Source organism: Rhizobium sp. 01L419 (assembly GCF_056400025.1).
On sequence record NZ_JBFTSM010000003.1, the window covers coordinates 446,852 to 560,445 of the forward strand.

General features: G+C 60.5%; 109 protein-coding genes, 2 tRNA genes, 1 other RNA gene and 1 pseudogene (2 of these 113 running past the window's edge). 72 read left to right on the forward strand and 41 right to left on the reverse strand.

Features of this window, described 5'->3' with window-relative positions:
• From AC1DUP_RS09225 to AC1DUP_RS09235, 3 genes are all read right to left on the reverse strand, one after another.
• On the reverse strand, positions 1-1,118 hold the 5' portion of the coding sequence (locus AC1DUP_RS09225; protein ID WP_113307292.1) for an ABC transporter ATP-binding protein. The gene continues 394 nt to the left of window position 1, outside the view; 1,118 of the gene's 1,512 nt are visible here — the first part of the coding sequence; the start codon lies at positions 1,116-1,118; its stop codon lies beyond the left edge, outside the window.
• Between the two features lie 72 nt (positions 1,119-1,190).
• Complete coding sequence (locus tag AC1DUP_RS09230) at positions 1,191-2,183, reverse strand: BMP family ABC transporter substrate-binding protein (protein ID WP_113298166.1); 993 nt, start codon at positions 2,181-2,183, stop codon at positions 1,191-1,193.
• Between the two features lie 318 nt (positions 2,184-2,501).
• Positions 2,502-2,819 carry a hypothetical protein gene (locus AC1DUP_RS09235; protein ID WP_113298165.1) on the reverse strand — a complete coding sequence of 106 codons (318 nt, stop codon included), beginning with the start codon at positions 2,817-2,819 and terminating at the stop codon, positions 2,502-2,504.
• Positions 2,820-3,046: 227 nt separating this feature from the next.
• On the opposite strand from AC1DUP_RS09235, the gene AC1DUP_RS09240 reads away from it, so the two are divergent.
• From AC1DUP_RS09240 to AC1DUP_RS09275, 8 genes are all read left to right on the forward strand, one after another.
• Positions 3,047-3,136 (forward strand) — tRNA-Ser (locus AC1DUP_RS09240).
• Positions 3,109-3,372 carry a hypothetical protein gene (locus AC1DUP_RS09245; protein ID WP_162747149.1) on the forward strand — a complete coding sequence of 88 codons (264 nt, stop codon included), beginning with the start codon at positions 3,109-3,111 and terminating at the stop codon, positions 3,370-3,372. Before AC1DUP_RS09240 ends, AC1DUP_RS09245 begins: the two co-directional genes overlap by 28 nt.
• Positions 3,373-3,418: 46 nt before the next feature.
• Entirely contained in the window at positions 3,419-5,458 is a 2,040-nt protein-coding gene (locus AC1DUP_RS09250) for an acyltransferase family protein (protein ID WP_477832487.1), read from the forward strand.
• 353 nt (positions 5,459-5,811) lie between these two features.
• On the forward strand, positions 5,812-6,360 hold the full coding sequence (gene socA / locus AC1DUP_RS09255) for a type VI toxin-antitoxin system SocA family antitoxin (RefSeq protein ID WP_477832488.1): 549 nt from the start codon (positions 5,812-5,814) through the stop codon (positions 6,358-6,360).
• Positions 6,338-7,051 (forward strand): type VI toxin-antitoxin system SocB family DNA replication inhibitor toxin, encoded by a 714-nt coding sequence (socB, locus tag AC1DUP_RS09260; protein WP_477832489.1) that lies wholly within the window; start codon positions 6,338-6,340, stop codon positions 7,049-7,051. The genes socA and socB overlap by 23 nt, the downstream gene beginning before the upstream one ends.
• 446 nt (positions 7,052-7,497) lie before the next feature.
• On the forward strand, positions 7,498-8,964 hold the full coding sequence (locus AC1DUP_RS09265; RefSeq protein WP_477832490.1) for a reverse transcriptase domain-containing protein: 1,467 nt from the start codon (positions 7,498-7,500) through the stop codon (positions 8,962-8,964).
• Between the two features lie 112 nt (positions 8,965-9,076).
• Positions 9,077-9,325, forward strand: a complete 249-nt coding sequence (locus tag AC1DUP_RS09270) for a hypothetical protein (RefSeq protein ID WP_477832491.1) — start codon at positions 9,077-9,079, stop codon at positions 9,323-9,325.
• Positions 9,326-9,329: 4 nt separating this feature from the next.
• Entirely contained in the window at positions 9,330-9,842 is a 513-nt protein-coding gene (locus AC1DUP_RS09275; RefSeq protein ID WP_477832492.1) for a hypothetical protein, read from the forward strand.
• A gap of 301 nt (positions 9,843-10,143) precedes the next feature.
• Here the strand turns inward: AC1DUP_RS09275 and AC1DUP_RS09280 are convergent, their stop codons facing one another.
• Entirely contained in the window at positions 10,144-10,647 is a 504-nt protein-coding gene (locus AC1DUP_RS09280) for a hypothetical protein (protein WP_477832493.1), read from the reverse strand.
• A 158-nt stretch (positions 10,648-10,805) separates the two neighbouring features.
• On the opposite strand from AC1DUP_RS09280, the gene AC1DUP_RS09285 reads away from it, so the two are divergent.
• Positions 10,806-11,012 (forward strand): hypothetical protein, encoded by a 207-nt coding sequence (locus AC1DUP_RS09285; RefSeq protein ID WP_477832494.1) that lies wholly within the window; start codon positions 10,806-10,808, stop codon positions 11,010-11,012.
• A gap of 261 nt (positions 11,013-11,273) precedes the next feature.
• On the opposite strand, the gene AC1DUP_RS09290 is transcribed toward AC1DUP_RS09285, so the two are convergent.
• The gene (locus tag AC1DUP_RS09290) at positions 11,274-13,931 is read right to left on the reverse strand and encodes a CHC2 zinc finger domain-containing protein (RefSeq protein WP_477832495.1); all 2,658 of its coding nucleotides are present in this window, start codon (positions 13,929-13,931) and stop codon (positions 11,274-11,276) included.
• Between the two features lie 34 nt (positions 13,932-13,965).
• Between AC1DUP_RS09290 and AC1DUP_RS09295 the strand changes: the two are divergent.
• Positions 13,966-14,142, forward strand: a pseudogene (locus AC1DUP_RS09295) (endonuclease domain-containing protein); the annotation flags it as partial.
• Between the two features lie 111 nt (positions 14,143-14,253).
• Here the strand turns inward: AC1DUP_RS09295 and AC1DUP_RS09300 are convergent.
• Positions 14,254-14,442, reverse strand: coding sequence for a helix-turn-helix domain-containing protein (locus AC1DUP_RS09300; RefSeq protein WP_162747147.1), 189 nt, complete (start codon positions 14,440-14,442; stop codon positions 14,254-14,256).
• 282 nt (positions 14,443-14,724) lie between these two features.
• Here AC1DUP_RS09300 and AC1DUP_RS09305 point away from each other — a divergent pair, with 282 nt between their 5' ends.
• Positions 14,725-15,216, forward strand: coding sequence for a histidine kinase (locus AC1DUP_RS09305; protein WP_113298159.1), 492 nt, complete (start codon positions 14,725-14,727; stop codon positions 15,214-15,216).
• Between the two features lie 88 nt (positions 15,217-15,304).
• Positions 15,305-16,285, forward strand: coding sequence for a DUF72 domain-containing protein (locus tag AC1DUP_RS09310; RefSeq protein WP_477832496.1), 981 nt, complete (start codon positions 15,305-15,307; stop codon positions 16,283-16,285).
• 98 nt (positions 16,286-16,383) lie between these two features.
• On the opposite strand, the gene pncB is transcribed toward AC1DUP_RS09310, so the two are convergent.
• The 8 genes from pncB to AC1DUP_RS09350 form a co-directional block, all read right to left on the reverse strand.
• The gene (gene pncB, locus AC1DUP_RS09315; protein WP_113298157.1) at positions 16,384-17,688 is read right to left on the reverse strand and encodes a nicotinate phosphoribosyltransferase; all 1,305 of its coding nucleotides are present in this window, start codon (positions 17,686-17,688) and stop codon (positions 16,384-16,386) included.
• Positions 17,689-17,866: 178 nt separating this feature from the next.
• Positions 17,867-18,166: a hypothetical protein gene (locus AC1DUP_RS09320; protein WP_477832497.1), complete on the reverse strand. Its 300-nt coding sequence runs from the start codon at positions 18,164-18,166 to the stop codon at positions 17,867-17,869.
• Between the two features lie 904 nt (positions 18,167-19,070).
• Positions 19,071-20,030: a 2-hydroxyacid dehydrogenase gene (locus AC1DUP_RS09325; protein ID WP_477832498.1), complete on the reverse strand. Its 960-nt coding sequence runs from the start codon at positions 20,028-20,030 to the stop codon at positions 19,071-19,073.
• Positions 20,031-20,038: 8 nt separating this feature from the next.
• Positions 20,039-21,667, reverse strand: coding sequence for an ABC transporter ATP-binding protein (locus AC1DUP_RS09330; protein ID WP_477832499.1), 1,629 nt, complete (start codon positions 21,665-21,667; stop codon positions 20,039-20,041).
• The gene (locus tag AC1DUP_RS09335; protein WP_113298152.1) at positions 21,664-22,812 is read right to left on the reverse strand and encodes an ABC transporter permease; all 1,149 of its coding nucleotides are present in this window, start codon (positions 22,810-22,812) and stop codon (positions 21,664-21,666) included. The genes AC1DUP_RS09330 and AC1DUP_RS09335 overlap by 4 nt, the downstream gene beginning before the upstream one ends.
• Positions 22,812-23,897, reverse strand: a complete 1,086-nt coding sequence (locus AC1DUP_RS09340; RefSeq protein WP_113307206.1) for a microcin C ABC transporter permease YejB — start codon at positions 23,895-23,897, stop codon at positions 22,812-22,814. Before AC1DUP_RS09340 ends, AC1DUP_RS09335 begins: the two co-directional genes overlap by 1 nt.
• Before the next feature lie 157 nt (positions 23,898-24,054).
• Entirely contained in the window at positions 24,055-25,890 is a 1,836-nt protein-coding gene (locus AC1DUP_RS09345; protein WP_477832500.1) for an extracellular solute-binding protein, read from the reverse strand.
• 115 nt (positions 25,891-26,005) lie between these two features.
• The gene (locus tag AC1DUP_RS09350; protein ID WP_113298149.1) at positions 26,006-26,635 is read right to left on the reverse strand and encodes a TetR/AcrR family transcriptional regulator; all 630 of its coding nucleotides are present in this window, start codon (positions 26,633-26,635) and stop codon (positions 26,006-26,008) included.
• A gap of 41 nt (positions 26,636-26,676) precedes the next feature.
• Here AC1DUP_RS09350 and AC1DUP_RS09355 point away from each other — a divergent pair, with 41 nt between their 5' ends.
• The 7 genes from AC1DUP_RS09355 to AC1DUP_RS09385 all read left to right on the forward strand — a co-directional run bounded on the left by AC1DUP_RS09355 (position 26,677) and on the right by AC1DUP_RS09385 (position 33,481).
• Positions 26,677-27,249 (forward strand): hydrolase, encoded by a 573-nt coding sequence (locus AC1DUP_RS09355; protein WP_477832501.1) that lies wholly within the window; start codon positions 26,677-26,679, stop codon positions 27,247-27,249.
• Between the two features lie 207 nt (positions 27,250-27,456).
• A complete protein-coding gene (mepA, locus tag AC1DUP_RS09360) occupies positions 27,457-28,530 on the forward strand; it encodes a penicillin-insensitive murein endopeptidase (RefSeq protein WP_113307290.1) in 1,074 nt (357 codons plus the stop codon).
• An 83-nt stretch (positions 28,531-28,613) separates the two neighbouring features.
• Entirely contained in the window at positions 28,614-28,994 is a 381-nt protein-coding gene (locus tag AC1DUP_RS09365) for a methylglyoxal synthase (protein WP_113298147.1), read from the forward strand.
• A 29-nt stretch (positions 28,995-29,023) separates the two neighbouring features.
• The gene (locus AC1DUP_RS09370) at positions 29,024-30,040 is read left to right on the forward strand and encodes a glucokinase (protein WP_113307203.1); all 1,017 of its coding nucleotides are present in this window, start codon (positions 29,024-29,026) and stop codon (positions 30,038-30,040) included.
• 152 nt (positions 30,041-30,192) lie between these two features.
• Positions 30,193-31,980, forward strand: a complete 1,788-nt coding sequence (locus tag AC1DUP_RS09375; RefSeq protein WP_477832502.1) for an ABC transporter ATP-binding protein — start codon at positions 30,193-30,195, stop codon at positions 31,978-31,980.
• Between the two features lie 18 nt (positions 31,981-31,998).
• The gene (gene dapB / locus AC1DUP_RS09380) at positions 31,999-32,823 is read left to right on the forward strand and encodes a 4-hydroxy-tetrahydrodipicolinate reductase (protein WP_477832503.1); all 825 of its coding nucleotides are present in this window, start codon (positions 31,999-32,001) and stop codon (positions 32,821-32,823) included.
• 22 nt (positions 32,824-32,845) lie between these two features.
• The gene (locus tag AC1DUP_RS09385; protein WP_477832504.1) at positions 32,846-33,481 is read left to right on the forward strand and encodes a 2,3-bisphosphoglycerate-dependent phosphoglycerate mutase; all 636 of its coding nucleotides are present in this window, start codon (positions 32,846-32,848) and stop codon (positions 33,479-33,481) included.
• Positions 33,482-33,537: 56 nt separating this feature from the next.
• Here the strand turns inward: AC1DUP_RS09385 and phnF are convergent, their stop codons facing one another.
• Positions 33,538-34,275, reverse strand: a complete 738-nt coding sequence (gene phnF / locus AC1DUP_RS09390; RefSeq protein ID WP_113298142.1) for a phosphonate metabolism transcriptional regulator PhnF — start codon at positions 34,273-34,275, stop codon at positions 33,538-33,540.
• Positions 34,276-34,427: 152 nt separating this feature from the next.
• Between phnF and phnG the strand changes: the two genes are divergently transcribed.
• From phnG to AC1DUP_RS09465, 15 genes are all read left to right on the forward strand, one after another.
• Positions 34,428-34,904: a phosphonate C-P lyase system protein PhnG gene (phnG, locus tag AC1DUP_RS09395; RefSeq protein ID WP_477832505.1), complete on the forward strand. Its 477-nt coding sequence runs from the start codon at positions 34,428-34,430 to the stop codon at positions 34,902-34,904.
• Positions 34,905-35,513, forward strand: a complete 609-nt coding sequence (gene phnH, locus AC1DUP_RS09400; protein ID WP_113298140.1) for a phosphonate C-P lyase system protein PhnH — start codon at positions 34,905-34,907, stop codon at positions 35,511-35,513.
• Between the two features lie 4 nt (positions 35,514-35,517).
• The gene (locus AC1DUP_RS09405; RefSeq protein WP_113507311.1) at positions 35,518-36,624 is read left to right on the forward strand and encodes a carbon-phosphorus lyase complex subunit; all 1,107 of its coding nucleotides are present in this window, start codon (positions 35,518-35,520) and stop codon (positions 36,622-36,624) included.
• Positions 36,621-37,496 (forward strand): alpha-D-ribose 1-methylphosphonate 5-phosphate C-P-lyase PhnJ, encoded by an 876-nt coding sequence (locus tag AC1DUP_RS09410; protein ID WP_477832506.1) that lies wholly within the window; start codon positions 36,621-36,623, stop codon positions 37,494-37,496. The genes AC1DUP_RS09405 and AC1DUP_RS09410 overlap by 4 nt, the downstream gene beginning before the upstream one ends.
• The gene (gene phnK / locus AC1DUP_RS09415; RefSeq protein ID WP_113298137.1) at positions 37,493-38,269 is read left to right on the forward strand and encodes a phosphonate C-P lyase system protein PhnK; all 777 of its coding nucleotides are present in this window, start codon (positions 37,493-37,495) and stop codon (positions 38,267-38,269) included. Before AC1DUP_RS09410 ends, phnK begins: the two co-directional genes overlap by 4 nt.
• Before the next feature lie 3 nt (positions 38,270-38,272).
• A complete protein-coding gene (gene phnL / locus AC1DUP_RS09420; RefSeq protein WP_477832507.1) occupies positions 38,273-38,983 on the forward strand; it encodes a phosphonate C-P lyase system protein PhnL in 711 nt (236 codons plus the stop codon).
• Positions 38,980-39,597, forward strand: coding sequence for a DapH/DapD/GlmU-related protein (locus AC1DUP_RS09425; RefSeq protein ID WP_477832508.1), 618 nt, complete (start codon positions 38,980-38,982; stop codon positions 39,595-39,597). The genes phnL and AC1DUP_RS09425 overlap by 4 nt, the downstream gene beginning before the upstream one ends.
• A gap of 117 nt (positions 39,598-39,714) precedes the next feature.
• A complete protein-coding gene (gene phnC, locus AC1DUP_RS09430; protein WP_477832509.1) occupies positions 39,715-40,560 on the forward strand; it encodes a phosphonate ABC transporter ATP-binding protein in 846 nt (281 codons plus the stop codon).
• Between the two features lie 89 nt (positions 40,561-40,649).
• Positions 40,650-41,558: a phosphonate ABC transporter substrate-binding protein gene (gene phnD / locus AC1DUP_RS09435; protein ID WP_113507307.1), complete on the forward strand. Its 909-nt coding sequence runs from the start codon at positions 40,650-40,652 to the stop codon at positions 41,556-41,558.
• A 164-nt stretch (positions 41,559-41,722) separates the two neighbouring features.
• Entirely contained in the window at positions 41,723-42,688 is a 966-nt protein-coding gene (phnE, locus tag AC1DUP_RS09440) for a phosphonate ABC transporter, permease protein PhnE (protein ID WP_113307288.1), read from the forward strand.
• A gap of 7 nt (positions 42,689-42,695) precedes the next feature.
• On the forward strand, positions 42,696-44,042 hold the full coding sequence (gene phnE, locus AC1DUP_RS09445; protein ID WP_477832510.1) for a phosphonate ABC transporter, permease protein PhnE: 1,347 nt from the start codon (positions 42,696-42,698) through the stop codon (positions 44,040-44,042).
• Between the two features lie 140 nt (positions 44,043-44,182).
• Positions 44,183-44,878 carry a DUF1045 domain-containing protein gene (locus AC1DUP_RS09450; RefSeq protein WP_477832511.1) on the forward strand — a complete coding sequence of 232 codons (696 nt, stop codon included), beginning with the start codon at positions 44,183-44,185 and terminating at the stop codon, positions 44,876-44,878.
• Between the two features lie 13 nt (positions 44,879-44,891).
• Complete coding sequence (locus tag AC1DUP_RS09455) at positions 44,892-46,031, forward strand: alpha-D-ribose 1-methylphosphonate 5-triphosphate diphosphatase (protein WP_113298130.1); 1,140 nt, start codon at positions 44,892-44,894, stop codon at positions 46,029-46,031.
• Positions 46,031-46,627: a phosphonate metabolism protein/1,5-bisphosphokinase (PRPP-forming) PhnN gene (gene phnN, locus AC1DUP_RS09460; RefSeq protein WP_113298586.1), complete on the forward strand. Its 597-nt coding sequence runs from the start codon at positions 46,031-46,033 to the stop codon at positions 46,625-46,627. Before AC1DUP_RS09455 ends, phnN begins: the two co-directional genes overlap by 1 nt.
• A 20-nt stretch (positions 46,628-46,647) precedes the next feature.
• Positions 46,648-47,154: a GrpB family protein gene (locus tag AC1DUP_RS09465; protein ID WP_477832512.1), complete on the forward strand. Its 507-nt coding sequence runs from the start codon at positions 46,648-46,650 to the stop codon at positions 47,152-47,154.
• Between the two features lie 15 nt (positions 47,155-47,169).
• On the opposite strand, the gene AC1DUP_RS09470 is transcribed toward AC1DUP_RS09465, so the two are convergent.
• A complete protein-coding gene (locus AC1DUP_RS09470; RefSeq protein ID WP_477832513.1) occupies positions 47,170-49,575 on the reverse strand; it encodes a DNA translocase FtsK in 2,406 nt (801 codons plus the stop codon).
• 272 nt (positions 49,576-49,847) lie between these two features.
• The gene (polA, locus tag AC1DUP_RS09475) at positions 49,848-52,847 is read right to left on the reverse strand and encodes a DNA polymerase I (RefSeq protein ID WP_477832514.1); all 3,000 of its coding nucleotides are present in this window, start codon (positions 52,845-52,847) and stop codon (positions 49,848-49,850) included.
• A 425-nt stretch (positions 52,848-53,272) separates the two neighbouring features.
• On the opposite strand from polA, the gene AC1DUP_RS09480 reads away from it, so the two are divergent.
• The 6 genes from AC1DUP_RS09480 to AC1DUP_RS09505 all read left to right on the forward strand — a co-directional run bounded on the left by AC1DUP_RS09480 (position 53,273) and on the right by AC1DUP_RS09505 (position 62,206).
• Positions 53,273-53,689: a MarR family transcriptional regulator gene (locus tag AC1DUP_RS09480; protein WP_113298126.1), complete on the forward strand. Its 417-nt coding sequence runs from the start codon at positions 53,273-53,275 to the stop codon at positions 53,687-53,689.
• A gap of 141 nt (positions 53,690-53,830) precedes the next feature.
• On the forward strand, positions 53,831-55,219 hold the full coding sequence (locus AC1DUP_RS09485) for a dipeptidase (protein WP_477832515.1): 1,389 nt from the start codon (positions 53,831-53,833) through the stop codon (positions 55,217-55,219).
• 830 nt (positions 55,220-56,049) lie between these two features.
• Complete coding sequence (locus tag AC1DUP_RS09490; protein WP_477832516.1) at positions 56,050-58,353, forward strand: transglycosylase domain-containing protein; 2,304 nt, start codon at positions 56,050-56,052, stop codon at positions 58,351-58,353.
• Positions 58,354-58,667: 314 nt separating this feature from the next.
• A complete protein-coding gene (dnaK, locus tag AC1DUP_RS09495; protein WP_113507301.1) occupies positions 58,668-60,578 on the forward strand; it encodes a molecular chaperone DnaK in 1,911 nt (636 codons plus the stop codon).
• An 82-nt stretch (positions 60,579-60,660) separates the two neighbouring features.
• Entirely contained in the window at positions 60,661-61,794 is a 1,134-nt protein-coding gene (gene dnaJ, locus AC1DUP_RS09500) for a molecular chaperone DnaJ (protein ID WP_113298122.1), read from the forward strand.
• Positions 61,795-61,999: 205 nt separating this feature from the next.
• A complete protein-coding gene (locus tag AC1DUP_RS09505; RefSeq protein WP_113298121.1) occupies positions 62,000-62,206 on the forward strand; it encodes a hypothetical protein in 207 nt (68 codons plus the stop codon).
• A gap of 32 nt (positions 62,207-62,238) precedes the next feature.
• On the opposite strand, the gene AC1DUP_RS09510 is transcribed toward AC1DUP_RS09505, so the two are convergent.
• Positions 62,239-62,604, reverse strand: a complete 366-nt coding sequence (locus AC1DUP_RS09510; RefSeq protein ID WP_113298585.1) for a helix-turn-helix domain-containing protein — start codon at positions 62,602-62,604, stop codon at positions 62,239-62,241.
• A 277-nt stretch (positions 62,605-62,881) separates the two neighbouring features.
• Between AC1DUP_RS09510 and AC1DUP_RS09515 the strand changes: the two genes are divergently transcribed.
• The 4 genes from AC1DUP_RS09515 to AC1DUP_RS09530 all read left to right on the forward strand — a co-directional run bounded on the left by AC1DUP_RS09515 (position 62,882) and on the right by AC1DUP_RS09530 (position 65,574).
• Entirely contained in the window at positions 62,882-63,082 is a 201-nt protein-coding gene (locus AC1DUP_RS09515; RefSeq protein WP_113298120.1) for a hypothetical protein, read from the forward strand.
• A 76-nt stretch (positions 63,083-63,158) separates the two neighbouring features.
• Positions 63,159-64,283 carry a DNA replication/repair protein RecF gene (gene recF / locus AC1DUP_RS09520; protein WP_477832517.1) on the forward strand — a complete coding sequence of 375 codons (1,125 nt, stop codon included), beginning with the start codon at positions 63,159-63,161 and terminating at the stop codon, positions 64,281-64,283.
• On the forward strand, positions 64,280-65,104 hold the full coding sequence (locus AC1DUP_RS09525; RefSeq protein WP_113307186.1) for a molybdopterin-synthase adenylyltransferase MoeB: 825 nt from the start codon (positions 64,280-64,282) through the stop codon (positions 65,102-65,104). Before recF ends, AC1DUP_RS09525 begins: the two co-directional genes overlap by 4 nt.
• Positions 65,101-65,574, forward strand: a complete 474-nt coding sequence (locus tag AC1DUP_RS09530; protein ID WP_477832518.1) for a GNAT family N-acetyltransferase — start codon at positions 65,101-65,103, stop codon at positions 65,572-65,574. Before AC1DUP_RS09525 ends, AC1DUP_RS09530 begins: the two co-directional genes overlap by 4 nt.
• 33 nt (positions 65,575-65,607) lie before the next feature.
• On the opposite strand, the gene AC1DUP_RS09535 is transcribed toward AC1DUP_RS09530, so the two are convergent.
• A complete protein-coding gene (locus tag AC1DUP_RS09535; protein WP_113298116.1) occupies positions 65,608-66,609 on the reverse strand; it encodes a 2-hydroxyacid dehydrogenase in 1,002 nt (333 codons plus the stop codon).
• A gap of 177 nt (positions 66,610-66,786) precedes the next feature.
• Between AC1DUP_RS09535 and AC1DUP_RS09540 the strand changes: the two genes are divergently transcribed.
• Positions 66,787-67,326 (forward strand): SH3 domain-containing protein, encoded by a 540-nt coding sequence (locus tag AC1DUP_RS09540; RefSeq protein WP_113307286.1) that lies wholly within the window; start codon positions 66,787-66,789, stop codon positions 67,324-67,326.
• Here AC1DUP_RS09540 and AC1DUP_RS09545 read toward each other — a convergent pair.
• Positions 67,319-68,311: an adenosine kinase gene (locus AC1DUP_RS09545; protein ID WP_477832519.1), complete on the reverse strand. Its 993-nt coding sequence runs from the start codon at positions 68,309-68,311 to the stop codon at positions 67,319-67,321. The genes AC1DUP_RS09540 and AC1DUP_RS09545 overlap by 8 nt on opposite strands.
• A 404-nt stretch (positions 68,312-68,715) precedes the next feature.
• On the opposite strand from AC1DUP_RS09545, the gene AC1DUP_RS09550 reads away from it, so the two are divergent.
• Positions 68,716-69,663, forward strand: coding sequence for an AEC family transporter (locus tag AC1DUP_RS09550; protein WP_113307184.1), 948 nt, complete (start codon positions 68,716-68,718; stop codon positions 69,661-69,663).
• A gap of 54 nt (positions 69,664-69,717) precedes the next feature.
• Here AC1DUP_RS09550 and AC1DUP_RS09555 read toward each other — a convergent pair whose 3' ends face one another.
• On the reverse strand, positions 69,718-70,290 hold the full coding sequence (locus AC1DUP_RS09555; protein WP_113298113.1) for a c-type cytochrome: 573 nt from the start codon (positions 70,288-70,290) through the stop codon (positions 69,718-69,720).
• Between the two features lie 154 nt (positions 70,291-70,444).
• Here AC1DUP_RS09555 and AC1DUP_RS09560 point away from each other — a divergent pair, with 154 nt between their 5' ends.
• Together AC1DUP_RS09560 and AC1DUP_RS09565 are read left to right on the forward strand one after the other, a co-directional pair.
• Positions 70,445-71,200, forward strand: coding sequence for a 3-deoxy-manno-octulosonate cytidylyltransferase (locus tag AC1DUP_RS09560; RefSeq protein ID WP_113307182.1), 756 nt, complete (start codon positions 70,445-70,447; stop codon positions 71,198-71,200).
• Positions 71,201-71,211: 11 nt separating this feature from the next.
• Positions 71,212-72,066, forward strand: coding sequence for a prephenate dehydratase (locus AC1DUP_RS09565; RefSeq protein WP_113298111.1), 855 nt, complete (start codon positions 71,212-71,214; stop codon positions 72,064-72,066).
• A 50-nt stretch (positions 72,067-72,116) separates the two neighbouring features.
• Here the strand turns inward: AC1DUP_RS09565 and AC1DUP_RS09570 are convergent, their stop codons facing one another.
• The 5 genes from AC1DUP_RS09570 to AC1DUP_RS09590 all read right to left on the reverse strand — a co-directional run bounded on the left by AC1DUP_RS09570 (position 72,117) and on the right by AC1DUP_RS09590 (position 75,041).
• Positions 72,117-72,485 (reverse strand): VOC family protein, encoded by a 369-nt coding sequence (locus AC1DUP_RS09570; RefSeq protein WP_113298110.1) that lies wholly within the window; start codon positions 72,483-72,485, stop codon positions 72,117-72,119.
• 139 nt (positions 72,486-72,624) lie between these two features.
• Positions 72,625-72,846 (reverse strand): hypothetical protein, encoded by a 222-nt coding sequence (locus AC1DUP_RS09575; protein ID WP_113307181.1) that lies wholly within the window; start codon positions 72,844-72,846, stop codon positions 72,625-72,627.
• Positions 72,847-72,917: 71 nt separating this feature from the next.
• Positions 72,918-73,613, reverse strand: a complete 696-nt coding sequence (locus AC1DUP_RS09580; RefSeq protein WP_113298583.1) for a helix-turn-helix transcriptional regulator — start codon at positions 73,611-73,613, stop codon at positions 72,918-72,920.
• A gap of 61 nt (positions 73,614-73,674) precedes the next feature.
• Entirely contained in the window at positions 73,675-74,634 is a 960-nt protein-coding gene (gene nudC, locus AC1DUP_RS09585; protein ID WP_113307180.1) for an NAD(+) diphosphatase, read from the reverse strand.
• Entirely contained in the window at positions 74,631-75,041 is a 411-nt protein-coding gene (locus AC1DUP_RS09590; RefSeq protein ID WP_477832520.1) for an HIT domain-containing protein, read from the reverse strand. The genes nudC and AC1DUP_RS09590 overlap by 4 nt, the downstream gene beginning before the upstream one ends.
• An 89-nt stretch (positions 75,042-75,130) precedes the next feature.
• Between AC1DUP_RS09590 and ffs the strand changes: the two genes are divergently transcribed.
• The 4 genes from ffs (at position 75,131) to AC1DUP_RS09610 (ending at position 78,150) form a co-directional block, all read left to right on the forward strand.
• Positions 75,131-75,227: signal recognition particle sRNA small type (ffs, locus tag AC1DUP_RS09595), an RNA gene on the forward strand.
• Between the two features lie 44 nt (positions 75,228-75,271).
• Positions 75,272-77,143 carry a DNA polymerase III subunit gamma/tau gene (locus AC1DUP_RS09600; protein WP_477832521.1) on the forward strand — a complete coding sequence of 624 codons (1,872 nt, stop codon included), beginning with the start codon at positions 75,272-75,274 and terminating at the stop codon, positions 77,141-77,143.
• A gap of 19 nt (positions 77,144-77,162) precedes the next feature.
• Positions 77,163-77,486 (forward strand): YbaB/EbfC family nucleoid-associated protein, encoded by a 324-nt coding sequence (locus tag AC1DUP_RS09605; protein WP_007813855.1) that lies wholly within the window; start codon positions 77,163-77,165, stop codon positions 77,484-77,486.
• Between the two features lie 52 nt (positions 77,487-77,538).
• A complete protein-coding gene (locus tag AC1DUP_RS09610) occupies positions 77,539-78,150 on the forward strand; it encodes a LysE family translocator (protein WP_477832522.1) in 612 nt (203 codons plus the stop codon).
• Between the two features lies 1 nt (position 78,151).
• Here the strand turns inward: AC1DUP_RS09610 and AC1DUP_RS09615 are convergent, their stop codons facing one another.
• Positions 78,152-78,769, reverse strand: a complete 618-nt coding sequence (locus AC1DUP_RS09615) for an MOSC domain-containing protein (RefSeq protein ID WP_113298105.1) — start codon at positions 78,767-78,769, stop codon at positions 78,152-78,154.
• Between the two features lie 57 nt (positions 78,770-78,826).
• Between AC1DUP_RS09615 and recR the strand changes: the two genes are divergently transcribed.
• Together recR and AC1DUP_RS09625 are read left to right on the forward strand one after the other, a co-directional pair.
• Positions 78,827-79,432, forward strand: coding sequence for a recombination mediator RecR (gene recR / locus AC1DUP_RS09620; protein WP_113507293.1), 606 nt, complete (start codon positions 78,827-78,829; stop codon positions 79,430-79,432).
• 8 nt (positions 79,433-79,440) lie between these two features.
• Complete coding sequence (locus AC1DUP_RS09625; protein WP_477832523.1) at positions 79,441-80,697, forward strand: lytic murein transglycosylase; 1,257 nt, start codon at positions 79,441-79,443, stop codon at positions 80,695-80,697.
• Between the two features lie 22 nt (positions 80,698-80,719).
• Here AC1DUP_RS09625 and AC1DUP_RS09630 read toward each other — a convergent pair whose 3' ends face one another.
• Together AC1DUP_RS09630 and AC1DUP_RS09635 are read right to left on the reverse strand one after the other, a co-directional pair.
• A complete protein-coding gene (locus AC1DUP_RS09630; RefSeq protein ID WP_477832524.1) occupies positions 80,720-81,175 on the reverse strand; it encodes an N-acetyltransferase family protein in 456 nt (151 codons plus the stop codon).
• Positions 81,176-81,183: 8 nt separating this feature from the next.
• Positions 81,184-82,815 carry an MFS transporter gene (locus tag AC1DUP_RS09635; RefSeq protein WP_113307175.1) on the reverse strand — a complete coding sequence of 544 codons (1,632 nt, stop codon included), beginning with the start codon at positions 82,813-82,815 and terminating at the stop codon, positions 81,184-81,186.
• A gap of 246 nt (positions 82,816-83,061) precedes the next feature.
• On the opposite strand from AC1DUP_RS09635, the gene rimP reads away from it, so the two are divergent.
• From rimP to AC1DUP_RS09685, 10 genes are all read left to right on the forward strand, one after another.
• Positions 83,062-83,667, forward strand: coding sequence for a ribosome maturation factor RimP (gene rimP / locus AC1DUP_RS09640; RefSeq protein ID WP_113307174.1), 606 nt, complete (start codon positions 83,062-83,064; stop codon positions 83,665-83,667).
• Positions 83,668-83,727: 60 nt separating this feature from the next.
• A complete protein-coding gene (nusA, locus tag AC1DUP_RS09645) occupies positions 83,728-85,332 on the forward strand; it encodes a transcription termination factor NusA (RefSeq protein WP_113298100.1) in 1,605 nt (534 codons plus the stop codon).
• Positions 85,332-86,018, forward strand: coding sequence for an RNA-binding protein (locus AC1DUP_RS09650; RefSeq protein ID WP_113307173.1), 687 nt, complete (start codon positions 85,332-85,334; stop codon positions 86,016-86,018). The genes nusA and AC1DUP_RS09650 overlap by 1 nt, the downstream gene beginning before the upstream one ends.
• Before the next feature lie 102 nt (positions 86,019-86,120).
• Complete coding sequence (gene infB, locus AC1DUP_RS09655) at positions 86,121-88,889, forward strand: translation initiation factor IF-2 (protein ID WP_477832525.1); 2,769 nt, start codon at positions 86,121-86,123, stop codon at positions 88,887-88,889.
• Between the two features lie 75 nt (positions 88,890-88,964).
• A complete protein-coding gene (gene rbfA, locus AC1DUP_RS09660) occupies positions 88,965-89,366 on the forward strand; it encodes a 30S ribosome-binding factor RbfA (protein WP_113307171.1) in 402 nt (133 codons plus the stop codon).
• 12 nt (positions 89,367-89,378) lie between these two features.
• Positions 89,379-90,311 carry a tRNA pseudouridine(55) synthase TruB gene (gene truB / locus AC1DUP_RS09665; protein ID WP_113298096.1) on the forward strand — a complete coding sequence of 311 codons (933 nt, stop codon included), beginning with the start codon at positions 89,379-89,381 and terminating at the stop codon, positions 90,309-90,311.
• A 99-nt stretch (positions 90,312-90,410) separates the two neighbouring features.
• Positions 90,411-91,262, forward strand: a complete 852-nt coding sequence (locus AC1DUP_RS09670) for an alpha/beta fold hydrolase (RefSeq protein WP_477832526.1) — start codon at positions 90,411-90,413, stop codon at positions 91,260-91,262.
• A 153-nt stretch (positions 91,263-91,415) separates the two neighbouring features.
• On the forward strand, positions 91,416-91,685 hold the full coding sequence (gene rpsO / locus AC1DUP_RS09675) for a 30S ribosomal protein S15 (protein WP_113298094.1): 270 nt from the start codon (positions 91,416-91,418) through the stop codon (positions 91,683-91,685).
• A gap of 331 nt (positions 91,686-92,016) precedes the next feature.
• Positions 92,017-94,167, forward strand: a complete 2,151-nt coding sequence (pnp, locus tag AC1DUP_RS09680; protein WP_477832527.1) for a polyribonucleotide nucleotidyltransferase — start codon at positions 92,017-92,019, stop codon at positions 94,165-94,167.
• 133 nt (positions 94,168-94,300) lie between these two features.
• Positions 94,301-95,317 (forward strand): class I SAM-dependent methyltransferase, encoded by a 1,017-nt coding sequence (locus tag AC1DUP_RS09685; protein ID WP_477832528.1) that lies wholly within the window; start codon positions 94,301-94,303, stop codon positions 95,315-95,317.
• A 45-nt stretch (positions 95,318-95,362) separates the two neighbouring features.
• Here AC1DUP_RS09685 and fabI read toward each other — a convergent pair whose 3' ends face one another.
• Genes fabI through fabA form a run of 3 tightly spaced genes read right to left on the reverse strand, consistent with a single transcriptional unit; the run spans position 95,363 to position 97,967 of the window.
• A complete protein-coding gene (gene fabI / locus AC1DUP_RS09690) occupies positions 95,363-96,169 on the reverse strand; it encodes an enoyl-ACP reductase FabI (RefSeq protein ID WP_113307167.1) in 807 nt (268 codons plus the stop codon).
• A gap of 4 nt (positions 96,170-96,173) precedes the next feature.
• Entirely contained in the window at positions 96,174-97,406 is a 1,233-nt protein-coding gene (fabB, locus tag AC1DUP_RS09695) for a beta-ketoacyl-ACP synthase I (RefSeq protein ID WP_113298090.1), read from the reverse strand.
• 45 nt (positions 97,407-97,451) lie between these two features.
• A complete protein-coding gene (fabA, locus tag AC1DUP_RS09700) occupies positions 97,452-97,967 on the reverse strand; it encodes a 3-hydroxyacyl-[acyl-carrier-protein] dehydratase FabA (protein ID WP_477832529.1) in 516 nt (171 codons plus the stop codon).
• A gap of 302 nt (positions 97,968-98,269) precedes the next feature.
• Here fabA and irrA point away from each other — a divergent pair, with 302 nt between their 5' ends.
• A complete protein-coding gene (gene irrA, locus AC1DUP_RS09705) occupies positions 98,270-98,689 on the forward strand; it encodes an iron response transcriptional regulator IrrA (RefSeq protein ID WP_477832530.1) in 420 nt (139 codons plus the stop codon).
• A gap of 3 nt (positions 98,690-98,692) precedes the next feature.
• On the opposite strand, the gene AC1DUP_RS09710 is transcribed toward irrA, so the two are convergent.
• Positions 98,693-99,328, reverse strand: a complete 636-nt coding sequence (locus AC1DUP_RS09710) for a trimeric intracellular cation channel family protein (protein WP_007814141.1) — start codon at positions 99,326-99,328, stop codon at positions 98,693-98,695.
• Positions 99,329-99,402: 74 nt separating this feature from the next.
• Here AC1DUP_RS09710 and AC1DUP_RS09715 point away from each other — a divergent pair, with 74 nt between their 5' ends.
• Positions 99,403-99,912, forward strand: a complete 510-nt coding sequence (locus AC1DUP_RS09715; RefSeq protein WP_113307165.1) for a hypothetical protein — start codon at positions 99,403-99,405, stop codon at positions 99,910-99,912.
• Positions 99,913-99,915: 3 nt separating this feature from the next.
• Here the strand turns inward: AC1DUP_RS09715 and AC1DUP_RS09720 are convergent, their stop codons facing one another.
• The 4 genes from AC1DUP_RS09720 to AC1DUP_RS09735 all read right to left on the reverse strand — a co-directional run bounded on the left by AC1DUP_RS09720 (position 99,916) and on the right by AC1DUP_RS09735 (position 102,251).
• Positions 99,916-100,704 carry a YdcF family protein gene (locus AC1DUP_RS09720; RefSeq protein WP_113507288.1) on the reverse strand — a complete coding sequence of 263 codons (789 nt, stop codon included), beginning with the start codon at positions 100,702-100,704 and terminating at the stop codon, positions 99,916-99,918.
• 67 nt (positions 100,705-100,771) lie between these two features.
• On the reverse strand, positions 100,772-101,494 hold the full coding sequence (locus AC1DUP_RS09725; protein WP_477832531.1) for a YoaK family protein: 723 nt from the start codon (positions 101,492-101,494) through the stop codon (positions 100,772-100,774).
• Between the two features lie 152 nt (positions 101,495-101,646).
• A tRNA-Ala gene (locus AC1DUP_RS09730) sits at positions 101,647-101,722 on the reverse strand.
• Between the two features lie 148 nt (positions 101,723-101,870).
• Positions 101,871-102,251 (reverse strand): TIGR02300 family protein, encoded by a 381-nt coding sequence (locus tag AC1DUP_RS09735; protein ID WP_113298069.1) that lies wholly within the window; start codon positions 102,249-102,251, stop codon positions 101,871-101,873.
• 275 nt (positions 102,252-102,526) lie between these two features.
• Between AC1DUP_RS09735 and aroA the strand changes: the two genes are divergently transcribed.
• The 4 genes from aroA (at position 102,527) to rpsA (ending at position 107,050) form a co-directional block, all read left to right on the forward strand.
• The gene (aroA, locus tag AC1DUP_RS09740; RefSeq protein ID WP_477832532.1) at positions 102,527-103,873 is read left to right on the forward strand and encodes a 3-phosphoshikimate 1-carboxyvinyltransferase; all 1,347 of its coding nucleotides are present in this window, start codon (positions 102,527-102,529) and stop codon (positions 103,871-103,873) included.
• A 7-nt stretch (positions 103,874-103,880) separates the two neighbouring features.
• Complete coding sequence (locus AC1DUP_RS09745) at positions 103,881-104,522, forward strand: FMN-binding negative transcriptional regulator (protein WP_477832533.1); 642 nt, start codon at positions 103,881-103,883, stop codon at positions 104,520-104,522.
• Positions 104,523-104,526: 4 nt separating this feature from the next.
• A complete protein-coding gene (gene cmk / locus AC1DUP_RS09750) occupies positions 104,527-105,171 on the forward strand; it encodes a (d)CMP kinase (RefSeq protein ID WP_477832534.1) in 645 nt (214 codons plus the stop codon).
• Between the two features lie 178 nt (positions 105,172-105,349).
• Positions 105,350-107,050: a 30S ribosomal protein S1 gene (gene rpsA / locus AC1DUP_RS09755; RefSeq protein ID WP_113298065.1), complete on the forward strand. Its 1,701-nt coding sequence runs from the start codon at positions 105,350-105,352 to the stop codon at positions 107,048-107,050.
• A gap of 76 nt (positions 107,051-107,126) precedes the next feature.
• Here the strand turns inward: rpsA and AC1DUP_RS09760 are convergent, their stop codons facing one another.
• The 3 genes from AC1DUP_RS09760 to AC1DUP_RS09770 form a co-directional block, all read right to left on the reverse strand.
• Positions 107,127-108,659 carry a hypothetical protein gene (locus AC1DUP_RS09760; protein WP_477832535.1) on the reverse strand — a complete coding sequence of 511 codons (1,533 nt, stop codon included), beginning with the start codon at positions 108,657-108,659 and terminating at the stop codon, positions 107,127-107,129.
• A 227-nt stretch (positions 108,660-108,886) separates the two neighbouring features.
• On the reverse strand, positions 108,887-109,513 hold the full coding sequence (locus AC1DUP_RS09765; RefSeq protein ID WP_113298064.1) for a ribonuclease D: 627 nt from the start codon (positions 109,511-109,513) through the stop codon (positions 108,887-108,889).
• Between the two features lie 110 nt (positions 109,514-109,623).
• Entirely contained in the window at positions 109,624-109,833 is a 210-nt protein-coding gene (locus AC1DUP_RS09770) for a SlyX family protein (protein ID WP_113298063.1), read from the reverse strand.
• A gap of 170 nt (positions 109,834-110,003) precedes the next feature.
• Here AC1DUP_RS09770 and uxaC point away from each other — a divergent pair, with 170 nt between their 5' ends.
• Both uxaC and AC1DUP_RS09780 read left to right on the forward strand, forming a co-directional pair.
• Positions 110,004-111,419 (forward strand): glucuronate isomerase, encoded by a 1,416-nt coding sequence (gene uxaC, locus AC1DUP_RS09775; protein WP_477832536.1) that lies wholly within the window; start codon positions 110,004-110,006, stop codon positions 111,417-111,419.
• Positions 111,416-112,873 (forward strand): mannitol dehydrogenase family protein, encoded by a 1,458-nt coding sequence (locus tag AC1DUP_RS09780; RefSeq protein ID WP_477832537.1) that lies wholly within the window; start codon positions 111,416-111,418, stop codon positions 112,871-112,873. The genes uxaC and AC1DUP_RS09780 overlap by 4 nt, the downstream gene beginning before the upstream one ends.
• An 81-nt stretch (positions 112,874-112,954) precedes the next feature.
• Here AC1DUP_RS09780 and AC1DUP_RS09785 read toward each other — a convergent pair whose 3' ends face one another.
• On the reverse strand, positions 112,955-113,594 hold the 3' portion of the coding sequence (locus AC1DUP_RS09785) for a GcvT family protein (protein WP_477832538.1). It continues 1,811 nt past the right edge of the window; the window shows 640 of its 2,451 coding nt (coding positions 1,812-2,451); the start codon falls outside the window, past its right edge; it ends in the stop codon at positions 112,955-112,957.

Genomic DNA, 113,594 nt, shown 5'->3' on the forward strand with positions numbered 1-113,594 from the left:
AGCGGGCCGCGGCTGTAGGCAGGCCGGCGGTGATAGCCGAGCACCGAATTCTCGTATTCCTCGAACTTGAGGACCAGGCCCATGTGATGGCGGTCTTCGGGGATATGAGCGAGGCCAAGCTCGCGCAGGCGCGCCGGATCGGCCTTGTCGATCGTCTGGCCGTCGAGCAGGATTTCGCCGGAGGCCGGCTTACGGATGCCGGCAATCGCTTCCAGCAGTTCCGACTGGCCGTTACCCGCGACACCGGCAATGCCGACGATCTCGCCGGCGCGCACATCGAAGGAGACGTTGTCGACCATCGTCACGCCTCTGTTGTCCTTGACCGTCAGGTTGCGGATGGAGAGCACGACATCGGCGGGCTTTGCCTCACCCTTCTGGACGCGCAGCAGCACGCGGCGGCCGACCATGAGTTCGGCAAGCTCTTCGACCGTGGTCTCGCTCGTCTTGCGGGTGGCGACCATCTCGCCGCGGCGCATGACGGAGACCGTATCGGTGATCGCCATGATCTCGCGCAGCTTGTGGGTGATGAGGACGACGGTTTTGCCCTGGTCGCGCAGCACGCCCAGGATACGGAACAGGTGATCGGCCTCAGCCGGCGTCAGCACGCCCGTCGGCTCGTCGAGAATGAGGATCTCGGCGCCGCGATACATGGCTTTCAGGATTTCCACCCGCTGCTGAAGGCCGACCGGAAGCTGCTCGATCACCGCGTCCGGATTGACCTCAAGACCGTATTCCGTTTCCAGCCGCTTGAGTTCGGCGCGCGCCGACGCGACACCCTTTGCCAGCAACGCTCCGCCTTCGGCGCCGAGCATGATATTCTCAAGCACAGTGAAATTTTCGACCAGCATGAAGTGCTGGTGCACCATGCCGATGCCGGCAGCGATGGCCGCCTGACTGTCCCTGATGATGATGGGCTGGCCGTTGACGCGGATCTCGCCGCTATCGGCCTGGTAAAAACCGTAGATGATGGACATCAGGGTCGATTTGCCAGCGCCGTTTTCCCCGATGATGCCGTGGATCGAGCCCTTGGCAACGGTCAGGTTGATGTCCCTGTTGGCGTGAACGGCGCCGAATTTCTTGTCGATGCCGACAAGTTCGATAGCAGGCTGGTCTGTCACAGCAGGCTCCAAATAAGAAAAGGGCGTATGGCGAAAATCCTTGTCCGCCATACGCCCGATCTCAGTTACGACTCACTTCGGGCAGGCGTTGTCCGTGGTGTAGTCGTGAACCTTGATGGTTCCTGCGATGATGTCGGCCTTGGCCTTGTCGACGGCAGCCTGCATTTCCGGCGTGATCAGCGACTTGTTGTTGTCGTCGATCGCAGCGGCAACGCCGTCTTCCTTGACGCCGAGGGACTGGACGCCAGCGGTGAACTTGTCGTTCTTGGTATCATTGTACGCGTTATAGACGGCGAGATCGACGCGCTTGACCATCGAGGTCAGAACGGAACCCGGATGCAGGTGGTTCTGGTTGGAATCGACGCCGATCGACAGCTTCTTGTTGTCGGCTGCGGTCTGCAGAACGCCGAGACCGGTCGCACCGGCTGCCGCGTAAACGACGTCGGCGCCCTGGTCGATCTGGTTCTTGGTCAGCTCACCGCCGCGGACGGGGTCGTTCCAGGCTGCACCCGTCGTGCCGGTCATGTTCTGGAAGACTTCGATGTCAGCCTTGACGGCGCGCGCACCCTGCTCGTAGCCGCACTCGAACTTGCGGATCAGCGGAATATCCATGCCGCCGACGAAACCGACCTTGCCGCTCTTGGACGCCATGCCGGCGAGAACGCCGACGAGATAGGAGCCTTCCTCTTCCTTGTAGAGGACGGAGCGGACGTTCGGCTTGTCGACGACGGAGTCGACGATGATGAACTTGGTGTCCGGGAATTCTGCAGCAACCTTCTCGACAGCCGAGGTCCAGGCGAAGGAAACGGCGACGACCGGATTGAAGCCGCGGCTTGCGAAGTTGCGGATAGCCTGCTCGCCCTGGGTGTCGCCGGTCGGTTCGAAGTCACGGTAGGCGATACCGGTTTCCTTCTTGAACTTTTCAGCGCCGTTAAAGGCAGCTTCGTTGAAGGACTTATCGAACTTCCCGCCGGTGCCGTAAACGAGAGCCGGCTTGATGTCGGCGGCAAGCGCCGTCGTCGACATCGCTGCCACGGCAAGGAGGGTGAGAAGGGATTTTTTCATGAGTGCAGCCCTGTTGTTGCTATTTGTTTGGGGTCCTCCCGCAAGCCTTTTCCAGGCATGTCTGCGGAACCACCGACCTCCCCCCGGAGGCCTGGCTGCGTGCATCCTTGCATGGCTCAACGAAAAATTCACGAGAAATTTTTCGGTTGGTAAAGATTTGCCATCATTGCCGAAAATCAGTCCTCGGGGGCTGAATTCTGGGCAAATCGACCGCTAAAATGCGGATTTTCTAACCAATGCGGGCGCGGCACCGGCGTCATTATCTTCGCGTTCTGGTAGCTGCCGGTTGCGCTCATCCACACCCTCCGGCACCCTCTGTTACGCGGTAAAGCGGCCTGCCACCGGCGGCTTCTTGTAGCCGATCATCCACAGCAGCAGCGACAATATCAGAAGCACGGCAAAGGCCGGCTGCAGCATCAGCCACTGAAAGATGAAGGCGTAAAAACGCGGGTGGACATAATAGGAGACGGACGACTGGAGCGCGACAAGCGTCGAGGGGCTGACATCCTGCCATGCATCCGCCATCGGGGTCATGATCACTTCAGAGGAGGCAACGGACTGAATCGAATCGATCGTCCCGGCAATGACCGCAACTGCCAGCGCAACCAAGCTGGCAAGACGCAACAAAAAACGCATCGATTCCTCCGACGACGGGTAAGCCTTGATGTCCGGCGAGCCGCGCCATTCTCCACCCAAACCTAGAGATAGGCTTGGCGCGGGCACGGCGCAATGGACGGCATGCGCGCAGTTTTATCGGAAGAAGTCAAAAAACTGTTAGATTTGGGTTGATCGGCAAAAATTCTTGGGTATATATCGCGCCGTTCCGACGATTTGCTCCTCTCCAAGGCGCGAACGCCCAAAAAGGACAGGTGGCCGAGTGGTTTAAGGCGCACGCCTGGAACGCGTGTGTACGTGAAAGCGTACCGTGGGTTCGAATCCCACCTTGTCCGCCATTGGTTTTCTCTACATCATTGTGATTATTGGTATTTTTGCCGATTTCCAAAGTGGAATCCTGGTGGCGATCTCAGCAGCACGAATTCGACATTCGCGATGCAGCGGGCGCCGTCGCGTGCTTGCCTCCTACCCTTTCAACAATCGAGTAATGCCTTTTACCGGCATAGCGATCTGGCTCGGGGCCGCGGTTCTGCTGGCTCTGTGGGCCTTGAAATACCTCAATCCTCACGGATAGCTTCATCCGCTGTTTATCGGATGCGCAAGTGCGAAGGTCTGCGACGTTGTTTACAAAGGGAAAAAATCCCGCTCCAAGCACTCCACACAATGGAGCGCATCTGGCATACCGACCTGATATCGACGGACTACGCGCCCTTGCCATCCTGCCGGTCGTACTTTTCCATGCTGAAATTCCCGGCATCAGCGGCGGATTCGTCGGCGTCGATGTCTTTTTCGTCATCTCCGGCTATCTGATGTCGTCGCTGATCGCCGGCGAGATGGCGAAAGGCGAGTTCAGCCTCCTGAATTTCTATCAACGGCGCATCCGCCGTATCTTCCCGGCCCTCTTTGCGATGATGGCGGCTTGCGCCATCGTCGCCTGGTTCGCCCTCATGCCTCTGGAGCTTTCATATTTTGCCAGGAGCATGACAGCCGCCGCCCTCTTCATGTCGAACGTTCAGTTTGCAAAAGAGGTGGGCTATTTCGATATTGGCGCGCAGATGAAGCCGCTGCTGCATACGTGGTCGCTTGCGGTCGAAGAGCAATTCTATATCGCCTTTCCCCTCGTCATGATCCTGTTCCAGAAGGTCGCGCCGCGGCGAATGGTTCCCTTCGCGCTTGTCGCCTTCGCCGCATCGTTCGCCGCCGGCATCGGTGTTTTGAACAGCGATTCGACAGCGGGCTTCTACCTTTCGCAATACCGGATCTGGGAACTTTTGATCGGCGTCATCATCGGCCTCAAGGCCATCCCCGAGGTGAAAAACGAGACGGGTCGGCAGGCATTGGCGGCTATCGGCCTCGTACTGATCGGCATTGCGATTTTCACCTTTACGGAGAAAACGCCCTTTCCGGGTTACGCCGCATTGCTGCCCTGCATGGGCGCCGCCTTCATCATCCATGCGCGCGCAGGCAGCGGCATCGTCGGCCGGCTTCTTTCGCGGCGGCCGCTGGTCTTTATCGGGCTGATTTCCTATTCGCTCTATCTCTGGCATTGGCCGATTATCGTCTTCACCCGCTATTTCGCGGGTCACGAGCTGACGCCGCTGCTGCGGTGCTCCGTGATCCTGGCATCGATGCTTGTTGCGGTCGCCTCCTGGCGGTTCATCGAAAGGCCGTTTCGTGGAAATTGGGGGCTGCTCACCGGCAAGCGGCTGCCGGCAATGGCGGCCGCACTGATTGGGCTTACGGCCGGCGCAGGGCTGCTTCTGGTCATGAGTGGTGGCGCACCGGGCCGATTGCCGGCCGACGTTCGGTCAATCTATGCGGCCACCTATGACCGAAGCCCCTTTTACATGGACGGCTGCTTTACCGAGTCGGATCACGAAGGCCCGTCAAACGCCGATATCGAAGCCGGCAAGGTCTGCGGCCTGGGCGATCCGAATGATGCTGGCCCCGACTTTCTGGTGTGGGGTGACTCGCACGCTGCTGCGATGGCACCGGGCATCGATGCCGCCGCCGCTGCTGCGGGCTTTGGCGGCAGGTTCGCTGCCCATGCGTCATGYCCTCCGCTGACCGACGTTGCGCTTGCGGGCAAAAACGATACGCGACGCTGCACGGCCTTCAACGATTCAGTGCGCGACCTCATCAAGCGGGAGCATATTCCACTGGTGTTCATGCTCGCCTATTGGCCGAAATACGTTCACAATTCAGAACTACCGAACCAGGGGGACTATTTCGATCCTTCAATTCCCCCGTCTGTGGCCGATTACTCGACACCGATCGCCGCGGCCCTGGACAAGACTCTCGCCGAGCTGAAGCAGGAAGGCGTCACGGTCGTGCTGGTTATGGACGTGCCGGAGATGGGGCATTTCGTGCCCGAGGCTCTTGCCAAGGCCAAGCTCGACGGCACTTCGACGGATATCGCCCCACCCCTGTTCTACGTCGCCGAACGGCAGGCGCTCGCCCGCGCGATGCTGGAGAAATATGCCGATCAATATGGTGCAATCGTCGTCGATCCGCTGCCGGCCTTTTGCAACAACGATCGTTGCCACGCCTCGCGAAGCGGCGTGCCGCTTTACATGGATGCCGACCACATCACCGCGTCAGCAGCCAAGAGCCTCTTTTATCTCTTCGCGCCAGTGTTCAAGATGGCGCAAAACATTTGAGATCGCAGCATTATTTAATGCCGGCTCGCCTATATCTTCACTTTGATCGCGACGTATAGCTCTGACTGACAGCTACTTGCTGTGAAATTGAGGTGTGTGCTCCAATCTTGCATGCGATGCAGGAGACCAGCGGTTCGATCCCGCTTAGCTCCACCAAATTTCCTAGCACTCGGTATTTACCTTCGAAATCAGTAAGTTGGGTCACTCATTGCTTTGGCCGAGTACCCAAGAAAGTACCCATCGGCAGTACCCAGCGCTTGTGAGTATCGAGGATATTAACCGGAGCAGCGTAGCTTTTTGATTCGCGCTGGTTAAAACTTCAGGCCAACCATCGGAGAGACGAGCACAATGTCATGAGCGGGGGATATGACCCACGGGCTGTAGCGAACCTCATGCTGGATGAGGCGGATAGGCTTGGCATTCAGCTCACAAACCTCTCCCTCCAAAAGCTGCTCTACTTCGCCCACGGCATCTACCTGATGCAGACCAAAACGCCCCTTGTCTCGGGCTACTTCGAGGCGTGGCAGTATGGTCCAGTGCATCCATCCGCTTATCGCGCCTTCAAAGATGCCGGCTCAGTAGCAATCACCTTTCGGGCAACAGGCCAGGACATCCTCACCGGTCGGCCCCGCGAAATAGCGGCTCCTGACGACACACGGCTCACCGGTTTGTTGCAGCAGGTCCTCAATTCTTATGGTCGAATGCCGGCGGGTCGTCTTGTGGACCTCTCTCACGCAAAGGACTCGCCATGGTCGCATGTCGTGGAACGCGGGAGGGCAGAAGTTGCATTCGGTTTGCGAATCTCAGATACTGTAATCATTGATCGATTCCGGCATCACAAGGTCTCGATCAGTGCGGAACCGTTATCTGGAGACCCAAGTGACGACACCCCTTTTGCCTGACACTGATTTGGCGCGGATCGCTCCTCTCCCGGACGACATGAAGCGGGCCGCTCTGAGGCAAATGAAGTCCGGCTTCTCTACGTTCTCCTACAAGCATGTTCGCTCCTGCTTCGGCGACCTCTTTAACATACAGCCTGCTATGTTTGGTCTCTCCGAGGCGACACCTTACGACAAGATTGATGAGCGGTTAGTTCGGGTCTGTAAGGCGGGCGCTGAGCTGAAGAATAATAGGCAAATTGCCAAGGCGCTACACGCGTTCGCCACCTCAGCCGGGATTACAGGCAGGCACCATGATTTCTTTCCGCTGGCTATGGGGATTGGCCGCAAGGTAAGCTTCTGGCTACCTATGGTCTTGGCGATCGAGGAGCGGCCTTACGCAGTCTTCATAGACCCTCGGCGGACCCGAGGTTTGACCCAAGATGCGCGGCGCTTTGCATTCTCCATGATGCATGAGCGCATTCGAGCTTCCGATGACGATTTTTCAGGCATCAACTTTGCTATCATCCGCTTCGGTGCTGATGACGAGCATGAGTGCCGCGCCGTTCGGTTTTTCAGTGATGAAGGCATTGACCTTTATTCCCTGGACGAGTTGGAAAGTTTGGTGGCCTCTACCTATCGTATTTGGCAGGAAGTCTGGGACGAACGCACTATCGAGGCCCGGCGACGCAAAGGCCCCGGGGGTTTCTTCTAGGATCAGAACCTAATCGAGTTCCTGCTGGCGTGGTCGCAAGATTCCTTAAGCAAGAATACTACCGTCGGGGCAAAAGGGGCATGGCGAGCGGGGCGGTAACCATTGCCGTTTCCTCATGTGGCTACCAACGCTACCCGTAGCATGCAGATCTGCACTCAGGTTGTTGAAATCACTTCTTTTGCAACTTGGAGCCTTGCAATTAAGTGGTTGCATCTCCTATATATATACTCGCGTTCCGCAAATGGGTCGCATCTGGCGCGAAAGTCTTCTGACTGGGGGCGTCCGAGTTTTAGTTGAAACTGTCAAGGTTTCCGAGAATATTTATGATGAGATCCATCAGGATTTCCTTGTGATGACGACGATGCCATATGCTGGATAGCATACTGACAATATAGACGATTACATCGAAGAAGTGCCTTACATCCTAAACGGTGCGGAGCAAGGTTATGACTATAAGGGCACATGGTCACCTTGCTCCCTCTCGCTCGTCTGCTTCGGACGGTTGGGCCTTCAGGCCGAAAATGTATCCTCACTTTGATTCTTTTCTAAATGAGACAGAGGCTCGTGCGCTTGCTTCGGACCCCGCAAGAGTTGCTGCTCATACCTTCTATCCATTTATCTTGTATCACCAGCGATGGACCAAGTTCACCGCAAAGGGCACGAAGGGCAAAGTCAAGGAGCGGCCCATTCGCTTCGCAGCTCGCGCCGACGCCTACATCTTCAGCTACTATCGTCACCTTCTTTCAGCTCCCTTTGAAGCTAGGCTCAAGGAACTGGACCTCGGTGACAGTGTTCTTGCATATCGTCGGATCGCGAGCCCTGGTGGTGGCGGCAAGTGCAACATTCACTTTGCGCTGGACGCCGTAAACGCAATTAGGAAACTCGGTAACTGCAGCGCAATCGCTCTCGATATCAGTAGCTTCTTCGAAAGCCTTGATCACGAGATGCTTCGGGCTCGTTGGTGCGATTTACTAAAGGTCAGCCGCCTCCCGCCCGATCACTATGCGGTGTTCAAGGCAATGACTCGGTATTCTGTAATAGATCGAGAGGAGCTCTACGAGCGCCTCGGTTATTGGGGACAAAAGCACGTCTCCAGAGATGGCGTCCAGATCAAAGGGTTTCTGGTGGATGAGAGCGCGATACCATTGCAGCTTTGCAACGGGACGGATTTCCGTCAGAACATCGCAGGCGGAAACGGTCAACGTTCGCTTATAGAAGTTCACCGCAAACCTTACGGAATACCACAAGGCTCCCCCATCTCGGACCTGCTCGCAAATTTCTATCTCATGCAGTTTGACCGGATTGTGGCAACCAGAGTGAGAGAGCTGGGGGGCATCTACTTCAGATATTCCGATGACATTCTTATTGTCGCGCCAATCGAGCCAGATGCTGCTATCGACTTGGAAGCGTGGGTTCGTCAAGAGATTGTCTGTCACGGCCCGAAGCTTCAAATTAAGGCTGAGAAGTCTGCCATCTTCCGATATTGGGGAACCGGTGGAGACCAAACTTGGATCAGAATTGCCGGTGAACAGGGTAAGAATGGCATCGAGTACCTGGGTTTCCGCTACGATGGAAACAGCATGTTCCTTCGAGACAGCACCCTAAGCGGCCTCCAAAGGAAGGCTGCGTCAAGTGCCACGAGGCTAGCGCTTTCGTTGGTCCAACGTTATCCCGGCAAATCGTCAAGCGATATTCTTACCGATGTCAATCTAAGCAGCTTCCTTCAACGATACGGCCGAGTCCACGACTTCGAGTCTAAGGCCGACAACGTCAAGAATTGGACTTTCTGGACATACGCCACCAAGGCGGCAAGCATCACTGCCCCACTTGGACTCCCGATTTTCAAGCAGCTCCGCAACTATCGACGAAACATGAGGAACCATGTGAAGAGAGCCTTGGAAAAGAAGGCTTAGCACGGCATCCAAACTCGCGTATTAACTTCTTAAGCGGATTGGTGGTGGCCGCTGACTTCACCAGCAGGCCCGAGAACAGGGTGATGATAAAGTTACGAGGGGAGCTCCGGACTTGAGCAACACATCTGACTGGCAAACGACTGAGCCGCCCATCGAGACGGATATCGAGTTTGAGCGCGACGACAATACTTTCGGCTCTGGTAAGCTGATTACGTTCGGAACTATGAGCTTGACAGGCACCAACGAGAAGCTGGGCAGCCGGCCCTCTCAACTCTATTGCCAAAAAGACAATCAAGACGCTGCGTTCGGCGTCCGCAAGTGGCGCACTGTGCAAGGCCCCATCCTTGTTGGTAGAGGATGAGCGATTGGCGGCTGACACACATATTCTGACCCTCCCCGCCGCTATGCTCCGCAGGGGCTTTTGGCTGTATGTTTGGCGTGTGGAGACTACGAAGGGTGAGATGCTCTATGTTGGTCGCACAGGCGACAATTCCAGCCCCCACGCAACCGCTCCGTTCACTCGCATGGGCCAGCATCTAGGTTATGCTCCCAATCAGAACGCACTACGCAGACACCTCAAGGCCGAAGGGATAGAAGCCGAAGAGTGTGGAACCTTTCATCTCATTTCGCATGGCCCCCTTTTCGAAGAGGTGAGGAGAAAGGACGGTGACGACCGCGCGGCGTTGATGGAATTGCATATACCGGTTCGAAATATTGTCGGTGCGTTTGAGAAGGTCCTTGCGGAGGAGCTGAAAGCCGCCGGATATAGGGTACTCAATACAGTCAAATGGAAACACCCCCACGATATCGAAGGGTGGAATGCAGTGAGGGAGGCCTTCTCCTTGCACTTCCCACGCTTAACGTCATCGTACGGTTAACTCGGCCTGCGCCATTGCCGCCAGCCGTCGAGCACACCGCGATACTTGATGCAGTTGGCTGACATGCCCAATGTTCGCGTTGGATATGGGCTAGGTCAAGCCCGAATTTCGGGAGGAAGAGCGTGCCAACAAGATCAATTGCGACGAACGGAACGCCTACCGAGGGAGAGCCCTTAGGGGTCACGCATCTCAGAGGTGATCTACGTGCCAGTGACCGCGCGACTTCCCCCCGGTAGGGGGTGGATGGGATCCATGTTGCAGCAATTCGCTTCTGGCTATACACGCGTTGCCCTCCATCTCGTTATCGTCGTCTATTCGACTGTTCGACAGTCTTCTTAGGGGTGCTTGACCATTTGGTTATATGGTTGGTGGAAAGATCGATCATAGTCTCTCCATAGAGTTTGCAGTTGGCCTCCTCATCGTCTGTGGCGTAAGCGCGTGACCCTTGTTTGAACAGCGCCGTCTCCGCCCAAAGCATGACCTGCTGTTGACGGTCCACTCTGTACAGCGCCTCGGGCGATGACGTTGCGAATAATGAATTGGCTGCACCGACAGCAGCGCTTAGCACAACAACAGCCCAGCCAAAGATCGGATCGCCATGTGACAAAACTGTTGCCGCTCCGCCGGCGCTGGTGAGCGTCATGGCAATCGTTATCAATGGCTTTAGATAGAACACGGCAAATCGACCTGTGTCCGCAAACCCCTGCGATCTAGCTATTAATCGTTCGCCCCAACGAAGGTATTCCTGTTTTGTCAATGTTGTTGGAGGCAAAGGGAATTCGTCAGCATTCTTAAATAACCGCATAGATTGCTCCCCTATCGGCTCTGCACTCGATGCTAGCCGGGTATGTGGTTTGTCTCAATAGGCCAAGCCCTTGTGAGTCTGTCGCGCAGTCGCCAAGATGCTCCGGACTTTCGATGCAAAGCCACTTCATTGCCAACAACACACACGGGAGACCAGCAATGACAAATTTCAAGGCTGAAGACGAAGCGATCGGGACGATCGTTCTGATGGAGGAACTGTTTCAAAGCATGGTCAAGTCCGGCATCGTGCCTGCAGCCGTTATGGCCGACGTCGTGCGCGGCGCAGTTGCGAGGCTGGATACGACCGATCATTTCGGCGCAGGTGCGGCTGTCCGCCACTATTTCGAAAGCTGGCTGTCGAAGTAGATAATCTTCGCTGGGTGCATAGGATGCATAGGCAGTTTTCAACTGCTCTATAGGAAATGTCAGATTCAATGCCTGTCATGTCACCATCTGACATTTCCCACACGGCGTATGGAAAATCCTATGCAAGTTATGCATCCTATGCAGAGAGGTATTTGAAAGTCCCTCATCAGAGCGGGATTCTGGTTGGCTGCCGCGATGAACATCCATTTCGGCGAAAGCATCCGTGCGGCTTAGCGGTGTCACGGAGGCAGCGCCTTTGCCTCAACTTTTCCCGGCGTTTTCGACCTTCCAAAGTGCCGCGTTCACGCGGTTTTTCCCCGCGCTGACGATCATCTGCCCGTTGACGATCCGCCCGGTGTGCTTGCGCAAAAACCCGCTGAAGCGCGCGGTATTCAGCCGGCCTCGCTCGATGAACTCTGACAGGGCATCAATCAGCCCCTCGTGCCGGCGGTTGCCGATCGGATCGAAGGCTCCTTCGTCCACCATCCTGGCAATGTCGGCCGCGACCCAGGGCTTGCCGGCCGGCAGGGCTGAAATGATCGCCGACGTGCGCTCCTTCTCCGGGTCGTTGTCCCTGATCCTGGCGGAATTGCCGAGCGGATCGGGCAATCCCAGCCAGACGAGCGCGGAGCGGACAAGGTTTGACCAGTGCTCGAAGGAGCCGAGCGCCGGCGAGACCTTGTCGGCATCATTGGCGACGAAGGCGCGCAGGAGCGTCAGGGCTGATGTGACGATCTCCACCCGCTGCCGGCGTGCATCCTCGACGACGTCGCTGTCGAAGACGCGCTCCTCCGGCCGCTCGACGCCGGCATCGAGGTTGATCAGCACGACGCGCCGCGTCAGGTCGCCGGCAAAGCGCAGGCCGTTGCCCGTGGCGCAGAACATGACAGCCGTTGCCGAATCCAGCGAGGCGGTCTTGCCGAGCGGGCGAATATTGACCTCCTCCTGGGACAGGACCTGGCAAAGGTGATCGGAGCGAAGCGTCACCGACAGGTTGTCGAGATTGATGAAACTGTCGCCCTGCAGGAGCCGCGACTCCAGGACCTTGCGAAGCTCGTTATCGTCGCCCGCATAGGAGTTGACCGCTGCGGTGCGGCCGGTCGCGAGAATGGCGGCAACGTCCACCAGCTTGGATTTGCCCGTGCCGGGCGCCGTCGCATTCACCCCGAACAGCGGGGCGGTTTTCAGGCTGGGACGGACGATCGCCGTCAGGATCATGGCGAGTGCTGCCGATTCATCGACGCCGCTGACGAAGGGGAAGCTCACGACAAGTTTCCTGATGCTCTCCAGCGCGGTCACTGCTTCAGCCCTGCCGGGGCATGCGGGGATTTCGGGCCATGCCTTGTCCGATTCGAAGAGGATGCCGGATTGCCGGTCGAATCCCTGTGCGGTGATGATGGTGCCATCGCCGCGCATCATCGGCAGGGACACGACCGCCCTGATCTGCGGGAAAGGCCATTCCCCGTGCCGCGCAATGACGGATCTGGCAACCAGCGCCGGGCAGGACACAGCCCTGTAGCCGAGCGTCGTTCTCGCGTCGGGTTTCAGCCAGCGTATGTGTTTCGTCAGTATTTCGGTCATCGCATCCTCATCGGCGGGGATCAGCACCGTCTTTTCCTTTCCCGCTACGCGGACGGCGCGAAACAGGACCGTGTCGCGGGCATAGAGCGGCGCGCCGGCATCGATTGCCAGGCGGCAGGCACGCGTGACCGCTTCCGAAAGGTCGGTTTCATCGAAGAGCAACGTCGGCCTGTCGTCTCCCTCTCGGGTCGGTGAGGGCATGTCACGGACGATCGCTTTGCGCCGCGACGCGCCGCCCGCACCCTCGCCCGTTACAGGCTTATCGTCCTCGGCACCCGGCGCGAAGGGGCGCACCGTGGCCTGTATGAAGGCATCGATCTCGGCTTGCGCCCATCCATCGTCCAGCGCATCGGCGCAATCCCAGCCGCGGCCTGGAAAAAGGCCGACGCGCCAGTCATCAAAACGGTAGGTTTCGAGCGCGCTTGCGGCATCGACATCGGCAAGGCCGACAAGCCGGATGCGAGCCCCAAGGCTCGTCAGGTGCAGGGCGATTTCATTGGCCGCCGCCAAACCCGGGGGATCGAAATCCGGCCATATCAGCACGTCACGGCCCGATAGCGGCGACCAGTTGGTGTGCCTGACGCCCTGCGTTCCGCCCGCCCAGGAAACGACGGCCCGCCCGCTCGACTTGCGCAGCCTGTCGCGGCACTTCTCGCCCTCGACAATCATTACCTGCTGATCGCCGATATCCTGCAAACCGTAGATCGGCCGCGGCTTGGCGAAGGGCAAGCGGCACCATGTTTCCGTCCCGTCCGGCAGCCGCGCAAACATCACCATTGGCGTTTCCTTGCCGCCATCGGCGAGATCATGGCGCAGCACATAGCCGAGAAGCGAACCGTCAGCGTTGCAATAGGGAAATACCATCGAGGGCGCGAACGAGCCCCATTCGGAGCGCTCGCCCTTGCGCTTGGGATTGTAGAGCCGCACGCGCTGGCCGGCCTGCAGCAGATCCGCCGGCGGCAGGGGTGTTATGCCCTCATACACATCCAGCGCCTTGACCGTTTTCGGCCGAACGTTTGGCCGGCTGCTGATGCCGCCGCCGAGAATGCTGATGGCTTCGGGCAGATCGACGCCCTTCGCCTCCCGCACGAAATCAAGGACATCGCCTTGCTTGCCACAGCCGAAGCAATGGAAACGTTCCACTCCATCGTGCGCTATGAAGACCTTGAACGACGGCGTGTCTTCGGCATGGAACGGGCAGCAGGTTTCGAACTCCCGCCCATTACGGCCGAGTTCGTAGCCGTATTGCGTGACGGTCGAAGACAGCGACACGTCACGCCGCAGACGTGCGATATCGTCAGGTTCGGCCGAGGATGCGTATGCATGTGTTCGCGACATGAAATTTTCCATGTGAGTTAAAGGCTTGATTTTCTTGGCCGGGGTCGTTGATGCATCGCCCGTGGCCCCCTCATCCGACCCTTCGGGCCCCCTTCTCCCCGCTGGGGAGAAGGGGGAAACAGGCGCCGCGGTACGTCCCTTCTCCCAGTGGGGAGAAGGTGCCCGAAGGGCGGATGAGGGGGCTACAGGCACCAGGCCAGCCATCAAAAGACGATCTCAGCCCTCTCGATGACAGCATCGAACAGCACGTCGCCGCCGCGTGGCAGCATCGTCCGTCTGCGGTCCTTATCCGACCCTTCGGGCCACCTGACCGATGAAGGCGCTAGTCCGAAACCTGGAGGTTCCTATCGACGAAATCCTGCAGATCCGCCGGGCGGAACAGGGTGCGAGAACCGAGTTTCACGAAGGGAAGCTGGCCGGCCCTCATCTGCCGGTAGATGCTAGCGCGGCTGATGCCGGTCGTCTCTGTAACTTGCCTGATGTTCAGCAGAATTTTCGGGGTGACTTCCACGGTTTCTCTCCAGATCCTGACGTATCCGTAGAGGGGATGGTTGTCGGGCCGAAGTCACGCGGATGCGGTGGGGCATCTCCTTCGGCGCAACAGACATTCGCGGCTCCCTGCCGCCATTTTCCCGAAGGCACCAAAAATGGATCGCGATGGCATGCGCTTGTCCGCGCTCCCGGTAAGGCTTGGCAAAGCAAAAGCCGGTAACGATCCGATGTGGCGCGATCCGGAGCGAGAGGGGTGGCAAGGGCTGCTGCCCGCCGGGACGCGACCATCCGGGGACCTACCATGAAGAAGCTCATCATTGCCGCCGCTTTCGCGGCATTCCTGCCTGTGATTGCCCAGGCGGAAACGCTGGAATTTCCGAGCGACGATCCGGTCGCGACCGTCACCATTCCCGACAACTGGGGGCCGAAGGAGACGGAGACCGGCATCGATGCCCAGTCCGATGATTCGGCGATCTATCTTTCGATCGACGTTGCCGATGCCAAGACGAGCGACAAGGTCATCGACGAGGCCTTCGCCTTCCTGCAGAAGAACGGCGTGACCATCGAGGAGAAGACCCAGAAGGAATCCGATGCCGAAATCAACGGCATGAAGATGAAAACCTTCGACTGGGATGGCACCGACAAGGAAGGCCCGGTCAATATCGGCGTCGCCGTGCTTTCGCCAAGCGAAGACAAGCTGCTGCTGATCACCTATTGGGGCACCAAGGGCAAACAGGACGCGCACGACGACGAGCTGATCGCCATCATCAGCTCGCTGAAGCCTGCCGGCTGATCTTGTCCGATGCGATGCGAGGCGCTGCCGGCAAGGCGGCGCCTTTTTTCATGCGGGAACAAGAGCGCACCGGCACAGTTCCCTTTCCATGGCAAAAACAGGCACGATACGGATCGGCATATCAGGATGGACCTACGCGCCCTGGCGCGGGGTCTTCTACCCGAAGGGATTGGCTGGGAAGCGTGAGCTTGCCTATGCTTCGCGGCAATTTCCCTCCATCGAGATCAACGGCACATTTTACGGGCTGCAGAAGCCGGATGTCTTCGCCAGCTGGCGGGACGAGACGCCGGATGGTTTCGTCTTTTCGGTCAAGGGCTCGCGCTACATCACGCATCTTAAACGCCTGCGCGACATCGAAACGCCGCTTGCCAATTTCCTTGCCTCCGGCGTGCTGCGCCTGGGCCCGAAACTCGGGCCGATCCTCTGGCAATTTCCGCCGGGCCTGAAGTTCGATGCCGATCTGTTCGAGCACTTTCTGGCGATATTGCCCAAAGACACAGATGCTGCGGCCGATATGGCGAAACAGCATGACGAAAGGCTCGACGGCCGCGCCTGGACGAAGAGCGAGACGACGCAGCCGGTGCGCCATGCGCTTGAAATCCGCCACGACAGTTTCCGTGCGCCCGAGTTCATCGAACTGCTGCGCAACCACAAGGTCGGGCTTGTTGTCGCCGATACGGTGGAATGGCCGCTGCTGATGGATGCGACGGCGGATTTCATCTATTGCCGCCTGCACGGATCGGAGCGGCTTTACGTCAGCGGCTACAGCGACGAGGCGCTTGATCGCTGGGCCGGGCGCATCGATGCCTGGACACATGGGATCGAGCCCGATGATGCCAACCGCATCAAGCCGCCGCTGAAACGCTCGGCAAGCGGGCGCGATGTCTATGTCTATTTCGACAATGACGTGAAAGTGCGCGCTCCAGCCGATGCGCGATCGCTCGCCGGGAAGCTCGGTGTCGCCCTGCCGCCTGACGAGAGTGTCGTCGTCAAGCCGGCACGCCGTGGGGACAGGACGGTGGTCGAGGAGCCGCGCCGGCACTGGCCGGCGCTGCGGTCGACGATCTAGAGCATTTCCGGTTTTCTTCGAATCACGAAAATTCTCTATCTCTTTGTTTTCACGCAATTCCAGACGCAAAACCGCTGCACACTTTTGCTGGAATTGCTCTAGACCAGCACGGCCTGATCGGTCCGGTCCTCGGTGCCGAAGAATTTCAGATAGCGTTCGACTTCCGCCGGTTCGCCGGTCGCCTTCTGCGGATTGTCCGAGAGCTTGACGGCCGGGCGGCCATTGGCGTCGCTCACCTTGCAGACGATGGATATCGGCAGGAAATCGGAACTGTCGTTCGGCGCACAGCCGGCGAAGTCATTCGTCAGGTTGGTGCCCCAGCCGAAGCTCATGCGGACACGGCCTTCGAAATGCTTATAGGTGTCGATGATCGCATCGACATCGAGGCCGTCGGAGAAGATCAGGAGTTTCTGGCGCGGGTCGCGGCCCATCTTCTTCCACCAGTCGATGATCTTTTCGCCGCCTTCGATCGGCGGAGCGCTATCCGGGCGGAAGCCGGTCCAGTCCGCCACCCATTCCGGCGCATCGCGCAGGAAGGCGGCCGTTCCGAAGGCGTCCGGCAGCACGATCAGCAGGTTGCCGCCATAGAGCTTGTTCCAGTCGCGCAGCACCTTGTAGGGCGCGTTTTTCAGCTGCTCGTTCGTCTCGGCAAGGGCGGCCGCCACCATCGGCAGCTCATGCGCATTGGTGCCGACGGCCTCGAGATCGGAATCCATAGCCAGCAATACATTGCTGGTGCCGGTAAAGGCAGGACCGATGCCTTCCTTCAGCGCTTCCACGCACCAGCGCTGCCAGAGGAAGCTGTGGCGGCGGCGGGTGCCGAAATCGGAAATGCGCAGGCCGGGCAGTTCACTCAGCTTTTCCACCTTGGCCCACATCTTGGCCTTGGCACGGGCATAGAGCACATCGAGCGTGAATGGCCCCATCGTCTTCATGGCGGCGCGCGAGCGCAGCTCGTTGATGATGGCAAGGGCGGGGATTTCCCACATGGTCGTTTCCTTCCACGACCCATGGAAATCCAGCACATACTGCCCGTCCTTCTTGGAGAGCTCATATTCCGGCAGCTGGAAATTGGAGAGCCAGGCGAGGAATTCCGGCTCGAAGATCTGCGCACGGCCATAGAAGCTGTTACCGGCGAGCCAGATCATCTCCTTCTTGGCGAGCCGCAGCGTGCGCGCGTGATCGAGATGCTCGCGCAATTCGCCCTCGTCGATCTGTTCGGCGAGGCGCACGCGCTTGGTGCGGTTGATCAGGGTGAAGGAGGCGCTGACATCAGGATAGAGCTTCCAGATCATCTGCAGCATCAGGAGCTTGTAGAAGTCCGTATCGATCAGACTACGGACGATCGGATCGAGTTTCCAGGTATGATTGTAGACGCGTCTTGCGATATCGGTCCTGGCCATGAAACTCCCGCCTGTCCGTCAATCCGGTCAAGTGCGGGCCGGCAACGGCCAGCGCACGAAACCGGCTCGTGCGCTTTCTTATCGAAAAATCGAGCTGCAAAGTCCAGAAAAAACAATAGGCAACGTCCCGCAGCAAGAACGGCTTCGGGACGTTGCTTAAATGTCTGACATCAACGCATTATTGTGCGGGTGCGGGTGCGGCAGGCTGGGCCGGGGCGGTGGCGCCATTCTGCGGCGCAGCTGCCGGGACCTGAGACTGCATCTGCTGGCCGGGCTGCTGAGGAGCGACATCGTCGGCTTCCTTCTGGCCCCAGATTTCGACAGGGATCCAGACGAGGAAAGCCAGTACCAGTGCGGCAATCAGCACGGCCAGAATGCGACGGCCTGTGCGGCCCTGCTTGGCCTTGACCGGTGAAATTTCTTCTTCGACATGAAGCTTCTGGTCGGACTTTTCCCAACGCGTTTCCGTTTGCGCCATGATCGTCTCCTTGCGCTGATCCGCAGGCCATGCCTGCAGAGCTTCCGAGAAGAAACGAGGAGTGGCGTCGGATGGTTCCCGAAGGGCTTTCCAGAGCATGTCGTTATCGCAAAACCGCTGCACAGTTTTGCGGAATTATGTCGCAAATGGAAAGCGCGAGGGTCGTGCACGTTCAGGCCCGAGAGCCCCAGCGGTTATTGTCTGCTTTGAAGGTGTCGTCGGCCCTCCGGGAGCCCCTGCGGGGCCAGGTCCATTGATGACGTGATCATGGGAGCCTCAAGTCCAGACCGAGCATACTGCTAAGGACGAAGGCGATGAGCCCCACGCCTAGTACCGCCAGCGCGAAGACTGCGGCCATCTTGCCGCCCGCGCGTAGTACCGCTCGCCTGTCTCCCTTCTCTCCTCGATCGTAATGCCACTTGATGGCGAAGAACATGGCCGTTCCTAAAGCGAAAACCTTGAACGTAACGAAGACTACAGGGACCCAATCCATATTAAGGACTCTCATGTGCATCAGCTACGCGCCTTATGATCTCATCTCAGGCAAACGCATACTTCCTATTATGCAACGCAGATATGTAATAGCAGGTGGCGGTTTCCTGGCCTGTATCGTTGGGTTTGGGAATGACCGCTCAGGGCAGGAAACGGACATTGGCAGCGCTTGCTCAATAGTTCCGCGCTTTTGCGCGACGCGCACTACAGCATCGGCCCGAAAATCGGAATCGATTTTCGGAAAGCCTGATGCGGTGAATCAAGGAGTTAGAGCATCCTTTGTGCGTCCGAACGGACGCACGGCGCTCTAGGGCAATTCCAGCAAAAAGTGCGAACCGGTTTTGCGTCCGGAATTGCAGAGAAAACAATAAGCTAGAGCATTGAAGGCGAAGCCGTTTTCGCCGGAGAGGCTCTAGTACCCCGCCTTGCGATCAACGACGTATTCCAGCGGCTCGCCGCGTTCGAAGCGGGCGATCTGGGTTTCGACATGACGGAAGAGCGCGTTCTCTTCCGAGATCGCAGCGTCATGCGGGGTGATGAAGACATTCTCCAGATGCCAGAGCGGATCATCTGCCGGCAGCGGCTCGACTTCGAAGACATCGAGCGAGGCGCCGCCGAGCACGCCGCCCTCAATCGCAGCAACGATATCGGCCTGCACCTGGCTCTTGCCGCGGCCGGCATTGATGAAGACCGGCTTGCCGAGCGCGCCACCCTGGCGCAGCCTGGCGAAGAAGGCCTTGTTATAGAGGCCCGTCGTTTCCGGCGTCAGCGGCAGCAGGCCGACGACGATATCGGTCTTTGACAGGAAGGTATCGAGTTGCGGGCCGTCGAAGGTTTCGATGCCAGCGACCTCTTTCTTCGAGCGCGACCAGCCGATGACGTTGAAACCCATGACGCGCAGCTTGGCGACCGCATCCTCGCCGAGAATGCCGAGGCCCATGACGCCGACGGTGATGTCTGCAGCTTCCGGCGGGACGAGCTTGCCCCAGACCCGATCGCGCTGGTGCCGGTCATGCTCGCGCTGCAGGCGCAGGTGCATGAGGCACTGCATGACCACCCATTCGCTCATGCGTGTCGTCAGGCTGCGATCGACGAAACGGACGATCGGGATATCGGGCAGATCAGCGATGGACAGGATGCTATCGACCCCGGCGCCGCCCGAAAAGAGCACTTTCAGGTTCGGCGCCCGCTGGAAGATATCCGCATCAGGCTTCCAGAGCAGCGCGTAATCGATGCTGGTCAGGTCGAGCGCCTTGCTGGCGGGATCGGCTGAATTGATGCTGCCGCGATCGGCAAAGGCGGTATTCAGAATGCGGGCGACGGTTTCGGGATCGAACTTGAGATCGACGAGAATGGGAGGTCTTGCTGACATGGTCTTCTTTACTGCTGAACCGCAGGCGTGGACACCGCCTCGATATTGAAGGCGGCGGCCATCAGCGCCTTGGTATAATCATCCTTCGGTGCACGGAAGATTTCCGCTGACGACCCCTGCTCGACGACCTTGCCGAAGCGCATAACGATGACGTCATTGGCAAGCGCCTTGACCACCTTCAGGTCGTGACTGATGAAGAGATAGGCGAGATCGTGCCTCTTCTGCAGATCACGCAGCAGGTCCACCACCTGCGCCTGCACGCTCATGTCGAGCGCCGATGTCGGCTCATCGAGCATGACGAAACGCGGCTTCAGCACCATGGCGCGGGCGATCGCGATGCGCTGGCGCTGGCCGCCGGAAAATTCATGCGGGAAACGCCAGCGGGTCAGCGGATCGAGGCCGACTTCCTCAAGCGCCCAGCAGACGCGCTGGTCGCGCTCCTCTGATGACAGCGAACGCTCGTGCACTTTCAGGCCCTCGGCAACGATATCGCCAACCGACATGCGCGGGCTGAGCGAGCCATAGGGATCCTGGAAAACGACCTGAAGCTGGTTGCGCAGGGGCCGCATTTCCGTGAATGAATAGCCTGCTATATCTCTGCCGACGAAGGAAATGCGCCCCTTCGACGAGATGAGGCGGGTGAGCGCGAGCCCGAGCGTGGTCTTGCCGGAGCCGGATTCGCCGACGACACCGAGCGTCTGGCCCGCCCTCAGCGTCAGGTCGATGCCATCGACCGCCTTCACGTGATCGACCACCTTGCGCATGAGCCCGGCCTTGATCGGGAACCAGACCTTGATATCGCTGCCTTGCATGACGACAGGCTTGGAGGGGTCGGTCACCGGCGGTTCGCCGCGCGGTTCGGAGGCGAGCAAATGGCGCGTGTAGTCATGCTTCGGATTGGTGAAGACCTCTTCCACCGGTCCGGTCTCGACGATCTTGCCCTTGGTCATGACGCAAACGCGGTCGGCGAATTTGCGCACGATGCCGAGATCGTGGGTGATGAACAGCATGGACATGCCATGCTCGCCCTTCAGCTTGCGCAGGAGTTCGAGGATTTGCGCCTGGACGGTGACGTCGAGCGCGGTTGTCGGCTCGTCGGCAATCAGCAATTCCGGCCGGTTTGCGAGCGCCATGGCGATCATCACACGCTGGCGCTGACCGCCCGAAAGTTCATGCGGATAGGCTTTCAGGCGCTTTTCCGGCTCGCGGATGCCGACCTGGTTCAAGAGTTCCAGCACGCGGGTCCGCGCCGCCTGCCCGGTCATGCCCTGATGCAGGTCCAGGATTTCGGCAATCTGCCTTTCGATCGTGTGGAGCGGATTGAGCGATGTCATCGGCTCCTGGAAGATCATGGTGACGTCGTTGCCGCGAACTTCGCGCATTTCGCGGTCGGAGGCCTTCAAGAGATCCTTGCCCTTGAAGAATATCTCGCCGCCCGGATGGCTTGCCGAGGGATAGGGCAGGAGACGCAGGATGGAGTTTGCCGACACCGACTTGCCGGAACCGGATTCGCCGACGAGTGCGACAACCTCGCCCTTATGGATATCGAAGGAGATGCGATCCACGGCGAGCGACGTTTCGCCACCCTGATGGAAGGCAACGGAGAGATCGCGGACGGAGAGCAGCGGTTCACTCATTGGAACGTCTTTCTCGGATCGAAGGCATCGCGCACCGCCTCGCCGACGAAGATCAGCAGCGAGAGCATGATCGACATGGTGAAGAAGGCCGTCAGCCCGAGCCATGGCGCCTGAAGATTGGCCTTGCCCTGGGCGATCAGTTCACCGAGCGAGGGAGAGCCCGGCGGCATGCCGAAGCCCAGGAAGTCGAGCGAGGTCAGCGTGGTGATCGAGCCTGAGAGTATGAAGGGCAGGAAGGTCAGGGTCGCGACCATCGCATTCGGCAGCATATGCCGCCACATGATGGTGCGGTTGTTGACGCCGAGCGCCCGGGCAGCCCGGACATATTCGAAATTGCGGGCGCGCAGGAACTCGGCACGCACGACGCCGACAAAGCCCACCCAGGAAAACAGCAGCATGATGCCGAGCAGGACGAAGAATCCGGGCGGCAGGATCGCGGCGATGATCAGCAGGATGTAAAGCACCGGCATCGAGGACCAGATCTCGATGAAACGCTGGAGAAGCAGGTCCGTCCAGCCGCCGAAATATCCCTGGATGGCACCGGCCGTCACGCCGATGACGGCCGAGCAGATGGTGAGCACCAGGCCGAAGAGAACGGAAATGCGGAAGCCATAGATGACGCGGGCAAACACATCGCGCGCCTGGTCGTCGGTGCCGAGCCAGTTGAGATTGCCGAGCCTGCAGCCGGGATCATCGACGCCCTGCGGATAGGCCGAGCAGCGCTCCTGCGACGACATCAGCCAGAACGGAGCGGTCGGGGCCGAATGCGGGATGTTGGAATTGACGGACTGATAGGAATAGCGGATCGGCGGCCAGATCATCCAGCCATTGGCATTGATCTCATCTGCTATGACCGAGGAACGGTAGTCCGTCTCGGCGAGGAAGCCGCCGAACTTCTCCTCGGGATAATCGATGACGACAGGGAAAAGGATCTCGCCCTTGTAGGAGGCGATGATCGGCCTGTCGTTGGCGATGAACTCGGCCATGAGGCTGAGCACGAAGAGCACGAGGAAGAGCCAGAGCGACCAGTAGCCGCGCCTGTTTGCCTTGAAGTTCTGCCAGCGGCGGATGTTGGTCGGCGACAGAAGGCCTTTGCGGGGCGGGCGGACGGGCGTGGCCGTCGTCGGATTTGCGGCGGCATCCATCAGACGTCCCTCCGCTCGAAATCGATGCGCGGATCGATCCAGGTGTAGATCAGGTCCGAGATCAGGCCGACGAAGAGGCCGAGCAGCGAGAAGATGTAGAGCGTTGCAAAGACGATCGGATAGTCGCGGTTGACGACGGAGAGGTAGCCGAGGCGGCCAAGGCCGTCGAGCGAGAAGATGTTCTCGATCAGGAGCGAACCGGTGAAGAAGGCGGAGATGAAGGCGGCTGGAAAGCTCGCGATGATGATCAGCATGGCATTGCGGAAAACGTGGCCGTAAAGCACCTGCCGCTCGTTCAGACCTTTGGCGCGCGCCGTGATGACATACTGCTTCTTGATCTCGTCGATGAAGGAATTCTTGGTCAGCAGCGTCGTCGTGGCAAATGACGCCAGCGACAGCGAGATCAGCGGCAGCGCGAGGTGCCAGAAATAATCGAGCGGCTTCTGCCACCAGGAAAGCTGGTCGAAATTATCCGAGACGAGGCCGCGCAGCGGGAACCAGTCATAGAAGGAGCCGCCGGCAAACAGCACGATCAGCAGGATGCCGAACAGGAAGCTCGGCACGGCATAACCGACGATGATGACGGCTGATGTCCAGACATCGAAGGAAGAGCCGTCCTTGACCGCCTTGCGGATACCGAGCGGAATGGAGATGGCGTAGGAAAAGATCAGGATCCAGATGCCAAGCGAGATCGAGACCGGAAGTTTCTCGATAATCAGATTGAGCACGGTCGTGTTGCGGAAGAAGCTCTCGCCGAAATCGAAGCGGATGTAGTTCCACATCATTTCGCCGAAGCGGGTCAGCGGGGGTTTGTCGAAGCCGAACTGTTTTTCCAGCTTGGCGATCAGCTCCGGATCAAGACCCTGCGCGCCGCGATATTTGGAACCGGCATCATCGAATTGCTGGCCGGCATCGCCACCGCCGCCGAGGCGCTGGTCGGCGCTGTCGGCTTGTCCCGTCAGCTGGGCAATGACCTGCTCCACCGGACCGCCGGGGGCGAACTGTATGACGATGAAGGAAATTGCCATGATGCCGATGATCGTCGGGATCATCAGAAGCAGGCGGCGAAAAATATATGCCCCCATCAGCGTGCGCCGATCCGATAGGCAGCCGCTATGCTGCGACGTTCAGTTTTCGCCAATTCCCGTCGTTCCTTTCGTCCGTCCCATGCAGCTATTGCCTGATTCGCACATAATTTGGACGCCCCAGGCATTCGATGGCAAGAATTTCCTTGTTGCCGGCCTATTTGCCGGCATTGGTGGCCCACCACACGCCAGGCATGCCGAGCCCATATTCAGGCAGTTCGGCCGGATGCGTGATGCTGTTCCAGTAGGCAAGGCGCGAGGTGCGTGAGCCATAGCTCGGAACGACGATATGCTTGGCAAGCAGCACGCGGTCGAGTGCCTTCGTCGCCGCCACCAGCTCGTCGCGGTCCTTGGCAAAGATCACCTTGGGAATGAGAGCATCGATGGCGGGATCGCTGATGCCGCTGTAATTCTGCGAGCCGACGCGCTTGGCGGCATCCGAGCCCCAATATTCGGCCTGCTCGTTGCCGGGATTGATGGATTCGGCCCAGCCATTGTACATGACGTCGAAGTCACGGGAGCGCCAACGGTTGGTAAACTGCGACGGCTCGATGCTGCGCACACTTGCATCGATGCCGATCTTCTTCAGGTTCTGCGAGAAGGCGAGCGCGATCGGCTCGATCGTCGGTCCGTTGAGCAGGATTTCAAAAGACAGCGGCTGGCCCGTCTTCACGTTGACCATACGGCTACCCTTCAGCTCGTAGCCCGCCTCCTTCAGCAGGCCGATTGCCGTGCGCAGGTTGTCGCGAAGCTTGGCCGGATCGCCGGCAACCGGATTGGTATAGGGCTTGGTGAAAACATCCGGTGGAACCAGATCCTTGACTTCATTCAGGATTTCGAGCTCACGGCCTTCAGGCAGGCCGGAAGAGGCAAGCTCGGTTCGGAAGAAGAAACTGTCGATCCGCTCATAGGAGCCGTAGAAGATCGTGCGGCGCAGCTCCTCGAAATCGAAAGCATAGTTCAGCGCCTCGCGCACCTTCTCGTCGGCGAACTTGTCACGGCGCAGATTGAAGATGAAGCCGACCATGACGCCAACCTTGCGCATCTCGTTTTCAACTTCCTCACGCTTGATGCGCCCGTCCTTGACGGCCGGAAAATCATAGGCGGTGGCCCAGCGCTTGGCGGCATTTTCCCACCAATAGTCGGTATTGTTCGACCTGAAAGCTTCGAACATGACGTCGCGATCGGCATAATAAGTGTATTCGATCGCGCCGAAATTGTTCTGGCCGACATTCACGTTGAGATTCTTGCCCCAATAGTCGTCGCGCAGTTCGTAGCGGATCTTCGATCCCGGAGTGACGGAGACCATCTTGTAGGGGCCGGAGCCCATGGGCATTTCCAGCGAGGTGCGGGAAATGTCGCGTGGTTTCCCATCCGCGCCGTTCGCCTGCCACCAGTGCTTGGGTACGATCACCAACTGCCCGACGGTCTGCGGCAGTTCCCGGTTGTTGGGTTCGTCGAAACTGAAGGTTACCTCACGATCGCCCGTTTTTTCTGCCGACTTCACGTGGCGATAATAGAACTCCATCTGCGGATCGTTCTTCTTCGCCTGCTCGAAGCTGAAAACGACATCGTCTGGCGTCACAGGCTGGCCGTCGGCCCATTTGGCCTCGGCGCGCAGGCGGAAGGTCGCCGAGGTCAGGTCATCGGGATATTTCAGGCTCTCTGCCAACAGGCCATAGGACGACGAAAGCTCGTCGAGGGCCGGGGTCAGCAGCGTATCGAACACCGTGCCCAGACCGGCGCCCACCTCTCCGCGCGCAAGCAATGGGTTCAGCGTATCGAAGTTGCCTTCGTCCGAAAGACGCAGCGTGCCGCCCTTCGGCGCCTGCGGATTGACATAGTCGAAATGGTCAAAACCCTGGGGATGCTTGAGATCGCCGACCGTCGAAGTCCCGATCCGCCATCCATCCGCATCCTGTGCAAAAGCCCCGATTGCGAGAGACAGAGACGCTGCCGCGGACAGAAGAAATTTCAGCGTCCAAGATGCCATTCACCAAACCCCTTGTTCTTTTTAGCTTCGTCGAGAATACGGGAAATGCTGGCAAAAAACAGAAAAGAGTTCCGTTTTTATGCCCCTCGCGAAATTTTGACCTGATCATTCCGGTTCAGGGCGTCACTTCCTCGAGACGCTTGCGGAGCATGCGGCGCAGCTCCCCGACGAGGCGCGGATCGCCCGAGCCATCGGGGTCATTGGCGGCCGCGACGACGATGCGCAGCAGCTCCAGGACGAGGGCGCCCAGGAGATCGACATCGCGCTCCACCGACGGTTCGGCATTCTTCAGAAGTGCGGTGATACTGGCGCGAAGCTCCGCACGCGATTTCGCCTTGCGCTCCTTGGGCACATCGCGCCGCGCAGCGAGAACCGGAAATTCCGGATGGTCCTCGATGAAGCGCCCGAGCCGCGTGAAGATCGCATCGCCGATTTCGGCAGCGCTCTTCCCCCGGGTCTTCTGCGCGAGTTCGGCAAGCCCGCTGTTCAGATGCTGCAGGCGGTCTATGTGCAGCGCCTCGGCAAGGAGAGGCTTGGTCGGGAAGAACTGATAGAGCGAGCCGATCGAGGAATTCGCCGCCGCGGCTATCTCCGTCATGGTTGCGGCATCATAGCCTTTTTCGAGAAAGACCCTGGCTGCCGCTTCGAGGAGAATGGCGACGCGCTCATGGCCGCGCTGGCGCTTCGGCACACGAGTCTGCGGTTCGGGGCTTGATTTTTGCGAGGCTATCCTCGTATTTGTCATTGTGAGGATATCCTCATATTTCCTTCCTCCGGAGATTTCCCATGTCCCTTTATGATCCCAACACCACCGCACTTATTTCCATCGACCTGCAGGGCTTTATCGTCGGCCGGCAGCTTGCGCCCCACTCCGCCCAGCAGGTGATCGAGAATACCGCCGCAATCGCCGACAAACTGAAATCCGAAGGCGGGACGGTGATCCTGGTTACCGTCGGATTCTCCCCGGACTATGCCGATGCTGTCAACCAGCCGGTGGACGAGCCAGCGGTTTTCCCCGAAGGTGGCCTTCCGGCCGCCGCACTTGCGGCACCCGCGGAAATCGCCGCGCTCGCGGTCGACGTCCATATCGTCAAGCATCAGTGGAGTGCCTTCTACGGCACGGCGATGGATCTCCAGCTTCGCCGCCGCGGCATCAGGACCGTGATCCTGACCGGCATCGCCACGAATTTCGGCGTCGAGGCGACGATCCGCGATGCATTTGCCCATAATTACGCAGTCATCGCCGTCGAGGACGCAATGAGCACCTTCTCCGCCGAAATGCATTCGCTTGCATGCGAGCGCATCATGCCGCGTCTGTCGCGCGTGCGCAAAACCGCCGAGGTTCTAGCCAATACATGATACTGCGGCGTCCCGCACCGCCTGCCAAAACATCGATTCACCAAAATTGCTTTTCACGATAGATTCGATCGCAAATCACCTTGGAGCGCCGTGCGTCCATTCGGACGCACAAAGGACGCTCTAATATTTTGGATCGACGCATCGGGCTTTCCGAAAATCGGTTTCGATTTTCGGGCCGATGCTGCGGTAATGCGGCAAGGGGACGGCATGGCTTTCAAGGCCCAGACTTTCAGGACACTCGGCAAATTGGCATTCGCCGGGGCAATGGGCGCAAGCCTTATCGCCGGCGATGTGGGCGCCCAGCAGAAGACGCCGAGCCCCGGCAGCGCCAAGGCGATTTTCGGCGCCGTGAAATTGCCGACGCAGGGGCCGGCGCAACCGATCGGTTTCTACGCCAAGGGCTGCATGACCGGTGCCGAGGCGCTGCCGGCTGACGGGCCGACCTGGCAGGCGATGCGCCTTTCGCGCAATCGCCGCTGGGGCAATCCCGCGATGATCTCCCTTCTGGAAAAATTCTCGCAGGATGCGCGTGCCAGGATCGGCTGGCCCGGTATCCTCGTCGGCGATATTGCCCAGCCGCGCGGCGGGCCGATGTTCAACGGTCATGCCTCGCACCAGATCGGCCTCGATGCCGATGTCTGGCTGACACCCATGCCCTCGCAGCGCTTGAGCTACGAAGAGCGGGAGGACCTGCCCTTCATCACCATGCTGCAGAAAGACAAGTTCCTGACCGTCGATCCGAAAGTGTGGAGCAAACAGCGGGCGGAGCTTTTGATGCTGGCGGCAAGCTATCCGCAAGTCCAGCGCATCTTCGTCAACCCGGCAATCAAGAAGAAGATGTGCGACACCTGGACCGGCGACCGCACCAATCTCGGCAAGCTGCGGCCTGAATACGGGCATGACTCGCATTTCCATATCCGCCTCAACTGCCCGCCGGGTGCCAAGGGCTGCACGTCGCAGGCGCCTGTCGCCGCCGGCGACGGCTGCGACAAGTCGCTTGCCTGGTGGTTCACCAAGGAGCCGTGGGCGGCGCCGAAACCGCCGAAGCCCGGTGCAAAGCCGCCGAAGCCGCCGCGTGAAGTCATGGTCTCGGACCTGCCGAAGGCTTGCTCTGCCGTTGTAGACGCACCGTCCGTCGCCTCCTCCGAGGCTGCGACCTATGACGGTCCTTCCGCAGCAAGTGCGCTGACGGCGGCGCCGACCGCTGCTCCGGCGGTCGACACCGGCAGCGCGCTGCCGTCCGTCGGCCCGGTTCCGAACGACAAGCCTTCCGTGCAATAGGCTGTGGGGCGGCTGTCTTTCAAATCACAAACGCCTGGTGTAAAGCCGTCAAATCGATTGAATTACGCGTGGAGGTTCCGTTCATGGCCGGCGGCAAGTGCCTAGCATTGATTGCGCATGACCAGAGGAAGGACGAGATGGCGGAGTTTGCCCGCCGCAACAGGGATCTCCTCGCCCAATGGAAAATCGTCGCCACCGGCACCACCGGCGGACGCGTGCTCGACGCCGTTCCCGACCTTCACGTGACGCGGCTGAAAAGCGGCCCGCTCGGCGGCGACCAGCAGATCGGCGCACTGATTTCCACCGGCGAAGTCAGCGCCCTGATCTTCTTCGTGGACCCGCTGACGCCGATGCCGCATGATGTCGATGTCAAGGCGCTGATGCGGCTTGCGATCGTCTACGACATACCGATGGCGCTGAACGAATCGACGGCTGAAAAGCTCCTCCCTACCCTTAACGCCTGATCTCTCGGGCCTACAGCACGGAACCGGCCATGACTGCACACTCAACTCCCTTGCCCTTTCCGATCCTGATCGGCGACATCGGTGGCACGAATGCCCGCTTCTCCATCCTGACGGATGCCTATGCGGAGCCGAAGCAGTTTCCCAATGTACGCACGGCCGACTATGAGACGATTGACGAGGCGATCCAGAAGGGTGTGCTCGACAAGACCTCCGTGCAGCCGCGCGCCGCGATCCTGGCTGTCGCCGGGCCGATCAAGGCGGATGAAATCCCGCTGACCAATTGCCCCTGGGTGGTGCGGCCGAAGAGGATGATCGAGGGGCTCGGCCTTGTCGACGTGCTTGTCGTCAATGATTTTGAAGCGCAGGCGCTGGCGGTCGCGGCCCTTTCGGATGAGAACCGCGAGCGCATCGGCAATGCATCCGGCGACATGGTGGCGTCCCGCGTCGTGCTCGGACCCGGCACGGGCCTCGGCGTCGGCGGCCTGGTTCACACCCAGTCGACCTGGATTCCGGTTCCCGGCGAAGGCGGCCATGTCGACCTCGGGCCGCGCAGCAAGCGCGACTATGAAATCTTCCCGCATGTCGAGACCATCGAGGGTCGCGTTGCAGCCGAGCAGATCCTCTGCGGCCGCGGCATCGTCAACCTCTACCGCGCCATCTGTGCAGCCGATGGCGTCGAGCCGACAATGAACGATCCGGCGGATATCACATCGCATGCACTCGCCGGCAGTGACAAGGTCGCGGTCGAAACCGTCTCGTTGTTTGCCACCTATCTCGGCCGCGTGGCGGGCGACATGGCGCTGGTGTTCATGGCCCGCGGCGGCGTCTATCTCTCGGGCGGCATCTCGCAGAAGATCCTGCCGGCACTGAAAAAGCCGGAATTCCGGGCCGCCTTCGAAGACAAGGCGCCGCATTCGGCCCTGCTGCGCACCATCCCGACCTATGTCGTGACGCATCCGCTCGCAGCACTATCAGGGCTTTCCTCCTATGCGCGCATGCCCGCAAATTTCGGTGTTTCGACGGATGGCCGGCGCTGGCGGGCTTGAGCCTGAAGCATAGTTTCAAGGCGTTAGAGCGTCCTTTGTGCGCCCCGATGGGACGCACGGCGCTCTAGCCAAAGCCCCCTCAACTCTTTATAGAGCCCGCGCATATGCGCGCCGCGCCTGCGGCATGCAGCCCTGAGACAGGAAGCCTATTTTTGGAAGCCGCCGATAGCAGAAAGCCACACGTCAACAGCGATACCGTGACGGGCATCCTGAAACGCATCATTGCGGAAAACGGCCGGGACCATCTATGGGGCTATGTCTTCGCAATCTCCTGCCTTGTCGTCATAGCGCTTTCGACGGCGTTCACGGCCTGGATCATGCGGGCGATCATTGACGAGGCCTTCGCCAACCGCCGCGCCGACGTCGTCTGGATCATCTGTCTTTCGATCTTCATCGCCTTCGTGCTGCGCGGTTTTGCGAGCTACGGGCAAGGCGTTGCCCTTTCAAGGATCGGCAACGATATCGTCGCGCGCTATCAGCGACGTATCTATTCGCATCTGATGACGCTCTCGGTCGGCTACTTCAACGAGTCTCGCTCCGCCCATATCGCCGCCCAGGTCAGCCAGAACGTTACCGGTATCCGCGACGTATTGAACCTCACCATCACGTCGACCGTGCGCGACCTCCTGACCTTCGTCTCGCTGATTGGCGTCATGGTCGTTCAGGACCCGCTGCTGAGCCTTGCCGTCTTCATTCTGGCGCCGCCGCTGCTCTATGCGCTGCGTTATGTTTCCAAGCGGCTGCGCTCGGCCACCCGCGAAGCGGTCGATCTCAACAGCCACGTTCTCGGCGCCATGCAGGAGACGATCCAGGGCATTTCCATCGTGAAAGCCTTCACGATGGAAGAGGCACTGGAAAACAAGGTCAACAAGCTGATCGGCGCCGCCGAAGGCCGGGCAAACCGTATCGCGCGGCTTTCCGAGCGCACCTCGCCGCTGACCGAAAGCTTTGCCGGCTTTGCCGTCGCCAGCGTGCTCGCCTATGCCGCCTATCGCTCGATCTACCAGGGTGTGCCGCCGGGCGCCTTCTTCTCCTTCGTCACGGCGCTGCTGCTCGCTTACGATCCGGCCCGGCGCCTCGCCCGCCTGCAGGTGCAGATGGAGCGCGCCATCGTCAACGCCCGAATGATCTACGAGCTGCTCGACATGGAACCGCGCCAGCGCGACCTGCCGGATGCCAAGCCGCTTGTTGTCACCGAAGCTAAGATCGAATTCCGCAACGTTTCCTTCGCCTATGGCAATGAACGCGTGCTTGACGGCGTGACGCTGACGGCCGAGGGTGGCAAGACGACGGCGCTCGTCGGTCCTTCGGGCGCCGGTAAATCGACCGTCATCAGCCTCATTCCACGCTTTTATGATCCGAAGGAAGGCGAGATCCTGATCGACGGACAGGATATCGCCCATATCACCAAGCGGTCACTGCGCCAGCAGCTCGCCTATGTCTCGCAGCAGCCCTACCTCTTCGAAGGCACGATCCGCGACAATATCCGTTACGGCCGTCCGGAAGCGAGTGACGAGGATATCGAGAAGGCAGCGCGGCTTGCCTATGCGCATGACTTCATCGTCGCGCAGCCGCAGGGCTATGATACGCCCGTCGGCGAAAACGGCGTGACCCTTTCCGGCGGCCAGCGCCAGCGGCTGTCGATCGCCCGCGCTCTGGTGCGCAACGCGCCGATCCTGCTTCTCGACGAGGCGACCTCGGCGCTCGATACTGAATCGGAAGCCGCCGTGCAGAAGGCGCTCGACGAGGCCATGACCGGCCGCACGGTCGTCGTCATCGCCCACCGTCTCTCGACCGTGGTGCGCGCCGACAAGATCATCGTGATGCAGCAGGGCCGCGTCGTCGAAGAAGGCAATCACGAGACGCTTGCGAAGGTCAGTGACGGACTTTACGCTCGCCTCAACAATCTGCAGAGGCCTTCGGCTTCTGATTCATACTGATCGGGATGACGGACTGACATGAGCGACGCTGCGATGAAACTGGTTGTGGTCGGAGCGGCGGGGCGCATGGGCCAGACGCTCATTCGTCTCATCCATTCCATCGACGGCGTGACGCTGCATGCAGCGGTCGCGCGGCCGGGATCGCCCTTCGTCGGCAAGGATGCCGGTGAAATCGCCGGTCTCGGCGCCAATGGTGTGATCATCGGCGACGATCCCCTGGCAGCGTTCCTGCATGCCGAGGGTGTGCTGGACTTCACGTCGCCCGCCACGTCAGTGGAATTTGCCGGACTGGCGGCGCAGGCTCGTATCGTTCATGTCGTCGGCACGACCGGCTGCTCCGATGAGCACAATGCAAAGATTGCGGCCGCCTCGCGCCATGCCCGCATCGTCCAATCGGGCAATATGAGTCTCGGGGTCAATCTGCTGAGCGTTTTCGTGCAGCAGGCGGCTCAGGCGCTCGATCCCGCCGACTGGGATATCGAAATTCTCGAGATGCATCACAAGCGCAAGGTCGACGCGCCCTCCGGAACCGCATTGCTGCTCGGCGAGGCAGCGGCAAAGGGCCGCAATATCGATCTTGCCGCGAAGTCCGTGCGCGTGCGCGACGGCCATACGGGGGCGCGGGAAGCCGGCACGATCGGCTTTGCGACGCTGCGCGGCGGCTCCGTCATCGGCGAGCATTCGGTGCTCTTTGCCGGCGAAGGCGAAACCGTTACGCTTTCGCATAGCGCAACCGACCGTTCAATTTTCGCGCGCGGCGCCATCAAGGCAGCCCTTTGGGGGCGCGACAAGAAACCGGGGCTCTATTCCATGCTCGACGTTCTCGGGCTTTCTTCCCATTGACCATTTCTCGGAGGCATTTTTCATGAGCGGTACCCTCGTCCTCGTTCGCCACGGCCAGAGCGACTGGAATCTCAAGAATCTCTTCACCGGCTGGAAGGACCCTGATCTGACTGAGCTCGGCATCCAGGAAGCCACGACCGGCGGCCAGGCGCTTGCCGACTACGGCATCAAGTTCGATATCGCCTTCACGTCCGTCCTGGTGCGCGCCCAGCACACGCTGAAGCTTGTCCTCGACAAGGTCGGTCAGCCTGATCTCGAGACGATCAGCGACCAGGCGCTCAACGAACGCGACTACGGCGATCTTTCCGGCCTCAACAAGGATGATGCCCGTGCCAAGTGGGGCGAAGAGCAGGTGCATGTCTGGCGCCGCTCCTATGACGTTCCGCCTCCTGGCGGCGAAAGCCTGCGCGACACCGGCGCCCGCGTCTGGCCTTACTATCTGACGGAAATCCTTCCGCGCGTCCTGCGCGGCGAAAAGGTGCTGGTTGCCGCGCACGGCAATTCGCTGCGTTCGCTCGTCATGGTTCTCGACCGCCTTACCCGCGAGCAGGTTCTTTCGCTGAATCTGGCGACGGGTGTGCCCATAGTCTACAAGCTGAAGGCAGACTCGACCGTCGCCTCCAAGGAAGTGCTTGGCGACATGTCCGGCGCGCACTGATCGCGACCAGGCATCGATAGGTTCAGGGCCGGGCTCGCGCCCGGCCTTTTTCGTTTTCAGTTCTCAATGGTGAACTGCACCCGGTCGGCGGCAAAGCGGCTGATCGAATATTGCACCGGCACGCCTTCCAGATCGGTGTTCATCGCCTTGGTGATCAGCAGCACGGCGCCCGGCGTCAGCTCCAGGTCGGCGATGTCGCCGGAATCGGCGTGGGTGGCGGTGATCTCGGTCGTGGCGCGCACATAGTCCGACAGTCCGAGGGCGGCAAAAGCCTTGGTGATCGATTCCGTCTTGCGATAGATCTCGCCGATGCCGGCAAAACGGGCGGCCGGGAACCAACTCGTGCCGCGGGCGACAGGCCGTTTATCCGCATCACGCACCGTTTCCAGCCGGATGACAGGCGTACCCTGTTCGATGCGCAACCAGCGGGCGACCTCGGCGTCGGCGACCTCCTCTGCATGGCCGAGCAGGAGCGCATGCGTTTCGCGCGCCTGGTCCCTGAGGCCATCTGTAAAGCGTGTCCGGCGGCTGATCGGGAAGTTCAGGCGCTCCTTGCGCTCGATCAGCGTGCCACGACCCTGCACAGCCCGCACGATGCCTTCTTGGGCAAGCGCGGCCAACGCGCTGCGCACGGTATGCCTGTTGACGCCGAACTGCGTCGCGAGAGCGGTTTCCGGCGGCACCATGCCAGTCGCATCGTATGCGCCGCTGCCGATCGCCTCGCGGATCCTGTCGGCGATCTGCCGCCAGAGCGCTACGCCCGTCTGCCGCTGCACCTGCTTTATGCCTGCCATTACACCCCTTCCCTGATCATTTCGTGGCCCGAACCTCTTCAAGCCCGGCCAATTTTGGACGTGTCGTGTCACACGCTTGTCACCTCGCCGATTTAGGGATAGGTATAACTTGTATGGTTGTCTATATCAATAGATATTTCGAGGAAAAGACGATGACGGCAGCAGAGAAGACAGACCCTGCGGCGCAGACAAACAACGGGCGCAAACGCACCGTCGATCTGCTGGCGCGCGCTGAGAGGCAGGAATTGCTGGCGGCGTGGGATGCGCTTGCCGAAAAGCCGGCGGCGCAGCCGGTGCGCGGCCCGGAAACGGGCCTCGTCATGGTTCGCGGCCGCATCGGCGGCGGCGGCGCGCCCTTCAATCTCGGCGAGGTGACAGTGACGCGCGCGACGGTGCGCCTTGCTTCCGGCTCCGTTGGCCATGCGCAGGCGCTCGGAACCGACCGCGAGAAGGCACGGCTTTCGGCGATCTTCGATGCGCTCTGGCAGGAGGAAGCCACCAAGGGCTTCGTCGAGGACAGGCTGCTGTCACCTATCGCCAGCCGCATAACCGCCGAGGCCGGTCGCAAGGCCGAGGAGACGGCCGCGACCCGCGTCGATTTCTTCACCATGGTGCGGGGAGACAACTGAATGAGCGCCAAGACCGATGTTCTGACCGGCGGCTTTGCCGAGCCGGTATTCGAGGCCCAAAGCGTGTTCAAGATGCTGATGGACGGCATGGCCCGGCCCGGCACGATCCAGACCGTCGCAGCCGAAGTGACGGCGCCCGCACCGCTCGGCATTGCCGCCGGCGCGATCGGCCTGACGCTCTGCGACCACGACACGCCCGTCTGGCTTTCGGCCGGACTTGCCAAGTCGGCGATCCCGGAATGGCTGGGCTTCCACACCAGCGCCCCGCTGACGGCCGAGAAGGCCGAGGCGCGCTTCGCCTTCGTCGAGGCCGGCACGATGATCTCCACCTTCGGCCTGTTTGCCGCCGGCACGCAGGAATATCCCGATCGCTCCACGACAGTGGTGATCGAGCTTGCCGATCTCGAAGGCGGACGCCGCCTGGCGCTGATGGGTCCGGGCATCCAGAGCGTGACCGAGATCGCGCCTGTCGGCCTGCCGGAAACGTTCCTGCGCCTCTGGACGGAAAACCGCGCCCTCTTCCCGCGCGGCATCGACATCGTGCTGACGGCGGGCAAGCGTTTCCTCTGCCTGCCGCGCACCACCAAGATCACAGCAACGGAGATCTGAGCTCATGTATGTTGCCGTCAAGGGTGGCGAGGCCGCCATCGCCAATGCTCACCGCCTGCTCGCCGACCGCCGGCGCGGCGACCGTTCCGTGCCGGCGATCGGCATCGAGCAGATCGTCGAACAGCTTGCCCTCGCCGTCGATCGCGTCATGGCCGAAGCCTCGCTCTACGACCGCACGCTCGCAGCCCTTGCCGTACGCCAGTCGCGCGGCGACATGATCGAGGCGATCTTCCTGCTGCGCGCCTACCGCACGACGCTGCCGCGCTTCGGCTATTCCAAGCCGCTCGACACCGCCAATATGCAGATCGAACGCCGCATCTCGGCCACCTACAAGGATCTTCCGGGCGGCCAGCTGCTCGGGCCCACCTTCGACTATACGCACCGCCTGCTCGATCCCTCGCTCTTGACGGATGAAGCCGTGGAAGAGCCGGCGCAGCGCGAAGCCGAGACCGGCCGCGTCATGCGCGTCTCCGAAATCCTCGGTCAGGAAGGCCTGATCGAAAATGACGGTGAGCTTCCTGAGGACCACGAAACGGGCGACCTGACGCGCGAACCGATGGAATTCCCGATGACGCGGGATCTTCGTCTGCAGGCGCTTGCTCGCGGCGACGAGGGTTTCCTGCTGGCTCTCGGCTATTCCACCCAGCGCGGCTATGGCCGCAATCACCCCTTCACCGGTGAAATCCGCATCGGGGAAGTCGAGGTGGAGTTCGATGTGCCGGAACTCGGCTTTGCCGTTTCACTTGGAACGATCCAGCTTACCGAATGCCAGATGGTCAACCAGTTCAAGGGTTCGGCCAAGGCGCCGCCGCAGTTCACCCGCGGCTATGGCCTGGTCTTCGGCCAGAGCGAGCGCAAGGCGATGGCCATGTCGCTTGTCGATCGCGCATTGCGAGCTGAAGAGCTTGGCGAGGACATCACCGCGCCGGCACAGGACGAAGAATTCGTCATTTCCCATTCCGACAATGTGCAGGCGACTGGCTTCGTCGAGCACCTGAAGCTTCCGCATTATGTGGACTTCCAGGCCGAACTCGACCTCGTCCGCCGCATGCGCCGCGAATTCGAAGCCGCCCGCAACAGCGGCGAGACCCAAAAGGAGGCAGCCGAATGAGTGATCTCGCCACCTACAATTTCGCCTATCTCGACGAACAGACCAAGCGCATGATCCGCCGCGCGATCCTGAAGGCGATCGCCATTCCCGGCTATCAGGTACCCTTTGCGTCAAGAGAAATGCCGATGCCTTACGGCTGGGGTACCGGCGGTGTGCAGGTAACAGCCTCGATCATCGGACCTGAGGACGTTCTCAAGGTCATCGACCAGGGCGCCGACGACACGACGAATGCCGTCTCCATCCGCGCCTTCTTCCAGAAGGTCGCCAATGTCGCGGTCACGACGCACACCAAGGATGCGACGATCATTCAGACACGCCACCGCATTCCTGAGGACAAGCTCGGAGCGGGCCAGGTTCTCGTCTACCAGGTGCCGATCCCGGAACCGCTGCGCTTCCTCGAACCACGCGAGACAGAAACACGCAAGATGCATGCGCTGGAAGAATACGGCCTCATGCATGTGAAGCTCTACGAGGATATCGCCCGCAACGGCCGTATCGCCACGACCTATGCCTATCCGGTCAAGGTTCATGGCCGCTATGTCATGGATCCCTCGCCGACGCCGAAATTCGATAATCCGAAGATGCACAGGTCGGAAGCGCTGCAGCTTTTCGGCGCCGGGCGCGAAAAGCGCATCTATGCCGTGCCGCCCTATACCGACGTCGTCAGCCTGGACTTCGAGGACCATCCCTTCGAGATCCAGCGCTTCGGCAAGCCTTGTGCGCTGTGTGGCGCCGAGGAGGTCTACCTCGACGAGGTGATCCTCGACGACAAGGGCGGGCGCATGTTCGTCTGCTCCGATACCGACCATTGCGAAGACCGCCGCGCGCACGGACATGCCGGCGAAATGCTGGCCCGGGAGGCTGCAGAATGACCGATATACCGCTTCTCAAAGTCAATGACCTCTCGAAGTTCTACGGCAACCGCATCGGCTGCCGGAATGTCTCCTTCGAGCTCTGGCCCGGCGAAGTGCTCGCCATCGTCGGCGAATCCGGCTCTGGCAAGACGACGCTGCTCAACTGCATCTCCACCCGGCTGATGCCGACCACCGGCAGCGTCGAGTATCATATGCGCGACGGCAACTATCGCGACCTCTACCACATGAGCGAAGCCGAGCGCCGCTTCCTGATGCGGACGGACTGGGGCTTCGTGCACCAGAACCCGGCCGACGGGCTGCGCATGACGGTCTCTGCCGGCGCCAATGTCGGCGAGCGGCTGATGGCGATCGGCGACCGGCATTACGGCAAGATCCGCTCCACGGCCATCGACTGGCTGGAGCGTGTCGAGATCGACACCGGCCGTATCGACGACCAGCCGCGCGCTTTCTCCGGCGGCATGCGCCAGCGGCTGCAGATCGCCCGCAATCTCGTGACCGGCCCGCGCCTCGTCTTCATGGATGAGCCGACCGGCGGTCTCGATGTCTCGGTGCAGGCACGTCTGCTCGATCTCGTGCGCGGTCTCGTCAACGATCTCGGCCTCTCGGCCATCATCGTCACCCACGATCTCGCGGTCGCCCGCCTTCTCTCGCACCGCATGATGGTGATGAAGGACGGCTTCGTCATCGAGCAGGGTCTGACCGACCGGGTGCTGGACGACCCGCGCGAGCCCTATACCCAGCTCCTCGTTTCCTCGATCCTGCAGGTTTAAATCATGGCAACGCCTCTCGTCGTTTCAGAAGTCGCCAAGAGCTTCATCATGCACCTGCGCGACGGCCTCAAGCTGCCGGTCGTTTCCGATGTCACCTTCTCGGTTGCATCGGGCGAATGCGTCGTGCTTGGCGGCCCCTCGGGCATCGGCAAAAGCTCGCTGCTCAAGATGATCTACGGCAATTATGCCGTCGATACCGGACAAATCCTCGTCGACCACAAGGGCAAGATCGTCGACCTCGCCGCCGCCGACCCGCGCACCATTCTCGACGTGCGGCGCCGGACGCTCGGCTATGTCAGCCAGTTTCTACGCACCGTGCCGCGCGTTGCGGCGATCGACGTGGTCGCCGAGCCGCTGCTCGCACGTGGTGAAGCCGCCGCCAGCGCCAGGGAAAAAGCCGCGGCGCTGCTTGAAAAACTCAACCTGCCGGAAGCGCTCTGGCAGCTGCCGCCCGCCACCTTCTCCGGCGGCGAGCAGCAGCGCGTCAATATCGCCCGCGGCTTCATCACCGATCACACGATCCTGCTGCTCGACGAGCCGACCGCTTCGCTCGACGCCAGGAACCGTGCCGTCGTCGTCGGCATGATCGAGGAAAAGAAGAAGGCGGGCGTCGCCCTGCTCGGCATCTTCCACGATGAGGAGGTGCGCGAGGCAGCCGCTGACCGCATTCTGGACGTCCAGCAATTCTCTCCCCGAAAGGCGATCGCAGCATGAGCCGCAAGCTGGGCATCGAGCCCTATTTCCACGAGACCGCCTCCGTCTCCAATTCGAGCTTCGGCCGCTATACGGAAGTCTCCGAGCGTTGCCGGATCAGCGAAGTGGAGTTCGGCGACTATTCCTACATCATGCAGGACGGCTCCATCTGGTGCGCGACGATCGGCAAGTTCGTCAACATCGCCGCTGCGGTGCGTATCAACGCTACCAATCATCCGACCTGGCGCGCGACGCTGCACCACTTCACCTATCGCGCCGTCGATTACTGGCCGGATGCCGACATGGAGACGGAGTTCTTCGAATGGCGCCGCTCAAACCGCGTCGTAATCGGCAACGATGTCTGGATCGGCCATGGCGCTACGATCCTGCCGGGCGTGACCGTCGGCAACGGCGCCGTCATCGGCGCTGGTGCAGTCGTCTCCAAGGATGTCGCTCCCTACACGATCGTGGGCGGCGTGCCGGCCAAACTCATCCGCGAACGCTTCCCGAAAGAGGTTGGCGAGCGCATGGACAGGCTTGCCTGGTGGGACTGGGAACACGACCGGCTGCGCGACGCACTGGCGGATTTCCGGGCGCTCGGAGCCGAAGACTTCCTCTCCCGCTATGGTGGCTGAGCTCAATGCTGCGGTGCAGAGTTTTGTGACAGGACTTACACAAAACTGACATGCGAGGTTCATGAAGCGGGACTAATGCGATCCCAGAGCAAGCCTGCAATGCGAAGGAAGAGCATGATGTTCGAGCTGAAGAATGTCACACGCCGGTTCGGAAAGAAGCTCGCTGTCGATTCCGTAACGCTGGACATTCCTCAGGGCCAGATGGTCGGGATCATCGGCCGTTCGGGCGCCGGCAAGTCCACCCTCCTGCGCATGATCAACCGCCTGCAGGAACCCTCCTCCGGCACCATCCATTTCGGTGGTGTCGAGGTTTCCGGCCTTCGCGGTCAGCCACTGCGCAACTGGCAGCGCGACTGCGCGATGATTTTCCAGCAGTTCAATCTCGTGCCGCGTCTCGACGTGCTGACCAACGTCATGCTCGGCCGCCTGAACCACCGCTCGACGATCCTCAGCCTGCTCAACGTCTTCAGCCGCGAAGAGCGCATCCAGGCTATCGCCGCACTTGAGCGCCTCGGCATCGAGCAGACGGCGCTGCAGGCAGCCGGCACGCTTTCGGGCGGTCAGCAGCAGCGCGTGGCGATTGCCCGCGCGCTGATGCAGAACCCGAAGATGGTTCTGGCCGACGAGCCGATCGCCTCGCTCGACCCGCTGAATGCGAAGATCGTCATGGATGCACTGCGTGACATCAACGAGCGCGAAGGCATTACCGTCGTCACCAACCTGCACACGCTCGATACGGCCCGCAACTATTGCGAACGCATCGTCGGCATGGCAGGCGGCCGCGTCGTTTTCGACGGCAAGCCCTCCGAACTGACCTCCGAGGCCGTGAAAGAAATCTACGGCACGGACAAGGATGGCGCGGGCATCGACGAAACGATGACCTCGACCGCAATCAACATGGCTCCGGAAGGAGCCGAAAACCAATCCGCCGGCAATCAACCGCTGGCGCTGGCCGGTCTGTGAGAGGGGCGGCCGCGATCGAATGCCCGCGTCAAGGGCACATTTCTTCGTAACAAAAACGACCGGACCCCCGGTCATTCTGGAGAGAACCCATGTTGAAGAAAGCACTTTTTGCTGCAACGGCGCTTCTGTCGCTCGCAGCTGGCGCTGCCAATGCCGCTGACCTCAAGGAATTCCGCGTCGGCATCCTCGGCGGCGAAAACGAAACCGACCGCCTGCGCAACTATGCCTGCCTTGCAGACCACCTGAAGCAGGAATTCGGCTTCGAGAAGGTTTCGCTCTTCCCGGCTGCCGACTATGACGGCGTTATCCAGGGTCTCCTCGGCGGCACGCTCGACTTCGCCGAACTCGGCGCTTCCGGCTACGCGTCCGTTTACATCAAGGACTCGAAGGCTGTTACGCCGATCCTGACGACGCAGCAGAAGGACGGCTCCACGGGTTACTACTCGATCGGTCTCGCCCTGAAGTCCTCCGGCATCAAGACGATCAAGGACGCCAAGGGCAAGAAGCTCGGCTACGCCGATCCGGACTCCACCTCGGGCTACCTCGTTCCGCTGACGCAGATCCCGAAGGACACCGGCATGCCGAACGACAAGTTCTTCGCTTCCACGCAGTTCAACGGCGGTCACGAGAACAACCTGCTTGCCGCCTATGACGGCAAGGTCGATGTTGCTGTCGACGACTCTTCGGGCATCGGCGACTTCAAGGACGGCTACACCTCCGGTACCTTCCGCAAGGAAGTCGACAAGGGCGCCGTCGATCCGAACAAGCTCGTTGAAGTATGGCGTTCGCCGCTGATCCCGAACGGCCCGCTCGTCGTTCGCAACGCTCTCGGCGAAGAGTGGCAGAAGAAGCTCACCGCCTTCTTCACGGCCCTGCCGGAGAAGGACCACAAGTGCTTCGCAGCTATCGAAGGCGGCGACTACAAGGGCTACGCCCCGGTCAAGCACGACTTCTACAACGCTGTCGTAGAAGTTCGCAAGGCTGCTATCGGCGGCTGATTGCGCCATCCGTATGCGGGGCGGCCGGCGACGGCCGCCCTTTTCTTATGACTACAGCGCCGCGCGTCAGACGCGCAGAGGACGCTGTAGCACTTTAAATTGCGGCATAATTTCATCCTTAAATCGAGCCCGATTTAAGGAATTATGCAGTGGGCGAGGCGTTCATGACTATTGCCGATACACAGCCGCATGTGCCGACGCAGAGCACGAAGGAAATCGCCACCGCTTGGGACAAGATGATCGCCAGACGGCGTTTCTACACCATCCTCGGCCTGGTGATCCTCATCGCCGCCTTCGTCAGCTCCGTACGCTTTGCCGACGAGAGCAATGCCGGTCACTTCTTCGACCGCCTGCCGCATCTGTTCGACTTCCTGAGCTGGCTTATCCCGAAAGACTGGACCGATGTCTGGCGCGCGCTTTTCGATATTGCGAGCCCGAACGACAAGGGTGGCGAGGAATTCAACTTCGCCAATGGCCGTGTCTATGTCTGGGGCAGCTTCTACATTCCCGAATATTTCGAGCTGATGATCATCACGATCAATATCGCGCTCGTCTCGACCATCATCGCCTTCGTCTTCGCCGTTCCGCTCAGCTTCTTTGCGGCGCGTAATCTGACGAAGAATTGGCCGCTGCGCATCTTTACCAAGCGCATCATGGAATTCCTGCGCGCCTTCCCGGAAATCGTTATCGCCGGCCTGTTTTCGGCGATCCTTTCGATCGGACCGGTGGCGGCCATCATCGCGATCACGCTCCATACGATCGGCGCGCTCGGCAAGCTCTTCTACGAAGTCGCTGAAAACATCGACATGAAATCGGACGAGGGTATGCGTGCGGTCGGCGCGAACTGGCTGGAGCGCGTGCGTTTCGCCGCGCTGCCGCAGGTCATGCCGAACTATGCGTCCTATGCGCTGCTGCGCCTCGAGATCAACGTACGTGCATCGACCATCATCGGCGCCGTCGGCGGCGGCGGTATCGGTGAAGAGCTCAAGCTCTCCATTTCCCGTGGCTTCGGCGCGAAGACCGTGGCCCTGGTGCTGCTGCTCTTCATCACGATCGTCGCTGTCGACCAGTTCTCTGCCTGGCTGCGCCGCCGTCTCGTCGGCGAACACGCCTTCCTCCTGCAACATTGAGGCTGCCATGACGGTCATCGACGCAAACCGCATGCATGAGATCGAAACGCGTTATCCGGAATATTTTCACAAGTCCTTCCGCCAGCGTTTCGGCGGCCTGCTCATTGTCCTCGCGACAATCCTCTACGGCATCTATGCCGTCTGGTTCTTCGACCTGCCGAAGCTCATCGCCGAAGCCCATTGGGAACGCTTCGGCATCTATATGAGCCAGTGGATCAGCTATGACGTGCAGCCGGAATTCCGTATCCAGGACGATGGCACGATCCAGACGCGCTACCCGCGCTTCTCACCGCTTGGCGACGATCCTCATCCGGATTGGCTGAAAGCCAATGCGGATGGCAGCATCACGGTTCTCGTCAGCGGCAGCGGTCGCACGGTGACGGTCAGCAAGAGCCAGACGACGATCGTTGCCCATGGCATGACGGTGCCGGTCGATGTTTCCAGCGGCGCGCCGAAAGTCGTCGGTCCGGTTCCAGGCTGGATGACGGTCTATGACGACAACGTGCTCGCCAATCTTGGATTTGCAGGGGATGTCAGCATTTCCGTCGACCGTGTGAAGGTGCGCAAGCGCTTCATCGGCTGGGCGAATTTCGTCTTCGATACTCAGTCGCCGTTCTTCGACAAGCCGGTAGGCGAGGTCATCAGTCTCATCGTCTCCGGCCCGCGGATCCATCCCGACCAGTCGAACCTGTCGCTTGCCTTCGACAATATCTGGAACAACAGCGAATGGCAGCACGGCGATGTCTGGACCAAGCTGTTCCAGACGATCGTGATGGCTTTCCTGGGCACGCTGCTCGGTTCGCTTGCCGCCTTCCCGCTCGCCTTCATGGCGGCGCGCAACATCACGCCGAACCGGCTTCTCAACCAGGTGCTGAAGCGCTTCTTCGACTTCCTGCGTTCGGTCGACATGCTGATCTGGGCGCTGTTCCTGACGCGCGCCTTCGGCCCCGGTCCTCTCGCCGGTTCCGGCGCCATCTTCCTCACGGAGACAGGCACGCTCGGCAAGCTGTACTCGGAAGGTCTCGAAAACATCGACAACAAACCGCGCGAAGGTGTGAAGTCGACGGGCGCCTCGACCGTGCTGGTGCATCGTTATGGCATTATGCCGCAGATCGTTCCCGTCATCGTCAGCCAGACGCTCTATCAGTGGGAATCGAACGTACGTGGCGCGACGATCATCGGTGCCGTTGGTGCCGGCGGTATCGGGCTCAAACTCTGGGAAGCCATGCGCACCAATTCCAATTGGGAAAACGTCGCCTACATGGTCATCCTCATCCTGATCGTGGTCTTCCTGTTCGACATGGCTTCGAACGCGCTTCGCCAACGGTTGATGGGTGCCAAGCCCGGTCATTGACGTCAAAGTAAAAGATGATGGCGGCCCTGCCGTCATCATCATTCTGTCATGGAAATCTTTTAGCCGGAGCGTGCTTGCGGTTCGCCGCCAAATCACTGCACATTGCGCTCCCCGTTCGGACGATCTCCAGGATAAAAGCCTTGCGCTACGCTCTCTATTTTTCGCCGCCTAAGGATGATCCCCTGACCGGCGCGGCCTCCGTCTGGCTCGGCCGCGATGCCTTTACCGACGAGGCCTATCCTGCGCCTGCGTACGAGACGCTGCCGGCTGGCGAACAATTCGAACTGACGGCAGACCCGCGCCGCTATGGCTTCCATGCGACGATCAAGGCGCCCTTCGAGCTTGCCTCCTCCGTGACCGAAAAGGACCTGATGGCGGTCGTCGAAGATTTCACCGCCAACACGCCGGCCTTTGAAATCCCCGAACTGGTGCTCGGCCAGCTCGGTCGCTTCTTTGCGCTTGTGCCGGGTTCGCTGCACCAACCGCTTCAGGATTTCGCGGCAAAGGTGGTAAAGTCTTTCGAGCCATTTCGGGCGGCACTCTCCGAGGCCGATATTATCAGGCGCAAACCGGAAAGGCTCTCTGAGAGCCAGCGCAATAATCTCATGCGCTGGGGCTATCCATATGTCATGGATGACTTCGGCTTCCACATGACGCTGACCGGCCAGGTGCCGGAAGAGCGCGCGGAAGTGATGAAGGCGATCCTGACGGAGCGTTTCGCAGGTTTCACCGGCAGGCCGCTTCGCATTTCCGGCCTTGCCGTCTTTCGTGAGGAGGCGCGCGGCGCGCCTTTCAAAGTCCACACATGGCTGCCTCTTGCTGGCGCCAGAAGCTGAAAGATTTTCTGACATGAGCAAAGAAACCGTTCTTTCAAACGCCCGGATCGTTCTCGAAGACGATATTCTTTCGGGCTCCATTCTCATCCGTGACGGCAAGATCGCCGATATTTCGAACGGCAATTCGGTAGCCGGCGAAGACTTTGAGGGCGACTACATCATTCCAGGCCTCGTCGAGCTGCACACCGACCACCTGGAAGGCCACTATTCGCCGCGTCCGGGCATTCGCTGGAACAAGACGGCGGCCATACAGGCCCATGATGCGCAGATCGTCACCTCGGGCATCACCACGGTCTTCGACTGCCTGCGCATGGGTGCTGACGAAGACGGCGGCTTCGAACATGGCGAGATGCGCGAGATGGCCGACGCCATCCAGTCCGCTGAAAAGGAAGGGCGTCTGCGCGCCGAACACCTGATCCATCTGCGCTGCGAGGTCTCGGCCGACAACGTGCTGCAGCACTTCGCCGATTTCGAGAACGACCCCTATGTCCGTCTCGTTTCGCTGATGGACCATGCGCCCGGCCAGCGTCAGTTCCAGACGATGGACCAGTACATCTTTTACTATCAGAAGAAGCGCGGGCTCACGGACGAGGAGTTCGCCCGTTTCTGCGCCAGACGCATCGCTGAATCCGATCGCAATTCGACGCCAAATCGGGACGCGATCTCCAAGGTCTGCGCCGAACGCGGCATCACCGTCGCCAGCCACGACGATGCCACATCTGTCCATGTCGATGAGGCGATCGAAAACGGCGTACGCCTGGCCGAATTCCCGACCAGCATCGACGCAGCCCGGCTGTCGCATGAAAACGGCATGAGCGTGCTCATGGGCGCGCCGAACATCGTGCGCGGCAAATCGCATTCCGGCAATATCGCCGCGCGTGATCTGGCGCAGCTCGGCGTTCTCGATGTGCTTTCGTCCGACTATGTGCCGCTCAGCCTGCTGCATGCGCCCTTCATTCTTGCCGACGAGGTGGAGGGCATTACGTTATCGAAGGCAATTGCAATGGTGACGGCCACGCCAGCACGCACCGTCAGCCTCAACGATCGCGGCCGCATCGAAACCGGCCTGCGTGCCGATCTCGTTCGTGTGCACCGCTCGCATGGCGTGCCGGTGACACGTTCCGTCTGGCGTGAAGGACGCCGTGTCGCATGATGATGTCACACGAACCCCATCCGGGCGCCGGCGCCGAACACGGCATCATGGTCGTCGTCGTCGGCCCGAGCGGTGCCGGCAAGGACACGCTGATGAACCTTGCCGCCCGGCATTTCGAACGCCGTGAAGACGTGCATTTCGCCCGCCGCGTCATCACCCGCCACGGCGATGCCGGCGGAGAGGATCATCTCGCAGTTTCGGATGCCGGATTCGCCTCGATGGAGCAGGCCGGCGCCTTTGCCGTCTGGTGGGAGGCGCATGGTCTCAAATACGCCATTCCGGCAGAGGTTTCCGTCGCCCTTTCCAAGGGCCACATTGTCGTTGCGAACGGTTCGCGCTCGGCGCTGCACCGTTTCCAGGCCGCGTTTCCGCGGCTGAAGGTCATCAATGTGACGGCCCGCCCGGAAGTGCTCGCCGGCCGGCTCGAGGCTCGCGGCCGCGAGACGCATGAGGATATCATGGCCCGTCTTGCGCGCGGCCCGCTGACCGTGCGTGGCGATTATGATGTCGTGGAATTGGACAATAGTGACTCGCTTGAGGAGGCCGAACGCAGGATGATCGATCTCCTGGACGGCTTCCTGAAGGAAATCGCCTGAACGAGACAAAGGATATGAGAATGGCCATTCACGTCGTCGACTACGACCCGGAATGGCCGTCTCTCTTCCGTCAGATCGTCGGCGATCTCGAGCCGTTGTTTACCGGTCTCCATCCGATCTTTCATCACGTTGGCAGCACGTCCGTCCCCGGACTGGCCGCCAAGCCGAAGATCGACCTGCACGCAGCCTTTGCGAGCGCGGATGTCCTTCCCGAGGCGATCGAACGCGCGCAAGCGCTTGGCGCCTTCACCTTTCACGGTGACAAATACCAGCAACAGACCTGGACCTTCACCAGCGGCAAGGGCTCACACGGCGCCCGGCTCTATCTCTGCTCGGCTGACAATGCCGTGTTGCGAGACCGGATCGCTTTTCGGGATTATCTCCGCTCCCATCCAGAAAGAGCGAACGCCTATGCCGCCCTCAAGCTGAAGCTCATGGACGAGGCGAATGACGATTGGGATTATTATACCGGGGGCAAGCGCAACTTCGTGCTGGAGACGTTGCGGCTGGCTTCTGAGAAGCAGTAACCAGCCGCGCTCCGATTATTCGTTATCGCCGCGGCCTGAGACGATCTCGCGTTTGCCGACATGGTTTGCCGGGCCGACCAGCCCTTCCTTCTCCATGCGCTCGACGAGCGAGGCCGCTCTGTTATAGCCGATGCCCAGACGGCGCTGGATGTAGGACGTCGAGCACTTCTTGTCGCGCATGACGACCTTGACGGCCTGCTGGTAAAGCTCGTCGCCATCCTCGGCGCCCATGGCGCTCTTGTCGAAGACGGCGCCGTCCTCTTCATCCTCGCCTTCCTCTTCCTCGCCGGCCGTGACCGTATCGAGATATTCCGGCCGACCCTGCGTCTTCAGATGCGCCACAACCTTCTCGACTTCCGCGTCGGAAACAAAGGGGCCGTGGACACGGGAAATGCGGCCGCCGCCCTGCATATGCAGCATGTCGCCCTGGCCGAGGAGCTGTTCAGCGCCCTGTTCGCCAAGGATCGTGCGGCTGTCGATCTTCGAGGTGACCTGGAAGGAAATGCGGGTCGGGAAGTTCGCCTTGATCGTGCCGGTAATGACATCGACCGAGGGACGCTGCGTCGCCATGATGAGGTGGATGCCGGCGGCACGCGCCATCTGGGCGAGACGCTGGATCGCGCCTTCGATCTCCTTGCCGGCAACCATCATCAGGTCCGCCATTTCGTCGACGATGACGACGATATAGGGCATCGGCGCGAGATCCAGCTCCTGCTGCTCCTCGATCGGCGCACCCGTCTGCCGGTCGAAGCCGACCTGGACCATGATATGGATGGTCTCGCCCTTTTCGCGGGCCTGGGAGACGCGGCCATTATAGCCGTCGATGTTGCGCACGCCGAGGCGCGACATCTTGCGATACCGCTCCTCCATCTCGCGCACGGCCCATTTCAGCGCCATGACGGCCTTCTTGGGATCGGTGACAACAGGCGTCAGCAGGTGCGGAATGCCGTCATAGACGGAGAGTTCGAGCATCTTCGGATCGACCATGATGAGGCGGCACTGCTCCGGGCTCATGCGGTAGAGCAGTGACAGGATCATCGTGTTGATGGCGACGGATTTGCCCGAACCGGTCGTACCGGCGACCAGCAAATGCGGCATCTTGGCAAGTTCGGCGATCACGGGTTCGCCACCGATGGTCTTTCCGAGGCCGAGCGCCAGCTTGTACCCGCTCTTGTCGAAATCCTCGCTCTCGATCATCTCGCGGAAATAGACGGTTTCGCGCGTCGCATTCGGCAGTTCGATGCCGATGACGTTGCGGCCGGGAACGACAGCCACACGGGCCGATAGTGCCGACATGGAGCGGGCGATATCATCCGCAAGCCCGATGACGCGGGAGGATTTCACACCCGGTGCCGGCTCGAATTCATAGAGTGTAACGACCGGACCGGGGCGGACATGGATGATCTCACCCTTGACGCCGAAATCCTCCAGAACGCTTTCCAGGAGGCCGGCATTCTGCTCGAGCGTTTCCTGCGACATGATCTCGCCGAGCCGTTCCGGCGGCTCCTGCAGCAGGGCGCGCGGCGGGAATTCGTAGCCGGAAGCGTCGATCTTATCGACGACAATGCGTGACGGCCGAACCGGGGACAGTGCAGGGGCGACGATCTCGACGCGGGACGCCGGCGGCACTTCTGCCGCTACCTGCTTCGGCCGGATCGCCGGAGCTTGAACCACTTGAGCCTGAACGACTGGGACTTCAACGATCGGAGCCTGGACCACCGGAGTTGTGACAACCGGCTTCTCGGCAACGCGGGCTACCGGCGACCGTGCGGGGCGGACCGGCGCGGAGGAAACGGGCAGCGCGACGCGCGGCGTTACCGGCGCCGGATTATGCCGACCCGGGCGCCATTCCATGATGCGGAAGCGTGAGGTGATCGATTCGGGCTCAGCATGCTGCTGCAATGCGATGACCGGGGTACGCGACGGCTCGGCATCCGTCTCTTCGAAGGCCATAACCTCCCAGAAGGCGAAATCCGAAATGGAGGAAAGCTCCGCCGCAGCCCGCAAGGTCGTTTCGATGGGAGCCATGGCGACGGGCTGCGGCTGAGGTTCAGGCTGCGGCGCGACGACCGGCTCGGTCACTTCGGGCAGATAGATGTCGAATGGCACGTTCACCATGATCGGCGCGCGCATCTGCGGCGCTGCTACGGGTCGCGGTGCCGGCACTACCACGGCCTGCGGGGCCGGAGGAACAACGATTTCCTCACGAAGCTGCTTCTCCGGCGCATGGCGCTTGCTGATCAGCGTTTCAGGCGTGCGCGTGAAACGGACATTCGGGGCGAGCGAGAAATTGCTCTGCCAGAGCGGCGGAACCGGTTTTTCGCCTTCATACTCCAGGGGCGCATTTTCCGCGGGATGTTCGTCTTCAAGTCCGGCAGAAAAATCTCCGGCATCCGTCAAATTGGTTCTTGGAAAACGCATGCGACAGCTACTCACTCATGCCTAATAATTTCTGACATCCCTCCGGATAGAAAATGAAGGTTAATAAGTTCCTTCCAACCGTCTCGTTCCGGGACGGCCAAAAAGACGAAACCTCATTGGTTTCAGATATTTGACTCTTCAGGAAAAATCTTTGGGGTAATCTGACGAAGCGCCTAAAGCGCGTCGCGATCTTTCAGATTCGCTGCCACACTTTAGGCTTTCGTTTTCGCATATCGTTACCGCAAAACGGCTGCAGTTTTGCGCGACATGCCTCAGTGCGCTTCGTCCCAATTGGAAGCCGCGCGTGCATCGACCCGAAGCGGCACGCGCATTTCAAGCGCCGGCGAGGTGGCGTTTTCCATGACCGAGACGATGATCGGCATCGCCTTTTCGACATCCTCGTCCTCGACCTCGAAGATCAATTCGTCGTGCACCTGCAAGAGCATGCGCACCCGATCGGCAAGCCCGGCCTCGGCGAGCGCCGGCTCGATCTTGATCATGGCGCGGCGGATGACGTCGGCCGCGGAACCCTGGATCGGCGCGTTGATGGCAGCACGTTCGTTGAAGGCGCGCACCGAAGGATTCGACGAGCGGATTTCCGGATAATTGATTCGGCGGCCGAAGATCGTTTCGACATAGCCCTTGTCACGGGCCATCTGCTTGCGGCTCTCCATGTAATCGCGGATGCCGGGGAAGCGTTCGAAATACTTCTTGATGTAGTCGCCGGCCTCCGAGCGCTCGATGGAAAGCTGGTTGGCAAGGCCGAAGGCGGAGATGCCGTAGATGATGCCGAAGTTGATGGCCTTGGCGCGACGGCGCACCTCGCCCGGCATGCCTTCGACGGGCACACCGAACATTTCGGAAGCGGTCATCGCGTGGATGTCGATGCCGTCTTCGAAGGCACGCACGAGCTGGGGGATTTCGGCGACATGGGCGAGTACGCGCAGCTCGATCTGGCTGTAGTCGGCCGAGATCAGCTTGTGGCCGGGTGACGAAATGAAGGCGGTACGGATCTTGCGACCTTCGGCGGTGCGGACCGGAATGTTCTGGAGGTTCGGCTCCGAGGAAGAAAGACGGCCTGTTGTCGTCGATGCCAGCGAATAGGAGGTATGTACCCGTTTCGTCTCCGGATGGATGTAACCCGGAAGCGCATCCGTATAGGTCGACTTCAGCTTGGTGAGCTGGCGCCAGTCGACGATCTTGCGCGGCAGCTCGAAACCTGCTGCCGCCAGGTCTTCCAGCACGCTTGCCGAGGTCGACCACTGGCCGGTCTTGGTCTTGATGCCACCGGCAAGGCCCATCTTGCCGAACAGGATGTCGCCGAGCTGCTTGGGAGAGCCGATGTTGAACCTCTCGCCGGCGAGCTGATAGATTTCATCCTCGAACCTGGCTGCACCCTGGGCCAGTTCGCCCGAGAGGCGCGACAGGATCTGGCGGTCGACGGTGATGCCACGTGATTCCATCCGAGCCAGAACAGGCAGGAGCGGACGTTCCAAACGCTCATAGACGCGCGTCAGCTGCATGGCGGCAAGGCGCGGCTTCAGCACCATCCAGAGACGCAGCGTCACGTCGGCGTCTTCGGCGGCATAGTGTGTCGCGCGCTCGATATCGACGAGGTCGAAGGTGACGTTCGACTTGCCGGAGCCGGCGACATCCTTGTAGGCGATCGGCGTGTGGCCGAGGAATTTTTCTGACAGCGGGTCCATGCCGTGCGCGCCGGTTCCGGCGTCGAGCACGTAGGATATCAGCATCGTGTCGTCGAAACTCTTCGTCTCGATGCCGTAGCGCTTCATCAGCAGGTAGTCATATTTCAGGTTCTGCGCCACCTTGAGGATCGATTCATCCTCCAGCAGCGCCTTCAGCCGCGACAGCGCATCGCCCATCGGGATCTGGTTGTCGGCAAGACCGCCGCCGAGCAGGTCCCCAACGCCCGTCTTGTGGCTGACCGGCACATAGGCGGCACGAATGCGCATGCCTGTCGGATCGGTCGCATTATCGGCAATCGCAAGGGAGAAACCGACGAGCTCTGCCTGCATGGCATCGAGGGAAGTCGTTTCCGTATCGAAGGCGACGAGGCCCGTATCCTTCGCATCGGCGATCCATCGATCGAGGGTGGCAAGATCGCGGATCGTCACATAGGAAGAATGGTCGAACGGCAGGGTCGCAAAAGCCTCGGCACGCGCCTTGGCCAACTCGGCCGGCGCGAACGTGCCCTCGACCGCAGTCTTCGCCTTTGCGCGCGGCGGAACCGCGACGGCTTCGCCGCCGACGTCAGGGACAACACCGGCGACAGGCTCAGCTTCGGCCTTATCAAGATCCGGGCCATGCGCTTCAGCACCCCATTCGACCTTTACGAAGGCAGGTTCGATCTCGCTGGCGTCGCAATTACAGAATTCCGCTACACGGCGTGTCAGCGTGGTGAATTCCATGGTCTTCAAGAAGCCGATCAGTTTAGGGCCGTTCTGCGGTTCCAGGACGAGAGCGTCGAGATCGAGCTCCAGCGGCACATCGGTGCGCAGGCGCACCAGCTCTCGCGAGAGCTTTGCCTTGTCGATGTTTTCGAGGATCGTCTGGCGGCGCTTTTCCTGCTTGATCTCATGGGCGCGTTCGAGAAGCGTGTCGAGATCGCCATATTCGGCGAGAAGCTGGGCGGCCGTCTTGGGTCCGATGCCGGGAATGCCCGGAACATTGTCGACGGAATCGCCTGTCATGGCCTGCAGGTCGATCATCTTTTCCGGAGGCACACCCCATTTCTCGATGACATCGGGGATGCTGATCTGCTTGTCCTTCATGCTGTCGTACATGTGGACATTCGAGGTGACGAGCTGCATCAGATCCTTGTCGGAAGAGACGATCGTCACATCAGCGCCGGTGGCTTCGGCCAAGCGGGCATAGGTCGCGATGATATCGTCGGCCTCGAAACCTTCCGTCTCGATGCAGGGCAGATTGAAAGCGCGCGTCGCCTCGCGGATCAGACCGAATTGCGGCACCAGCTCCTCAGGCGGGGCAGAGCGGTTCGCCTTGTAGGCGTCATAGAGATCCTTGCGGAAGGTCTTCGACGAATAATCGAAAATGACGGCGAGATGGGACGGCGTGGCACCTACGTCTGTCGCGCGCGCATCCCTCAGCAGCTTCCACAGCATGTTGCAGAAACCCGAGACGGCCCCGATCGGCAAGCCGTCGGTTTTGCGCGTCAGCGGCGGCAATGCGTGAAAGGCTCGGAAGATGAAGCCCGAACCGTCGATAAGGAAGAGATGATCGCCTTTTTTCATGGCAGCATGGATAGCGCGGCGGCTTTGCGAGGTCCATATAAACTTGATTGCACAAAAGCACTCCGCCTCACCAAACTGTTACCAATTTGTAATAGGCGGTTTTTTCCGTTTCCCTTGAAAAACCACATTCTCAATCACAAATCACAGTCACCGGCGTTTGATCGCGCCGCGGGTCTGATAGCCGGCTTGTCCCCCGCCGCGTCAGGCTTGGACAAAGGCCTCATCCCCCTCTCCGGGCCTTTGTCCCCATTTTCAAGCCGCCATGGCCTTTCCTCCAGGCCATGGCGGCTTTTGTTTTTCGGCGATTCGCTCCGGCACTCAAAAATTTATGAGCTCGCGCCTATGTTTTGATGCATCGTATGCGATTTGTTGCATTGTCTACTCGACGATTTTGAGCCTAACTTACAATCATGGGATTTAATCGAATGGATTCCGGCGCCTACCTTGCCAGCCAGCTGGCCAAGGGTTTTGCCCGCTCGCTGCATCAGCGCGCGGCAGGACTTGGCTTTTCTCCCGGCCAGTTCCCAATACTGCTGGAGCTTTGGGCCGAAGACGGGTTGACCCAGAAGCAGCTTCTGGAGCGTGTCGATATCGAGCAGGCGACGATGGCCAACACGCTTTCCCGCATGGTGCGCGATGGGCTGATCGAGCGGCGCCCGCACCCCACCGACAAACGGGCCCAACTGATCTTCCTCACAGAGAAAGCCAGGGCGATGGAGGCCGAAGCCATCGACACGGCACGCGAGGCCGATCTTGCGCTGTTCAAGGGCTTCCGGACCTTCGAACGGGAACTGATGCTCGAATATATCCGGCGGCTGATCCAGAACGCCAAGGCGCTCTGAATTTATCCCGCGGCGCGCGGTTCAGCTTGAGCTTTACCGGCTGGCGCAGCGTTTAGCGTCGACGCGGGAATCGGAAAATTTGCCGCTCGAAACCGCAGTCAATTGGGTCTATCGTCCGGCCGAATTTCAGAAGGAGTGGAAATGACCGAACTAAATCCCATCCTTGCGCGTGCGGACCAGAATCTCGATTCAAGCCTCGAAAAGCTGTTCGAGCTCTTGCGCATCAAGTCGATCTCGACCGATCCGGCCTACAAGGCCGAATGCCGCGAGGCAGCCGAGTGGCTGGTGGCCTATCTCAAGACGCTGGGCTTTGATGCTTCGGTTCGCGACACGCCCGGCCACCCGATGGTTGTCGCCCATCAGGAAGGTGCCGCGGCTGACGTGCCGCATGTCCTGTTCTACGGTCACTATGACGTGCAGCCGGTCGATCCGATCGAGCTCTGGGAAAACGACCCCTTCACTCCCGCCGTCAAGGATGCCGGCAACGGCCGCAAGATCCTGACCGGCCGCGGCACTGCCGACGACAAGGGCCAGCTGATGACCTTCGTCGAGGCCTGCCGCGCCTACAAGGAAATCAACGGCGCGCTTCCCTGCCGTGTCACCATTCTTTTCGAAGGCGAGGAGGAGTCAGGCTCGCCGTCGCTGAAGCCGTTCCTCGAAGCCAATGCCGCCGAACTCAAGGCCGATTACGCCCTTGTCTGCGACACGAGCATGTGGGATCGCGATACGCCGGCAATCGCGGCTGCTCTTCGCGGCCTTGTCGGTGAAGAAATCGTGGTAACGGCTGCCGACCGCGACCTGCATTCCGGTCTGTTCGGCGGTGCCGCCGCCAACCCGATCCATATTCTCGTAGAGGCGCTTGCCGGCCTGCATGACGAGACCGGCCGCATTACGCTTAAAGGCTTCTACGACGGTGTGGAGGAAACGCCCGCCAACATCAAGGCATCCTGGGAAGCGCTCGGCAAATCGGCGGAAAACTTTCTCGGCGAAGTCGGCCTCTCCATTCCCTCAGGCGAAAAGGGCCGCTCGGTCCTGGAGCTCACCTGGGCGCGCCCGACTGCCGAGGTCAACGGCATCTGGGGCGGCTATACCGGTGAAGGCTTCAAGACTGTCATTGCCGCAAAGGCATCGGCGAAAGTCTCCTTCCGCCTCGTCGGTACGCAGGATCCGGCAGCGATCCGCGAAAGCTTCCGCAACTACGTTCGCTCGAAGATCCCGGCCGATTGCTCGGTCGAGTTCCATCCACATGGCGCCTCGCCGGCCATTCATCTTTCCTATGATTCGCCTGTTCTGACCAAGGCGCGCAATGCGCTTTCCGATGAATGGCCGAAGCCTGCCATTGTCATCGGCATGGGCGGCTCAATCCCGATCGTCGGCGATTTTCAGAAAATGCTGGGCATGGAATCCCTGCTCGTAGGCTTCGGTCTTTCCGATGACCGGATCCATTCGCCGAACGAAAAGTACGAGCTCGCCTCCTACCACAAGGGCATCCGCTCCTGGGTGCGCATCCTTGCGGCATTGAAGGCCTGAAACGAAAAAGGCGTGCCCGCGGTCTGCGCGGCACGCCATCCGAAATCTGCAAACAAAAAGGCCGGAGCAAACCGGCCTTCCGTTATCCGCCTCATCTCAGTGCCAGTACATCCGTGGTCAAAGGAGAAGCGGATAGTGCACAGCCAGAGTGATCCCGAAAGGTTTAGGGCCGGTAAACGGCCAACTCAACCAGATCGCGGAAACGGCACGACTGAACGTATGCTACATTTCCGGGCTGCGATTTCTGAAACCTTATATCGGAAGCCGTCTTTCACATTTCAAGGCGCCGTTGTGAACCTTGACAGGCGGTGTGCTGCTGCCGCGCCGCGGGCGGATCTCGTCATCCCTCAACAAAAAAGGACCCGACGCATCTGGTGATACGCCGGGCCTGATATCGATCGGCGCGTGTTGAGGGGAGACGGCCGATCTGAGCGGGACGTGAGGGGTATGTCCCGCTGCTGATAAAACTGCGGCAAAGCCTATTGGTTCCCTCACCAGGCGGAAGATATGCGGCGCTGGGGTCGCCGGCATCTCGCGCATCTCTGCATAGGGGCCGAGCGGCATCTTCGGCCGGCTCTCCTCCACCCTGTCGAGGCAAGGCATGCACGCCCCAGACCTCGCGCAGGCGAGCTTCATTCATTCTGTCGAGATTGCGCATCTCCAGCGAAGCGGAAAGTCGGCTGGTTAACGGAGAAAAGGCAGGCATAGGGGGTACTTGGCCGTCTTGGTGTTGTTCTTAACAGCCCGTTAATTCGCCGCATTTACAGTTCAATCGGATAAAACCGTTGCCTGGGGGCGCGGTCTTACAGCAAGGGTGCAGCCGCTCCACGATGGTAGCCAGACGCAGATCAGACGACAGGATCGAACCGTCCTTCAACGGCCGCGGCGGCCGTGAGGAGGATGACGAATTCGCGCTCGATGCCGATGATCGCATCGACGGGCGGCACGGTTCCAAACGCACATCGAGATCGCCCGCTCCCCGCCGCGCACCGGCAAAGCGCCGTCCCGAGCCGCGCGAACGCGGCGGCCTGTTCGCATTCCTGCGCAGGGTCGTCTACTGGTGCATCGTGCTCGGCATATGGGCCGGCATCGGCGTGGCCGGGCTTGTGTTCTATTACGGTTCGCGCATGCCGAACGCCAGCACCTGGGCAATTCCGGAGCGGCCACCGAACGTCAAGATCACCGCCGTCGACGGTAGCGCGATCGCCAACCGCGGTGCGACCGGCGGCGAGGCGTTGTCGCTGGACAATATGTCGCCCTATATTCCGGAAGCGATCATCGCCATCGAAGACCGGCGCTTCTATTCGCATTTCGGCGTCGATCCGTTCGGGCTGGCGCGCGCCTTCGTCAACAATGCGACCGGTCAGCCGATCCAGGGCGGCTCGACGCTGACGCAACAGCTTGCCAAGAACCTGTTCCTCTCGCCCGAGCGCACGCTCGAGCGCAAGGTGCAGGAGGTACTGCTCTCCTTCTGGCTGGAACAGAAATACACCAAGGACCAGATCCTGGCGATGTATCTGAACCGCGTCTATTTCGGCTCGAACGCCTATGGCGTGGAAGCGGCCGCCCGGCGCTATTTCAACAAGTCGGCGCGCGATGTGAACCTCGGTGAAGCAGCGCTGCTGGCCGGCCTCGTGAAAGCGCCGTCCCGTCTTTCTCCCGCCCGTGATCCGGAAGCAGCAAACGCCCGTGCGCAGCTCGTGCTGCAGGCGATGAGAGACCAGGGCTATATCAATGACGGCGAGATCAAGACGGCAATGTCGCAGACGCCGGCTTCTGCCCGCAGCTACTGGTCGGGCGCCGGACAATATGTCGCCGATATGGTGATGGACGAGCTGCAGGGGCTGGTCGGCGAGGTGAAGGAAGACGTCATCGTCGATACGACCATCGACAAAAATCTCGAAAAGAAGGCCGAGCAATCGCTGGTCGACGTGCTCGACAAGGAAGGCGGCAAGTTCGATGCATCGCAGGCCGCCCTCGTCTCGATCGACGGCACGGGCGCGATCCGTGCGGTTGTCGGCGGCAGGGATTATGCGACGAGCCAGTTCAACCGCGCCGTGAAGGCCAAGCGCCAGCCGGGCTCCTCGTTCAAGCCATTCGTTTATGCTGCCGCGCTTGAAAAAGGTCTGACGCCGGATTCCGTCTTTAACGACGCTCCGATCCGCATCGGCAACTGGACGCCTGAAAATTACGAGAAGAAGTACAATGGCGAAGTGACGCTGAGGACCGCGCTCGCAAAGTCGCTGAACACGGTGGCCGCCCAGCTCGTGATGTATGACGGGCCGGATCAGGTGATCAAGCTCGCTCACCGTCTCGGCATCGAATCAGACCTGCAGCCCAATGCCTCGATCGCGCTCGGAACCTCGGAAGTCTCGCTCATGGAACTGACGGCCTCGTATGCCGCCTTCATGAACGGTGGCTACAAGGCGACGCCGCATGTGATCCGCCGGGTGACCACCACCGATGGCAAGGTGCTCTACGAGAACACCTACGACAATCCGCCGCGCGTGCTTTCCGAGCAGATCGTCGCCGAGATGAACATGATGATGATGGGCGTCATCAACGGCGGCACAGGCTCGAGCGCCAAGCTTCCCGGCTGGCAGGCAGCGGGCAAGACCGGTACGACGCAGAATTCGCGCGATGCGCTGTTCGTTGGCTTCACCAGCAACCTGACGACGGGCGTGTGGTTCGGCAATGACGATGGCAAGCCGATGAAGAAGGTGACCGGCGGCGGGCTGCCGGCCAAGGCCTGGAAGGAATTCATGGTCGCTGCGCATAAGGGGCTTTCGCCGGCGCCGCTTTTCGGCATGGGCCAGACATATTCCGACCCTGGCACCGATCCCGGCAATGGCCAGCCGATGGCGCAGGCGCAGCCGGCGCCTGAGCAGCCTTCGACGGTCGGCAGCATCATTTCCGGTGTTTTCGGTGGGAATGGCGACCTGAACCGTTATCCGCCGGCCCCGGGGCGACCGCAGACGGCAATGCCGGTGAATGGCGGACCTGTGCCGCCCGCCGATGTGGCCGGCGGCGGTTACGACGACATGGTGCCGCCCGGTGACGTGGGCGGGCCTCAGGCAGCATCAGGGGCGCAGCCACGACGCACGACCCTGCTCGATCTCATCATGGGGCAGTAGGGGGCAGGAGACAGTATTGGGACGGGACGCGAGCATCTTTCGGGAACACGTTTCGCGCAAGTTCAGCGTGCAAGATTTGCACGGTTTGAAGGTGCAAAGCACACCCTTTTCCGGCTACTGTAAAAATTGAAGGCAACACATTCGTTTTGCTGGATTCCGGGCCATTTCTCGCCTTGCAGTCCAGAAAACCGCTCCTTATATACGCCGCATCACCGCAATCACGATTGCGTAATCTTAGTAGACCCATCCCGTAAGGGGCTGTCAGGGAAATGCCTTACCGGGGTTCCGACAGCTTGCTTCAAGGAGAGAATGACATGGCAAAAGTAATTGGTATCGACCTTGGAACGACAAATTCCTGCGTCGCGGTCATGGACGGCAAGGACGCGAAGGTCATTGAGAACGCGGAGGGCGCGCGCACGACCCCTTCCATGGTGGCATTTTCCGATGACGGCGAACGCCTCGTCGGCCAGCCGGCCAAGCGTCAGGCGGTCACCAACCCCACGAATACCCTCTTCGCCGTCAAGCGCCTCATCGGCCGCCGCTACGAAGATCCGACCGTCGAGAAGGACAAGCACCTCGTTCCCTTCACGATCGTCAAGGGCGACAATGGCGACGCCTGGGTCGAAGCCAATGGCAAGGGCTACTCGCCCGCACAGATTTCCGCGATGATCCTTCAGAAGATGAAGGAAACCGCCGAATCCTATCTCGGTGAAAAGGTCGAAAAGGCCGTCATCACCGTTCCGGCATATTTCAACGACGCACAGCGCCAGGCAACCAAGGATGCCGGCCGCATCGCCGGTCTTGAAGTGCTCCGCATCATCAACGAGCCGACCGCAGCCGCTCTCGCCTATGGCCTCGACAAGAAGGAAGGCAAGACGATTGCCGTCTACGACCTTGGCGGCGGCACCTTCGATATCTCGATCCTCGAAATCGGCGACGGCGTCTTCGAAGTGAAGTCCACCAACGGCGACACGTTCCTCGGCGGTGAAGACTTCGACATGCGTCTCGTCGAATATCTCGTTGCCGAGTTCAAGAAGGACAACGGCATCGATCTGAAGAACGACAAGCTCGCCCTGCAGCGCCTCAAGGAAGCCTCCGAAAAGGCAAAGATCGAGCTTTCGTCTTCGCAGCAGACGGAAATCAACCTGCCGTTCATCACGGCTGACGCTTCCGGCCCGAAGCACCTGACGCTGAAGCTGACCCGCGCCAAGCTCGAAAGCCTGGTCGATGATCTCGTTCAGCGCACGATCGCTCCGTGCAAGGCAGCCCTCAAGGATGCCGGCGTCACCGCTGCCGAAATCGACGAAGTCGTTCTCGTCGGTGGCATGAGCCGCATGCCGAAGGTGCAGGAAGTCGTCAAGCAGCTGTTTGGCAAGGAACCGCACAAGGGCGTCAACCCGGATGAAGTCGTCGCTCTCGGCGCTGCCATTCAGGCCGGCGTTCTGCAGGGTGATGTCAAGGACGTTCTGCTTCTCGACGTAACGCCGCTGTCCCTCGGCATCGAGACCCTCGGCGGCGTCTTCACCCGTCTGATCGAGCGCAATACGACGATCCCGACCAAGAAGAGCCAGACCTTCTCGACCGCTGACGACAACCAGCAGGCCGTCACCATCCGCGTCTCGCAGGGCGAGCGTGAAATGGCCGCCGACAACAAGCTGCTTGGCCAGTTCGACCTCGTCGGCCTGCCGCCGTCGCCGCGCGGCGTGCCGCAGATCGAAGTCACCTTCGACATCGACGCGAACGGCATCGTCCAGGTTTCGGCCAAGGACAAGGGCACCGGCAAGGAACAGCAGATCCGCATCCAGGCTTCTGGTGGTCTTTCCGACGCCGACATCGAAAAGATGGTCAAGGACGCCGAGTCCCATGCTGCCGAAGACAAGAAGCGCCGCGAAGGTGTGGAAGCCAAGAACCAGGCCGAAAGCCTTGTTCATTCGACCGAAAAGTCGCTCAAGGACTATGGTGACAAGGTTTCGGAAGCCGACCGCACCGCGATCTCTGATGCGATTGCCGCTTTGAAGTCCGCGACCGAGGCAACCGATGCCGACGCCGAAGACATCAAGGCCAAGACCCAGACGCTCATGGAAGTTTCCATGAAGCTCGGTCAGGCGATCTATGAAGCCCAGCAGGCTGAAGGCGGCACGGCCGACGCTTCGGCTGAAGATGACAATGTCGTCGATGCCGACTACGAAGAAGTCAAGGACGACGACCGCAAGAAGTCCGCGTAATTCGCGAGCTGGTTGCATACGCTAGACGATAGACATCCGGCTGCTCACCATGGCAGCCGGAAATCCATTTCCGGGGCTTAAATTGGCAAAAGCGGACTTTTACGAAACTCTGGGTGTAGCCAAGACGGCGGATGAGAAAGAGCTGAAAAGCGCCTTCCGCAAGCTGGCAATGAAATACCATCCGGACAAGAACCCGGATGACAACGACGCCGAACGCAAGTTCAAGGAAATCAACGAAGCCTACGAAACGCTGAAGGACCCGCAGAAACGCGCGGCCTACGATCGTTATGGCCATGCAGCCTTCGAACATGGCGGCATGGGCGGTGCAGGCGGCGGCGCCGGATTTGCCGGCGGTGGATTTTCCGACATCTTCGAGGACATCTTTGGCGAGATGATGGGTGGCGGCCGCGGACGGCAGCGCTCTTCAGGCGGCCGTGAACGCGGTGCCGACCTTCGCTACAATATGGAAATCTCGCTGGAAGAGGCTTACTCCGGCAAGACGGCGCAGATCCGTGTTCCGACGTCGATCACCTGCGACGTCTGTTCCGGCTCCGGCGCCAAGCCCGGCACGCAGCCGAAAACCTGCGGTACCTGCCAGGGCTCGGGCCGTGTGCGCGCCGCACAGGGCTTCTTCTCGATCGAACGCACCTGCCCGACCTGCCACGGCCGCGGCCAGATCATTCCCGATCCGTGCCCGAAGTGCCACGGCCAGGGCCGTGTGACGGAAGAGCGTTCGCTCTCCGTCAACATTCCCGCCGGCATCGAGGACGGCACGCGCATTCGCCTGCAGGGCGAAGGCGAAGCAGGCATGCGCGGCGGCCCGTCCGGCGATCTCTATATCTTCCTGTCGGTGAAGCCGCATGAGTTCTATCAGCGCGACGGAGCCGATCTCTATTGCGCCGTGCCGATCTCCATGACGACGGCGGCGCTCGGCGGCACTTTCGATGTGGCAACGCTCGACGGCACCAAATCGCGTGTCACGGTTCCCGAGGGCACGCAGGCCGGCAAGCAGTTCCGCCTGAAAGGCAAGGGCATGCCAGTGCTGCGTTCCAGCCAGACGGGCGATCTCTACATCCAGATCCAGATCGAGACGCCGCAGAAGCTTTCCAAGCGCCAGCGCGAGCTTCTGCAGGAATTCGAGCAGCTCTCCTCCAAGGAGAACAATCCGGAATCGACGGGTTTCTTTGCCCGGATGAAGGAATTCTTCGAGGGCTAACCTCGATATCCCTCAAGATTAAAAAGAGCCGGAGGTTCCGCCTCCGGCTTTTTCATGCGCGCCAATCCGGGACATATGTACCAGGCCGGGACGCAGGCCAACGCGCCGATGTCTTGTGTTAACGCAGAGCTCTGATGATGCTTGCACGTTCGCGAGATTCATACTGTCTTTGTCCCGCAGTCCGGGACTAACAGAGGGTATCTCCATGTCGGCAACGAACTTTTCCAACGGCCTATCCGACGATGTCGATGCGCTGGCAGGTGCGCTCTATACCTGGTGCGCCGAACGCAACATCAAGCTCCGCAGCCAGCAGGGCCTTTCCATCGCCAGCATCGCGATCGACCTCTATCATGCCGGTCATCAGACGCAGGATTCGCTGCTCGTCGCACTGCACGAGCGCGAGCTTCACTGAACTCCCATCATTTCAAGGATGGGTAAAACGCTTCAGGCAGCGTTTTCGGTGGCCTGACCGCACATGAGGTTGAGGATCGTCTTGACCGCCTGTTTACCGGCAATCGAATTCAACCTGTCATAGCTGACCGCCAGCTCGTAGGCCTCGGGGCTCAACTCGACACGGTTGGCAAATTGCGAGATTCCCGTGCCTTCGAAAAGCTCGGAAATATCGACTCCAAGGAAGACTGCTATCTGATGCAGCTTGCTGGCTGAGACGCGGTTCGTCCCCTTCTCGTATTTCTGGATCTGCTGGAATGTAAGGCCAAGCGCGTCACCGAGCTCCAGTTGAGAAACACGTCCGCGAGCGCGCAGCTGTCTCACGTTGCGACCGACAATGATATCAATCGGATCTGGCACTGCCACACTCTCTCCCAATAAACCCTTTATTTACCATATAGCGTCAGCTGAATATCTCAACCCGGAAGTTGCAAATTTCAACCGACTTTTTTTGGGCATTATGCCGCCCAAACAGCTGCTCGCTCCGTGAATTCTACAACTTCTATTCCTCATTTAGTGCCTGACGGCGATGTAGCAAAAAATTGAACACCCTTGAGTTGACTTAACTGCATGTGGCGATAGTTAGTCGCGCCGGAACCCCTGTAACACCAGTCTGACAAGAGGCTTCGAATACTGCATGACATCCGCTCCCCCCGGGAAATCTGATGCCGACAGTATCGTCATCGACACGCGCCGCCAGAAACTGACGATGATCCTCGATTCACTGACGTCGCTGCGCGGATCGATCGAAGACCGGCCGGATCTCCTCTATTGGATCGAAAAGGCGATTGCGGAGACCGAGGCGCAGCTCCAGGCTCCCGCTCCTCGCAAGCATTAGCGACAGAGGCGGCTCTCAGCCTTGATATCCTCATGGCTTCGGCGTAGCTGTCAGCCTTAATGATTCCGGATATCAGATGCCGCACAAGGTTTCCCTTTCCCGTCTGAAGCTCACTGATTTTCGCAATTATGCTGCGGCCTCGCTCGTGCTCGACGGGCGGCACGTGGTGCTGACCGGGGACAATGGCGCCGGCAAAACCAACCTGATGGAGGCGGTTTCCTTCCTGTCGCCAGGACGGGGAATGAGGCGCGCAGCCTATGGCGATATCACCCGCGTCGGTGCTCAAGGCGGATTTTCGATCTTTGCCGAGCTCGATGGCATGGAAGGCGATGTGGAGATCGGCACCGGCATCGATACCAGCGACGAGGTGACAACGCGCCGGCTGCGTATCAATGGAACGACGGCGAAGACGGTCGACGAACTGACGGATCATCTGCGCGTGCTGTGGCTGACCCCGGCAATGGACGGGCTCTTTACCGGCGGCTCGTCCGACCGCAGGCGGTTCCTCGACCGGCTGGTCTTGTCGCTCGACCCCGAACATGGCAGGCGGGCTAGCGATTTCGAGCGCGCCATGCGCAGCCGCAACAAACTGCTCGACGAAGGCCGTTTCGATCCGTCCTGGCTTTCCGGCATCGAGGAGCAGATGGCAAGCCTCGGCATTGCCATGGCGCTCGCCCGGCAGGAAATGCTCGGCCTGCTGACGCGCCTCATCGAGGAAAGCCGCGAGACATCCCCTTTCCCCTCAGCATCGCTGCAACTCTCGGGCTTCATGGATGGCCAATTTTCCCGGCCCTCGGTCGACTTGGAAGATGAGTATACGGCAACCCTCGCTGCCAATCGCTACCGCGATGCCGGGGCCGGACGCACGCTGGAGGGGCCGCATCGCGCCGATCTCATCGTGCATCATCGGGAGAAGCAGATGGAAGCGGCGCGCTGCTCCACCGGCGAGCAGAAAGCCCTGCTGGTGGGCCTCGTGCTGGCCCATGCGCGGCTCGTCGGCAACCTTACGGGCCATGCGCCGGTCCTGCTCCTGGACGAGATTGCCGCCCATCTCGACGAGGGACGCCGCGCCGCACTGTTCGACCTCATAGACGGGCTCGGCGGCCAGGCCTTCATGACGGGAACGGACCATCAGATGTTTGCGGCCCTTGCAGAACGGGCGCAGTTTTTCACGGTGGCCGAAGGAAGGGTTTTCGAATGAGTGATAGCGCTTCTCGTGGCGGTTCGGGGCGTGATAGCATCACGTCCATGGAACCCCTCGGCCCTGACGAAATCGCACGCTATCACCGCCATATCCTGCTGCCGGAAATCGGCGGTGCGGGCCAGCAGAAGCTGAAGGCCGCGCGCGTGCTGGTAATCGGTGCCGGAGGGCTCGGCGCACCGATCCTGCAATATCTGGCGGCCGCCGGCGTCGGCACGCTCGGCATTGCAGATGACGACCGTGTTTCGCTCTCCAACCTGCAACGGCAGGTGATTCACGATTCCGGCACGATCGGCGAATTGAAGACTGAAAGCGCGGCCGTCGCGATCGCGCGGCTGAACCCGCATATCAAGGTCATCCGCCTCACGGAGCGCTTTTCGCCGGAGGCAGCGCGCCGGGACCTCTCCGGCTTCGATCTCTTGATCGACGGCTCTGATAATTTCGACACGCGTTATGCGGCAGCCGATGCGGCCGAAGAAGCGCGTATTCCGCTCGTCACCGGTGCCGTCGGCCGCTTCGACGGATCGCTGACAGTGCTGAAACCCTATGAGAGCGCCGAAGACGGCACGCTCAACCCCGGTTATCGCGATCTTTTTCCCGAAGCCCCGCCTGCCGGGCTGATCCCCGCCTGCGCGGAGGCCGGCATCATCGGCGCACTGACCGGCGTGATCGGCACGCTGATGGCTATGGAGGCGATCAAGCTCATTACCGGCGCCGGCGAGCCGCTGATCGGCCGCTTGCTGCTCTATGACGCCCTGTCGGCCCGTTTCGATACGATCCGTTACAAGCGCCGGCGTGCGAGGCAGAGCAAGACCGCATGACGCCTTTTCGCATCGATGAGAGTTTTGCCCGCTGGAGCGAGCTGCTCGATCTCATTCTCGCATCCTTCGCCTATATGGAAGGTCGCATCGATCCGCCCTCCTCCGCAATCCGCCTGACGGTGGAGGCTCTGGCGGAAAAAGCCAAGGTGGAAATCGCTTATGCGGTGGAGAACGAGGGGCAGCTCGCCGGCTGCATTTTCCTGCGCCCGGAGGCAGACTGTCTCTATGTCGGAAAGCTCGCGGTTCTGCCATCCGCCCAAGGCAAAGGCATCGGCCGTCGACTGCTTGATATCGCCGAGGAGAAGGCCTGCGATCTCGGTCTCCCGGCGCTAAGGCTCGAGACGTGGATAGAGCTCGTCGGCAATCACTCGACCTTCGCCGCCTGGGGCTTTGCCAGGACGGCCGAAAAGTCCCATCCGGGTTTTACGCGCGTGACGTTTATCGAGATGAAGAAAGCGCTCGCCCGCTAATCTGACCGGCTAAAGATGGGCGTGCTCCGGCCGTCACCGGCCTGGCAGCACCCGATTCGGTGGGCGATGACCATCGATGAAGGCGCGGATGTTGATGATGACCTTGTCGCCCATCTCCGCACGTCCCTCGATCGTCGCCGAGCTCATATGCGGCAACAGCACGACCTTGCCCTCATTGGCGAGCTTCACAAGCTTCGGATTGACCATCGGTTCGTTCTCGAAGACATCGAGCCCGGCGCCAGCGATCTTTCCTTCCCGCAGGCATTTGATAAGGGCCGCTTCGTCGATCACGTCACCGCGGGCGGTGTTGACGAGATAGGCGGTCGGCTGCAACAGCGCCAGGCGCCGCGCTGACAGGAGATGGAAGGTTGCTGGCGTCGAGGGGCAATTGACCGAGACGATGTCGACACGGGCAAGCATCTGATCGAGGCTTTCCCAATAGGTCGCCTCCAGCTCGTCCTCGGTCGCCGGATTGACGCGCTTGCGGTTGTGATAATGGATCGACAGGCCGAAGGCCTTGGCGCGTCGCGCAACGGCCGTGCCGATCCGACCCATGCCGACGATGCCGATACGCTTTCCGTGGATACGCCTGCCGAGCATCCAGGTGGGAGACCAGCCGGCCCATTCGCCGGGTGTGTCGGTCAGCACGCGCGCGCCTTCGCCGATCCGCCGCGGCACAGCGAGAATCAGCGCCATCGTCATGTCGGCTGTGTCCTCGGTCAGCACATTCGGCGTGTTGGTGACGGTGATGCCTTTGCGCGCGGCGGCTTCGACATCGATATGGTCGGTGCCGTTTGAAAAGCTGGCGATCAGCTTCATCTGCGGCCCAGCCTGATCGATAAGGGCCGCGTCGATCCGATCCGTCACAGTCGGGACGAGCACGTCGCAGCTTTTGACAGCTTCAGCGAGCTCAGCGACGGATCGCGGCGTATCGTCAATATTCAGCTCTGCATCGAAAAGCTCGCGCATGCGGGTTTCGACGACATCAGGCAACTTGCGGGTTATGTAGACCTTCGGTTTTTTCTTCGTCGTCATAGCGGCTTGCGGTGCCTTGTTCAGAGGTCTTTAACCAAGTTGGGCGATCATTTCCCCGTTCCGGGCATTTTCTACCAGACCCGCACGCGAAGACAAACAAAACTCGCGAGGCGACCGGGGATTCCCGGAAAACGAGCGGGCAAGGCCTGCTTCGAATTCGAGCTAATGGAAGCTTCCATGCGTCGCACTGTTCTGAAGTCCTGCCTCGTCCTGGCGATCGCCCTTGCCGTATCGGCAGGCAGCATCGAATTTGCCCAAGCACAGGCCGCCAAGGGGCCGAGCGGCCTGCCGCTGCCGCGTTTCGTGACGCTGAAGTCCAAGCGCGTCAACCTGCGGATCGGACCGGGAACGGATTACGCCGTTTCCTGGCTCTATCTGAAGTCGGGGCTGCCGGTCGAAATCATCCAGGAATATGACAACTGGCGCCGTATCCGCGATGCCGACGGCACCGAGGGCTGGGTCAACCAGTCGCTTCTCTCAGGCCAGCGTGCCGCCATCGCCGCGCCGTGGATGAAGGGCAAGGGCAAGAGCGTCTTTGTGAACCTCCGCCGCGAGGCGCAACCATCCTCCTCCATCGTCGCCAAGCTAGAGCCCGGCGTGATGATCACGATCGGTGAATGCAGCGGAGAGTGGTGCTTCGCAAAAACCGACGGCGCCGAGGGTTGGGTGGCGCAGTCGGAAATCTGGGGTGCCTATCCGGGCGAGGCTTTTAAATAAGACCCGCCTCCTTGGCCGCCTCGGACAGCGACTTCATCGGCCGCGGGCCGATCTGCTGGATGACGATGCCGGCGGCAAGGCAGCCGAGCTTACCGCAATCTTCCAGCGTCCGGCCCTGCGTGTAGCCGTAGAGGAAGCCCGAGGCGAAGAGATCGCCGGCACCGGTCGTGTCAACGACTTCATTGATCTTGATGGCATCGACGTAATGGCGCTCGTTGCCCTTCAGAATCACGGCGCCGTCCTCGCTCACGGTCACAGCGGCAATCTTGCAATCCTTGGCGATCCTGTTCAGCGCTTCCTCGAAATCGTCGGTCGCGTAAAGCGACAGGGCTTCCTGACGATTGGCGAAGACGATATCGACCTTGCCGGAGCGCATCAGATCCAGGAACTCGCCGCGATAACGATCGACGCAGAAGCTGTCGGACAGCGTCATCGACATTTCGCGGCCGTTCTCGTGGGCGATGCGGGCGCAATCGAGGATTGCCTCCTTGGCGCGCGGCGGATCCCAGAGATAACCCTCAAAATAGGTCACCTTGGCCTCGGCCACGACATCCGCTTCGACATCCTCCGGCCCGAGTTCGACACAGGCGCCGAGATAGGTGTTCATCGAGCGTTCGCCATCGTCGGTAACGAAGATCATCGAGCGTGCGGTTGGCGGAAACGTGCCCTTGGCCTCCGTCTGGTAGTGAACGCCCTGGGCACGGATATCATGCGAGAAGATCTCGCCGAGCTGATCCTCCGCCACTTTGCCGAAATAGGCGGCCTTGCCGCCGAGGCTGGCGACGCCTGCAGCCGTGTTGCCGGCGCTGCCGCCGGACGCTTCGAGCGCCGGACCCATACGCGAATAGAGCAATTCGGCGCGCTCGGCATCGATGAGGTTCATCGCCGCCTTGGTGATCTTGTTGTCAATGAGGAACTGGTCGTCGCAACGGGCGATGATATCGACGATTGCGTTGCCGACTGTCAGAACATCGAATTTGGTCATGAAATGGGAAGTCCCGGATTTGTGATAGCCGGTAATCGGTCTTAGCGAAATCTGCCGGCATTGAAAGGATAAAGAGCAGATCATCCTCTAAGTCTTCGTAAAACTGCCGCCTATTCGTCATGCCGCTGTCACTTTGCCTGCCTAAAAAGAGCATCAGGAAGACCGGCATGCAGGTATCTCGTATGGCCGGTTACGGAAGGGATGATCCCTTCAGTCTTACCGGAACGAGCCTGACCACGGATGAACTGGCAGTATCGTAACCGGATATCCGGCAAGGCCGGATGCGGAAAAGCGGGCTAGGCCCGCTTTTTTTGTTGCGACGCAAAAGAAATCGTATCCGCTGCATTTGTCATGGCCGCCAATTTGCTGCTAGACCTCGGCAATCCCGCGCAGAGCAGCAGTTTATGTCAGCCATCATTTTCGACGTTCTTCCGATCTTCCTTCTCATTCTCATCGGCTGGCTGATCGTCCGCATCGGGGTGCTGACGGCAAATGTCGGCGATGCCTTGAGCGAGTTCGTCTTCAAGATTGCCGTACCGCTGCTGCTTTTCCGTACCATCGCCGGGGCAGATTTCCACGGCGCTTCGCCGTTCCGGCTCTGGATCGTCTATTTCTCTGGCGTCGCGGTGACATGGACGGCGGGGCACATCGTCGCCACGCGTTTCTTCGGTCGCGACGAGCGGATCGGCGTGCTCGCCGGCGTATCCTCGGCCTTCGCCAACAATATTTTCATTGGCCTGCCGCTGGTCGAGCGCACCGTTGGCAGCGAGGGGCTTGTCGCTCTTTCCATCCTGCTGGCCGTGCATCTGCCGATCATGATGGTGGCCGGCACGATCATGATGGAACATGCCGAACGCAAGATCTCCGGAAAGAGCGACCGCAGCATGATCCTGGTACTGAAGCAGATCGGCCTGAACCTGCTGCATAATCCGCTGGTCATCGGTATCGTTGCCGGCGCCGTCTTTCATGTCTCGGGCCTGACCATGCCGGCAACCATCAGCTCCGTCGTCGGCCAGATCGCCAGCACGGCCGGACCGGCCGCGCTGATTTCGCTCGGCATGGCACTGCAAAAATATGGTGTCTCCGGCAATGTCGGGATTGCCAGCGTGACTTCCGCCTTCAAGCTTTTGCTGCTGCCCGGTTGCGTCTGGGCGGCGAGCCACGCGCTCGGCCTCAGCGCTGAATGGACGGCAGCACTGGTGCTGACTTCGTCGGTACCGACGGGGGTGAATGCCTGGCTGATCGCCAACCGCTTCGGCGTCGGTCACAGCCTTGCGGCCTCCACGATCACGGTGACCACGGCGCTCGGCGCCATCACCGTTTCCTTCTGGGCCTATATTCTCGGCGCATGAGGCAACAAAAAAACCCGGCTTGCGGCCGGGCTTCTTGAAAAATTTCGAGGGCTCTTACTGCGTTGCTGTCGGAGCATTCGGATCCGGCAGCGGAGCCGGTGAATCTGCCAGCGTGTGCAGGTAAAGGATGACGTTGGCGCGATCCTGATCCTTCGGCAGACCGGCAAAGCCCATGGCGGTGCCTGGAACGTCCTTCTTCGGCGCGAGCAGGAACTTGTTGAGGTTCTCGAAGGTCCAATGTTCGCTGCTGCCCTTGGAGAAGTCCTTCATGGCAGAAGAATAGGCGAAGCCTTCATGCGAGGCGATCGGGCGATCTACGACACCAAAGAGATTCGGGCCGACTTTGTTCGGTCCGCCTTTGGTGCCGTCATGACAGGCCTGACACTTCTTGAATACGGTTTCGCCGGCCTTGGCGTCGGCACTTGCAAGAAGCTTTGCGATCGGAACGGCAACGGCAGCAGGTGCGCCTTCACCGCCGGCGGCGGGTGCCTCCTCGGCGACGATGGCAAAACCTTCCTTCTCCGGTGCCTCGGAATGGAAGATCCCCTCGGAGGCAATGGAGACTGACATCAGAACGAAAACCGTTCCAAGCAGCGCCCCCACGGCCGTATTGACGTATGAATTCATCTGCAATGCTCCCCTTGCAGCCGGCAGACCAGAAACCGGACCATCTTGAAATTGCGCGGAACCTATGTCTTTTGGCTATTCGTTGCAACTGTCTAAATGGTCTTGTGCGTGAGACTTTTTGCCACTTTTCAGCCCGGATTAGAAGGCCCGAACAATGACTGATTCAAAATTAGATAACGTGCTGGTGCTGATCCCCGCACGCATGGCCTCCACCCGCCTTCCGGGCAAGCCGCTGGCCGATATTTGCGGTTTGCCGATGATCGTCCAGGTGGCAAAACGGGCACAGGAAGCGGCGATCGGGCGCGTCATCGTGGCCGTCGACGACCAGGAGGTTTTCGACACTGTGGCCGCAGCAGGCTTTGAAGTGATCATGACGAGCAAGGACCATCAGGTCGGTTCGGACCGCATCTTCGAGGCACTGACGATCGTCGATCCGGACAAAAAGGCGAAAATCATCGTGAACGTCCAGGGCGATCTTCCGACAATCGATCCGGAAACGGTGCGTGCAGCATTGCGTCCCCTCGATAACCCGGAGGTCGATATCGGCACGTTGACGACCGAGATCGACAACGAGGAGGACAAGACAGCGCCACACATCGTCAAGGTCGTAGGCACGCCTGTCTCCGAAAGCCGTCTGCGCGCGCTTTACTTCACGCGCACGACCGCGCCTTATGGCGAAGGGCCGCTCTATCACCATATCGGGCTTTACGCCTATCGGCGCGCAGCACTGGAGCGCTTTGTCTCCCTCGACCGTGGGACGCTGGAAAAACGCGAATCGCTGGAGCAGTTGCGGGCGCTCGAAGCCGGTATGCGGATCGATGTCGAGATCGTTGACACTGTTCCGCTCGGTGTCGATACTCCCGCGGACCTCGAAAAGGCGCGGCGCATTCTCTCTGCAAAGGCCAACTGACGGATTTCCCCATGAACATCAAGACCAACAGAATCGCCTTCCAGGGCGAATTCGGCGCAAATTCCGACATGGCGAGCCGCGACATGTTTCCGACCATGGAGCCGCTGCCCTGCCAGACCTTCGAGGATGCCTTCACGGCGGTCGACAATGGTGACGCCGATATCGGCATGATCCCGATCGAAAACACGATCGCGGGTCGCGTCGCCGACATCCACCACCTGTTGCCGGAATCACGCCTGCATATCATCGGCGAATATTTCATGCCGATCCGGTTTCAGCTCATGGTGTTGCCGGGCGTGACGAAGGATGAAATCCGGACCGTGCATAGCCATATCCATGCGCTCGGCCAGTGCCGCAAGATCGTACGGGCCAACGGCTGGAAGCCCGTCATCGCCGGCGATACGGCAGGGGCTGCCAAGCTCGTCAAGGAAACCGGCGACCGCTCGATGGCAGCGCTCGCGCCGCGCCTTGCCGCCGACCTCTACGGGCTCGACATCATCGCTGAAAATGTCGAGGATACGGAAAACAACGTGACACGCTTCGTGGTGCTGTCGCGTGACGAGGAATGGGCAGAACGCTCGACCCATGACGAGAAGATCGTCACCACCTTCGTCTTCAATGTCCGCAACATTCCCGCAGCACTCTACAAGGCGCTCGGCGGCTTTGCGACGAACAACATCAACATGACCAAGCTCGAGAGCTACCAACTCGGCGGCAAGTTCGTGGCGACGCAGTTCTACGCCGACATCGAGGGCCACCCGAACGACGCGCATGTGCGCCGCGCGCTGGAGGAATTGCGTTTCTTCTCCGAGAAGGTCCGCATCCTCGGCGTCTATAAGGGCCATCCGATGCGCGGGCTTCTATAGATTGCAAAAAGCCCCTCTGGCAGATGGCCGGAGGGGCTTCATGTTCAAACTTATTTATCCGGCTCACAAACACGCAGCCGGTGCCCATCCGGATCGAGCACGACGAAGGTTGGGCCGAAGTCGAGTTCGGTCAGTTCCTGGGCGACGGGCAGGCCGCGACTGCGCCAGTCTTCGTAATGCCTGGCGACGGCATTTTCGCCTGCTACCATGAAAGCGACTTCGCCACGGTTGCCGATGGCCGAGGGTTGCGGTTCGACCTTGCTGCGGCGCCAGAGGCCGAGAGTGAAGCCGCCATCGAGAGGGAAGGCGACGAAATTCGGCGCCTCCACGGCCGGCTCGCGGCTCAGGATATTGCGGTAAAAGGCGGCGCTTTCGGCGGGATCCTTGACATAAAGGATAATAAGATTGGGGCTGGTCATTTCGGTTCTCCATCGGGGTTGAAAGATGCACGGCCGAAAACGGCTACTGCCAAGTTATGGCAGTAGTTCTCCTGTCACGGTTCTGCAGAGAGCGCCGCTTCGTTACCGGGAAGAATGTCGATGATGTCGGCGTGCGGCCTTAGCGGAAGAGATCGTCACCGACGCGCCAGTCCTGCCCATCGCTGAAGCCGAGATCGCGCTTGTGCCATAGCGGCATCGTCTCGATATCAAGGCGCGGACGGCGCAGTGACGGCGTTACGAAGCGATCCGAAAACAAGCGTACCAGGCGAGAGCGAAGGGTCTTTCCGGCTTTGACGGAAGTACGACGGCCGGCATATTGAACGACTTGGGGCATTCCCATGATCAGTACTCCTTTCCTGCTGGACTGGTACTGATAATAGCGCTTCCTGCTGACAGTTTATGGCAGCAGTGTCACTGCTCGATCGGAGTATCCTGCGTGGCCCGCCACTCTTTGAGAAGTGCCGTGCGGCGGCGTGGATAACGCGTCTCATCGATCGCCATATCGATGATGCGATCGGTGCGGAAATGGCGGAAATCCTGGCGCAGCTCGCACCAGGCCATGATGATGCGCACATGCTCGAAATAGCCGAGCGCGAAAGGCCAGACGCGCCGGCGGGAGACGCGGCCCTGCTCGTCGCCATAATGCAGTTCGAGGATACGCTCGAGACGGATCGCCTTGCGGATGGCTGAGACATCCGCCTTATCCTCATCCTGCCGCTTCCTGCCGACAAAAAGTGTGGCCGAATCGACCATGTCGCGCATGTCGGGGGGCAACACGGCGGCGATCTTCGCAAGCGCATCCGCGCCGGCACTGGCCAGGCGTGGCTCGGCAGCGCGCGCCACCCATCTGGAGCCGAGCACGAGAGCTTCCAGTTCCTCTTCGGAAAACATCATCGGCGGCAGCATGAAGCCGGGCTTCAGCACATAACCTATGCCGGCCTCTCCCTCGATCATCGCACCTTGCGCCTGGAGGCTCGCAATGTCGCGGTAGAGCGTGCGCAGGCTGACGCCGGTTTCCCCGGCCAACACAGTGCCGGTGACCGGCCGCCGGTAGCGCCGGAGCGTCTGAAGCAGGGCCAACAGCCGTTCCGAACGGGCGACCATGATTATACCTTCTTGCAGCATGGCCGAGGCCGGGTGACGACCACCCGCGCGTTTCGGCTCCTGCTCAGCGTTTCCACTCCACCCAGTCGCGCATCAGACGATGGGCAATCGCGCCCTTTGGCGGCGGCGCTTTGCCGTTGGCGCCAGGGCGCTCCAGCATTTCGATGGTTTCCTCACGGGTGAACCAGCGGCAATCCTCGAGTTCGGCCTCATCACGGTGAATCTCGTGCGATTTCGCCTCGGCATAACAGCCGATCATCAGGGAATGCGGCATCGGCCAGGGCTGCGAGGCATGATAGCGGATGCGGCCGGTCCTGATGCCGGATTCTTCCAGCGTTTCGCGGCGCACCGCATTTTCGATGGTTTCGCCGGGCTCCAGAAAGCCTGCCAGACAGGAATACATGCCCGGCGCAAAATGCGGGCTGCGGCCAAGCAGGCAGAGATCACGCTCCTCGTCGATCGTCAGCATGATGACCACGGGATCGGTACGCGGAAAAATCATATGCTCGCAGGCAGTGCAGACGCGCTTGTAGCCGCCGATGCGGATTTCCATGGCCGCGGCGCAGCGACCGCAGAAGCGATTGTCGCCGTTCCAGCGGATGAGGCTTGCGGCCTGGGCGAACTCGCCGAGCAGTATCTCATCCACCAACTCGTCGCGGAAAAGCGCACGGCCGTCGACCGGCTTGTACTGGCTTGCCATATCTTCGACGTCGATACCGACGGGCACAGCAAGGCGCGGCTCCCCGGTTTTGCGATAGCCGAGCAGCACAGTCTCGTCCCAGTCCGGTTTCAGCTCCTGCAGCTCGTAGCGGGCAAAGAGCGGATCGAGCACCTGACCGTCGTGCTTCAGCACGAGCTTGTCCTTGGCGAATGCGAAGATATGCGTGCCTTCGCGGGCGAGCGCCTTTTCGACCGAGGCTTCATCGCGATGTTCGCTGTCACGGTTAAGGTCATTGGCGGCAAAGGCGGTGAGATTGCTGGGTTCGGGATGCGGTACGTCCGAATCGAAAAGCGAATGACTCATGATGAAAGGGCTTCCCGCAGCTTTGCTATGAATTCGTTTCTTGTTCCGTCCTCGTAAGGCTCGGCCTTGCCGAAACCCCAGACAGGCCCCGGCCAGTTCGCATCACCTTCGGAACGCGCAATGACATGAACATGAAGCTGGCGGACGATATTGCCAAGTGCCCCGACATTGATTTTTGTGGTACCCGTAATCGCCTTGAGCGCCGTGGAGACGAGATCGATCTCGAAGGTGAGCAGCACCTGGTCGAGCGGCGTCAGCTGAAAGATCTCCGTGATATCGGCGCGGCGCGGCACCAGGATCAACCAGGGCCAGCGAGCGTCCTTCGACAGCCTGACATCGCACAGGCCAGTCACCATGATACTGGTGCTGTCGTTTTCGAGCCTGGGGTCCAGCACGAAATCGCTCAAGGGCATTCTCCTGATGTTTTCCAATGGACTAGCAGTTTTTTTTGAGCTTGGCTTGCTTTTGATGTCGATTTTGCCGATATGTGCATTCGGGAGGTTGGTGGTGGACGAGCCACTCGCCAACCGGGTCAGGTCCGGAAGGAAGCAGCCCTAACGAGCCCGGCACGGGTCATCGTGCCAGCCTCCCACCTTCTCTTCCAAGAAGCCCGGCCTTTCCGGGCGCAAGCAGGGCGATGAGCGACACCGAGCGACAGTCACAAGATGCCGCCTCGACGGGCACCGGGTACCGGGTGCTGGCACGCAAATACCGCCCCAAGGATTTCACGGACCTGATGGTCGGCCAGGAGCCGATGGTCCGCACGCTCACCAACGCGTTCGAGACCGGCCGCATCGCGCAGGCCTATATGCTGACCGGTGTGCGCGGGGTGGGCAAGACGACGACGGCGCGCATCCTGGCGCGGGCGCTGAACTACAAGACGGCCGAGATCGACAAGCCGACGATCGACCTTCGGGTGCCCGGCGAGCATTGCCAGGCGATCATGGAAGGCCGCCATGTCGATGTGATCGAGATGGATGCCGCTTCGCATACCGGTATCGACGATATCAGAGAGATCATCGAGCAGGTGCGCTACCGGCCGGTTTCGGCGCGTTACAAAGTCTACATCATCGACGAAGTGCACATGCTGTCGACACAGGCCTTCAACGGGTTGTTGAAGACGCTGGAAGAGCCGCCCGAACATGTGAAGTTCATTTTCGCGACGACGGAAATCCGCAAGGTCCCTATCACCGTTCTCTCGCGCTGCCAGCGCTTCGACCTGCGTCGCATCAGCGCCTCGGATCTCGTCGGCCTGTTCACGACGATCGCCGCCAAGGAAGGCATCGAGGCGGAACCGGACGCGCTGGCGATGATCGCGCGCGCTGCCGAAGGTTCGGCGCGTGACGGTCTGTCGCTGATGGATCAGGCGATCGCCCATGGCGGCGGCGCGGTGCAGGCGGAAGCAGTGCGCGGCATGCTCGGCCTTGCCGACCGCGCCCGCATCGTCGATCTCTTCCAGCATGTCGTGCGCGGCGATGTTGCAAGTGCGCTCAATGAATTCCAGAGCCAATACGAGGCAGGGGCCAATCCCGTCGTGGTTCTGACCGATCTTGCCGATTTCACGCATCTGGTGACTCGGCTGAAGTATGTGCCCGATGCGGCAAACGACCCTTCGCTCAGCGAAGTGGAGCGTATCAAGGCGGCTGAATTCGCACAGAGTGTCGCGGTCACGACACTTTCGCGCATTTGGCAGATGCTGCTGAAGGGCATTCCGGAGACGGAAAACTCCTCGCGCACGGCAGGCGCGGCCGAAATGGTGCTGATCCGGCTGGCGCATGCAGCGCATCTGCCGGCACCCGAGGATGCAGCGCGGCGGCTTGCGGAATTCTCCAATGAAGGCAGTGCGTCACGTCCGTCCTCGCCTGCGCCTTCGGGCAATGGTGGTGGCGGCACGCGCGTTCCCTACCAGACAAGCGTACAGGCACGGTCTCCCGAGCCGGCACCGCGGCCGCAACCGTCAGGCCCGACGGCCATGTTGCGCGCCGTGCCCAATCCGGAGCCGCAAAATATCGGCCGCGTCGAGACGAGGCCAGCGGAAGCACCGAAGCCACTCGTATCGGTCAATTCGATCAGCGATATCGTCGATCTCGCCGCTGAAAAGCGCGACCCGAAGATGAAGGCGCTGCTGCGGACCTTCGTGCGCCCCGTGCGCATCGAGCCCGGTCGGCTGGACGTCAGCCTCGCTGAAGGCGCTCCAAACACGCTGCTCAACGAACTTGCCGTCAAGCTCAGGGAGTGGACCGGCATACACTGGATCGTCAGCCTCAGCCGCGAGGAAAGCCAGCCAACTATGGTCGAGGCGGAGGCCAAGGCTCAGGAGCAGCGTGTTAGCGATGCACGCCAGGATCCTGATGTCGCCGCAATCCTCGCCCAGTTTCCGGGTGCCAAGATCATCGACGTGCGCGTGAGGGCACCGACGCCGGAGGAGGAAGCGGAGGAAATCAAGCCGCCCGCCGCAGCCGAATCCGAAGAGGGCGATATCCTGCCGGGCGACGACATAGAATTCTAGTTTCAAGAAGGAGAAGACGATGCGCGACATCATGGGCATGATGGGCAAAGTCAAGGAAATGCAGGCCAAGATGGAGCAGATGCAGGCGGAAATCGCCGAGCTGACTGCCGAAGGCAAGGCAGGCGGCGGGCTCGTCACCGTCATCATCTCCGGCAAGGGCGAACTGAAGAGCCTGAAGATCGACCCTTCCCTCTTCAAGGAAGACGACGTCGAAATCCTCGAAGACCTGATCGTTGCCGCCCACAAGGACGCCAAGGATAAGGCCGAAGCCATCGCCGCGGAAAAGACCAAGGCGCTGACGGCCGGCCTGCCGATCCCGCCTGGTTTCAAGCTGCCCTTCTGATTTCCCGACGACTGTTCCGGTAATCGACTGACCCCGGAGGAGACGAGACACGATGACGTTGACGACGTTGCTGGTTTTCGCCGGCGCTCTTTTCATTGCTGCGGGAACACCGGGACCGAGCGTTGCGGCGCTCGTCGCCCGCGTCATCTCGAAGGGCGCGCGCGACGTGCTGCCCTTCCTGTTCGGCATGTGGGCGGGGGATGCGATCTGGCTGACCTGTGCCATTGCCGGCCTCTCGGCGATCGCTGAAAGCTTCTACCACGTCTTCGTCGTCATCAAGTGGCTGGGCGTGCTCTATCTTCTTTATCTCGCCTGGAAAATGTGGTTTGCCAAAGCCGAGGTCGAAGAAGACGAACTGCCGCAGGAGCGCTCACGCGGCCGTATGTTTCTGACCGGCCTGGCGATAGCGCTTGGCAATCCGAAGATCATGATGTTCTACGTGGCACTTCTACCGTCGATCATCGACATCCCCTCGGTGTCGCCTGCCGGTTGGGCCGAACTCGTCGTCACGTTGTTCGTCGTTCTGGCTGTTGTCGATTTCAGCTGGATGCTGCTTGCGGCCAAGGCCCGCGGTTTCCTGAAGAGCCGGCGTGCCGTGCAGATCGCCAATCGGGTGAGTGCTGGAACGATGGCGGGTGCTGCCGTCACGATCGCGATCCGCTGAACTATCGCTGTGCTTCCAGCACGGCTCGCAGCTTGTAGTGAACGGGCGCTGCCAGATAGCGCTCGCGGTCCGCGGCTGACAGCCGGCGCCCGAACGTTTCCATCATTTCCGGCATCGTGACCGCGGCGCCCGGAAATGGCTTATATTCAACCGGCATTCCGGCTTCCACGATCCCATTTGATATCACCCGGCAATAAATGCCGGGGCGTGCCGACTGGGTGTACCGCTTGACGAATTTGGGATCGTTCATCCTTGCTGCGAAGGTGGCGCAGGGAATGCGGCAGGACGTGACTTCAAGGATCAGTTCGCCTGTCATGAAGCGGTCACCGACCGAGACATCGCGGTTATCGAGCCCTTCGATGACGAGATTCTCGCCGAAGGTGCCGGGCTCGACGGGATGCCCGATTTCGTTCGACCACCAGTCGAGGCTGACAGAACCCTCCAGATAGACGGCCTGATCGACGCCGCCGTGATGTTTCCTGTTGCAGATGGCATCGCCGACGAGGCCTTCGGCATCGATCATGACGCCACCGGTGACGGCGTGTTTGAAGATACCGGTCTTGTAGCTCTTGCCCGGCAGCCTTTCGGCGCTCCCGCGGCAGACGGCGAGTATTTTCATCAACCAGGCAATCCTTCTGCGATTCCGTTTTCGTTCCATATCAGTTAAGAACGGCGCATGGCAAAGCGAGTCACCGGCCCGGAAATCGAAAAACTGATCCAGCTTCTGGCGAAAGTGCCGGGCCTCGGGCCGCGTTCGGCACGGCGGGCGGCACTGCATCTCATCAAGAAGAAAGACCAGCTTCTCGGCCCCCTCTCACATGCGATGGGTGAGGCCTATGACAAGGTGAAAATCTGCTCGCGTTGCGGCAATGTCGATACTGTCGACCCCTGCACGGTCTGCACCGATGCGCAACGCGACCAATCCGTGATCATCGTCGTCGAGGATGTCTCGGATCTCTGGGCTCTGGAGCGCGCCGGCGCGCTGAATGCCGCCTATCATGTTCTTGGCGGCACGCTATCGCCACTTGATGGTGTCGGGCCTGAAGATCTCAATATCCGCGGGCTGATCAACCGCGTGGGCGAAGGCGGCATCAAGGAGATCATTATCGCGGTAAATGCGACCGTCGAGGGGCAGACGACGGCGCATTACATCACCGACCAGCTTGCCGATCTCAAGGTGAAGATCACGCGGCTGGCGCATGGGGTGCCGGTCGGCGGGGAACTCGACTATCTCGATGAGGGAACGCTGACGGCAGCGCTTCGAGCGCGCACAGCAATCTAGGGGGATACATGATTAGGGGTTTCTTCGGCAGGCTTCTTCTTGCAGGCGCCGCCTTGCTGGCGTTTTCCGCGATCCCGTCATATGCAGCTCCGTCGAAAGCCGACGTCGAAGCGCAATTCGAAAAGTGGGTTCAGGCCGATCTCTGGCCGGAGGCGAAGAAGAACGGCATTTCGGAGAAGACCTTCCGGGCTGCCTTTTCCGGCATCGAACTGGATTGGACCCTGACGGATCTCGCCCCTCCCGGCTTTCCGCCGCCCAAGGAGCAGAAGCAGACCCAGGCCGAATTTTCCTCGCCGGGGCCCTATTTCAACGAGGACCGGCTGAAACGGCTCGCCATGACCGGGCGCGGCTTTGCCTCGCAATATGCCTCGACGCTCAGCCGCATTGAAAAGACTTATGGCGTGCCCGGTTCGATCGTGCTGGCAATCTGGGGACGCGAGACGGGCTTCGGTGCGGCGAAGATCCCCAATTCGGCGGTCGAGATACTTGCGACAAAGGCCTTCATGTCGACCCGCAAGGACATGTTCCGCATGGAGCTGATCGCCGCGCTGCACATTCTCGACGGCGGCGACGTGACCCCTGCGGACTTCAAGGGATCGTCGGCGGGTGCGCTCGGCCAGCCGCAATTCATGCCGACGAGCTATCTGAAATATGCCGTCGATTTCGATGGCGACGGTCACCGCAACATCTGGACATCGGTTCCCGATACGCTGGCTTCGATCGCCAATTTCCTTGTGAAGAAGGGTTGGCAGCGCGATCGCGACTGGGGGTTCGAGGTGACGATCCCGCAAGCCGTCTCCTGCGCGCAGGAAGGGCCTGACCTTGCCAAGCCGCTCTCTCAATGGGCATCACTCGGCATCGATCGCATTTCAGGCAAGGGCTTTCCGTCCGGCGAGCTGAAAGCACAGGGCATGATGCTGGTGCCGGCCGGGCGCGACGGGCCGGAATTCATCGTCACGCCGAACTTCTACATCATCAAGGAATACAACAACTCCGACCTCTATGCCCTCTATATCGGCAACCTTGCCGACCGCATCGCTTTCGGTTCCGGCGCCTTCCAGGGACAATGGGGCGATGTCGGAAAGATGCTGCGCTCGGATGTCGCCGCCATGCAGCGGGCGCTGGAACGGCAGGGTTACGATGTCGGCGGTTCAGACGGACTGCCCGGCTACAAGACGCGCCGAGCGATCGGCCAATGGCAGGAAAAGAACGGGATGAAACCGACCTGCTTTCCCGAGGCGTCGATGAAGGGCAAGCTGAAGTAAGAGCCTACGCCCGGCGGATGCTTTACAGGTTACGCTTCAGCCCCTCATGGCTCGCCACGAAACCGAGCTTTTCGTAGAACCGAATCGAATCCACGCGCGTCTTGTCGGATGTGAGCTGCACGAGACCGCAACCATGTTCCGCGCAGCGGGCGATCGCCCATTCGATGAATTGCGAGCCGAGCCCGGAGCCGCGATGATCCTTCGCAATGCGCACGCTTTCGATCTGGCCGCGCCACATGCCCGCTCTCGAAAGGCCGGGAAGAAAGCTCAGCTGCAGGCAGCCGATGACCCGATCAGCTTGGTCGCTTGCAACGGCGAGCAATTGGTTGGGATCCGCGTCGATTGCGGCGAAGGCTGCGAGATAGCGCGCATCTGGGGGATCCGAGACGACCTCCCGCGTGCTGCCAAGATCATCATCGGCGAGCAGTCGGATGATGTCGGCGAGATCGGATTGCCGGGCGCTTCGGAAGACGTGCATAATGGGCCTTAATGGTGCAGATCGATCGGCGCCTTGTGGAAGACGTCATCGACTGGCGGAATGGCCTGGCGCTCGATCATGCGATGAACGTGCGGCAAGCCCTCGCCGCGGTGCAGGACACGAAGCCGGTCGGTATTTTCGGCATCGGCCTGTGTGCGGCGCTGGTTGTGCCTGATATATTCAACCCAGGTCGGCGTATGATAGGTTTCCGTCCAGAGACCGGGATTCTCAAGATCGCGCATCAGCGCCCAGTTGCGGGCGCCGTCGCGGATGCGGATGCGGCGGCGCTCTTCCATCAGCGTCATGAATTCGGCCAGGTCATCATCGGCAATCTGGTAATCGACCTGGATGACGATCGGGCCGCTGCGTGGCGTGATATCGAGGCCGAGAGCTGGTTCGATGAAGCGGTTCAGCGGATCGAGATTGAGCGTGGCGAAAGCCGGCATGGAAAAGCGCAGGCCGATCACGACTCCAAACAGCAGGACCGCGGCCGACATCAGCAGGGCGTTCGAAAGACCATACCGGTCGGCGGCAACACCCCAGAGCCAACTCCCGCCGGCAATGCCGCCGAAGGTGACGGTCTGGTAAAGCGACAAAGCGCGGCCGACCACCCAGCGCGGCGTCGAAAGCTGGACGATGATATTGAAGAGCGACAGTGCCGAAACCCAGCAGGCACCGGCAACGAGCAGCCCGGCCGAGGTGAGCACGGCACTTGGGCTGAGAGCTGCAATCACGGCGCTGAATGCAAAGCCTGAAAAGGCCAGGCGGATGATCGTCTCGCTGGAGAACATGTCGCGCAGCCTGGTGCTGAGGACGGCACCACCGATCGCGCCGATGCCGAAGGCGCCGAGCATGAAACCATAGGTCAGCGGCCCGCCAGAGACGAGATCGAGCGCAACGACCGGCAGCAAAGCCTGGATGGAGCTTGCCCCGATACCGAATACCAGCCCTCTCAGGAGGATCTTTTCAAGGTTGGGCGACATGGAGACATAACGCAGGCCGGCAAAAATGGCACTGCCGAGTGTTTCGCGCGGCAGCGTCGAGGCAGGCGTACTCGGCCGCCAGCGAAATAGCACATAGAGGAGCGCAATGTAGCTCAGCGCATTCACTGCAAAGGCCGCAGCCGCACCGGCCGCCGCCACGATGGCGCCACCGATCGCCGGACCAACACTGCGGGTTATATTGAAACCCATACTGTTCAGCGTGACCGCCTCTGGCAAATCGGCGCGCGGCACCATGTCGCCGACCGAGGCCTGCCAGGAGGGATTGTTGAGCGCCGTGCCGCAGCCGATCAAAAACGTAAAGAAGAGCAGCAGTCCGGGTGTAATCCAGCCGATGATAGCGCAGGCCGTCAACAGGATCGAGACCACGAGCATTGCGGATTGCGCCGTCAGCATGATCCGGCGCCGATCATAATTGTCGGCGAGAGCGCCCGAGATCAGAGAGAACAGCATGATCGGCAGCGCGGTCGAGGTCTGGACCAGCGCAACCATATCCTCGGACGAGGTGATGACCGTCATCATCCAGGCGGCACCGACGGCCTGAATCAGGCCGCCGAAGTTCGAGGCGAGGCTTGCAAACCAGATGGTGCGGTAGGTCTCATGCCGCAAAGGCGCAAATGTCGATGAAGTATAGGCCACGCTTCCCCCCGCTTTTATCGTTATGCCTCAATAGCAATATATGCGGAAGATAAGTGCTCGCCATAGGTTAGCTCGCACCTCCAGGGGCGAAAGAGGCGGAATCGCCCCTGACCTTGCAATTTCTAAAAAACGGGACTATATGGCACTCAAATTCTTGATCGTACGATGAAGAGTGGGCCGCGAGGACCCGCTCTTTTTTATTAGCGCGATCACCCCGAATGCCAGAAATCGCAGGGAGCGCACCGCTTGTCGGATCTGACAAACGCAGACAATCAACATGAGCCGCGGCTGATTACCGAGACCGGGCTTGACCAGCGTCTCGCCGACATCATCGAACCCGTGATCGTCGACATCGGCTTCCGTCTCATTCGTGTCCGGATGCTCAATCAGAACGGCATGACGATGCAGGTCATGGCCGAGAAGAACGATGGCACGATGACCGTCGAGGACTGCGAGCAGGTCTCCATGGCGATTTCTCCTGTGCTCGATGTGGAAGATCCGGTCGATAAAGAGTATCATCTCGAAGTGTCTTCGCCGGGCATCGACCGCCCTCTGGTGCGGAAGTCCGATTTCGTTCGCTGGCAGGGCCATCTTGTGAAGTGCGAAACGTCGATCATAATCGGCAATCGTAAACGCTTCCGCGGAAAGATCGTCGAAGCGGACGCCGATGGGTTCACGATCGAACGCGATCAAGTTGCCTACGGCGAGGAGCAGAAGGTTGTCATACCCTTCACAGCGCTCAGCGATGCCAAACTTATTCTGACCGACGATCTGATCCGCGATGCACTGCGCGCCGACAAGCTGGCAAAAGCGCAGGCTGCGAACCAGAACGAAGCGGAAGACGAAGAATAACCGATCAACGTAAGCTCCAGGGACGGGAACCCGGGTAGTCAAGGACGGAGAAACAGTACAATGGCAGTCAGTGCAAACCGGCTCGAACTTCTGCAGATCGCAGATGCAGTGGCGCGCGAAAAGGTCATCGACCGCGAGATCGTGCTTGCCGCGATGGCCGATGCCATCCAGAAGGCGGCGCGTTCCCGTTACGGTACCGAATCCAATATCCGCGCCGACATCAACCCGAAGACCGGTGAAATCCGCCTGCAGCGCCTGCTCGAAGTCGTCGAGAAGGCCGAGGACTATTCCACACAGATCCCGCTGGAGCTTGCTCGCGACCGCAACCCGGATGCCGCCATCGGCGACTTCATCGCCGATCCGCTGCCGCCGATGGATTTCGGCCGCATCGCCGCACAGTCTGCCAAGCAGGTGATCGTGCAGAAGGTGCGCGAAGCCGAGCGTGACCGCCAGTTCGACGAATTCAAGGATCGCACCGGCGAAATCGTCAACGGCACGGTCAAGCGCGTCGAATACGGCAATGTCATTGTCGACCTCGGCCGTGGCGAAGGCATCATCCGCCGCGACGAAATGATCCCGCGCGAAAACGTGCGCTATGGCGATCGTGTCCGTGCATACGTATATGATGTCCGTCGCGAACAGCGCGGCCCGCAGATTTTCCTGTCGCGCACGCATCCGCAGTTCATGGTGAAGCTCTTCACGATGGAAGTGCCGGAAATTTACGACGGCATCATCCAGGTGAAATCGGTTGCCCGCGATCCGGGTTCACGCGCCAAGATCGCCGTCATCTCGAACGATAGCTCGATCGATCCGGTCGGCGCCTGCGTCGGTATGCGTGGTTCGCGCGTCCAGGCGGTCGTCGGCGAGCTCCAGGGCGAGAAGATCGACATCATTCCCTGGTCGCAGGACCCGGCGACCTTCGTCGTCAACGCCCTGCAGCCGGCTGAAGTCGCCAAGGTCGTTCTCGACGAGGATGCGGAGCGCATCGAAGTGGTCGTTCCGGATGAGCAGCTTTCGCTCGCCATCGGCCGCCGCGGCCAGAACGTCCGTCTCGCTTCGCAGCTGACGGGCTGGGACATCGACATCATGACGGAAGCGGAAGAATCCGAGCGCCGTCAGAAGGAATTCAACGAGCGCACCAACCTCTTCATGGACTCGCTCGACGTCGACGAGATGGTCGGCCAGGTTCTGGCTTCGGAAGGCTTCGCCGCCGTCGAGGAACTGGCTTATGTCGATCTCGACGAAATCTCTTCGATCGACGGTTTCGACGAGGATACGGCGCAGGAAATCCAGACCCGCGCCCGCGAATTCCTCGAGAAGCTCGAGGCCGAAATGGACGAGAAGCGCAAGGCGCTGGGTGTTGAAGACGAGCTGCGCCAGATCGAAGGCATTACTGCCCAGATGATGGTCGCGCTCGGCGAAGACGGCATCAAGACGATCGAAGACTTTGCAGGCTGTGCAGCGGACGATCTCGTGGGCTGGACCGAACGCAAGAACGGCGAAACGAAGAAGTTCGAGGGTCTGTTCTCGAAGTTCGACATTTCGCGTGTCGAAGCCGAACAGATGGTCGTGCAGGCTCGCCTGATTGCCGGCTGGATTACTGAAGAAGACCTTGCGAAGGGTGCTGAGGCTGTCGAGGCCGATGCTGCCGAGCAGGACGCATAATGACGCTGAAGCCGGACACATCTCCTGAGGACGACGATCTTGCAGGTTACGACGTGAACGGCCGCATGTGCATCGTGACACGCGAAAGCGGATCGCCGGACGAGTTGATCCGCTTCGTGGCCGCCCCTGACGGGACGGTGGTGCCAGATCTGAAACGCGAGCTGCCGGGACGCGGCTGCTGGGTGAAGATCGACCGGTCACTGGTCGAAAGGGCGGTGGCGAAGAAACTCTTCGCCCGCGCGCTCAAGACCGATGTGAAGGCAGCCGAGGACCTCGGCGAGCGTGTGGAGCGGCTGTTTCTGCTGCAGCTCTTGCAGATGATGAACATGGCGCGCAAAGCGGGCCAACTCGTCACCGGCTCGGCCAAGGTGGATGCCGCGATCCGCAGCGGAGCTGCGCTGGCGGTGTTCCATTCGACGGATGCCGCCGCCGATGGAGTGAGAAAAATTGACCAGGCCCGCAAGGCCTGGCACCTCGGAATGGAAACCGAGGATGAAATACCTTCCTTCCGTCTCTTCTCGGAGAGCGAAATGGAAGGGGTGATGGGCCAGAATGCTTTTATCCATGCCGCAGTGCTTGCAGGGCAGGCAGGTGAGGGTGTAGTGAAGCGCGCAAAGATGCTCGAACAGTACCGTAGCGGCGGTCAGTCCCGGGCACCGGGCGGCGCTGGCCAGCAAAAACAATGATGCGGTCACCGGCGCAAGCCGGCCGCAATATCATTGATCGATTTTATGTGATTGACAGGGTGTGATGGTCTCATCGTTCCCTGTCCGAAGGAACGGGAACGAATGACCGACAGCAACGACGACAAGACAATCAGCGCAACGGGGAAGAAGACCCTCACCCTGAAGCCTTCAGGGATGAGCCAGGGTACCGTTCGCCAGGATATGGGTCGCGGTCGCACGAAGGCGGTCGTCGTCGAGACCCGCAAGCGGCGCCCGATGCGCCCCGAAGACGAAAAGCCGATAACACCTGCTCCCGCAGCTCTAGTGCGCGCGCCCGAACCGGCGCCGGCACCCGTGCAGGCTCGCCCGCAGCAGTCGGCTCCGGCCCCGCGCATTCAACAGCCCGGCGGCCAGAACAACCAGCGCCCGCAGCAGACCAACCAGCGTCCGCAGCAATCCTACCAGCCGCAGCGCCAGCAGGATCGTCCGCGCCCCGTGGTGCTGAACCATCTTTCGCCCGAGGAAATGGACGCCCGCCGCCGAGCGCTTGCCGAAGCGCAGGCTCGTGACGCGCAGGATGCCATCCGTCGCGCGGAGGATGAAAAGCGCCGCGCCGCAGAAGAGGTCGTACGCCAGGCCGCAGAAGCGGAAGAAGCCAAGCTGCGCGCCGCCGAAGAGGCTGTCCGCCAGGCTGAGGCCGCAGCAGCAGCCCTGGCCGAACCACCCGCCGCTCCTGTAGCAGAAGCACGTGTTGAAACTCCGCGTCCGCAGCAGGCGGCGCCGGCATCCGCGCCGGCCGCTCGTCGTACGGAAACCGCGCCGTCGCCCTCGACCGCCCGGCCGGCACCTGGTACGCCGGCAGGTGTGCGTGGTCGCCGTGGTGAAGGCGAAGAGGAAGACCGCGGCGCTGCTTCGCGCAGCAGTCCGGTGCGCGGCCGTCCGGTTCGTCCGGAGCCCGCAAAGCCGGTGACAACCCGCCCGAAGAGCGAAGAAGATCGCCGTCGCGGCAAGCTGACTGTGACCACGGCAAACGTCGATGACGACGGAAATGCACGTGGGCGCTCGCTTTCGGCCATGCGCCGCCGGCAGGAAAAATTCCGCCGCAGCCAGATGCAGGAAACGCGCGAGAAGATCACTCGCGAGGTCCAACTGCCTGAAACCATCACCATTCAGGAACTGTCGCAGCGCATGTCTGAACGTGCCGTCGACGTCATCAAGTACCTGATGAAGGAAGGCCAGATGATGAAGCCGGGCGACGTCATCGACGCCGACCTCGCTGAACTGATCGCCGGTGAATTCGGCCATACCGTCAGACGCGTATCCGAATCCGACGTCGAACTCGGCATCTTCAACCTGTCCGACGAGCAGGGCGAACTGGTTTCACGCCCGCCTGTCGTTACCATCATGGGCCACGTCGACCACGGCAAGACATCGCTGCTCGACGCCATCCGCCATGCCAACGTGGTCTCCGGCGAAGCCGGTGGCATCACGCAGCATATCGGCGCCTATCAGGTGGAGCAGAACGGCCAGAAGATCACCTTCATCGATACTCCCGGTCACGCGGCCTTTACGGCGATGCGTGCCCGTGGTGCGCAGGCTACCGATATCGCGATCCTGGTGGTCGCGGCTGACGATAGCGTGATGCCGCAGACGATCGAATCCATCAACCACGCCAAGGCGGCCGGTGTTCCGATCATCGTGGCGATCAACAAGGTCGACAAGCACGAGGCCGATCCGCAGAAGGTTCGCAACCAGCTTCTGCAGCACGAAGTCTTCGTGGAATCCATGGGCGGTGAAGTGCTCGACGTCGAAGTCTCGGCCAAGACCGGCAAGAACCTCGACAAGCTGCTCGAGGCAATCCTGCTGCAGGCCGAAATTCTCGACCTCAAGGCCAATCCGAACAGGACGGCTGAAGGTACTGTCATCGAAGCCCAGCTCGACCGCGGTCGTGGTGCGGTTGCGACAGTGCTTGTCCAGAAGGGTACCTTGCGTCCGGGTCAGATCATCGTTGCCGGCGACGTATGGGGCCGTGTGCGCGCCCTGGTCACCGATAAGGGCGACCATGTGAAGGAAGCCAGTCCGGCGACCCCGGTCGAGGTTCTCGGTCTTTCCGGCACGCCGCAGGCAGGCGACAAATTCGCCGTCGTCGAGAATGAAAGCCGCGCCCGCGAAATCTCGGAGTATCGTCAGCGTCTCGCCCGCGACAAGGCGGCTGCCCGCCTGTCGGGACAGCGCGGTTCGCTGGAACAGATGATGACGCAGCTCCAGTCCACCGGCGTCAAGGAATTCCCGCTGGTCATCAAGGGCGACGTGCAGGGCTCGATCGAAGCGATTGCCGGCGCATTGGACAAGCTCGGTACCGACGAGGTTCGTGCCCGCATCGTTCATTCGGGTGCAGGCGGTATCACCGAGTCCGACATCTCGCTCGCCGAAGCATCGAACGCTGCCATCATCGGCTTCAACGTGCGTGCGAATGCGCAGGCACGCCAGTTCGCCGAACGTGAGGGGATCGAGATCCGCTACTATAACATCATCTACGACCTCGTGGATGACGTGAAGGCAGCGATGTCGGGTCTTCTTTCGCCGGAACGTCGCGAGACCTTCATCGGCAATGCCGAGATCCTGGAGGTGTTCAATATCACCAAGGTCGGCAAGGTCGCGGGTTGCCGCGTCGTCGAAGGCAAGGTCGAGCGTGGCGCGGGCGTCCGCCTCATCCGCGACAACGTCGTCGTGCACGAAGGCAAGCTCAAGACCCTCAAGCGCTTCAAGGACGAAGTCTCCGAAGTGCCGATGGGCCAGGAGTGCGGCATGGCCTTCGAGAACTACGAAGACATGCGTAAGGGCGACGTCATCGAGTGCTTCCGCGTCGAGCACATCACGCGCACGCTCTGATTGGGCGACGATTGAAATCTTGAACGGGCGCCGGATGATCCAGTCCGGCGCCCGATCCATTTGGGATAAAGAACAATGGCAACAAGACCCACAACCTCGGCACCCTCGCAGCGCATGCTGCGCGTCGGCGAGCAGGTTCGCGCAGCGATCACCCAGGTGCTGCAGCGCGGCGAAGTGCGCGACGACATCATCGAGGCAACCGTAATCTCGATTTCCGAAGTGCGGATGTCGCCCGACCTGAAGATCGCGACGGCCTATGTCACGCCGCTCGGCGTTTCCGACCACAGCGTCGTCATTGGTGCGCTGAACCGTAACGCGAAATTCATCCGCGGCAGGCTCGGACCGCAGCTGCGGCAGATGAAATACATGCCGGAAGTGCGCTTCCGCGACGATACAAGCTTCGACAACTACAAGAAGATCGACGAGCTGCTGCGTTCGCCCGAGGTGAGCCGCGACCTCGACAGTGACGACGAATAACAGAAGAGATTGATGTCCAGACCACGTAAACCCAAGGGCCGCCCGATTTCCGGCTGGCTGATCCTCGACAAGCCGGTGGATTTCGGCTCGACGGAAGCCGTTTCCAAGATCAAGTGGCTCTTCAAGGCGCAGAAATGCGGCCATGCCGGTACGCTCGATCCGCTCGCATCCGGCATGCTGCCGATTGCGCTGGGCGATGCCACCAAGACCGTTCCCTATGTGATGGACGGCCGCAAGATATACGAATTCACCGTCAGCTGGGGCGAAGAGCGAGCGACCGACGACCTTGAGGGCGAGGTTACGCAGAGCTCGGAGGAGCGCCCAAGCGAAGAGCAGATCCGCGAGATCCTGCCCGCCTATATCGGCACGATCAGCCAGGTTCCGCCGCAGTTCTCGGCGATTAAAATCGCCGGCGAACGCGCTTATGATCTGGCCCGCGAAGGCGAGGCGGTCGAGATCCCCTCACGCGAGGTCGAGGTTCACCGCCTGACACTTCTCGCTTGCCCGGATGCCAATACGGCGCATTTCGAGGTCGAATGCGGCAAGGGCACCTACGTGCGGGCGCTGGCCCGCGATTTCGGCCGTGAACTCGGCTGCTACGGCCATGTTTCCGGTCTGCGCCGCACTTTCGTCGCGCCCTTTGCCGAGGAGACGATGGTGCCGCTTGCAAAGCTCACGGCCCTTGAAGAAATCGAGGACATGGATGAGCGCCTTGCCGCGCTCGACGCGCTTCTGATCGACACATGCGAAGCGCTGTCGGCCCTGCCCCACCTTGTTATCAGCGATGATCAGGCACACCGGTTGAAGATGGGCAATCCGATCCTGGTTCGCGGTCGTGACGCGCCCGTTGCCGAAAGCGAGGCCTATGCGACTGCCCGTGGCCGCCTGATTGCGATCGGCGAGATCGGACAAGGCGAATTCCGGCCCAAGCGCGTTTTCGGCTGACCGCCGTTGGCCCCGCCGTAACAATGGCGGCGGTTGTCAGCCGATAGCCATGCGATATGCTCTCCCGCGGGCCATGAAGGCCCGTCAAAGGGGAAGAGTATGCGCAGAATTACAATCGGAATGCTGACGTTCTTTTCATTGTTTCTGGCGGTTGCCAGTGCTCAATCTGCCGAGCGCTGGGCTGAACTGCCGGCCTTCCCGCCCATGCCGACGCCGAAGACGAGCGGCATGACCGATGTGAACGACATCAAGATGTATTTCGCCGAATATGGCGAGGGCGACCCGATCCTCTTCATCCATGGCGGCTTGGGAAATGCCGATGTCTGGGGCCATCAGGTCGCCGATTTTGCCAAGGACCACCTTGTTATCGTTGCCGACAGCCGCGGGCATGGGCGTTCGACGCGCAGCCAGCAGCCCTTCGGCTATGACCTCATGACATCGGATTATGTGGCACTTCTCGACTATCTGAAGATCGGCAAGGTTACGCTGGTCGGCTGGTCGGACGGCGGCATCATCGGCATCGACATGGCGATGAAGAATCCGGAGAAGCTGACCCGCGTCATCGCCCAGGCGGCCAATGTCACGACCGACGGCGTGAAGGCCGACGTCATGAACAACAAGACGTTCGCCGACTACATCAACGTCGCCGGCGAATATTACAAGAAACTATCGCCGACCCCGAACGAGTACGATGCCTTCGTCAATCAGATCTCGGAAATGTGGGCAACGCAGCCCACCTGGACTGCCGCGGACCTCGGGAAGATCACGGTACCCGTCACGCTCGCCATCGGCGACCATGACGAGGCCGTAAAGCTCGATCACACGGAGATGATGGCGAAACAGATCCCTGGCGCAAAGCTCATCATCCTGAAGGATGCCAGCCATTTCGCCATGCTGCAGGATCCTGCGGGATATGATGCGATGATCCGAGACTCCATGGCGGGGCGCTGACCCGCCACCACGGAAGCCCCCTCTTTCCATCGCTGCTTATTTGGTTTATAGGCAGCGCCAGCGTCTGGGGTATCCCCCGATTGCATTCACGGCCAAAGCTGGACGACATCCCGGCTTTTGGCGACCTAGTCTCCTATTACGAAAGGATCCCCGATGTCGATCACTGCTGAGCGCAAGACTGCGCTGATCAAGGAATATGCAACCGTCGAAGGTGATACCGGTTCTCCGGAAATCCAGGTTGCGATCCTGACAGAACGCATCAATAACCTGACGGACCATTTCAAGGACCACAAGAAGGATAACCATTCCCGCCGTGGCCTGCTGACGATGGTTTCGACCCGCCGCTCGCTTCTTGACTATCTCAAGAAGAAGGATGAAGGCCGTTACTCCAAGCTGATCACCAGCCTGGGTATTCGCCGCTAAAATTCTCCGGCGGGCGCTTCCGGGCGTCCGCCGGATGTATTTCGGGACGACGCACCCGATGAAATCTTCCATCCGCGCACTATTTCCCGCGATGGAAGACCGGCGGACCCGGATGGGCCGGATCTGCCAGACCAACCGTTGACCTGTCATGGGGCAGGATTGCCGGATGCTTTCGGCCAAGGCTTCACAAGAGCTTTGGCCCGGTTTCCTTGAGGAAATCGGCCGTTCAAAGCTTCCCGTTGTCTTGCCCGTGATACGTCACATTGAATTGCGGTCGACCCTGCGCTGCTCCAGTTGGAGACGGCGCGTTGGCTGCATTGAAGGACAAGACATGTTCGATACACATACCGTAGAAATCGAGTGGGCCGGCCGCCCTCTCAAGCTCGAAACCGGCAAGATCGCCCGCCAGGCTGACGGCGCCGTTCTCGCCACCTATGGCGAAACCGTGGTTCTTGCGACCGTCGTTTCGGCCAAGGCGCCAAAGCCGGGCCAGGACTTCTTCCCGCTGACGGTCAACTACCAGGAAAAGACCTACGCAGCCGGCAAGATCCCCGGCGGCTACTTCAAGCGCGAGGGACGTCCAAGCGAAAACGAAACCCTCGTTTCCCGCCTGATCGACCGTCCGATCCGCCCGCTCTTCCCGGAAGGCTACAAGAACGACACTCAGGTCGTCGTCACCGTCGTCCAGCATGACCTTGAGAACAATCCGGACATCCTGTCGATGATCGCCACCTCGGCTGCCCTGACGCTGTCGGGCGTTCCCTTCATGGGTCCCGTCGGCGGTGCTCGCGTCGGCTACATCAACGGCGAATATGTTCTGAACCCGCATCTCGACGAAATGGACGAGTCGACCCTCGACCTCGTCGTTGCCGGTACCTACGATGCCGTTCTGATGGTTGAATCCGAAGCCAAGGAACTCAACGAAGAAGTCATGCTCGGCGCGGTCATGTTCGGCCACAAGGGCTTCCAGCCGGTTCTCGACGCGATCATCAAGCTTGCTGAAGTGGCTGCCAAGGAGCCCCGCGATTTCCAGCCGGAGGACTACTCCGAGCTGGAAGCCGAAATGCTCAAGCATTTCGAAGCTGAACTGCGCGAAGGCTACAAGATCACCCAGAAGGCCGACCGCTACGCAGCCGTCGACGCCGTCAAGGCAAAGGTCAAGGCTCACTTCTTCCCGGAAGGCGTTGAGCCGAAGTACTCTGCCGAAGTCATCGGCGCCGTCTTCAAGCACCTGCAGGCCAAGATCGTTCGCTGGAACATCCTCGACACCAAAAGCCGCATCGACGGTCGCGACCTGTCGACCGTTCGCCCGATCGTTTCGGAAGTCGGCCTCCTGCCGCGCACACATGGTTCGGCACTCTTCACCCGCGGTGAAACGCAGGCGATCGTCGTTGCCACGCTCGGCACCGGCGAAGACGAACAGTATGTCGATTCCTTGACGGGCATGTACAAGGAGCGCTTCCTGCTCCATTACAACTTCCCTCCCTACTCGGTTGGTGAGACCGGCCGCATGGGCTCCCCGGGTCGCCGTGAAATCGGCCATGGCAAGCTCGCATGGCGTGCCATCCGTCCGATACTGCCGACGCCTGAGCAGTTCCCTTACACGCTGCGCGTGGTCTCCGAGATCACCGAGTCGAACGGCTCGTCCTCGATGGCTACCGTCTGCGGCACCTCGCTCGCTCTGATGGATGCAGGTGTACCGCTCGCCAAGCCGGTTGCCGGTATCGCCATGGGCCTGATCCTGGAAGGCGACCGCTTCGCCGTCCTTTCCGACATTCTGGGTGACGAAGACCACCTCGGCGACATGGACTTCAAGGTAGCGGGTACCGCCGACGGTATCACCTCGCTGCAGATGGACATCAAGATCGCCGGTATCACCGAAGAGATCATGAAGGTCGCGCTTGGCCAGGCACAGGGCGGTCGTGCCCACATCCTCGGCGAAATGGCGAAGGCCATTACCGAAAGCCGCGGCCAGCTCGGCGAATTCGCTCCGCGCATCGAAGTCATGAACATTCCGGTCGACAAGATCCGCGAAGTCATCGGCTCGGGTGGCAAGGTCATCCGCGAAATCGTCGAAAAGACCGGCGCTAAGATCAACATCGAGGACGACGGCACCGTCAAGATCGCCTCCTCCTCGGGCAAGGAAATCGAAGCCGCCCGCAAGTGGATCCACTCGATCGTTGCCGAGCCGGAAATCGGCCAGATCTACGAAGGTACTGTTGTCAAGACCGCCGACTTCGGCGCCTTCGTCAACTTCTTCGGCGCCCGTGACGGTCTCGTCCACATCTCGCAGCTTGCTTCCGAGCGTGTCGCGAAGACACAGGATGTCGTCAAGGAAGGCGACAAGGTCTGGGTCAAGCTGCTCGGCTTCGACGAGCGCGGCAAGGTTCGCCTGTCCATGAAGGTTGTCGACCAGGCCAACGGCCAGGAAATCCCGGCTGCCGAAAAGGGCGACAAGAAGAAGGATGAAGCGGCCGAATAAGCCGCGCCTTCTCCGTTGATATTCGGGCGCGGGACTGTTTCCGCGCCCTTTTTGTATTCGACCTTTGCGCAACTGCGGATCAAAAACCGCCGCGCACTTTCCCTGGAATTGCTCCAGATGACGGGACCAGACCATGAGCCGCGAAACGCTTAAAACTCTTTTTCACCCCTTTGCCAGCGAAACAGTAGCGTCGCCCGGCGAAGGCGAGCGTGTGCTCTTCCTTGGCGCAGAGGCAGGCTTTGTACTGCCCGAGGGCTTTGCCGCGTCTCTGGCTGCCGTGCAGGGCTTCAAGCCGCTCTACAGGCAGCTTCTGGCGCAACGCGTCGAGGCAACGCCGGAGATCGACGGTGAAGACTATGATGCGGGCCTTGTGCTCTGCAACAAGCACAAGGGCGAAAACGAGGCCAATATTGCCGCTGCCCTTTCCCGCGTGAAGGCCGGCGGGCTGATCGTCGTCGCCGGCGGCAAGGAAGACGGTATCCAGCCGTTGCGCAAGCGCGTGGAAGGTTTCGGCCTCGATACCGAGCATATGCCGAAATATCATGGCGTTGCCTTCTGGTTCGGCCGGCCGGCCGATGTCAGCGAGATCGTTTCGAAGTTCGGCAAGTCGCCGGTGCGCGTCGACGGACGCTTCATTGCCTCGCCTGGCATGTTCTCGCATGATCGGCTCGATGCCGGTTCGCAGCTTCTCGCCTCACGCCTGCCGACCGATCTTACCGGCGATGTGGCTGATTTCGGCGCCGGCTGGGGCTATCTCTCCGTTGAAATGGCGCAGAAGTCTCCGAACCTTGCCCGCCTCGACCTCTACGAAGCCAGTTACGAGGCCCTGGAGGCCGCCAAGGCCAATCTGGCGGAGAACTGCCCGCACGCGCCCACACGCTTCTTCTGGCACGATGTGGCGGGCGAGCCGGTGCGGGATAAATACGATCTCGTCATCATGAACCCGCCCTTCCATGAAGGTCACGCGGCCGAGCCTTCGCTCGGCCAGGCAATGATCAAGACCGCCGCCTCTTCACTGCGCGGCGGCGGACGGCTCATGCTGGTGGCCAATCGCGGCCTGCCGTATGAACCGGTTCTTGCGGAGCATTTCAAGGACAGCGGCGAGACCTGCCGCAATGCCCGCTTCAAGGTGTTGTGGGCACGGAAATAAAAAAGGCGGCCGATGGCCGCCTTTTCTTTTTAAGCCTTGTCGGCCTTACTCGACGTCTGCCCTGCGCAGCGTCTCCAGCGTCGGCATGGAGGTAATGTTGTAGCCTGCATCCACGAAATGGATTTCGCCCGTCACACCCGTCGAGAGATCCGAAAGCAGGTACAGCGCGGAGCTGCCGACCTGATCGATGGTGACGGTCTTGCGCAGCGGCGCATTGCGCTGGTTCCACGACAGGATCGCGCGGGCATCGGAAATACCGGCGCCGGCGAGCGTGCGGATCGGGCCTGCCGAAATGGCGTTGACGCGGATGCCGCGCTGGCCGTAATCCGCCGCCAGATAGCGCACGGAGGCTTCCAGAGCGGCCTTGGCGACGCCCATGACGTTGTAGTTCGGAATGACGCGCGTGGAGCCGTTATAGGTCAGCGTCAGCATGGTGCCGCCATCTTCCATCAGCGGAGCGCAGCGCTTGGCGATCTCCGTGAAGGAGAAACAGGAAATAACCATGGTACGGCTGAAGTTCTCGCGCGTCGTATCGGCGTAGAGGCCCTTCAGCTCGTTCTTGTCGGAAAAGCCGATGGCATGGACGATGAAATCCAGCTTGCCCCAACGCTCCTTGAGCGCGTCGATGACCGTATCGACCGAAGCAATATCCTCGACATCGCAGGGTAGAATAAAATCGGAATTGACTTCGGCGGCAAGCGGCTTGACGCGCTTGCCGAGTGCATCGCCCTGGAAAGTGAAAGCCAGTTCCGCGCCCTGGGCAGCGAGCGCCTTCGAAATCCCCCAGGCGATAGAATGGTTGTTTGCGACGCCCATGATGAGGCCGCGCTTACCCTGCATGATTCCGGTCATATTGTTATCCGTTATAGCGCTGGAACACGAGCGTGGCGTTGGTGCCGCCGAAGCCGAAGGAATTGGAGAGAGCGATGTCGATCTTCGCATTGTCGATGCGTTTGCGGACGATCGGCACGCCTTCGAATTCCGGATCGAGTTCCTTGATATGCGCGCTTTCGCCGACGAAGCCTTCCTGCATCATCAGCAGGGAATAGATCGATTCCTGAACGCCGGCAGCTCCCAGCGAATGGCCCGTCAGTGACTTGGTGGACTGAATATGCGGAATCTTGTCGCCGAAAACTTCACGGATGGCGCCGATTTCCTTGCTGTCGCCGACCGGCGTCGACGTGCCGTGCGTGTTGATATAATCGACATCGCCCTTCACGGTCGCCAGCGCCTGACGCATGCAGCGAATGGCCCCTTCGCCCGAGGGTGCGACCATGTCATAGCCGTCGGAGGTCGCGCCGTAGCCGATGATTTCGGCATAGATCTTGGCACCGCGCGCCTTGGCATGTTCCAGTTCCTCGAGGACGAGCACACCGGCGCCGCCGGCGATGACGAAACCGTCACGGCTGACGTCGTAGGCGCGGGAAGCGGTATCCGGCGTGTCGTTGTACTTGGAGGACATGGCGCCCATGGCGTCGAAGAGGTTCGACATCGTCCAGTCGAGATCTTCATGGCCGCCGGCAAACATCATGTCCTGCTTGCCCCACTGGATCATTTCCACGGCGTTGCCGATGCAGTGCGCAGAGGTCGAGCAGGCAGACGAGATCGAATAGTTGACGCCGTGAATCTTGAACCAGGTGGCGAGCGTCGCGGATGCGGTCGAAGACATGGCCTTCGGCACGGCAAAGGGGCCGATGCGCTTCGGGCTGTTGTTCTTGACGGTGATCTCGGCCGCTTCGATGAGCGTGCGCGTTGACGGGCCGCCGGACCCCATGATGATGCCGACGCGCTCGTTTTCGCTGTAGTCTTTGTCTTCCAGGCCGGAATCGGCAATCGCCTGCTTCATGGCCACATGATTCCAGGCGCCGCCCTGCGAAAGGAAACGCATGGCGCGGCGGTCGACCAGTTCAGCCAGTTTCTCCGAGCCGAGCTTGGGGCTGCCCCAGACCTGGCACTTGAAGCCGTGCTCGGCGAAATCGTTGGAGAAGGAAATACCCGACTTTGCCTGCCGCAAGGATTCGGTGACTTCGGCCGCGTCGTTTCCGATCGAAGACACGATACCCAGACCCGTGACAACTACCCGTCTCATCTGCTCAAACCCTTGTTGTTTCGTGAGCCGCTCGAAATGCGGTTTTTAGGCCGTCTTATCTTTCGAGAGACCGACGCGAAGGTCGGTCGCCTGGTAAATGGTTTCGCCATCCGCCTTCAGCCAGCCGTCGGCGGTGCCGAGCACCAGACGTCCGCGCATGACACGCTTGAAGTCGATACCGTATTCAATCAGCTTCGTATGCGGACGGACCATGCCCTTGAACTTCACTTCGCCCGTCGAGAGGGCCATGCCGCGGCCCGGTTCACCGAGCCAACCCAGATAGAAACCGGTCAACTGCCACATGCCGTCAAGGCCGAGGCAGCCCGGCATGATGGGATTGCCTTCGAAATGGCAGGGGAAATACCAGTCGTCGGCACGAACATCGTATTCGGCTCGCAGATAGCCCTTGTCGAAGGCGCCACCTGTTTCAGAAATGTCCGTGATCCGATGAACCATCAGCATAGGCGGCAAAGGCAGCTGCGCATTGCCAGGCCCGAAGAGCTTGCCATGTGCGCAGGCGATAAGTTCTTCATACGAGTAGCTGGACTGTCTGGTCGTCATAAATCTCTGTTTCCCCCCGCGTTCTTGGCGATGGATGTGTGTCTTTAGTCCAAGTTCACCAGAAAATGAAGCGCAAGCATGGCGGCTTCATTTCTTGGTTCCGGACCCGGCTTGAGCCAGTATTTGGTGGTCGCATACAGGAAGGCCAAGGCCTCGACCAGACCTAATTGCGTCAAAAGCCCGTTTTTGCGGCCTTTCGAAGGTTCTTGTCCCCATTGAACTATTGAAAGGCTTTTGCGCAAAAGTTATATCGCTTGAACAAACATGATTGCTTTTCGCCAGAATAACCGGAGTTGGTGTTAATGACGGGTGAAGCCCCGATCGCCATTGAGGTCAGGCTGCGCAGTGCAGGCCTGCGTCCCACCCGCCAGCGCGTTGCGCTTGGCGATCTCCTGTTTGCCAAGGGCGACCGGCACTTGACCGTCGAAGAACTGCACGAGGAAGCGGTTACTGCCGGCGTGCCGGTGTCGCTCGCGACGATCTACAATACGCTTCACCAGTTCACGGAAGCCGGCCTGATCCGCGTTCTCGCCGTCGAGAGCGCCAGGACCTATTTCGACACCAATGTCTCCGATCACCATCACTTTTTCGTCGAAGGCGAAAACGAGGTGCTCGATATTCCGATCAGCAATTTGACCATCGCCAATCTGCCGTCGCCGCCCGAGGGCATGGAAATCGCCCATGTCGACGTGGTGATCCGTCTACGGCAGAAGCAGAGCTGATTTTCACATCACATCGTCAGGATGCCGGCCGGGCATGTGCTTGTAGGTCGGGAATGTCCAGCCGAACCACAGGGCGCCGCCGCGCACCGCGAAGGCTGCCGCGACCCCGCAGGCCGATGCGATGTAGAGCTCGGCGCCAAGCGCATTGACGCCGGTAAAGACGCCAGACCCCACCAGGGCCGCCGTCACGTAGATTTCCGGGCGCAGCAGCACGGACGGTTCATTTGCCAGGAGATCACGCAGGATGCCGCCAAAGGTTGCCGTGAGCGCACCGGTGACAATGGCGATCGTCGGCGAGCCGGTGGCGGCCAGCCCCTTGGCGGCGCCGAGCACGCAATAGGCGGCAAGACCGACCGCATCGAGCCAGATCAGGAGGCGATAGCGCGATTCCAGGAGATGGGCGGTAAAGAAGACGACGACACCCGCAATACAGCAGATGACGATATAGAAAGGGTTCAAGACCCAGAAGACCGGCACGCGGCCGAGAATGATATCGCGCACGGTGCCGCCGCCCGTCCCCGTGACGATCGCGAAAAACAGGAAACCGATCAGGTCGAGCTGCTTGCGCGAGGCGGCCAGCGCGCCGGTTGCGGCAAAGAGGGCAATGCCGGCGTAATCGAGATAGACGAGCAATGACATCGAGGCCTCCAGACCGGCGGAACGAGGCACACTGAATCATTGCGGCAAGGGCGGCGCAAGGCGGCGCATACAGAATGGAAGGCCAGAGAGCCTTTATCCATAAGAGGAAAGCCGTGAAGCTGCTGCCCGTACTCCTGAACGTCATTTTGCTGCTGGTCATGCCGGTTGCGGCCTTTGCACAGCAATCGCTGATCTCCGACCCGGAGATCTACGAGAAGAAGCATTTCCAGGAAAAGTGCACGGAAGCATCCTTCGGTGACGGCTTCCTCATCCGCCAGGATATCAATAATGACGGGCTCATGGATGTCGTCATTAACGAGGGCGAACTCACCTGTGACGGCCAGAAGGGTCCGCAGTGCAATGAAGACGGTTGCACCTATAATTTCTATCTGCAGGTGGCTGAAGGCGGCTACTTCATGATCGCGACCGCGCAGATCTTCGGCTACGACTTCGTGCAGCGCTTCGGCAACATGGTACTCGCCATGAAAATGAGCCCGCGCTTCTGCGACCGTACCGGCGGCGACCCGTGCATAGTCACCACCCGCGTGCGCGGCACGAAGTTCGTTACCATTTCCAAGAAATAGTCCTCAGCTCGGAAAGAGCAGCGTGGTGCGGCCGGCGAGGTAGTAACCGACGAGGCCGTACCATTCGCGAAGGGCGGTCCCGAAGTTTTGGGCGTTCAAGCTCGGCTGGGTAAAATCCAGGCCGAGGCTGACATTGCCGGTCGTGCGATAATCCGTTGGCCAAGGCACGATAGCGATGCCGAGTTTGCGGAAGAGGCCAACCGAGCGCGGCATGTGGAAGGCCGAGGTGATCAGCAGGCAATTCGAGAGGCCCTGCTGCGCCAGAAATTCCCTGGTGTTAACAGCGTTTTCGTAGGTCGTACGCGACTGCGTTTCCTCGACGAGACGCTCTTTGCCGATGCCGAAGATCGGGAAGAAGCGTTTGGAAGCGGCCGCGTCCCCTTCATAGGTTCCAGAGAGCGACCCGTCGCCACCCGACACCAGGATGCGGGATTGCGGATATTTCTGCGCCAAACGTAGCGCTTCGATAAAGCGGTCCGCACCATCGGCGAACTCGATCCCGTGACGAGCGGTATTCACGTCGTTCTCAAATGCGCCGCCGAGCACGATCATGCATTTGACGTCGTCAGGATCGCTGCCCGGCTTCGGGAAACGTTCCTCCAGCCCCTGCAGCAGATAGTTGCCTGATGTCGTAAAGAGCGTGACGAAAAGGATGATGACCGCCCCCGCTGCGCCGAGTGCACTGAAAATACGCCAACGCAATAGCCCGGCGATCAGGGCAAGCAGAGCGCAGAAAAAAGCCAGCGACAGAGGCTGGCCAAAGATCCAGACGAGCTTGGAAAATACGAACACGTTCAACTCCTCGCCAGGTAGCGTCTGGCCTTCCTACCCGATTCGAGAGCGATCGCAATGATTGCCGTTACCTGGCGCGCGCCGGATGTGGTTGGGGAGTTGCGATCTTTTGATTGAACCGCCGCTGCAGCGGGCGGGGAATGAACAGGGCCGCAATCGCCAGCGCCATTGCGAAAACGGAAACCAGCCACAGCGCCTGCGCGCCCACAAGATGCGTCATGAGAGCTCCGCTGATGGCGCCGAGCACCATGCCGCCCCATGGCACGACCTGGATCGTCCAGTCGAGGCGCCGGTCGCCGATGATCCAGCGGCCTATGCCGCGGCCGAAGCGCGAGAGCGCGCCGGTCACATAGGTCAGACCGATCGGCAGGCCCTCTATATGCTCGACCGCGGCATTCACCATGCCCATAGCAAGCACGATCAAATAGAAGCGTGGCATCAGCAGATCCTGCAGCGTCATCATCGAGGCGAGCGCCAGCATGAGGCTGACGCAGCAGAGCACCACGAAGATACGCCGCACGGCGCGGTGAGCGACGACGATACCGGCGGCATTTCCCAGCACGAAGACGATGATGGCCGACACGAGCACGGCGGCATGCCTGATGTCGCCACTGCTCAGCGCAAGGGCCGCCCGTGTCGTATTGCCGGTCATGAAGGAAACGAAGTCGCCGGTCAAAAGCAGGCCAGTCGCATCCGTCATTCCAGCCAGAAAGGAGATCGAGCCAACCAGCGCCAGCCCGGTTGTGGTCCTGCGGGTTCTGATGATGCGGCGGCGTCTTGCTCGTGTCATGGGTTCTGGTCCGGGAAGCCCCGAATCGGCAGGCTTCGACGACAGATATGAAAACCCGTTTTTAGCTGTTGGCAAACCGACAACTGAGCAATCGCTGACAAATGTCAGTTATGCTGACCTGAAATACCCATTAAAATGTATTCGGAGAAGTTTGGTGGAGCTAAGCGGGATCGAACCGCTGACCTCTTGCATGCCATGCAAGCGCTCTCCCAGCTGAGCTATAGCCCCATCAGGGTGGTCCAGCTTGCGCCGGTCCTGGGATACTCCGGAGGCGTTTCCTCTGGAGTGGCGGCTTATTACTTGCGGTTTTCGCAGATGGCAAGCCTAAAAAATCCGGCCCGGAATATTTTTGTCATCCGGGCCGATATTCGTCCGATCAGACTTCGTCTTCGTCGCCGGTGACGCCGATGATGTCGCTCATGTCGTCATCTTCGTCATCTTCATCAACTTCGAGGAAAGTATCGTCGTCATCGCCTTCGACTTCGACATCGTCGTCGCCGATATCAGGGATATCGTCGCCGGAAGCGGCATCATCGGCGTCTTCAAGCGAAACCAGTTCGACTTCGGTGTTTTCGGTATCGACTTCGGCAACCTCGTCATCATCCTGAACTTCGGCGAGTGCCGAGGTTTCCTGGAAGAAGGACAGGGGATAGGATTTGCCGGTATAAGGGGAGACGATCGGATCCCGGTTCAGATCGTAGAACTTCTTGCCGGTTTCCGGATCAGTGCGCTTTGTACCAAGTTCCGCTTTCGCCACTATAAGCCTCGTGAGAATGGCCGAATGAGAAATTCGGCAAATGCCGTCAAACCGGCGTTCTATTCGGAATTTATAAGCCGGTCCCCATAATCGCTACGGCTTCCTATGTCAAAGCTAAACTTCATAGGGCACTTCAGGCTTTTCGCGGCCATTCCGGATGACCGTTCGGCAAGTTTGTGCTAACCAGCCGCGATTGCCGCAAGGCCGGTCGGAAAAACACCCCGGAACCGGGGCGTAAGCGATCTGAATGTATTGCCTTTGCAAAGGGTTAACCCATGTCGCAGGGTTTCGCATCGAAGCCGGCCCTCACTCGCAAATCCTCCGGCCTTTCCGGAACCGTCCGTATTCCGGGCGACAAGTCGATCTCGCATCGCGCTTTCATGCTCGGCGGACTGGCATCGGGGGAAACGCGCATCACCGGGCTCCTCGAAGGCGAGGATGTGTTGAATACCGGCAAGGCGATGCAGGCCATGGGCGCCATAATCCGTCAGGATGGCGACGCGTGGATCATCAACGGAACAGGCAATGGCGCATTGCTTGCACCTGAAGTACCGCTCGATTTCGGCAATGCCGGCACCGGCGCGCGCCTGACCATGGGCCTTGCTGGCGTCTACGACTTCGACACAGTCTTCACCGGCGACGCCTCGCTCTCTCGGCGGCCGATGGGCCGCGTGCTCGATCCCTTGCGCAGGATGGGCGTGCAGGTGAAGGCCATGGAGGGTGACCGCCTACCGGTCATGCTGCGTGGGCCTGAAACGCCGGCTCCGATCCACTACACCCTGCCCGTGGCCTCCGCGCAGGTGAAATCGGCGGTATTGCTGGCCGGCCTCAATATACCGGGTGTGACGACGGTCATCGAGCCGGCGATTACGCGCGACCATACGGAAAGGATGCTGATCGGCTTCGGCGCGGACCTATCCGTGGAGACCGACACGCACGGCACGCGGACGATCCGGCTGCAAGGCCGCGGCAAGTTGACCGGACAGACCATCGACGTACCCGGCGATCCCTCCTCTGCCGCTTTCCCGCTCGTCGCGGCTTTGCTGGTGCCGGGCTCGGACATCACCATTTCCAATGTGCTGATGAATCCGACCAGAACCGGGCTGATCCTGACGCTGCAGGAAATGGGCGCCCATATCGAAATCCTCAATCCACGCTTTACGGGCGGCGAGGATGTTGCTGATCTGCGCGCGCGCCATTCCGAGCTGACCGGCGTCACCGTGCCGGCAGGGCGGGCACCTTCGATGATCGATGAATATCCGGTTCTTGCCGTCGCCGCCGCCTTCGCCAAGGGCCGGACGGTCATGAATGGCCTGCAGGAACTGCGGGTCAAGGAGTCCGACCGGCTCTCAGCCGTCGCGGAAGGGCTGAAGCTCAACGGCGTCGAATGCGAGGAAGGCAAGGATTGGCTTTCCGTCACCGGCAGGCCGGATGGCAAGGGGCTCGGTTGTGCCGCAAGTGAGCGGGTAAGCACACATCTCGACCATCGCGTCGCCATGAGCTTCCTTGTCATGGGGCTGGCTTCGGAGCATCCTGTCGGCATTGACGACAGCAGTATGATCGCAACCAGCTTTCCGCAGTTCATGGCTCTGATGGAGAGCCTTGGGGCGAAGATCGAGTAGGCCTGACATGTACCAGCCACCACATTTCCGCGAGGAAGACCTTGGCATACAGCATGCGCTGATCCGCGCCCATCCGCTTGGCCTGCTGATTACGGCGGGCAATTCCGGGCTTATCGCCAATTCTGTGCCCTTCCATCTCGATGCCGAGGCCTCTGAGAAGGGAATGCTGCGGCTGCATCTGGCACGGGCGAACGGGCAGTGGCGCGATATCGCGGCCGGCGCGCCGGTGCTTGCCGTCTTCCAGGGCGCCAATTCCTATGTCACGCCATCCTGGTACAAGACCAAAGCAGAGACCGGCAAAGTCGTGCCGACCTGGAACTATGCGATCGTGCAGGCGCGCGGGGCCGCCCGGGTGATCGAGGACGAAGGCTGGCTGCTTTCGCAGATCAACGCAATTACCTGCGAACAGGAAGGCCAGCGCGCAAAGCCCTGGTCGGTCGGTGATGCGCCTGACGATTTCATCCGTGCCCAACTCAAGGGCATCATCGGCGTCGAAATCGAGATCGCCGAGATCGAGGGCAAGTGGAAGGTGAGCCAGAACCGACCTATCGCCGACCGCGAAGGTGTTGCCAAGGGCCTGGACGAGATGGCAGAGCAGGCCGAAATGCAGGAACTGGTGCGCCGCTACGGCGGCCTTGGCACGGAATGAACTGATGACCGACAGCTTTATCATCGCCATCGACGGCCCGGCCGCGGCGGGCAAGGGCACGCTTTCGCGCCGGATCGCGGAGCAATACGGCTTCCACCACCTCGATACCGGCCTCACCTACCGGGCGACGGCCAAGGCGCTCATCGATGCCGGGCTGCCTCTCGACGACGAGACGGTTGCTGAAAAGATGGCGCGCGAGGTTGAACTGGCCGGGCTCGATCGCGATATACTCTCGAGACACGAGATTGGCGAAGCCGCCTCGAAGATTGCCGTGATGCCGGCGGTTCGCCGGGCGCTGGTCGAGGCGCAGCAGCGGTTTTCCGGGAAGTTGCCGGGAACGGTTCTCGACGGTCGCGATATCGGCACTGTCGTCTGCCCTGGCGCACCGGTGAAACTTTACGTGACGGCATCGCCGGAGGTTCGCGCCAGACGCCGCTACGACGAGATCGTCGGCAAGGGTGGCTCGGCGAATTTCGATGCGATTTTCGAGGACGTCAAACGACGCGACGATCGCGACATGAACAGGGCGGACAGCCCGATGAAACCGGCGGTCGATGCGCACTTGCTTGACACGTCGGAAATGAGTATAGAAGCCGCGTTTCAAGCTGCAAAGTCGTTTATCGACGCCGCTTTGAACCGAAATGCCTAAGACAAGCGATTTTCCGTGCTTCGTGCGCGGGACGCTTATGCGAAAGCAAGCCTGAAATTCCGTCCAAGCGCCGGATTGCCTTCTTAAAAGAGGGCGGACTGGGTTCAGGCCCATTTAACTCGAACCAACCGGCGCATACGTGAGCCTTGAAGCTATCGAAGGCCACGCAGGAGATTTTATGTCAGTAGCTACTCCCTCTCGCGAGGATTTCGCGGCCCTTCTCGAAGAGTCCTTTGCCAAGAACGATCTGGCCGAAGGTTATGTTACCAAGGGTATCGTCACGGGCATCGAAAAGGATGTCGCCGTTGTTGACGTCGGCCTGAAGGTCGAAGGCCGCATCGCGCTCAAGGAATTCGGCGCTCGCGCCAAGGATGGCCAGCTCAAGGTTGGCGACGAAGTCGAAGTCTACGTTGAGCGTATCGAAAACGCGCTCGGCGAAGCAGTTCTGTCGCGCGAGAAGGCTCGCCGCGAAGAAAGCTGGGTCAAGCTCGAAGCCAAGTTCGAAGCTGGCGAGCGCGTCGAAGGCGTTATCTTCAACCAGGTCAAGGGTGGCTTCACGGTCGACCTCGACGGTGCGATCGCCTTCCTGCCGCGTTCTCAGGTCGACATTCGTCCGATCCGCGACGTTACTCCGCTGATGCACAACCCGCAGCCCTTCGAAATCCTCAAGATGGACAAGCGCCGCGGCAACATCGTGGTTTCGCGCCGTACGGTTCTGGAGGAATCCCGTGCCGAGCAGCGTTCTGAAATCGTTCAGAACCTCGAAGAAGGCCAGGTTGTTGACGGCGTCGTCAAGAACATCACCGATTACGGTGCGTTCGTTGACCTCGGCGGCATCGACGGCCTGCTGCACGTCACCGACATGGCATGGCGCCGTGTGAACCATCCGTCGGAAATCCTGAACATCGGCCAGCAGGTCAAGGTTCAGATCATCCGCATCAACCAGGAAACCCACCGCATCTCGCTCGGCATGAAGCAGCTCGAGTCCGATCCGTGGGATGGCATCCAGGCCAAGTATCCGGAAGGCAAGAAGATCTCCGGTACCGTTACGAACATCACCGACTACGGTGCGTTCGTCGAGCTGGAGCCGGGCATCGAAGGCCTGATCCACATCTCGGAAATGTCCTGGACCAAGAAGAACGTTCACCCCGGCAAGATCCTGTCCACGAGCCAGGAAGTCGAAGTCGTCGTTCTCGAAGTCGATCCGTCCAAGCGCCGTATTTCGCTCGGCCTCAAGCAGACGCTGGAAAACCCGTGGGCAGCATTCGCCCGCAGCCATCCGGCCGGCACTGAAGTCGAAGGCGAAGTCAAGAACAAGACCGAATTCGGCCTGTTCATCGGCCTCGACGGCGATGTCGACGGCATGGTTCACCTCTCCGACCTCGACTGGAACCGTCCGGGCGAACAGGTCATCGAGGAGTTCAACAAGGGTGACGTCGTCAAGGCTGTCGTTCTCGACGTCGATGTCGAGAAGGAACGCATCTCGCTCGGCATCAAGCAGCTCGGCAAGGATGCGGTCGGTGAAGCCGCTGCTTCCGGCGACCTGCGCAAGAATGCTGTCGTTTCGTGCGAAGTCATCGCTGTCAACGACGGCGGTATCGAAGTGAAGCTCGTCAGCCACGAGGACATCACTTCCTTCATCCGTCGCGCCGATCTCGCTCGCGATCGCGACGAACAGCGTCCGGAACGCTTCTCGGTCGGCCAGACCGTCGATGCCCGCGTCACCAACTTCTCCAAGAAGGACCGCAAGATCATGCTGTCCATCAAGGCTCTGGAGATCGCGGAAGAGAAGGAAGCCGTTGCTCAGTTCGGTTCGTCCGACTCGGGCGCTTCGCTCGGCGACATCCTCGGCGCGGCTCTGAAGAACCGCGGCGAATAATCCTTCGCTGATCCATTGAAATAAGAACCCGCCGGAGCGATCCGGCGGGTTTTTTGTCTTAGGGGAATGTCTGGAATTATTCCCAGCCGACCATGCGCTGGTAGAGGGCATAGACCGGATCGGCGACCGTTGCCGGAGCAGTAGACGGATCGGGATCAAACATTTTCGGCTGGCGCCGCTCCTCCCGCGGGGCTTCCTCCCCGCCGGCCTGCTGCTCGTCGCCGCCCTGACCGGATTGCGCCTGCTGCTGCTGATCCTGCGAGCCACCATTTTCATGATGGCGCTGAGGAGGCTCGTCCGCCTTGGTCGCCTTATACTCATCGCGGGCGAACTGATAAGGGGTTTGCGCGTAGGGAAGGCCTTCCGGCATGCGGGCCGCGAGCGGAACATAGGAGAGCGTTTCGACGACTGCGACGGGAACCGTTTGCGGCTGCGCGACGATTTCGCGGGCGGGACGCGCCGTCTGGGCAACAGCAGCGATCTCCGCCTGGGACGGGCGAAAAGCCTGGGCGGCCTGGGCAGATGCAGGCTCGAGAACATCTTCCGGGGTCGTTCGAACCAGGCTCTCCGTCGCCTCGCTGATGACGGCCTCGTCCAGCATCGCATCGATTTCGACAGCGGCTTCGACAGGGGTCTCCGTCAATAGGACGGCGGCTTCCTGCTCGCGGATGATCGTTGCGATCATCCGCGAAACCTGCTCGGTCATGGAGCTGACGATACCGGTCCAGTTGCGCGGGATAACCGGATCGGCCTTGGCGGAGATTGCCTGCTGTTCCGGCTGAGACTGCTCAGCGGCTTTAACCTGTTCCGGTTCGACCACTTCCTGCTCTGCCGGCGCAGGCTGGACTTCTTCCGTCTCTCGCAGCATGACTGCCTGCGGCGAAGTTTCTTGCATCACCGTCGCAGACTGGCCCCGACCGCCGGTCTGTTGGTCCTCGACGGTTAGATCGACCGCCCCGACAACAGGTGCTTCTGCCGAAGCGGTTTGTTCGGCGAGATCAGGCATTCCCGCAGCCGGCTTTGCGGCGGGCTGGCGTGCGGTGGGCAGGTTGTCTTGCTGCAGCTGGATTTCCGGCCGCGTCTCGATACGCGGCGGCGCCCCATCATTCTGGCGATAAGAGCGGACAACGGCGCGGGCTGCGAGATCCCTGTCCTTATGGCTGATGATCTCCAGATAGGAGATGACACGTGCGGCTTCCGGACCAGTGGGATTCTTGAGGGCCGCGGCGACCATCCTCAGTGGCAGACTGTGGCCATCATCGGAAAGCTGGCGTTCGACCGCATCAATTGCGGCGTCGGGCATGCGGCGGATGGCCTCGGCGACACGAGTGGCAAAAGCCTGATCGGATTCACCTTCGCCGCGCTGCAGGGACATGGTGCGCCCGGTGGCATTGATGATGTCGAGAAGCGCTTCAATCATGCGCTGGCGCGCGGCAATGAGCAGGATATTGAGCTTGCCGGCAATCGCGGCATTGAGGTCGGCTGCTTCAACTGCATTCACCGGGGTGGGGGCGACCACCGACCGGCCGAGGCCGCCGGCAACGATTGCCGCCGTCTGGCCCTGAGAAGAAAGACTTGCATTGGACGCTGAACGAACGGGAGACAACACAGGCATGCTCCTTTCGCAAAGTGGCTATGAAAGCAGGTTTTACAAAGAGACCGCGCTCATCCGGCCCCTTGCATCCTGGCAGATCCTCCTGTCCGCACCGGCGCACTTTTTGCGCCGTCGAATGCATAAAAATTAATGATAATGTTACTGAAAATCCCTTAACGAATAGCTAACGACCGCGGACGTGTTATCCGCGGGCCAGTCAGCATTTCCAATGAAATGCTGACTCAGCTATGGGCAAAGATATCCGCCTCTTCCCAGCCGAGAAGATCGAGCTTGGCTCGTGTCGGCAGGAATTCGAAGCAGGCCGTCGCATGCTCCAGACGGCCGTCACGAATGAGGCGCTGATTGAGCTTGTCACGCAGCGCATGCAGATAGAGCACGTCGGAGGCGGCGTATTCGAGCTGCGCCTGTGAAAGTGTTTCGGCAGCCCAGTCGGAGGATTGCTGCGCCTTGGAGATATCGACTTCGAGCATCTCCTTGAGATTATCCTTCAGGCCGTGGCGATCCGTGTAGGTACGGGTCAGGCGCGAGGCGATCTTCGTGCAGAAGACCGGCGTCGTGGTGACACCGAACGTATGGAACAGCACGGCGATGTCGAAACGGCCGTAGTGAAAGATCTTCTGGTGTGTCGGGTCGGCAAGCAGCGCGACCAGGTTCGGAGCTTCCTTCTGACCAGCCGCAATACGGATCACGTCCGCAGAGCCGTCACCCGGCGAAAGCTGCACGACGCAGAGCCGATCCCGGCGCGGCACGAGGCCGAGCGTTTCGGTATCGATCGCGATTGCCCCGGTGTAACGGGCGGCATCCGCCGCGGAAATATCGCCTTGGTGATAACGGATGGTGGCCGCCATGGGATGTCTCTCGTTCAGCTTCGTCTTTCCGGGCTATATCGCAAAGGGCGGAAGCGCGAAACCGCTTTTCCTGCTGCGGGCCAGCTATCAGGCGGCGGCGCGTCGTCCGTTCAATAGTGCGGTGGCCTGGTGATCGCCGGCGCCTCCAGCGACTGTTCCTCCAGGCTCAGGAAGCGCTCAGTCAATCGGTCAAGCTTGGCGCGCGTCTGCTCCATGACCTTCCATTGTTCGGCAAGCTGATCGGAAAGCTCATCGATCGTCTTTGCCTGGTGGGCCAGCATTTCTTCCAGTCTGGTAATGCGGGCTGCCTCGTCGGACATCGGTTTTCTCCCCTGATATCAGGTGGCATTCCAAAGCCGAAATAGGCCGGGGCGTCAATGGTTTCGAGGGTCAAAGCAAAGGATTCCGAAAGTGAACCGTTTGGTTACCAAAAGGCCTTGCCGCGCCTCATGATGTGGGGTAGGCCGATATCCATATGGGAGGAAAACTGATGGATGTAGGCAATGGCTTTCTTCATCCGGACCGGCTCTTTCCCGCCGATCCGGCAACGCGGACAATAGCGCGCGATCTCTACGAGACGGTGCGCGGTCTTCCAATCGTCAGCCCGCACGGGCATACCGAACCATCCTGGTTCGCAGACGACAAGGCCTTCGAAGACGCCGCTTCGCTGCTCGTCATTCCCGACCATTATCTCTTCCGCATGCTGCACAGCACCGGCACCAAACTCGACGAGCTCGGCGTGCCACGGCTTGACGGCAAGCCGGTGGCGAGCGGCCGGGATATCTGGCGTGCTTTCGCCTCCAGATACCATCTTTTCCGCGGAACGCCGTCGAGCCTCTGGGTCGATCATGCCATGTCGGCCGTGCTAGGCTGCACAGAGCCGCTGACGTCTGAGAATGCCGATGCGCTCTACGATCATATCAATGCGCAGCTGAAACTTCCTGAGTTCAGGCCGCGGGCACTGCATCAGCGCTTCGGCATCGAGACGATCGCCACTACCGAGGGCGCGCTCGATCCGCTTCCCCATCATCAGAAGATGGCGGCGGACGGCTGGATCGGCAAAGTGCGGACCACCTACCGACCCGATAGCGTCACCGATCCTGATGCCGTCGGCTTCCGCGACAACCTTGTCAAGTTCGGCGAGATCACCGGCTGCGACATTACCAGGTGGGATGGGCTGATCGAGGCCCATCGCAAGCGGCGCGCCTATTTTCGCCAGTTTGGCGCGACGGCGACCGACCATGGCGTGCCGAGTGCCTTTACGACCGATCTGCCGCTTACCGAGAAGCAGGCGCTACTCGACAAGGCGCTTAGTGGCCCGCTTTCAGCCGCCGATGCGGAACTTTTCCGCGGGCAGATGATGACGGAAATGGCCGGCCTCTCTGCCGAAGACGGCATGGTGATGCAGATCCATGCCGGTTCGCGCCGCAATACCGACCGCGAGCTTTTCGAAACCCGCGGACCGAACATGGGCGCGGATATTCCGACGCGCACCGACTGGGTCGGCGGCCTCAACGCCCTGCTTTCGAAATACGGCCATGCGCCTGATCTGCGCATCCTGCTCTTCACGCTCGACGAGACGACTTATGCCCGCGAACTGGCACCGATGGCCGGCCACTGGGCCTGCCTGATGATCGGCCCGCCCTGGTGGTTCCACGATAGCCCGCTTGGCATCCGCCGTTATCTCGATCAGGTGGTGGAGACGGCCGGCTTTGCCAATCTCGCCGGCTTTAACGACGATACCCGCGCCCTGCTATCGATCCCCGCGCGCCACGACGTCTGGCGGCGCGAGATCTGCCGTTTCCTGGCGCAGCTTGCTGTCGAACACCGGATTTCCAGGAAGGAAGCCGAGATCGTCGCGCGCGAGCTTTCCTATGACAATGCAAAGAAGGCCTATAAGCTGTGAGCGACAGACTGCAGAACGTGACCGGCCTTGCGCCAACTGCGAAGCTTCCTGCCTATGACCGGAATGCGCTGAAAGCCGGCATCCTGCATCTCGGCCCAGGTGCCTTCTTCCGCGCTCATTTCGCGCCCTTCACGGATGGCGCGCTGGCAGCTGCCGGCGGCGATTGGGGCATCGAGGTAGCAAGCCTGCGCACGCCTGATGTTGCGGACAATCTGAGCGCCCAGAACGGGCTCTATACGGCGCTGATCCGGGACACCTCGGGTACGACGGCGCAGGTGATCGGCTCTATCCTGAAAACACATGTGGCGCCGCGTGATCCAGCAGGCCTTCTGGCGCGGCTTGAAGACCCTGATATCCGCATCGTCAGCATGACGGTGACGGAAAAGGCCTATGGTTTCGATCCGGCAACGGGCGGCCTCGACCTCAAGCACCCCGATATTGTCGCCGACCTTGCCAATCGGCATTCGCCGCGTGGCGTCATTGGCTATCTGGTGGAAGGCCTTGCACGCCGCCGGCAGAAGGGCATCGCACCCTTTACGCCACTGAGCTGCGACAACCTGCCAAGCAACGGTGCCGTGCTGAAGCGCCTCGTGCTGGAATTCACCTCCCGCATAGATACCGATCTGCATCGATGGATCGAGGCGAACGTGCCCTTCCCTTCGACAATGGTCGACCGCATCACGCCGGCAAGCACCGATGCGACCTACGCCGATGCCAAGCGGCTGACGGGCCGCACGGATATGGCGGCGATCGAGACGGAACCCTTTACCCAATGGGTGATCGAAGACCATTTCGCCAATGGCCGGCCGGCCTGGGAGAAGGTTCACGGCGCGCTGATGGTCGAGGAAGTCTCGGCCTATGAGAAGATGAAGTTGCGTATGCTGAATGGTGCGCATTCGCTGCTCGCCTATCTCGGTTATATAGCAGGCTATGAATTTATCCGCGATGTGATGGGTGATGCAGGGCTTGCCGCCCTTGCCCGTCGGCACATGAATGCGGCGGCGGCAACGCTCGATCCGGTTCCAGGCATCGATCTTGACGCCTATGCGGACGAATTGATAGCGCGCTTTGCAAACAAGGCTATCGCGCACCGCACCTATCAGATTGCCATGGACGGCACGCAGAAGCTGCCGCAGCGCCTGCTGGAGCCGGCGACGGAAGCGCTGGCCAAAGGCAGCAAGGCCGAAACCTATGCAATCGCCGTTGCGGCGTGGATGCGCTACGCCATTGGGGTCGACCGCAAGGGCGAACGCTACGAGTTGCGTGATCCGCGGGCGGGGGAGATTGCAGCACTTCTCGACGGTGTGCCGCGCAACGGCGAGGCAGTTTCGAAAGCACTGCTCGACCTGCCGGGGCTGTTCCCGAAGGCGCTTACCGAAAACATCGCCTGGACCGATGATGTGACGAACAAGCTGGAGATCCTGATCCAGGACGACAGGCTGCCCCTCTATTGAAGGGGTAGCGACCCTTTCTCATCCCTGTGACTGTCTCGGGGATGAGGACATATGAAAGGAATCGGCTCCGTCGCGGCCGTTTTAAACCTTTACCCGTTCCATTTCGGGGTCATAGAGCGGCTTCAACGAGATCTTGCAGGGCACCCGTTTGCGGGCGACATCCAGCTCATAAGTGCCGGACAGGACGAAATCCTCCGTCACCCCGTCAGGGTTACGGACATAGCCGTAACCGATCGGCTTGCCGATGGTGTAGCCAAAGCCGCCGCTGGAGAGCCAGCCAACGCGCTTGTCGTCGCGATAGATGGTTTCACGTCCGAGCAGGACGATATCAGGGTCATCGGGTACGAAGCAGGCAAGTATCTTCTTCACGCCACCTTCAAGCTGACGTTCGATCGCTTCACGACCCTTGAAGGGCATGTTCTTCCGCGTCTTCACCGCCCAACCGAGACCAGCTTCAACAGGCGTGTGATCGGGGCCGATGTCGGAACCCCAGGCGCGATAACCCTTTTCCAGGCGGCAGCTCTCGATGGCGCGGTAACCAGCGTTGACGAGGCCGAACTGTCCGTCCGTCGCCATCAGTGCGTCATAGACTGTGGTCGCATACTCGATCGGCACATGCAGTTCGTAACCGAGTTCGCCGACATAGGTGATGCGCAGCGCCCGGACGGGGCAGCCGGCAATGCCGATGGTCTTGACGCGACCGAAGGGGAAGGCGGCGTTT

What these genes read in the sequence shown, in the direction of transcription:
- AC1DUP_RS09670 (WP_477832526.1), top strand. Translation starts at nt 90,411, where the DNA reads ATGCGCAGAATTACAATCGGAATGCTGACGTTCTTTTCATTGTTTCTG.
- phnF (WP_113298142.1), bottom strand. Translation starts at nt 34,275, where the DNA reads ATGGCAGGCATAAAGCAGGTGCAGCGGCAGACGGGCGTAGCGCTCTGG.
- rbfA (WP_113307171.1), top strand. Translation starts at nt 88,965, where the DNA reads ATGGCAACAAGACCCACAACCTCGGCACCCTCGCAGCGCATGCTGCGC.
- AC1DUP_RS09330 (WP_477832499.1), bottom strand. Translation starts at nt 21,667, where the DNA reads ATGAGTGAACCGCTGCTCTCCGTCCGCGATCTCTCCGTTGCCTTCCAT.
- fabI (WP_113307167.1), bottom strand. Translation starts at nt 96,169, where the DNA reads ATGACCGGAATCATGCAGGGTAAGCGCGGCCTCATCATGGGCGTCGCA.
- AC1DUP_RS09350 (WP_113298149.1), bottom strand. Translation starts at nt 26,635, where the DNA reads ATGACAAATACGAGGATAGCCTCGCAAAAATCAAGCCCCGAACCGCAG.
- nusA (WP_113298100.1), top strand. Translation starts at nt 83,728, where the DNA reads ATGGCAGTCAGTGCAAACCGGCTCGAACTTCTGCAGATCGCAGATGCA.
- AC1DUP_RS09285 (WP_477832494.1), top strand. Translation starts at nt 10,806, where the DNA reads ATGACAAATTTCAAGGCTGAAGACGAAGCGATCGGGACGATCGTTCTG.
- AC1DUP_RS09600 (WP_477832521.1), top strand. Translation starts at nt 75,272, where the DNA reads ATGAGCGACACCGAGCGACAGTCACAAGATGCCGCCTCGACGGGCACC.
- AC1DUP_RS09410 (WP_477832506.1), top strand. Translation starts at nt 36,621, where the DNA reads ATGAGTGATCTCGCCACCTACAATTTCGCCTATCTCGACGAACAGACC.
- AC1DUP_RS09530 (WP_477832518.1), top strand. Translation starts at nt 65,101, where the DNA reads ATGACGCCTTTTCGCATCGATGAGAGTTTTGCCCGCTGGAGCGAGCTG.
- phnL (WP_477832507.1), top strand. Translation starts at nt 38,273, where the DNA reads ATGGCAACGCCTCTCGTCGTTTCAGAAGTCGCCAAGAGCTTCATCATG.
- AC1DUP_RS09345 (WP_477832500.1), bottom strand. Translation starts at nt 25,890, where the DNA reads ATGGCATCTTGGACGCTGAAATTTCTTCTGTCCGCGGCAGCGTCTCTG.
- AC1DUP_RS09470 (WP_477832513.1), bottom strand. Translation starts at nt 49,575, where the DNA reads ATGCGTTTTCCAAGAACCAATTTGACGGATGCCGGAGATTTTTCTGCC.
- rpsA (WP_113298065.1), top strand. Translation starts at nt 105,350, where the DNA reads ATGTCAGTAGCTACTCCCTCTCGCGAGGATTTCGCGGCCCTTCTCGAA.
- AC1DUP_RS09370 (WP_113307203.1), top strand. Translation starts at nt 29,024, where the DNA reads ATGACTGCACACTCAACTCCCTTGCCCTTTCCGATCCTGATCGGCGAC.
- AC1DUP_RS09310 (WP_477832496.1), top strand. Translation starts at nt 15,305, where the DNA reads ATGGCAAAAACAGGCACGATACGGATCGGCATATCAGGATGGACCTAC.
- rpsO (WP_113298094.1), top strand. Translation starts at nt 91,416, where the DNA reads ATGTCGATCACTGCTGAGCGCAAGACTGCGCTGATCAAGGAATATGCA.
- truB (WP_113298096.1), top strand. Translation starts at nt 89,379, where the DNA reads ATGTCCAGACCACGTAAACCCAAGGGCCGCCCGATTTCCGGCTGGCTG.
- AC1DUP_RS09280 (WP_477832493.1), bottom strand. Translation starts at nt 10,647, where the DNA reads ATGCGGTTATTTAAGAATGCTGACGAATTCCCTTTGCCTCCAACAACA.
- AC1DUP_RS09650 (WP_113307173.1), top strand. Translation starts at nt 85,332, where the DNA reads ATGACGCTGAAGCCGGACACATCTCCTGAGGACGACGATCTTGCAGGT.
- AC1DUP_RS09540 (WP_113307286.1), top strand. Translation starts at nt 66,787, where the DNA reads ATGCGTCGCACTGTTCTGAAGTCCTGCCTCGTCCTGGCGATCGCCCTT.
- AC1DUP_RS09365 (WP_113298147.1), top strand. Translation starts at nt 28,614, where the DNA reads ATGGCCGGCGGCAAGTGCCTAGCATTGATTGCGCATGACCAGAGGAAG.
- AC1DUP_RS09555 (WP_113298113.1), bottom strand. Translation starts at nt 70,290, where the DNA reads ATGAATTCATACGTCAATACGGCCGTGGGGGCGCTGCTTGGAACGGTT.
- AC1DUP_RS09290 (WP_477832495.1), bottom strand. Translation starts at nt 13,931, where the DNA reads ATGTCGCGAACACATGCATACGCATCCTCGGCCGAACCTGACGATATC.
- AC1DUP_RS09710 (WP_007814141.1), bottom strand. Translation starts at nt 99,328, where the DNA reads ATGTCATTGCTCGTCTATCTCGATTACGCCGGCATTGCCCTCTTTGCC.
- AC1DUP_RS09265 (WP_477832490.1), top strand. Translation starts at nt 7,498, where the DNA reads ATGACTATAAGGGCACATGGTCACCTTGCTCCCTCTCGCTCGTCTGCT.
- fabB (WP_113298090.1), bottom strand. Translation starts at nt 97,406, where the DNA reads ATGAGACGGGTAGTTGTCACGGGTCTGGGTATCGTGTCTTCGATCGGA.
- dnaK (WP_113507301.1), top strand. Translation starts at nt 58,668, where the DNA reads ATGGCAAAAGTAATTGGTATCGACCTTGGAACGACAAATTCCTGCGTC.
- AC1DUP_RS09630 (WP_477832524.1), bottom strand. Translation starts at nt 81,175, where the DNA reads ATGCACGTCTTCCGAAGCGCCCGGCAATCCGATCTCGCCGACATCATC.
- phnN (WP_113298586.1), top strand. Translation starts at nt 46,031, where the DNA reads ATGATGTCACACGAACCCCATCCGGGCGCCGGCGCCGAACACGGCATC.
- AC1DUP_RS09230 (WP_113298166.1), bottom strand. Translation starts at nt 2,183, where the DNA reads ATGAAAAAATCCCTTCTCACCCTCCTTGCCGTGGCAGCGATGTCGACG.
- AC1DUP_RS09565 (WP_113298111.1), top strand. Translation starts at nt 71,212, where the DNA reads ATGAACATCAAGACCAACAGAATCGCCTTCCAGGGCGAATTCGGCGCA.
- irrA (WP_477832530.1), top strand. Translation starts at nt 98,270, where the DNA reads ATGACGGGTGAAGCCCCGATCGCCATTGAGGTCAGGCTGCGCAGTGCA.
- AC1DUP_RS09770 (WP_113298063.1), bottom strand. Translation starts at nt 109,833, where the DNA reads ATGTCCGACGAGGCAGCCCGCATTACCAGACTGGAAGAAATGCTGGCC.
- AC1DUP_RS09465 (WP_477832512.1), top strand. Translation starts at nt 46,648, where the DNA reads ATGGCCATTCACGTCGTCGACTACGACCCGGAATGGCCGTCTCTCTTC.
- AC1DUP_RS09455 (WP_113298130.1), top strand. Translation starts at nt 44,892, where the DNA reads ATGAGCAAAGAAACCGTTCTTTCAAACGCCCGGATCGTTCTCGAAGAC.
- AC1DUP_RS09745 (WP_477832533.1), top strand. Translation starts at nt 103,881, where the DNA reads ATGTACCAGCCACCACATTTCCGCGAGGAAGACCTTGGCATACAGCAT.
- aroA (WP_477832532.1), top strand. Translation starts at nt 102,527, where the DNA reads ATGTCGCAGGGTTTCGCATCGAAGCCGGCCCTCACTCGCAAATCCTCC.
- AC1DUP_RS09570 (WP_113298110.1), bottom strand. Translation starts at nt 72,485, where the DNA reads ATGACCAGCCCCAATCTTATTATCCTTTATGTCAAGGATCCCGCCGAA.
- pncB (WP_113298157.1), bottom strand. Translation starts at nt 17,688, where the DNA reads ATGGCCAGGACCGATATCGCAAGACGCGTCTACAATCATACCTGGAAA.
- recR (WP_113507293.1), top strand. Translation starts at nt 78,827, where the DNA reads ATGGCAAAGCGAGTCACCGGCCCGGAAATCGAAAAACTGATCCAGCTT.
- cmk (WP_477832534.1), top strand. Translation starts at nt 104,527, where the DNA reads ATGACCGACAGCTTTATCATCGCCATCGACGGCCCGGCCGCGGCGGGC.
- AC1DUP_RS09545 (WP_477832519.1), bottom strand. Translation starts at nt 68,311, where the DNA reads ATGACCAAATTCGATGTTCTGACAGTCGGCAACGCAATCGTCGATATC.
- AC1DUP_RS09340 (WP_113307206.1), bottom strand. Translation starts at nt 23,897, where the DNA reads ATGGGGGCATATATTTTTCGCCGCCTGCTTCTGATGATCCCGACGATC.
- AC1DUP_RS09405 (WP_113507311.1), top strand. Translation starts at nt 35,518, where the DNA reads ATGTATGTTGCCGTCAAGGGTGGCGAGGCCGCCATCGCCAATGCTCAC.
- AC1DUP_RS09480 (WP_113298126.1), top strand. Translation starts at nt 53,273, where the DNA reads ATGGATTCCGGCGCCTACCTTGCCAGCCAGCTGGCCAAGGGTTTTGCC.
- AC1DUP_RS09505 (WP_113298121.1), top strand. Translation starts at nt 62,000, where the DNA reads ATGTCGGCAACGAACTTTTCCAACGGCCTATCCGACGATGTCGATGCG.
- AC1DUP_RS09355 (WP_477832501.1), top strand. Translation starts at nt 26,677, where the DNA reads ATGTCCCTTTATGATCCCAACACCACCGCACTTATTTCCATCGACCTG.
- AC1DUP_RS09765 (WP_113298064.1), bottom strand. Translation starts at nt 109,513, where the DNA reads ATGGCGGCCACCATCCGTTATCACCAAGGCGATATTTCCGCGGCGGAT.
- phnH (WP_113298140.1), top strand. Translation starts at nt 34,905, where the DNA reads ATGAGCGCCAAGACCGATGTTCTGACCGGCGGCTTTGCCGAGCCGGTA.
- AC1DUP_RS09490 (WP_477832516.1), top strand. Translation starts at nt 56,050, where the DNA reads ATGGTAGCCAGACGCAGATCAGACGACAGGATCGAACCGTCCTTCAAC.
- AC1DUP_RS09535 (WP_113298116.1), bottom strand. Translation starts at nt 66,609, where the DNA reads ATGACGACGAAGAAAAAACCGAAGGTCTACATAACCCGCAAGTTGCCT.
- pnp (WP_477832527.1), top strand. Translation starts at nt 92,017, where the DNA reads ATGTTCGATACACATACCGTAGAAATCGAGTGGGCCGGCCGCCCTCTC.
- AC1DUP_RS09235 (WP_113298165.1), bottom strand. Translation starts at nt 2,819, where the DNA reads ATGCGTTTTTTGTTGCGTCTTGCCAGCTTGGTTGCGCTGGCAGTTGCG.
- phnK (WP_113298137.1), top strand. Translation starts at nt 37,493, where the DNA reads ATGACCGATATACCGCTTCTCAAAGTCAATGACCTCTCGAAGTTCTAC.
- AC1DUP_RS09485 (WP_477832515.1), top strand. Translation starts at nt 53,831, where the DNA reads ATGACCGAACTAAATCCCATCCTTGCGCGTGCGGACCAGAATCTCGAT.
- AC1DUP_RS09550 (WP_113307184.1), top strand. Translation starts at nt 68,716, where the DNA reads ATGTCAGCCATCATTTTCGACGTTCTTCCGATCTTCCTTCTCATTCTC.
- AC1DUP_RS09325 (WP_477832498.1), bottom strand. Translation starts at nt 20,030, where the DNA reads ATGTCAGCAAGACCTCCCATTCTCGTCGATCTCAAGTTCGATCCCGAA.
- nudC (WP_113307180.1), bottom strand. Translation starts at nt 74,634, where the DNA reads ATGAGTCATTCGCTTTTCGATTCGGACGTACCGCATCCCGAACCCAGC.
- dapB (WP_477832503.1), top strand. Translation starts at nt 31,999, where the DNA reads ATGAGCGACGCTGCGATGAAACTGGTTGTGGTCGGAGCGGCGGGGCGC.
- AC1DUP_RS09685 (WP_477832528.1), top strand. Translation starts at nt 94,301, where the DNA reads ATGAGCCGCGAAACGCTTAAAACTCTTTTTCACCCCTTTGCCAGCGAA.
- AC1DUP_RS09575 (WP_113307181.1), bottom strand. Translation starts at nt 72,846, where the DNA reads ATGGGAATGCCCCAAGTCGTTCAATATGCCGGCCGTCGTACTTCCGTC.
- AC1DUP_RS09525 (WP_113307186.1), top strand. Translation starts at nt 64,280, where the DNA reads ATGAGTGATAGCGCTTCTCGTGGCGGTTCGGGGCGTGATAGCATCACG.
- socA (WP_477832488.1), top strand. Translation starts at nt 5,812, where the DNA reads ATGAGCGGGGGATATGACCCACGGGCTGTAGCGAACCTCATGCTGGAT.
- uxaC (WP_477832536.1), top strand. Translation starts at nt 110,004, where the DNA reads ATGGATGTAGGCAATGGCTTTCTTCATCCGGACCGGCTCTTTCCCGCC.
- infB (WP_477832525.1), top strand. Translation starts at nt 86,121, where the DNA reads ATGACCGACAGCAACGACGACAAGACAATCAGCGCAACGGGGAAGAAG.
- AC1DUP_RS09385 (WP_477832504.1), top strand. Translation starts at nt 32,846, where the DNA reads ATGAGCGGTACCCTCGTCCTCGTTCGCCACGGCCAGAGCGACTGGAAT.
- phnG (WP_477832505.1), top strand. Translation starts at nt 34,428, where the DNA reads ATGACGGCAGCAGAGAAGACAGACCCTGCGGCGCAGACAAACAACGGG.
- AC1DUP_RS09320 (WP_477832497.1), bottom strand. Translation starts at nt 18,166, where the DNA reads ATGGCGCAAACGGAAACGCGTTGGGAAAAGTCCGACCAGAAGCTTCAT.
- AC1DUP_RS09560 (WP_113307182.1), top strand. Translation starts at nt 70,445, where the DNA reads ATGACTGATTCAAAATTAGATAACGTGCTGGTGCTGATCCCCGCACGC.
- phnE (WP_477832510.1), top strand. Translation starts at nt 42,696, where the DNA reads ATGACGGTCATCGACGCAAACCGCATGCATGAGATCGAAACGCGTTAT.
- phnD (WP_113507307.1), top strand. Translation starts at nt 40,650, where the DNA reads ATGTTGAAGAAAGCACTTTTTGCTGCAACGGCGCTTCTGTCGCTCGCA.
- polA (WP_477832514.1), bottom strand. Translation starts at nt 52,847, where the DNA reads ATGAAAAAAGGCGATCATCTCTTCCTTATCGACGGTTCGGGCTTCATC.
- AC1DUP_RS09610 (WP_477832522.1), top strand. Translation starts at nt 77,539, where the DNA reads ATGACGTTGACGACGTTGCTGGTTTTCGCCGGCGCTCTTTTCATTGCT.
- AC1DUP_RS09605 (WP_007813855.1), top strand. Translation starts at nt 77,163, where the DNA reads ATGCGCGACATCATGGGCATGATGGGCAAAGTCAAGGAAATGCAGGCC.
- fabA (WP_477832529.1), bottom strand. Translation starts at nt 97,967, where the DNA reads ATGACGACCAGACAGTCCAGCTACTCGTATGAAGAACTTATCGCCTGC.
- AC1DUP_RS09615 (WP_113298105.1), bottom strand. Translation starts at nt 78,769, where the DNA reads ATGAAAATACTCGCCGTCTGCCGCGGGAGCGCCGAAAGGCTGCCGGGC.
- AC1DUP_RS09305 (WP_113298159.1), top strand. Translation starts at nt 14,725, where the DNA reads ATGAAGAAGCTCATCATTGCCGCCGCTTTCGCGGCATTCCTGCCTGTG.
- phnE (WP_113307288.1), top strand. Translation starts at nt 41,723, where the DNA reads ATGACTATTGCCGATACACAGCCGCATGTGCCGACGCAGAGCACGAAG.
- AC1DUP_RS09725 (WP_477832531.1), bottom strand. Translation starts at nt 101,494, where the DNA reads ATGACACGAGCAAGACGCCGCCGCATCATCAGAACCCGCAGGACCACA.
- AC1DUP_RS09515 (WP_113298120.1), top strand. Translation starts at nt 62,882, where the DNA reads ATGACATCCGCTCCCCCCGGGAAATCTGATGCCGACAGTATCGTCATC.
- AC1DUP_RS09625 (WP_477832523.1), top strand. Translation starts at nt 79,441, where the DNA reads ATGATTAGGGGTTTCTTCGGCAGGCTTCTTCTTGCAGGCGCCGCCTTG.
- phnC (WP_477832509.1), top strand. Translation starts at nt 39,715, where the DNA reads ATGTTCGAGCTGAAGAATGTCACACGCCGGTTCGGAAAGAAGCTCGCT.
- AC1DUP_RS09425 (WP_477832508.1), top strand. Translation starts at nt 38,980, where the DNA reads ATGAGCCGCAAGCTGGGCATCGAGCCCTATTTCCACGAGACCGCCTCC.
- recF (WP_477832517.1), top strand. Translation starts at nt 63,159, where the DNA reads ATGCCGCACAAGGTTTCCCTTTCCCGTCTGAAGCTCACTGATTTTCGC.
- mepA (WP_113307290.1), top strand. Translation starts at nt 27,457, where the DNA reads ATGGCTTTCAAGGCCCAGACTTTCAGGACACTCGGCAAATTGGCATTC.
- AC1DUP_RS09335 (WP_113298152.1), bottom strand. Translation starts at nt 22,812, where the DNA reads ATGGATGCCGCCGCAAATCCGACGACGGCCACGCCCGTCCGCCCGCCC.
- AC1DUP_RS09715 (WP_113307165.1), top strand. Translation starts at nt 99,403, where the DNA reads ATGGAAGGCCAGAGAGCCTTTATCCATAAGAGGAAAGCCGTGAAGCTG.